Annotated in this window: 111 protein-coding genes and 1 pseudogene (1 of these 112 cut by a window edge); 34 read left to right on the forward strand and 78 right to left on the reverse strand. The window is 62.0% G+C overall.

The genetic code is table 11. The features are described from left to right. Positions 1-365: 365 nt before the first annotated feature. The 5 genes from tolC to BHD07_RS29825 all read right to left on the reverse strand — a co-directional run bounded on the left by tolC (position 366) and on the right by BHD07_RS29825 (position 7,019). Positions 366-1,736 carry an outer membrane channel protein TolC gene (gene tolC / locus BHD07_RS29805; protein ID WP_100674043.1) on the reverse strand — a complete coding sequence of 457 codons (1,371 nt, stop codon included), beginning with the start codon at positions 1,734-1,736 and terminating at the stop codon, positions 366-368. A gap of 276 nt (positions 1,737-2,012) precedes the next feature. Next, a complete protein-coding gene (locus BHD07_RS29810) occupies positions 2,013-2,672 on the reverse strand; it encodes a protein-L-isoaspartate O-methyltransferase family protein (RefSeq protein WP_338284125.1) in 660 nt (219 codons plus the stop codon). A 307-nt stretch (positions 2,673-2,979) separates the two neighbouring features. Continuing rightward, the gene (exbD, locus tag BHD07_RS29815; protein ID WP_018097747.1) at positions 2,980-3,405 is read right to left on the reverse strand and encodes a TonB system transport protein ExbD; all 426 of its coding nucleotides are present in this window, start codon (positions 3,403-3,405) and stop codon (positions 2,980-2,982) included. 6 nt (positions 3,406-3,411) lie between these two features. Further along, the gene (gene exbB, locus BHD07_RS29820) at positions 3,412-4,389 is read right to left on the reverse strand and encodes a tonB-system energizer ExbB (RefSeq protein WP_338284126.1); all 978 of its coding nucleotides are present in this window, start codon (positions 4,387-4,389) and stop codon (positions 3,412-3,414) included. Between the two features lie 221 nt (positions 4,390-4,610). Continuing rightward, a complete protein-coding gene (locus tag BHD07_RS29825) occupies positions 4,611-7,019 on the reverse strand; it encodes a ComEC/Rec2 family competence protein (protein WP_338284127.1) in 2,409 nt (802 codons plus the stop codon). 305 nt (positions 7,020-7,324) lie between these two features. Between BHD07_RS29825 and gltA the strand changes: the two genes are divergently transcribed. Next, entirely contained in the window at positions 7,325-8,614 is a 1,290-nt protein-coding gene (gene gltA, locus BHD07_RS29830) for a citrate synthase (RefSeq protein ID WP_003537363.1), read from the forward strand. A 164-nt stretch (positions 8,615-8,778) separates the two neighbouring features. Here gltA and lpxB read toward each other — a convergent pair whose 3' ends face one another. The 18 genes and pseudogenes from lpxB to BHD07_RS29920 all read right to left on the reverse strand — a co-directional run bounded on the left by lpxB (position 8,779) and on the right by BHD07_RS29920 (position 27,778). Next, positions 8,779-9,948: a lipid-A-disaccharide synthase gene (gene lpxB / locus BHD07_RS29835; RefSeq protein ID WP_338284128.1), complete on the reverse strand. Its 1,170-nt coding sequence runs from the start codon at positions 9,946-9,948 to the stop codon at positions 8,779-8,781. Beyond that, positions 9,945-10,832, reverse strand: coding sequence for an LpxI family protein (locus tag BHD07_RS29840; RefSeq protein ID WP_338284129.1), 888 nt, complete (start codon positions 10,830-10,832; stop codon positions 9,945-9,947). The genes lpxB and BHD07_RS29840 overlap by 4 nt, the downstream gene beginning before the upstream one ends. Continuing rightward, the gene (gene lpxA, locus BHD07_RS29845; protein ID WP_164866970.1) at positions 10,832-11,650 is read right to left on the reverse strand and encodes an acyl-ACP--UDP-N-acetylglucosamine O-acyltransferase; all 819 of its coding nucleotides are present in this window, start codon (positions 11,648-11,650) and stop codon (positions 10,832-10,834) included. Before lpxA ends, BHD07_RS29840 begins: the two co-directional genes overlap by 1 nt. Further along, on the reverse strand, positions 11,647-12,111 hold the full coding sequence (gene fabZ, locus BHD07_RS29850) for a 3-hydroxyacyl-ACP dehydratase FabZ (protein ID WP_010969260.1): 465 nt from the start codon (positions 12,109-12,111) through the stop codon (positions 11,647-11,649). Before fabZ ends, lpxA begins: the two co-directional genes overlap by 4 nt. Further along, positions 12,104-13,168, reverse strand: coding sequence for a UDP-3-O-(3-hydroxymyristoyl)glucosamine N-acyltransferase (gene lpxD, locus BHD07_RS29855; RefSeq protein ID WP_338284130.1), 1,065 nt, complete (start codon positions 13,166-13,168; stop codon positions 12,104-12,106). The genes fabZ and lpxD overlap by 8 nt, the downstream gene beginning before the upstream one ends. A gap of 44 nt (positions 13,169-13,212) precedes the next feature. Further along, positions 13,213-15,546 (reverse strand): outer membrane protein assembly factor BamA, encoded by a 2,334-nt coding sequence (bamA, locus tag BHD07_RS29860; RefSeq protein ID WP_100673902.1) that lies wholly within the window; start codon positions 15,544-15,546, stop codon positions 13,213-13,215. 247 nt (positions 15,547-15,793) lie between these two features. Next, positions 15,794-16,918 carry an RIP metalloprotease RseP gene (rseP, locus tag BHD07_RS29865; RefSeq protein ID WP_018097756.1) on the reverse strand — a complete coding sequence of 375 codons (1,125 nt, stop codon included), beginning with the start codon at positions 16,916-16,918 and terminating at the stop codon, positions 15,794-15,796. Between the two features lie 129 nt (positions 16,919-17,047). Next, positions 17,048-17,881 carry a phosphatidate cytidylyltransferase gene (locus BHD07_RS29870; RefSeq protein WP_338284131.1) on the reverse strand — a complete coding sequence of 278 codons (834 nt, stop codon included), beginning with the start codon at positions 17,879-17,881 and terminating at the stop codon, positions 17,048-17,050. Beyond that, positions 17,881-18,624 carry an isoprenyl transferase gene (locus BHD07_RS29875; protein ID WP_100673905.1) on the reverse strand — a complete coding sequence of 248 codons (744 nt, stop codon included), beginning with the start codon at positions 18,622-18,624 and terminating at the stop codon, positions 17,881-17,883. Before BHD07_RS29875 ends, BHD07_RS29870 begins: the two co-directional genes overlap by 1 nt. Positions 18,625-18,660: 36 nt before the next feature. After that, positions 18,661-19,221 (reverse strand): ribosome recycling factor, encoded by a 561-nt coding sequence (gene frr / locus BHD07_RS29880; protein WP_003534987.1) that lies wholly within the window; start codon positions 19,219-19,221, stop codon positions 18,661-18,663. A 51-nt stretch (positions 19,222-19,272) separates the two neighbouring features. Beyond that, complete coding sequence (gene pyrH / locus BHD07_RS29885) at positions 19,273-19,995, reverse strand: UMP kinase (RefSeq protein ID WP_018097759.1); 723 nt, start codon at positions 19,993-19,995, stop codon at positions 19,273-19,275. 183 nt (positions 19,996-20,178) lie between these two features. Further along, the gene (tsf, locus tag BHD07_RS29890; RefSeq protein ID WP_338284132.1) at positions 20,179-21,102 is read right to left on the reverse strand and encodes a translation elongation factor Ts; all 924 of its coding nucleotides are present in this window, start codon (positions 21,100-21,102) and stop codon (positions 20,179-20,181) included. A 251-nt stretch (positions 21,103-21,353) separates the two neighbouring features. Then, entirely contained in the window at positions 21,354-22,121 is a 768-nt protein-coding gene (gene rpsB, locus BHD07_RS29895; protein WP_003534993.1) for a 30S ribosomal protein S2, read from the reverse strand. A gap of 182 nt (positions 22,122-22,303) precedes the next feature. Further along, positions 22,304-23,860: a sulfatase family protein gene (locus BHD07_RS29900; protein ID WP_338284133.1), complete on the reverse strand. Its 1,557-nt coding sequence runs from the start codon at positions 23,858-23,860 to the stop codon at positions 22,304-22,306. A gap of 53 nt (positions 23,861-23,913) precedes the next feature. Beyond that, entirely contained in the window at positions 23,914-24,852 is a 939-nt protein-coding gene (locus tag BHD07_RS29905; RefSeq protein ID WP_164866969.1) for an aliphatic sulfonate ABC transporter substrate-binding protein, read from the reverse strand. A gap of 105 nt (positions 24,853-24,957) precedes the next feature. Continuing rightward, positions 24,958-25,686, reverse strand: a pseudogene (locus tag BHD07_RS29910) (ABC transporter permease); the annotation flags it as partial. A 56-nt stretch (positions 25,687-25,742) separates the two neighbouring features. Further along, positions 25,743-26,861 carry an ROK family transcriptional regulator gene (locus BHD07_RS29915; protein ID WP_338284134.1) on the reverse strand — a complete coding sequence of 373 codons (1,119 nt, stop codon included), beginning with the start codon at positions 26,859-26,861 and terminating at the stop codon, positions 25,743-25,745. Between the two features lie 98 nt (positions 26,862-26,959). Continuing rightward, positions 26,960-27,778, reverse strand: coding sequence for a cell envelope integrity EipB family protein (locus BHD07_RS29920; RefSeq protein ID WP_100673911.1), 819 nt, complete (start codon positions 27,776-27,778; stop codon positions 26,960-26,962). A 140-nt stretch (positions 27,779-27,918) separates the two neighbouring features. Between BHD07_RS29920 and BHD07_RS29925 the strand changes: the two genes are divergently transcribed. The 4 genes from BHD07_RS29925 to BHD07_RS29940 are packed head-to-tail and all read left to right on the forward strand — an operon-like array spanning position 27,919 to position 30,769. Further along, a complete protein-coding gene (locus BHD07_RS29925) occupies positions 27,919-28,383 on the forward strand; it encodes a RidA family protein (protein WP_100673912.1) in 465 nt (154 codons plus the stop codon). 13 nt (positions 28,384-28,396) lie between these two features. After that, a complete protein-coding gene (locus tag BHD07_RS29930) occupies positions 28,397-29,122 on the forward strand; it encodes a glycerophosphodiester phosphodiesterase (protein WP_100673913.1) in 726 nt (241 codons plus the stop codon). A 4-nt stretch (positions 29,123-29,126) separates the two neighbouring features. Beyond that, positions 29,127-30,314, forward strand: a complete 1,188-nt coding sequence (locus tag BHD07_RS29935; protein WP_338284135.1) for a GNAT family N-acetyltransferase — start codon at positions 29,127-29,129, stop codon at positions 30,312-30,314. 35 nt (positions 30,315-30,349) lie between these two features. Continuing rightward, positions 30,350-30,769: an HIT family protein gene (locus tag BHD07_RS29940; protein ID WP_018097770.1), complete on the forward strand. Its 420-nt coding sequence runs from the start codon at positions 30,350-30,352 to the stop codon at positions 30,767-30,769. A 62-nt stretch (positions 30,770-30,831) separates the two neighbouring features. Here BHD07_RS29940 and BHD07_RS29945 read toward each other — a convergent pair whose 3' ends face one another. The 8 genes from BHD07_RS29945 to BHD07_RS29980 all read right to left on the reverse strand — a co-directional run bounded on the left by BHD07_RS29945 (position 30,832) and on the right by BHD07_RS29980 (position 37,919). Continuing rightward, positions 30,832-31,167 (reverse strand): AzlD domain-containing protein, encoded by a 336-nt coding sequence (locus BHD07_RS29945; RefSeq protein WP_080636661.1) that lies wholly within the window; start codon positions 31,165-31,167, stop codon positions 30,832-30,834. 5 nt (positions 31,168-31,172) lie between these two features. Continuing rightward, complete coding sequence (locus BHD07_RS29950) at positions 31,173-31,919, reverse strand: AzlC family ABC transporter permease (RefSeq protein WP_338284136.1); 747 nt, start codon at positions 31,917-31,919, stop codon at positions 31,173-31,175. A 72-nt stretch (positions 31,920-31,991) separates the two neighbouring features. Next, positions 31,992-34,505 (reverse strand): ATP-dependent Clp protease ATP-binding subunit ClpA, encoded by a 2,514-nt coding sequence (gene clpA / locus BHD07_RS29955; protein WP_018097773.1) that lies wholly within the window; start codon positions 34,503-34,505, stop codon positions 31,992-31,994. Between the two features lie 9 nt (positions 34,506-34,514). Then, positions 34,515-34,868 (reverse strand): ATP-dependent Clp protease adapter ClpS, encoded by a 354-nt coding sequence (gene clpS / locus BHD07_RS29960; protein ID WP_003535011.1) that lies wholly within the window; start codon positions 34,866-34,868, stop codon positions 34,515-34,517. 270 nt (positions 34,869-35,138) lie between these two features. Then, positions 35,139-35,492, reverse strand: a complete 354-nt coding sequence (gene phaP2, locus BHD07_RS29965; protein WP_100673917.1) for a phasin PhaP2 — start codon at positions 35,490-35,492, stop codon at positions 35,139-35,141. A gap of 242 nt (positions 35,493-35,734) precedes the next feature. Further along, on the reverse strand, positions 35,735-35,938 hold the full coding sequence (locus BHD07_RS29970; protein ID WP_003535016.1) for a DUF3126 family protein: 204 nt from the start codon (positions 35,936-35,938) through the stop codon (positions 35,735-35,737). Between the two features lie 179 nt (positions 35,939-36,117). Continuing rightward, positions 36,118-36,945, reverse strand: coding sequence for a serine O-acetyltransferase (gene cysE / locus BHD07_RS29975; protein WP_100673918.1), 828 nt, complete (start codon positions 36,943-36,945; stop codon positions 36,118-36,120). 194 nt (positions 36,946-37,139) lie between these two features. Further along, positions 37,140-37,919, reverse strand: a complete 780-nt coding sequence (locus BHD07_RS29980) for an alpha/beta fold hydrolase (RefSeq protein WP_015241159.1) — start codon at positions 37,917-37,919, stop codon at positions 37,140-37,142. A 190-nt stretch (positions 37,920-38,109) separates the two neighbouring features. Between BHD07_RS29980 and BHD07_RS29985 the strand changes: the two genes are divergently transcribed. Together BHD07_RS29985 and BHD07_RS29990 are read left to right on the forward strand one after the other, a co-directional pair. Beyond that, the gene (locus BHD07_RS29985) at positions 38,110-38,355 is read left to right on the forward strand and encodes a zinc-finger domain-containing protein (protein ID WP_003535025.1); all 246 of its coding nucleotides are present in this window, start codon (positions 38,110-38,112) and stop codon (positions 38,353-38,355) included. A 27-nt stretch (positions 38,356-38,382) separates the two neighbouring features. After that, positions 38,383-39,546, forward strand: coding sequence for an FAD-dependent oxidoreductase (locus tag BHD07_RS29990; protein WP_338284137.1), 1,164 nt, complete (start codon positions 38,383-38,385; stop codon positions 39,544-39,546). A gap of 52 nt (positions 39,547-39,598) precedes the next feature. On the opposite strand, the gene BHD07_RS29995 is transcribed toward BHD07_RS29990, so the two are convergent. Next, on the reverse strand, positions 39,599-40,786 hold the full coding sequence (locus BHD07_RS29995; protein ID WP_100673921.1) for a cystathionine beta-lyase: 1,188 nt from the start codon (positions 40,784-40,786) through the stop codon (positions 39,599-39,601). A 337-nt stretch (positions 40,787-41,123) separates the two neighbouring features. Between BHD07_RS29995 and BHD07_RS30000 the strand changes: the two genes are divergently transcribed. The 6 genes from BHD07_RS30000 (at position 41,124) to BHD07_RS30025 (ending at position 46,161) form a co-directional block, all read left to right on the forward strand. After that, a complete protein-coding gene (locus BHD07_RS30000; RefSeq protein WP_100673922.1) occupies positions 41,124-42,149 on the forward strand; it encodes an amino acid ABC transporter substrate-binding protein in 1,026 nt (341 codons plus the stop codon). 105 nt (positions 42,150-42,254) lie between these two features. Beyond that, positions 42,255-43,448: an amino acid ABC transporter permease gene (locus BHD07_RS30005; protein WP_018097780.1), complete on the forward strand. Its 1,194-nt coding sequence runs from the start codon at positions 42,255-42,257 to the stop codon at positions 43,446-43,448. Between the two features lie 4 nt (positions 43,449-43,452). Continuing rightward, positions 43,453-44,607, forward strand: coding sequence for an amino acid ABC transporter permease (locus tag BHD07_RS30010; protein ID WP_100673923.1), 1,155 nt, complete (start codon positions 43,453-43,455; stop codon positions 44,605-44,607). Between the two features lie 17 nt (positions 44,608-44,624). Next, a complete protein-coding gene (locus BHD07_RS30015) occupies positions 44,625-45,401 on the forward strand; it encodes an amino acid ABC transporter ATP-binding protein (RefSeq protein WP_100673924.1) in 777 nt (258 codons plus the stop codon). A 237-nt stretch (positions 45,402-45,638) separates the two neighbouring features. Then, complete coding sequence (locus BHD07_RS30020; RefSeq protein WP_026168897.1) at positions 45,639-45,884, forward strand: type II toxin-antitoxin system Phd/YefM family antitoxin; 246 nt, start codon at positions 45,639-45,641, stop codon at positions 45,882-45,884. Beyond that, positions 45,874-46,161, forward strand: coding sequence for a type II toxin-antitoxin system RelE family toxin (locus tag BHD07_RS30025; RefSeq protein ID WP_018097784.1), 288 nt, complete (start codon positions 45,874-45,876; stop codon positions 46,159-46,161). Before BHD07_RS30020 ends, BHD07_RS30025 begins: the two co-directional genes overlap by 11 nt. A 282-nt stretch (positions 46,162-46,443) precedes the next feature. Here BHD07_RS30025 and BHD07_RS30030 read toward each other — a convergent pair whose 3' ends face one another. From BHD07_RS30030 to cysG, 5 genes are all read right to left on the reverse strand, one after another. Next, positions 46,444-47,256 (reverse strand): ferredoxin--NADP reductase, encoded by an 813-nt coding sequence (locus BHD07_RS30030; RefSeq protein WP_018097785.1) that lies wholly within the window; start codon positions 47,254-47,256, stop codon positions 46,444-46,446. A gap of 144 nt (positions 47,257-47,400) precedes the next feature. Then, positions 47,401-47,901: a DUF934 domain-containing protein gene (locus tag BHD07_RS30035; RefSeq protein WP_100673925.1), complete on the reverse strand. Its 501-nt coding sequence runs from the start codon at positions 47,899-47,901 to the stop codon at positions 47,401-47,403. Between the two features lie 17 nt (positions 47,902-47,918). After that, positions 47,919-49,592 (reverse strand): nitrite/sulfite reductase, encoded by a 1,674-nt coding sequence (locus BHD07_RS30040; protein WP_100673926.1) that lies wholly within the window; start codon positions 49,590-49,592, stop codon positions 47,919-47,921. Between the two features lie 14 nt (positions 49,593-49,606). Further along, entirely contained in the window at positions 49,607-49,924 is a 318-nt protein-coding gene (locus tag BHD07_RS30045; RefSeq protein WP_018097788.1) for a DUF2849 domain-containing protein, read from the reverse strand. Positions 49,925-49,934: 10 nt separating this feature from the next. Continuing rightward, entirely contained in the window at positions 49,935-51,392 is a 1,458-nt protein-coding gene (cysG, locus tag BHD07_RS30050) for a siroheme synthase CysG (RefSeq protein ID WP_100673927.1), read from the reverse strand. Positions 51,393-51,613: 221 nt separating this feature from the next. Here cysG and BHD07_RS30055 point away from each other — a divergent pair, with 221 nt between their 5' ends. Then, positions 51,614-52,201, forward strand: coding sequence for a deaminase (locus BHD07_RS30055; protein WP_100673928.1), 588 nt, complete (start codon positions 51,614-51,616; stop codon positions 52,199-52,201). A 3-nt stretch (positions 52,202-52,204) separates the two neighbouring features. Continuing rightward, positions 52,205-53,038 carry a nucleoside triphosphate pyrophosphohydrolase gene (gene mazG / locus BHD07_RS30060; protein ID WP_338284138.1) on the forward strand — a complete coding sequence of 278 codons (834 nt, stop codon included), beginning with the start codon at positions 52,205-52,207 and terminating at the stop codon, positions 53,036-53,038. A 345-nt stretch (positions 53,039-53,383) separates the two neighbouring features. On the opposite strand, the gene BHD07_RS30065 is transcribed toward mazG, so the two are convergent. From BHD07_RS30065 to dusB, 10 genes are all read right to left on the reverse strand, one after another. Continuing rightward, entirely contained in the window at positions 53,384-53,674 is a 291-nt protein-coding gene (locus BHD07_RS30065; protein WP_100673929.1) for a GIY-YIG nuclease family protein, read from the reverse strand. Between the two features lie 335 nt (positions 53,675-54,009). Beyond that, the gene (gene hflX, locus BHD07_RS30070) at positions 54,010-55,407 is read right to left on the reverse strand and encodes a GTPase HflX (protein ID WP_100673930.1); all 1,398 of its coding nucleotides are present in this window, start codon (positions 55,405-55,407) and stop codon (positions 54,010-54,012) included. 6 nt (positions 55,408-55,413) lie between these two features. Next, the gene (gene hfq / locus BHD07_RS30075; protein WP_003535434.1) at positions 55,414-55,656 is read right to left on the reverse strand and encodes an RNA chaperone Hfq; all 243 of its coding nucleotides are present in this window, start codon (positions 55,654-55,656) and stop codon (positions 55,414-55,416) included. 100 nt (positions 55,657-55,756) lie between these two features. Further along, complete coding sequence (locus BHD07_RS30080) at positions 55,757-56,620, reverse strand: D-amino-acid transaminase (protein WP_018097795.1); 864 nt, start codon at positions 56,618-56,620, stop codon at positions 55,757-55,759. 11 nt (positions 56,621-56,631) lie between these two features. Then, entirely contained in the window at positions 56,632-58,008 is a 1,377-nt protein-coding gene (gene trkA, locus BHD07_RS30085) for a Trk system potassium transporter TrkA (protein WP_003535437.1), read from the reverse strand. Between the two features lie 174 nt (positions 58,009-58,182). Further along, positions 58,183-59,547, reverse strand: a complete 1,365-nt coding sequence (ntrX, locus tag BHD07_RS30090; protein WP_018097797.1) for a two-component system response regulator NtrX — start codon at positions 59,545-59,547, stop codon at positions 58,183-58,185. Next, on the reverse strand, positions 59,537-61,852 hold the full coding sequence (gene ntrY, locus BHD07_RS30095; RefSeq protein WP_338284139.1) for a two-component system sensor histidine kinase NtrY: 2,316 nt from the start codon (positions 61,850-61,852) through the stop codon (positions 59,537-59,539). Before ntrY ends, ntrX begins: the two co-directional genes overlap by 11 nt. A 178-nt stretch (positions 61,853-62,030) precedes the next feature. Then, positions 62,031-63,485 (reverse strand): nitrogen regulation protein NR(I), encoded by a 1,455-nt coding sequence (gene ntrC / locus BHD07_RS30100; RefSeq protein WP_018097799.1) that lies wholly within the window; start codon positions 63,483-63,485, stop codon positions 62,031-62,033. Beyond that, positions 63,482-64,630 carry a two-component system sensor histidine kinase NtrB gene (locus BHD07_RS30105; protein WP_018097800.1) on the reverse strand — a complete coding sequence of 383 codons (1,149 nt, stop codon included), beginning with the start codon at positions 64,628-64,630 and terminating at the stop codon, positions 63,482-63,484. Before BHD07_RS30105 ends, ntrC begins: the two co-directional genes overlap by 4 nt. Then, the gene (gene dusB / locus BHD07_RS30110) at positions 64,627-65,655 is read right to left on the reverse strand and encodes a tRNA dihydrouridine synthase DusB (RefSeq protein ID WP_100673933.1); all 1,029 of its coding nucleotides are present in this window, start codon (positions 65,653-65,655) and stop codon (positions 64,627-64,629) included. The genes BHD07_RS30105 and dusB overlap by 4 nt, the downstream gene beginning before the upstream one ends. A 148-nt stretch (positions 65,656-65,803) precedes the next feature. On the opposite strand from dusB, the gene BHD07_RS30115 reads away from it, so the two are divergent. Both BHD07_RS30115 and BHD07_RS30120 read left to right on the forward strand, forming a co-directional pair. Continuing rightward, positions 65,804-67,036, forward strand: a complete 1,233-nt coding sequence (locus tag BHD07_RS30115) for a bifunctional 2-C-methyl-D-erythritol 4-phosphate cytidylyltransferase/2-C-methyl-D-erythritol 2,4-cyclodiphosphate synthase (protein WP_337422820.1) — start codon at positions 65,804-65,806, stop codon at positions 67,034-67,036. Further along, the gene (locus BHD07_RS30120) at positions 67,017-67,514 is read left to right on the forward strand and encodes a CinA family protein (protein ID WP_100673934.1); all 498 of its coding nucleotides are present in this window, start codon (positions 67,017-67,019) and stop codon (positions 67,512-67,514) included. Before BHD07_RS30115 ends, BHD07_RS30120 begins: the two co-directional genes overlap by 20 nt. Here the strand turns inward: BHD07_RS30120 and BHD07_RS30125 are convergent. The 16 genes from BHD07_RS30125 to tpiA all read right to left on the reverse strand — a co-directional run bounded on the left by BHD07_RS30125 (position 67,502) and on the right by tpiA (position 83,406). Next, positions 67,502-67,951 carry a type II toxin-antitoxin system RatA family toxin gene (locus BHD07_RS30125; protein ID WP_100673935.1) on the reverse strand — a complete coding sequence of 150 codons (450 nt, stop codon included), beginning with the start codon at positions 67,949-67,951 and terminating at the stop codon, positions 67,502-67,504. The two genes, BHD07_RS30120 and BHD07_RS30125, sit on opposite strands and share 13 nt — an antisense overlap. 159 nt (positions 67,952-68,110) lie before the next feature. After that, positions 68,111-69,082, reverse strand: a complete 972-nt coding sequence (lipA, locus tag BHD07_RS30130; protein WP_018097805.1) for a lipoyl synthase — start codon at positions 69,080-69,082, stop codon at positions 68,111-68,113. A gap of 134 nt (positions 69,083-69,216) precedes the next feature. Continuing rightward, a complete protein-coding gene (locus BHD07_RS30135; protein WP_018097806.1) occupies positions 69,217-69,468 on the reverse strand; it encodes a GlsB/YeaQ/YmgE family stress response membrane protein in 252 nt (83 codons plus the stop codon). Positions 69,469-69,543: 75 nt separating this feature from the next. Beyond that, a complete protein-coding gene (gene lpdA, locus BHD07_RS30140; RefSeq protein ID WP_338284140.1) occupies positions 69,544-70,989 on the reverse strand; it encodes a dihydrolipoyl dehydrogenase in 1,446 nt (481 codons plus the stop codon). A gap of 17 nt (positions 70,990-71,006) precedes the next feature. Continuing rightward, positions 71,007-71,588 (reverse strand): GNAT family N-acetyltransferase, encoded by a 582-nt coding sequence (locus BHD07_RS30145; protein ID WP_100673937.1) that lies wholly within the window; start codon positions 71,586-71,588, stop codon positions 71,007-71,009. 2 nt (positions 71,589-71,590) lie between these two features. Then, positions 71,591-72,232 (reverse strand): SGNH/GDSL hydrolase family protein, encoded by a 642-nt coding sequence (locus tag BHD07_RS30150; protein ID WP_100673938.1) that lies wholly within the window; start codon positions 72,230-72,232, stop codon positions 71,591-71,593. A 56-nt stretch (positions 72,233-72,288) separates the two neighbouring features. Next, a complete protein-coding gene (locus BHD07_RS30155; protein WP_338284141.1) occupies positions 72,289-73,635 on the reverse strand; it encodes a pyruvate dehydrogenase complex dihydrolipoamide acetyltransferase in 1,347 nt (448 codons plus the stop codon). 13 nt (positions 73,636-73,648) lie between these two features. Continuing rightward, positions 73,649-75,028 (reverse strand): pyruvate dehydrogenase complex E1 component subunit beta, encoded by a 1,380-nt coding sequence (locus tag BHD07_RS30160; RefSeq protein ID WP_100673940.1) that lies wholly within the window; start codon positions 75,026-75,028, stop codon positions 73,649-73,651. A gap of 17 nt (positions 75,029-75,045) precedes the next feature. Continuing rightward, positions 75,046-76,092, reverse strand: a complete 1,047-nt coding sequence (gene pdhA / locus BHD07_RS30165) for a pyruvate dehydrogenase (acetyl-transferring) E1 component subunit alpha (protein WP_003535472.1) — start codon at positions 76,090-76,092, stop codon at positions 75,046-75,048. A 136-nt stretch (positions 76,093-76,228) separates the two neighbouring features. After that, positions 76,229-76,549, reverse strand: coding sequence for an FtsB family cell division protein (locus tag BHD07_RS30170; RefSeq protein ID WP_100673941.1), 321 nt, complete (start codon positions 76,547-76,549; stop codon positions 76,229-76,231). Between the two features lie 413 nt (positions 76,550-76,962). Further along, entirely contained in the window at positions 76,963-78,237 is a 1,275-nt protein-coding gene (gene eno, locus BHD07_RS30175; protein WP_010969226.1) for a phosphopyruvate hydratase, read from the reverse strand. A 135-nt stretch (positions 78,238-78,372) separates the two neighbouring features. Continuing rightward, complete coding sequence (gene kdsA, locus BHD07_RS30180) at positions 78,373-79,215, reverse strand: 3-deoxy-8-phosphooctulonate synthase (protein WP_198516847.1); 843 nt, start codon at positions 79,213-79,215, stop codon at positions 78,373-78,375. Further along, complete coding sequence (locus tag BHD07_RS30185) at positions 79,215-80,105, reverse strand: VOC family protein (protein ID WP_338284142.1); 891 nt, start codon at positions 80,103-80,105, stop codon at positions 79,215-79,217. Before BHD07_RS30185 ends, kdsA begins: the two co-directional genes overlap by 1 nt. Positions 80,106-80,255: 150 nt before the next feature. After that, the gene (locus BHD07_RS30190; protein WP_272939044.1) at positions 80,256-81,893 is read right to left on the reverse strand and encodes a CTP synthase; all 1,638 of its coding nucleotides are present in this window, start codon (positions 81,891-81,893) and stop codon (positions 80,256-80,258) included. 134 nt (positions 81,894-82,027) lie between these two features. Next, on the reverse strand, positions 82,028-82,513 hold the full coding sequence (secG, locus tag BHD07_RS30195) for a preprotein translocase subunit SecG (protein ID WP_018097817.1): 486 nt from the start codon (positions 82,511-82,513) through the stop codon (positions 82,028-82,030). Between the two features lie 122 nt (positions 82,514-82,635). Beyond that, positions 82,636-83,406 (reverse strand): triose-phosphate isomerase, encoded by a 771-nt coding sequence (gene tpiA, locus BHD07_RS30200; protein ID WP_100673945.1) that lies wholly within the window; start codon positions 83,404-83,406, stop codon positions 82,636-82,638. A 257-nt stretch (positions 83,407-83,663) separates the two neighbouring features. Here tpiA and BHD07_RS30205 point away from each other — a divergent pair, with 257 nt between their 5' ends. Beyond that, entirely contained in the window at positions 83,664-84,290 is a 627-nt protein-coding gene (locus tag BHD07_RS30205) for a cytochrome b (protein ID WP_100673946.1), read from the forward strand. After that, positions 84,287-84,892, forward strand: coding sequence for a YceI family protein (locus tag BHD07_RS30210; RefSeq protein WP_100673947.1), 606 nt, complete (start codon positions 84,287-84,289; stop codon positions 84,890-84,892). Before BHD07_RS30205 ends, BHD07_RS30210 begins: the two co-directional genes overlap by 4 nt. Here BHD07_RS30210 and BHD07_RS30215 read toward each other — a convergent pair. Beyond that, on the reverse strand, positions 84,889-86,214 hold the full coding sequence (locus tag BHD07_RS30215) for an FAD-binding oxidoreductase (RefSeq protein ID WP_100673948.1): 1,326 nt from the start codon (positions 86,212-86,214) through the stop codon (positions 84,889-84,891). The two genes, BHD07_RS30210 and BHD07_RS30215, sit on opposite strands and share 4 nt — an antisense overlap. Before the next feature lie 147 nt (positions 86,215-86,361). Next, positions 86,362-87,297 (reverse strand): phospholipase, encoded by a 936-nt coding sequence (locus BHD07_RS30220; protein ID WP_198516848.1) that lies wholly within the window; start codon positions 87,295-87,297, stop codon positions 86,362-86,364. Positions 87,298-87,489: 192 nt separating this feature from the next. On the opposite strand from BHD07_RS30220, the gene parE reads away from it, so the two are divergent. After that, positions 87,490-89,550 (forward strand): DNA topoisomerase IV subunit B, encoded by a 2,061-nt coding sequence (gene parE / locus BHD07_RS30225; RefSeq protein ID WP_100673949.1) that lies wholly within the window; start codon positions 87,490-87,492, stop codon positions 89,548-89,550. Positions 89,551-89,565: 15 nt separating this feature from the next. On the opposite strand, the gene BHD07_RS30230 is transcribed toward parE, so the two are convergent. Beyond that, positions 89,566-90,036 carry a GNAT family N-acetyltransferase gene (locus tag BHD07_RS30230; protein ID WP_018097824.1) on the reverse strand — a complete coding sequence of 157 codons (471 nt, stop codon included), beginning with the start codon at positions 90,034-90,036 and terminating at the stop codon, positions 89,566-89,568. A 273-nt stretch (positions 90,037-90,309) separates the two neighbouring features. Here BHD07_RS30230 and BHD07_RS30235 point away from each other — a divergent pair, with 273 nt between their 5' ends. Then, positions 90,310-90,741, forward strand: coding sequence for a hypothetical protein (locus BHD07_RS30235; protein WP_100673950.1), 432 nt, complete (start codon positions 90,310-90,312; stop codon positions 90,739-90,741). 15 nt (positions 90,742-90,756) lie between these two features. Here the strand turns inward: BHD07_RS30235 and BHD07_RS30240 are convergent, their stop codons facing one another. Then, positions 90,757-91,887 (reverse strand): DUF2336 domain-containing protein, encoded by a 1,131-nt coding sequence (locus tag BHD07_RS30240; protein WP_100673951.1) that lies wholly within the window; start codon positions 91,885-91,887, stop codon positions 90,757-90,759. A 71-nt stretch (positions 91,888-91,958) separates the two neighbouring features. On the opposite strand from BHD07_RS30240, the gene BHD07_RS30245 reads away from it, so the two are divergent. Beyond that, the gene (locus tag BHD07_RS30245) at positions 91,959-92,678 is read left to right on the forward strand and encodes an aldolase/citrate lyase family protein (RefSeq protein ID WP_100673952.1); all 720 of its coding nucleotides are present in this window, start codon (positions 91,959-91,961) and stop codon (positions 92,676-92,678) included. Positions 92,679-92,720: 42 nt separating this feature from the next. Here the strand turns inward: BHD07_RS30245 and BHD07_RS30250 are convergent, their stop codons facing one another. After that, a complete protein-coding gene (locus BHD07_RS30250) occupies positions 92,721-93,323 on the reverse strand; it encodes a flavin reductase family protein (RefSeq protein ID WP_018097828.1) in 603 nt (200 codons plus the stop codon). Then, positions 93,323-93,907, reverse strand: coding sequence for a nitroreductase family protein (locus tag BHD07_RS30255; protein ID WP_018097829.1), 585 nt, complete (start codon positions 93,905-93,907; stop codon positions 93,323-93,325). The genes BHD07_RS30250 and BHD07_RS30255 overlap by 1 nt, the downstream gene beginning before the upstream one ends. A 100-nt stretch (positions 93,908-94,007) precedes the next feature. On the opposite strand from BHD07_RS30255, the gene BHD07_RS30260 reads away from it, so the two are divergent. Further along, positions 94,008-95,003 carry a hypothetical protein gene (locus BHD07_RS30260; RefSeq protein ID WP_100673954.1) on the forward strand — a complete coding sequence of 332 codons (996 nt, stop codon included), beginning with the start codon at positions 94,008-94,010 and terminating at the stop codon, positions 95,001-95,003. A gap of 192 nt (positions 95,004-95,195) precedes the next feature. Here BHD07_RS30260 and thrS read toward each other — a convergent pair whose 3' ends face one another. The 5 genes from thrS to BHD07_RS30285 form a co-directional block, all read right to left on the reverse strand. Further along, positions 95,196-97,178, reverse strand: a complete 1,983-nt coding sequence (thrS, locus tag BHD07_RS30265; protein WP_100673955.1) for a threonine--tRNA ligase — start codon at positions 97,176-97,178, stop codon at positions 95,196-95,198. Positions 97,179-97,291: 113 nt separating this feature from the next. Next, positions 97,292-97,831: a DUF1697 domain-containing protein gene (locus BHD07_RS30270; RefSeq protein ID WP_100673956.1), complete on the reverse strand. Its 540-nt coding sequence runs from the start codon at positions 97,829-97,831 to the stop codon at positions 97,292-97,294. Between the two features lie 5 nt (positions 97,832-97,836). Beyond that, positions 97,837-98,265, reverse strand: coding sequence for a DUF2267 domain-containing protein (locus BHD07_RS30275; RefSeq protein WP_338284143.1), 429 nt, complete (start codon positions 98,263-98,265; stop codon positions 97,837-97,839). Then, positions 98,262-98,636, reverse strand: coding sequence for a membrane protein insertion efficiency factor YidD (yidD, locus tag BHD07_RS30280; protein ID WP_018097834.1), 375 nt, complete (start codon positions 98,634-98,636; stop codon positions 98,262-98,264). The genes BHD07_RS30275 and yidD overlap by 4 nt, the downstream gene beginning before the upstream one ends. Positions 98,637-98,639: 3 nt before the next feature. Further along, a complete protein-coding gene (locus BHD07_RS30285) occupies positions 98,640-99,086 on the reverse strand; it encodes an iron-sulfur cluster assembly scaffold protein (protein WP_100673958.1) in 447 nt (148 codons plus the stop codon). Positions 99,087-99,424: 338 nt separating this feature from the next. Between BHD07_RS30285 and folE the strand changes: the two genes are divergently transcribed. The 3 genes from folE (at position 99,425) to BHD07_RS30300 (ending at position 101,889) form a co-directional block, all read left to right on the forward strand. Then, a complete protein-coding gene (gene folE, locus BHD07_RS30290) occupies positions 99,425-100,039 on the forward strand; it encodes a GTP cyclohydrolase I FolE (RefSeq protein WP_003534700.1) in 615 nt (204 codons plus the stop codon). Positions 100,040-100,140: 101 nt separating this feature from the next. Continuing rightward, positions 100,141-100,593, forward strand: coding sequence for a phosphoribosyl-AMP cyclohydrolase (hisI, locus tag BHD07_RS30295; RefSeq protein ID WP_018097836.1), 453 nt, complete (start codon positions 100,141-100,143; stop codon positions 100,591-100,593). Between the two features lie 330 nt (positions 100,594-100,923). Further along, a complete protein-coding gene (locus BHD07_RS30300) occupies positions 100,924-101,889 on the forward strand; it encodes a patatin-like phospholipase family protein (RefSeq protein ID WP_018097837.1) in 966 nt (321 codons plus the stop codon). 158 nt (positions 101,890-102,047) lie between these two features. On the opposite strand, the gene BHD07_RS30305 is transcribed toward BHD07_RS30300, so the two are convergent. Both BHD07_RS30305 and BHD07_RS30310 read right to left on the reverse strand, forming a co-directional pair. After that, positions 102,048-102,476 carry a CBS domain-containing protein gene (locus BHD07_RS30305; RefSeq protein WP_018097838.1) on the reverse strand — a complete coding sequence of 143 codons (429 nt, stop codon included), beginning with the start codon at positions 102,474-102,476 and terminating at the stop codon, positions 102,048-102,050. Positions 102,477-102,860: 384 nt separating this feature from the next. Beyond that, on the reverse strand, positions 102,861-103,601 hold the full coding sequence (locus BHD07_RS30310; protein WP_100673959.1) for a rhomboid family intramembrane serine protease: 741 nt from the start codon (positions 103,599-103,601) through the stop codon (positions 102,861-102,863). Between the two features lie 360 nt (positions 103,602-103,961). On the opposite strand from BHD07_RS30310, the gene BHD07_RS30315 reads away from it, so the two are divergent. From BHD07_RS30315 to BHD07_RS30340, 6 genes are all read left to right on the forward strand, one after another. Continuing rightward, positions 103,962-104,543 carry a PAS domain-containing protein gene (locus BHD07_RS30315; RefSeq protein WP_234819298.1) on the forward strand — a complete coding sequence of 194 codons (582 nt, stop codon included), beginning with the start codon at positions 103,962-103,964 and terminating at the stop codon, positions 104,541-104,543. A 67-nt stretch (positions 104,544-104,610) separates the two neighbouring features. Beyond that, on the forward strand, positions 104,611-105,219 hold the full coding sequence (locus BHD07_RS30320) for a PilZ domain-containing protein (protein WP_100673960.1): 609 nt from the start codon (positions 104,611-104,613) through the stop codon (positions 105,217-105,219). A 484-nt stretch (positions 105,220-105,703) separates the two neighbouring features. Continuing rightward, positions 105,704-106,312, forward strand: coding sequence for a transglutaminase-like cysteine peptidase (locus BHD07_RS30325; RefSeq protein WP_275598055.1), 609 nt, complete (start codon positions 105,704-105,706; stop codon positions 106,310-106,312). A gap of 216 nt (positions 106,313-106,528) precedes the next feature. Continuing rightward, positions 106,529-107,257 carry a hypothetical protein gene (locus BHD07_RS30330; RefSeq protein WP_100673962.1) on the forward strand — a complete coding sequence of 243 codons (729 nt, stop codon included), beginning with the start codon at positions 106,529-106,531 and terminating at the stop codon, positions 107,255-107,257. Between the two features lie 249 nt (positions 107,258-107,506). Continuing rightward, positions 107,507-109,003 (forward strand): D-alanyl-D-alanine carboxypeptidase, encoded by a 1,497-nt coding sequence (locus BHD07_RS30335; protein ID WP_100673963.1) that lies wholly within the window; start codon positions 107,507-107,509, stop codon positions 109,001-109,003. Positions 109,004-109,174: 171 nt separating this feature from the next. Further along, positions 109,175-109,444 carry a hypothetical protein gene (locus BHD07_RS30340; RefSeq protein WP_100673964.1) on the forward strand — a complete coding sequence of 90 codons (270 nt, stop codon included), beginning with the start codon at positions 109,175-109,177 and terminating at the stop codon, positions 109,442-109,444. A gap of 236 nt (positions 109,445-109,680) precedes the next feature. Here the strand turns inward: BHD07_RS30340 and BHD07_RS30345 are convergent, their stop codons facing one another. Together BHD07_RS30345 and BHD07_RS30350 are read right to left on the reverse strand one after the other, a co-directional pair. After that, positions 109,681-110,115 carry a DUF1489 family protein gene (locus BHD07_RS30345; RefSeq protein ID WP_100673965.1) on the reverse strand — a complete coding sequence of 145 codons (435 nt, stop codon included), beginning with the start codon at positions 110,113-110,115 and terminating at the stop codon, positions 109,681-109,683. Positions 110,116-110,201: 86 nt separating this feature from the next. Continuing rightward, the gene (locus BHD07_RS30350; protein WP_100673966.1) at positions 110,202-111,602 is read right to left on the reverse strand and encodes an L-serine ammonia-lyase; all 1,401 of its coding nucleotides are present in this window, start codon (positions 111,600-111,602) and stop codon (positions 110,202-110,204) included. Between the two features lie 609 nt (positions 111,603-112,211). Between BHD07_RS30350 and BHD07_RS30355 the strand changes: the two genes are divergently transcribed. Beyond that, positions 112,212-112,946, forward strand: coding sequence for a DUF599 domain-containing protein (locus tag BHD07_RS30355; RefSeq protein WP_198516849.1), 735 nt, complete (start codon positions 112,212-112,214; stop codon positions 112,944-112,946). A 135-nt stretch (positions 112,947-113,081) separates the two neighbouring features. After that, on the forward strand, positions 113,082-113,140 hold the beginning of the coding sequence (locus BHD07_RS30360; protein WP_100673968.1) for a heparan-alpha-glucosaminide N-acetyltransferase. The gene runs 964 nt beyond the window's last position; the window shows 59 of its 1,023 coding nt (coding positions 1-59); it begins with the start codon at positions 113,082-113,084; its stop codon lies beyond the right edge, outside the window.

Here is a 113,140-nt window from a genome sequence, read left to right on the forward strand (position 1 = left end):
CTCGGCGGCGTTCACTCCATGCAACTGGAAAACGCTCTTTGACGTATCCATGCCAATTCGGATAATCTGCTCCACGGACGGTCTCCCTCGATTGATGTCTTAACGACTCACTCTGGCACATTGCGATACCGTTGGGAGCCGTCCACCCCAACAGTGCTCGTCACAGGGATCCAGCAGCGCCGCGTCTGCGGCGCGGAAGACTCTTTTCAGCCCAAAGACTTGGGCTGGCTGGATTCCTGTGACAAGCACGGGAATGAGGAAATCAAACAAAACGCGGCGAATGTCCCGTATCTCAACAGGCCTTAGCACAAAACGCCGCGACCCTCGGGGACGCGGCGTTTCGTGTCGAATTGGCTAAGGGCCGTCTAGCGCCCGTCGACGGTGCGCAGGCCGAACCACTTGTCCTTGACGGCCTCGTAATGTTCCTCGGCCCGATATTCGGCCACCTGCAGGCCCTGGCTCCTGACTGTCAGATGGCCCATTGCGGCGAGCAAGGCATAGCTTGCAACCACCGCATCGCGTTGCGCGCCCGCCAGCGACTCCTGCGCGTCCAGCACGTCCTGCTGCGCGTCGAGCACGTCCAGCGTGGTGCGCTGACCGACCTTGCGCTCTTCGATCACGCCTTCGAGCGCGAGGTTCGCTGCGGAGATCTGCGACCGGCTGGCCTTGATTCGGGCAAGTGCCGATTCGAGCTGCGCATGCGCCGATACGACTGTCTGCTGCACCGAGGCCCGCTCGGAGTCGACGAGGATCCGCTGCTGCCCCAGAATTTCCTTGGCCTGGCGAATCTGGCCGTATTCCGCACCGCCCTGATAGATCGGAACTTCGAGCCGAGCCGTGACGCTCGCCGTCGTATCATCAAGCCCTTGACCGGCATTACCGGTGTTACGGCTCACGGCGCCTTGGAGAACGACGCCCGGCAGCATCGTGCCTTCCGCCGATTTCACCTGGTAACCGGCCGAATCGACGGCATATTGCGCCGCCAGGATTCGCGGGTTCTCGCGCAGCCCCGTCGCCACGGCCTGATCGAGGGACCTCGGCATGGCCTTCGTGGCCGGTCCAGGCTGTCTGATGCCGGTCGGCGCTGCGCCGACGATCTGCACATAGACCGCTTCGCTCTGTTTCAGCTGCGCGATTGCAGCAACGAGCAGCGACTGGGCGTTGGCGAGTTCGGCTTCCGCCTGGCTCACATCCGTCCGCGTGCCTTCGCCCACATCGAGGCGGGCCTGTGCGGCGCTCAACTGTTCCCGAAGGAAGGCGAGGTTCTGACGGCGAATCGAAACGACCTGCTGATCGCGGGCTATGTTCGCATAGGATTGCGCGGCCGAAAGAAGAATCTGGATCTCATTGGCCTTCAGCGTCTCGCGGCTCGAAAACACCTCCGCTTCGGCCGCCCTGACATTGTTCAGGGTCTGAAATCCATCGAAGATCGTCTGCGTGATGGAAATCCCGACCTGTCCGGAATGAAAGTCGCGGGTGCCGGTCCGTTCGGCGTCGACCCGTGAGAGCGTCCCAGTCGCCGACGCGGAAACCTGCGGCCGGTAGCCGGCCTTCGCAATCGGAACCCCTTCATCGGTCGCGCGCAGCCCGGCGCGAGCGGCGTTGAGATCCGGGTTGTTCGCATAGGCCTTGGCCATCGCCCCGAAAATCGTCTCCGCGAGAACGGCGTGGGGCGCGAGCAGCACACTGGTCGAGACAGCCGCCCACAAGGCTGCTTTGCGGACAATCGACACCATCTTCCCTCCGATCAATCGGGGCAGCGTCGCCACCCCCCATTTTTCAGCAGGCCCTTTGGCGGCCTGCACAAACACTGCAGTGAAGCCCCGCGCCACCCATGGCGGGCAAATCACCGCTTCCAGGCTCTTTTGAACTCCGGATTCGGGTCTACGACAACTGCGCACCGACCCTCTGCACGGCCATTTCAAAAAGAAACAAATAATACGTTGCCGATTGGCAACATTGCAGTTTTCGCTTCAACACTCATATGTTGAGCCACCTCAATAAGAGGCACATCAAAAAACAAAAGAACGGTTGCGGCGGAAGCCGGGAAGCGGCTTCACGGCGGTGTTGAAGTCAGCTCGCTCCGACGTCATGCCCGATTCGCGCACGTAAAGTTTCGCACGAGATGCGTTACCAAAACCTTCCACGACCACGAGCCGGCCTCCGTCGCGAAGCTGCTCGAACAGCTCGGCAGGGATCATCTCGACGGCACCGTTGATGAAGATGACGTCATAGGGCGCCTCCGCCGCGTACCCCTTGGTGAGATCGCCGCTCACCACGGCGATATTATCGTAGCCGAGGCGTGCCAGCGTCTCCGTGGCCGTGGCGGCCAGGGCTTCGTCGCTCTCCAGCGCCACGACGGAACCGGCGAGAAGCGACAGCAAGGCAGAGGCGTAACCTGTCCCGCAGCCGATTTCGAGGACCAGGTCCGAGTTGGAGATCTCTGCGAGTTGGAGGAGCTTCGCCAACGGCGACGGCTCCATCAGGTAACGCGGCTGGGGACCGCCGACGAGCTCGACATCGGTGTCGATATAGGCCAGCTCCCGCATCTTGGCAGGCACGAACTCCTCACGCGGGACCGACAGGAAAGCAGACAGGACTGAATGGGAGGTCACATCCGTGGTCCGGATCTGATTGTCCACCATCTTGATGCGGGCTGCTTCGAAATTCATGATATTGCCTCGTGTCGGAATGGGCGCGGCGCCGGGAAGATCGTGCGTTCGGCGGCCGCCAGCCCGTTGCCTGAAGCGCGAAGCGCCGTATTGATGCGTCGCGCCTCAGGTTGTTGTCTCTGTGCCTGTCGTCGGTCCGAAACCGCTCCGCGCTTTCGGACACATTCATAAAGCTCATAGATCGCCGCACGGCCGGTTTCAAGCGACTGCGTCTCCGTGCACGCAAAAAGGCACCGCCAGCCCACATCGGAGCTGGCGGCCGGGCCATGAGGACCCCGCCGAGACGAGGGATGCGAACGGAAAACCGCTAGCGGGCGGGAGCGGCCTCCAGGCCGACGAGTGCGATCTTGCCGTAGCCGGCATTCTGAATGAGGTTCATGACCGTCATCAGTTCGCCGTAGTCGACCAGGCGATCGGCGCGCAGAAGCACGCGCGTATCCGTGTTGCCGCCGGTTATCCGGTTCAACTCGGAAACGAAGGCTTCGCGAGGCGCCTCTTCATTGCCGATGGCAAGCGTGAGGTCGGCTTTCAACGTCACGAAGACCGGCTTGTCGTCGCGCGGCGTCGGCTTTGCGACGGATTGCGGCAGGTCGACCTTCATGTCGACCGTCGCGAGCGGCGCAGCCACCATGAAGATGATGAGCAGCACAAGCATGACGTCGATGAAGGGGGTGACGTTGATCTCGCTGTTCTCGTCGAGATCGCCGCCGCTCTCGGAAATTCTTCCAGCCATTTTCGCTTATCCGATTCTGGCGATCGAGTCGGGGCCGTGAACGAAGCCGTCCTGGCGGCGCGGCGGCGCTCTGCGGGCGTGGCGATGATCGAGATCGCGGCTTACCAGTCTTTCGACGGCTGCCGCCGCGTCTGCCAGGATGAGCTTGTACCCCCCGACGGACCGGGCAAAGTAGTTGTAGATCACCACCGCCGGTATTGCCGCAACGAGGCCGATCGCAGTCGCCAGCAGCGCCTCGGCGATGCCCGGCGCAACGATGGCGAGGTTGGTCGTCTGCGCCTTGCTGATGCCGATGAAGGAATTCATGATTCCCCAGACGGTACCGAAGAGCCCGACGAATGGACCGACGGACCCGATGGACGCCAGGATTCCGGTACCGGCACTCATCCTCTTGCCGGCGCGAACTTCGATACGCGTGAGCAGAGAGGAGACGCGTTCCTTGACACCTACTGCCGGCGCGAGGTCCAGAACGGCGTCCGAGCGCGTCATTTCGTCGGCCGCTGCGGCAATCATCTCCCCAGCCACGCCAGCGCGGCGCTCGAGCTTTGGCTGCACGTCGCCGAGACCGTTCGCGGAAACGAGGGCCGCCACGGCGCGCTTGAGGCGCGACTTGGCATATATGAGCTCCAGCGTCTTCACGAGGAAGATCGCCCAGGTGGCGACGGAGGCGAGCGCCAGAGCGACCATCACCGCCTTTACGACGATGTCGGCAGCGAGAAACATGCCGACCGGCGAAAGATCATGCGGAAGCACGGGATTTGCTCCCCCCGCCGTTGCGTCGCCCACCGCTGCCTCGGCCGGCGCCGGTGGCACGCCCGGATCATCGCCGCCGGGAAGGTCTGTCGCCGGCGGCTGCGCGTCGACCGAAACGGACGAGGGCTGTTGTGCGGTCTGCGCGAGGCCGGTCGCGACCGGGCCGGCAAGGAAAACAGTCAGCGTTGCCGCCAGCAACATGTTCAATTTCGGCCGGATCCGATCAGACATCTCGTTCCTCGTTTTTCCGTATTCGCCCGAGCGTCACGGGCCTGCAATCGATTTCAACAATCAGGTGGGCGCGGGATGCAGCCGCGGCCGCTCGCGCCCGCCCCTGTCGGTGAAGCGCTTTCGCAACGCTCTTTACGACAAACAATGGCGGGATGACAAGATTGTGGAGTACGATAATCAAGAATATCACGACAGATGGGGCGATGCGGAACGCGCGGTCGTCAGGGCGGTGAACCTTGCGGCAAAAAACTGCCCGTCCGCCAGTCGTAGCGGCGATGACGCTGCCAGGGGCGCTCGGTGGAGGAGAACGACGTGACGACGCGCATGCGTGGCGGCACGCCCGGTCGTTCCTGCTGCTCGGCATGGATCTCGACCGCACCCGTCCGCCGCAGCGTTTCGGCGCTTATGACCAGCGAACCGCCGGGCGGGCAGGCTGCGGACAGCCGGCGGCTGGCGACGACGACCAGATCGGCGCGACCGCACAGGAAGGAGAGCGATTCGGCCTTTTCGATAACAGCCACTGTCCATCCCTCGCGGCTGCGCCCGGCGCACCCTATTCCCTTTCTGCAGGCGAAGACGCCGGGCTGGGCCGAGGTCAGGAAGGCTGCTGTCTCAACGGCGGTGTCCGGCTCCGTCGCAACGTCGAGCGGTGCCTTATGTTCCGCGATCGCAAGTGCGCGCTGCCATTGCGAGAAGATGAACTCCGGCGGACGGCTCCGATTGGTCGCGATTGCATCCGCGGCGATCAGGCCGACCAATTGCGCATCCTCCGATATCGCGATCGATGGGCGCTCCTTCCGCGGCTCGAGCGCGATCGCGCATATACCCAGAGCGATCAGCCCCGCGCCGACGAGCGCCAGCCGCGTTCTCAGAACGCAGACCAGGATGCCGCCGAATGCGATAAGGAAGAACGGCGCGCCGCCCATGCGGCCGGTCATCCACTCCCCGTCGAGCGATGCGACATATCTCGCGACGGCCAGCATCCAGTCCAGCCCCTGCCCCATGACCAGGAGGGGATAATATTCGAGCCCGAAGGGCATAAGCAGCATCGCGAACAGCGCGAAAGGCATGATCAGCACGCTGATCAGAGGCGTCGTGAGAACGTTTGCGGCCAGCCCGTAACCGGGGAGCCGGTTGAAATGGGCAGCCGCGTAAACCGCCGTCGCCAGGCCGCCGATGACGGAGGTGGCGACAGTACCGATGGCGAGGCCGGACACGATCCCCACGCTCCCCCGCTTCTTCGAGGTTTCGGGATCCTTTCTCCTGTGGTCGCGCCAGCGGGAATAGCCCGCAACGAGGGCCAGCGTCGCCGCAAAGGACATTTGGAACCCGGGTCCGGCTACCGCCGACGGCGTCCAGGCAAGGATGATGAGCGCGGCAAGCGCCACGTTGCGCAGGCTGATCGAGACGCGGTCGAAGAACAATGCGACGAGCATGATCGAGATCATGATCCAGGATCTGAGCGCTGAGACCGCACCTCCGGAAATCAGAATATAGAAGAACACCATGAGAAGAGCGCCGACGGCAGCGATCTTCTTGACGGAAGCTCTTTCCGCCAACCCCGGAACGAAGCTCAACAGAGTCCGGGCGCCGATGAGAAACGTGCCCGCCGCCAGCACCATGTTGAGTCCCGAGATCGCCAGGACATGCGACAGGCCCGCGGCGCGCAGCATCTCGACGGCCTCGCGGCTGATCGCGCGCTCCTCGCCGGTCACGAGCGCCGCAGCGATCGCACCGGTATCGCCGCCGATCGCTGTCCGGATGCGGTTGCCGATCACTTCGCGGATCAGTGCCAGATATGCGGCCGCTTTCGCCGGCAGCGAGGCTTCGGACCGACCGGTGACAGCGCCGGCATCCACCGGCGCTCGCGGGGCGCCATAGAAATACCCGACCGCGCCTACGCCTTTGAAGTAGGATCCGAACGCGAAGTCGTTGAGACCCGGGAGAGCCGGCCCGGAGGGCGGCGACAAACGCGCCTTGCCTTCAATGATAGCTCCGACCGGAAACGGTTCGTGGCGGCTCCGCGCCAGCAGCGTCGCCCTTTCCGGCGCCCGGCGCAGCCGCGGGCCGGATGTTTCTTGTATGCGAACGAGATAACGCCAGCGTCCCCTGTCGTCGGGATCCCGGGTGAGGACCGTTCCGCGAACGGTCGTCGTCACGGGCGTGTCGAGAATGACCGTATCCAGCCTCGCTGTTTCGGCCGCGGCTAGCAGCATGCCCGTGGTAAAGAGAGCGGGCGCGATCACCAGCGGCCGCCAGCTTCGCAGGTCTCCCCGGCAAAGCACCGCAGATATGCCGAAAACGCAAAGCAGCGCTGCAAGTTTGGCAATTCCGACGGATTCGGGCACTGCGAGCCATGCAAGCGAGCCAAGCGCAAGCATGACCGGGATCAGGACGAAGCCGTGGCCGTATTCCTGCTCTTCCGCAACTGCAGCGCCTATGCCGAGGGAAACCGCCGTGGCCGCCGAGCCTATCCGATGGCGAATGTTTGCCGCATGCCAGCCCGCAGGCGCCCGGCGGCCGGAGCCGATGGCGGGCAAATCGCCGGTGAGAACCCGCGTGCCCTCGCTCCGGGGCCACGCGCTGCGCTCCCCATCGCGCACGACCGCTCGTGCCCCGCTCTCCCCCATTCCGCTCCGCCCGCGCCTGTTTTCTCGATCCTGCAGCCAACCGCGCAATCTTGCAACTCGAAGGCTGATGCTCAAAAAAGAGGCAGGCTAGATAGAATGGTACCGCATTATCAGCTTAGCGATCATTGATCTCTTCGAACGAATTGCCGTAACATGCGTTTGTTGCGTTGCCATATGCGTTTTCGCATCGCACAAGTTTGCCTTTGGTACTGCTTGGCAGTCGAAAATAAATCATATAGCAAATTCGCAACGCTCAAATTCGCGGCACAGAGCTATGCCACGATGTCACAAAAACGGAGGGTCCCATGTCAGAAAAAAGCGCGACAGTAACATTCGGCGGAAAGTCCGCGGACCTGCCGGTGCGATCGGGATCAATCGGTCCGGATGTCGTGGACATCGGCTCGCTCTACAAGCAGACGACGATGTTCACCTACGATCCGGGCTTTACCTCCACGGCATCGTGTGAATCGAAGATCACCTATATCGATGGCGACGAGGGCGTCCTGCTTCACCGCGGATTTCCAATCGAGCAACTGGCAGAGCACGGCGACTTTCTCGAAGTCTGCTACCTGCTTCTCTACGGCGAACTGCCGACAAAGGCTCAGAAGGCCGATTTCGATTATCGCGTCACGCACCACACCATGGTCCATGAGCAGATGTCGCGGTTTTTCACCGGCTTCCGCCGCGATGCCCATCCGATGGCCGTCATGTGCGGCTGCGTCGGCGCCCTTTCCGCCTTCTACCACGACTCGACCGATATCACCGATCCGCATCAGCGGATGGTCGCGTCGCTGCGCATGATCGCCAAGATGCCGACGATCGCCGCGATGGCCTACAAGTACCATATCGGCCAGCCCTTCGTTTATCCGAAGAACGATCTCGACTACGCCTCGAACTTCCTGCGCATGTGTTTCGCCGTGCCTTGCGAGGAATATGTCGTGAACCCGGTTCTGGCGCGCGCCATGGACCGGATCTTCATCCTCCACGCCGACCATGAGCAGAACGCATCGACCTCGACCGTTCGCCTCGCCGGCTCGTCGGGTGCCAACCCGTTCGCCTGTATCGCTGCCGGTATCGCCTGCCTTTGGGGACCTGCCCATGGCGGCGCCAACGAGGCGGCGCTCAACATGCTCGCCGAAATCGGCACGGTCGACCGCATTCCGGAATATATCGCCAAGGCCAAGGACAAGAACGATCCGTTCCGTCTGATGGGCTTCGGCCACCGGGTCTACAAGAACTACGATCCGCGCGCGAAGATCATGCAGAAGACGACGCATGAGGTTCTCGCCGAGCTCGGCCACAAGGACGACCCGCTCCTGGAAGTCGCGATGGAGCTCGAACGCATCGCCCTGACGGACGAGTACTTCATCGAGAAGAAGCTCTACCCGAACATCGACTTCTACTCCGGCATCACGCTGAAGGCACTGGGCTTCCCCACCACGATGTTCACGGTGCTCTTCGCGCTTGCCCGCACCGTCGGCTGGATCGCTCAATGGAACGAGATGATCGAAGATCCGGAACAGCGCATCGGCCGTCCGCGCCAGCTCTATGTCGGTGCGCCGCTGCGCGACTACGTGCCGATCTCCAAGCGGTAAACGGCGGACGAACTCGACAAAAAGCCCATTGCGCCAACCCTCATCCTCGGGCTTGCCCCGAGGATGACAGGTGGAGGGTTTGCAGAGGCTGTGGCGAGGTTCTTGCCCCTCATCCTCGGGGCTTGGCCCGACGAACCACAGCGGTTCGAGGCACTCGCCTCTCCTCACCCCGCTCGAAGGCAAGCGAGAACGATATCCGCCGCCTTTTCACCGGGCGGACGGTTCGTTTCCATTCGCTGTTGAACGAGGGCGAAGCCGTCGAGCATCGCACGACGTTGCGCCGTGTCGCTCGAAAGCCGTTCGAACCAGCGCGTCAGAACGGCCGGCCGGATCGACTTGTTGAAATATTCGGGCACGACCGGAAAATCCGCGATGAGGTTCGGAAGCGCCGCGGTCCATATCCGAATGCGGGAATGCAGGAGGCTGATGATCCAGTCGGCAGAGTAGGTAGAGACGACCGGAACTCCGGCGAGCGCCAGTTCGAGGATCACCGTACCGGAGGCGGCAATGGCCGCGTCGGCTTGGGCAAAAGCCTCCCATTTCCTGTCGGCGGTTATGCTTATCTCGGGCTGAACCCGCCAGGAGGCCGTCAACGCCCTCACACGGTCTTCCTGGCGCGGCACGGTCGGCAAGAGGAAACGAATGCCTTCGTGCCGCTCCGCGAGCTCTTCGGCCGCTTCGCGGAAGATCGGAAGCAGGCGGCTGACCTCGCTGCCGCGCGATCCGGGCAGCAGGAGGCAGGCCTTCGGCTCGCGCCGATCCTGCATCTGCCGTCTCAGTCGTTGGCGCTCCCGGACCGCGAGAACATTGCCGTCAGATGCGAGCCGATGCCCGACATAGGTCGTCGGCGGACCGCCGAGCTTCCCCATCGCTTCCGGCTCGAAGGGTAAAACCGCGAGCACGTGATCCACATAGGCCCGCATGCGCGGCGCCCGCTCCGGCTTCCACGCCCAGACGCTCGGGCAGACATAGTCGATCACCGGCAAGTCCGGCAATGCGGCACGGACGCGTTGCGCCACGCGGTGCGTGAAGTCCGGGCTGTCGATGATCAACAGAGCATCCGGACGCGCAGCGGCGATCGCGCGGGCGGTCTGCCCGATCAGCAACAGAAGCTTCGGCAGGTTCGCCAGAACCTGCGAGAAACCCATGATCGACAGTTCGGAATAGTCGAAGAGCGACCGGAGCCCTTCGGCTTCCAGCCCCTCGCCACCGACACCCACGAGTTCGAGCGGACCGTCTAGACGATCACGCAATGCCCGCACCAGGTCGGCGCCGAGCAGGTCTCCGGAAACTTCTCCGGCGATAACCGCCAGCCTGTAGGCTCTGCCCGTCATCTCCGGTCCCTGCGGCAATCGCGCTCGATACCGAGCACGAACAGCCCGCCCCTGTCGGCTTCCTCCACGAGACGCGCGCGATCGAGAACCAGCGCGCGTCCTGCCTCCACGGCGATGCCCGCGAGGCCGGCAGCATGCGCTCCTGCGACCGTCGACGGACCGATCGAGGGCAGATCCGCCCGCTCGTCCTGTTGCGGCTTGCAGAGCTTGACGAGGACGCCGCGACGACGAATTGAAATCCGTCCGTCTTTCCTGAGGTCGGCCACTCTCGCCAACATGGCGTCCGTCCCTTCCGCCCCCTCCAGCGCCACGACCCTGCCGCCGACCGCAACGGCGCCCTGGCCGACATCGAGCGCACCCAGCGCGTTGGCTGCGGCGATCCCGGCTTCGATGTCACGCCGATCTTCGTCCGTCGGGACATGGGCGCCGAGCGGACCGGTATCGGCAAGAAGCCCCGGAACGACCTCGTGCGCGCCGATCACATGGGCGCCGCTCGCCTCGATCAATTCGATCACCATGCGCAGCACGGCGTCGTCCCCGCCGGATATCAAGGTGCGGAAAACCCGCGGCACCTTGGCCAGCGTCTTCAGCGTAGGACGGATATCGCGCCACTCCGGCCGCCGCCGCACCGCACCGGAAAGGACCACCCGGTCGATTCCCTCGGTCTCGAAAGTGCGGCTGATCGCGGCAAAGTCTCCGATTGCGCAAACGGCATGGTCGAAGCCGGTCCAATCGGTATCCGCCTCACGCGAAAGCGCAATGATGAACGGGTCTTCGCCCTGGAAGCGCGCTGCCTCGGCCACGTGATGGGGAAGCGTTCCGGCGCCGGCGATGATGGCGAGCCTGCCTTTGGAATGCGGCAGGCGATGAATCGCCACCGCCATCAGCCCTTGGCGCCGCGATTCGGCGACGACAGCGCGCGGTCGCTCTCCGCGGCAATGAAATCCAGGATCTCGATTGCCGGCGCGCAATCGAGATATTCGTTGCGGATAGCGGCTGCGTTCGCGCGAATCGAGCCGTCTCCCTCGAATATCTGCTTATAGCACCGCCGGACGCGATGAATCGCCGCACGCTCGATCCCCGCACGGGTCATCCCGACCACGTTAAGGCCGCTCAAAATGCCGGGGTTGCCGTTAAGCATTCCATAGGGAATGACGTCATAGCTCACCGCCGACAGGCCACCGATGAAGGCCTGACGCCCGATGCGGGTAAACTGGTGAACCGCCGAGCCACCCCCGAGTATGGCTCGGTCCTCGACTGTGACGTGCCCCGCAAGCATGACATTGTTGGAAAGGATGATATTGTTGCCGAGGCGGCAGTCATGCGCCACGTGCGAATAGGCCAGGAACAGGTTGTTGTTGCCGATGATGGTCGCGCCGCCATGCTCCACCGTGCCCGTATTCATGGTCACGCCTTCGCGGATGGTACAGTTTTCGCCAATCACCAGTTTCGTATTCAAGGCGCTGTGGTGGACGCTCTGCGAGTCGCCGCCGATGACGGCACCTGGAAAGATCTTCGAGCCCTTGCCGACGCTCGTATGACCGATGACCGCGACGTGACTCAGAATTTCGACGTCGTCTGCAAGAACGACATTCGGCCCGATATGGCAGAACGGGCCGATCTTCACGTTTTCGCCGATTACCGCACCGTTCTCGATGGCCGAGGACGGGTGGATCTTCGCACTTGATGCTATCATTCTCAGGCGTCTTCCTTGCTGACAATCATCGCGCCGATATCAGCTTCCGCGACGAGTTGCCCGTCAACTTTTGCATCACAGTGAAACTTCCAGATATTGCCGCGCTGCTTCTGCTTCACCACATGGAACTCCACCCGGTCGCCTGGCACGACGGGCTTGCGGAAGCGGGCATTGTCGATCGTCATGAAATACACGAGATTGCTGCCGATTCCAGTCTTGCGCGCACAGATCGCGCCGGCCGTCTGTGCCATGCCTTCGATCAGAAGAACGCCCGGCATGATCGGCTTCTCGGGAAAGTGCCCGGTGAAATGCGGCTCGTTGGCCGTCACGTTCTTGATCCCGATGGCCGAATTGTCGTCATCGATCTCGATGATGCGGTCCACGAGCAGGAAGGGATAACGATGGGGAAGAAGCCTCAGGATTTCCTGTATGTCCGCCGTGCCGAGGACCGTTGCAGCCTCATTCATCCTTGCCACCCTTCTTCTTCTGCCTCTCGCTCGACCGCAGGGCCATTTCGGCCACATCGCGCAGGAAATCCCGCATCGGTCGCGCCGGAATTCCGCCATAGCGCTCACCGGCCGGCACATCGCTCGCCACGCCACTCATCGCAGCGATCTGCGCTCCGTCTCCAATGGTGATATGCCCGTTGACCCCGACGCCTCCACCGATCATGACCCCGTCGCCGATCTGCGTGCTGCCGGCGATACCGACCTGGCTGACGATGCCGCAGTAACGACCGATGCGGACGTTATGGCCGATCTGCACCAGATTGTCGATTTTCGTCCCCTCGCCGATCACGGTGTCATCCATGGTGCCGCGGTCGATCGTCGTGTTCGCACCGATCTCCACGTGATCCTGGATGATCACCCGCCCGACCTGGACGATCTTGATCATTCCGCCCTTCGGGCCCGGTGCATAGCCGAATCCGTCCTGACCGATGCGTGCGCCCGGATGAATGATGACGTTGTTGCCGACCAGCGCACAAAGGATGCTTGCACCGGCCGAAATGGTGCAATCGCGGCCGATCCGCACGCCCGGTCCGATCATTGCTCCTGCTGCGATGCGCGTCCCGCTTCCAATCTCGACGCCGGCTCCGACCACAGCCATCGGCTCGACCTCGACGCCCGCCTCGAGGCGCGCCGTCGGATCGATGAAGGCTCCCGCCGCTACGCCCCTCTCGCTCGTATTATAGGAAGGGCGCATGGCCCTTTCGTGAAGCAAGGTGCCGGCAAGGGCGAAGGCCGTGTGCGGTTTCGATGTCAGCAGCACGGGTATCGTATCGGGAACAAGCGACGAAATGGCCTTGTCGCAGATGATCGCGGCGGCACGGCAGCTCTGCAACTCTTCGCGATTCTTGCGCGACAGCATGTAACAGATGTCGCCCGGCTTGGCGCGATAGACCGGCGCGACCGAACGCACGGTGCGATCGGCAGCAGCAATATCCAGCAACTCCGCCCCAATCTGATTCGCGAGGTCACCCAGACGAATCCCCTGATGGGGCGGAAAAAACCAATTCTGTTCCATGGACACTCCAGAACGATTCTCTGGCAGTTCTGGACTGCTCTCTATCAGAACGACGAGTTGATACCGAACTTGAAGTTCTGGACCTCGTCGAAGTCTTCCTTCGCAACCGGCACGGCATAATCGACACGCAGCGGACCGAAAGGCGAAGCCCAAATAAGGCTGACGCCGACCGACGCACGCAGCGAAGCGTCGTTGCCGCGCACCGATTCACCGGCTCCGGTCAGCTCCAACTCATTGTTGTAGAGCGTGCCCGCGTCGACGAACAATGCACCGCGGAAGCCGCTGTCACGCGGAAGGCCCGGCAGCGGGAACGTCGCTTCCGCAGACGCCGTGAAATAGGTCGTGCCGCCAAGGGCATCGCCGTTGTTTGCCCGCGGACCGATACCGTTGCGCTCGAAGCCGCGGATATCGTTGCTGGTCAGCTGGAACTGGTCGAAGACTTCAAGTGAACCGGACGTCTTGAACAGCTGGCCGGCGCTGCCGGAGATCGAGCCGATGATGTCAGCCTCGTCGTGCAGCGTATAGTACCATTTGGCCTTACCCGTCAGCTTGTAGAAGTCCGACGTACCGCCAAGACCTGCAAACTCCTGGGTGACCGAAGCGAGAATGCCCTCGTGCGGCAGTTGCGCATCGTCGAGCGTGTTGTAGGTGATCGACTGGGACACGGAGGAACGCGTCCAGGGGCCGTCCTCGATTGCGCGAACATAGGGAGAGGAAAGCTCGTCCTCGTCGCCGAAATATTCGAGCTCCGTGTAGTTGTAGCGCAGCGTCGTCGACAGGTTTTCCGTGATCGGCGCAGTCACGCGCAGGCTGAATCCCTGATCGTTGTAGCTGTAGTTGTCGTCATCGAAGTCGTTTTCGTTCTTGAAGAGGTCGAAGCCCGCCGCGAGACGGTAGCCGAGGAAATAGGGCTCGGTGAACGAAACATTGTAGGTCTGGCTGTCCTCGCCCTTACCGGCGGCAAGACGAATATACTGGCCGCGGCCCAGGAAGTTCTTTTCTTCGATCGAAGCTTCGACGAGGAAGCCGCCGCCGTCGCCGGCGGAATAGCCGGCGCCGATGCCGAACGAGCCGGTCGACTGATCCTGCACGTCGACGACGATGACCACACGGTCAGCCGCACTGCCCGGCTGCGTCGAGATGTTGACCGACGAGAAATAGCCGAGCGCTTCCAGGCGGCGCTTGGCGCGGGCAACCATTTCCTGGTTGAAGGCATCGCCCTCGCCGACGTCGAACTCGCGACGAATTACGTAGTCACGCGTCCGGGTGTTGCCGCGAATCTCGATGCGCTCGACATAGGCCCGCTCGCCCTGGTCCACGAGATAGTCGACGGCGATCGTGTGATTGGCGAGGTCGCGATTGCCGCGCGGCGTGACGCGCGCAAAGGGATAACCCTCCGACGCGACGCGCTTCGAAATCTCGCTCATCGTGTTCTGAATGTCCTTGGCCTTGTAGACCGTGCCTTCGCGGCTCTGAACGAGCCCCCTCAGTTCCTCGGCGTCGATGCCTTCGACGGTCGATTCGATGTTGACCGAACCGAAGTCGTATCGAGGACCTTCCTCGACCGTGATCGTTACCGTGTATTCGTTGGTCGCCTCATTGAGCGCCGCTTCGGACGAGACCACCTGAAAATCGGCATAGCCGCGGTTGTAGTAGAACTGCCGCAGCAATTCCTCGTCGGCCCGCAGCTTATCCGGATTGTAGACGTCCTTGCGCGTGAGGAACGAGAAGATGCCCGATTCCTTGGTCGCAATCACCGACTGCAGACGGCCGTCGCTATAGGCCTCGTTGCCTACGAAGTTGATCTGCGTGATCTTGGTGCGTTCGCCTTCATTGATGACGAAGGCCAGGTTGACACGTCCTTCGGCAATCGGAACGACCTGGGTCGTCACGGTCACGTCGCTGCGGCCGATGGCGGCATAGGCGTCCTTGATGGCCTGAATGTCGGTTTCGACGGTCGCCTCGCTATAGGGACCGAGCGGCTGGGTGCGAACGACACCCTGGAGCTTGTCATCCTTGATCTTGCGGTTGCCGTTGAAGACCACCTGGTTGACGAGCTGATTCTCGCTGACGGAAACGACAAGCGATCCGCCGGAAACCGTGATGCTGACATCGGAGAAATAGCCGGTGGCATAGAGCCGCTTCACGGATGCGTCGATATCGGCATTGCTGAAGCTCTTGCCGGGAACGATCGTGATGTTGGCGCGAACGGTTTCCGCGCTGACACGCGTTGCCCCACGCACGTCAACCCGATTGATGACCGCGGCTTGCGCGACTGAGGTACCAGCAACAAGTCCTACCCCGGTACCCGTGGCGACCATGCTTGCTGACAGAGCAAACGCCGACACCGCGTTCAAAAACCTTGAACCAGCTTTCATGTCAAAATCTTACCTTTTCCCAACGTCCCGCGGCAGTTTCGTGCCGACTCCGGTCACGGTTGCCGTTTTAACCGCTTTTCCCATACAAGCAAGTCAGCTCGTTAATTTCTGTTTACTTCAATTCCAACCGTGGCTTAACAGCCACTACGGCCTCTTATTATCGTAAACAAACCGTTATCGAGCAGCCGGCTAAACTCCCTCGCTCTCCGAATCCTTAACGATGTCCGCTCCCGCCCAAGGCTCCGCTCTATCCGAAGAGCCAGTTGATATCGTTCCAGGCCGCAAAAACCGTCAGCATGAGCACCATGGCAAAGCCGATACGGAATGCGAGATCCTGTGCGGCGGGACCGACCGGCCTGCCGCGCAGCGCTTCGACCGCATAGAACATCAGATGACCGCCATCAAGCACCGGCACGGGCATCAGGTTGAGCAATCCAATGGAAACCGAAAGGACGGCCGCGAAATTCAGCACCTCGGCAATACCGAGCTTCGCCATCTGACCGGACATCTGGGCGATGCGGATCGGTCCGCCGACCTGATCGGCGCTCATCCGGCCGACAAAGAGATTCGAAAGATAGTCGAGCGTGCCCGTTACGATCCGCCAGCTCTGCAGTGCCCCTTGCCCCACCGCTTCGAGAGGTCCGTAGGTCTCGACCCGGAAATTGCCGGCCTCCTGGTTCGTTCCGATCCCGATCTTGCCCTCCTCCATCTTGTTGCCGAGCGGGTCGACGGATTCGGTGCGCTGGGGCACCATCGGCAGGTCGATCGCAGCGCCATCGCGCTCGATCCGAACGGTGATCGGCAGCTCGGGACGGACGCTGACATAGCGGCGCACGTCGTCGAAGGTCGCGATCGGCTTTCCGTCGATCGAAAGCAGCCGGTCCCCCGGCAGAACACCCGCCTTTTCCGCGGCGCTGTCCGGCGCCACGAAAGCGACGACGGGATCGGCGACCGCACGGCCGTAAATGGAAAAAAGAACGGCGAAGATCGCAATCGCCAGTAGAAAATTCGCGATGGGACCGGCCGCGACCGTCGCGGCGCGCTTCCATAGCTTTGCACCCAGGAATGTGCGGCCCCGTTCTTCCGGCGCGATCGTCTCCAGCCGCCGGTAGTCGGGCGTGCTCGCCGCATCCTCGTCGCCGAAAAACTTCACGTACCCGCCAAGCGGGATCGCGCAGAATTTCCAGCGGGTGCCATGGCGATCGGTCCAGCCGAAGAGCTCGGGTCCGAAGCCGACGGAAAAGGCCAGGATGCGGATGCCCGACCAGCGCCCAACCAGGTAATGTCCCATCTCGTGAACGAAGACCAGCAACGTCAGGAGAAAAAGGAAGGTGGGGATCGTGTACTGGAGATTGTCAAGCAGCAGGCTCATAGTCATTCCTAACGCGTCCGTTGCCACGTCCGCCAGTTCAAATTGCAAGGTCGGGGCCGTGACGCCATGGTCGGACCGCCGCAGGATAGTCCCGCTTCGAGCCCGATATAAGGACTACACCGGCAGTCTTCAAAGACCCAGCAGAATCGCGCCGAAAGAGACTTCCCGGCCGCCCGCCAGCAAGAACTGCCCAAGCACCAGAGCCAGTGCGGCAATGCAGGCGAATATCAGCCCGTCCACCCGGTCCATGACGCCGCCGTGACCCGGGATCAGCCTGCTTGAATCCTTGACGCCGAACCGGCGCTTGACGAAGGACTCGAACAGATCGCCTGTCTGGCTTGCGACGGACAGGATCAGCGCGATGACGGGAATGCGCAGGTCCTCGAGGGCAAAGTGAGCCATGAAAACGGCGACACCCGCAAGAACGCCGAAAATCGCCCCGCCGATCGCGCCCGACCAGGTCTTGCCCGGCGAGATTGCGGGCGCCAGCTTTGGCCCGCCGATCGCCCGCCCCGTGAAGTAGGCGAAAATATCCGTTGCCCATACGACGGCGAACACGAACAGCATCGCCATCAGACCGAGATAGTCCGCTCCGCGGATCGCCGCGAGCGAAATGCTCGTCAGACCCGCATAGACGATCCCGCCCGGCAGCCACCAGCTGGTTCCCTTTATCGCCACCCAAAGCGCTGCCGCGAGCACACAGAGGGCAAGCCCCGGGAGGCTGACATGCATATAACCGAGGAGGACGAGACCGGCGATCACCGCCTGTGCCAGCCAGCCGAGGGCATTGCCCTGAAAGTCCCGCTCGGGGAGCTTCGTGATGGTGGACCACTCGTAATAGACGAGGAGGCCGATCGCGACGGAGAGAAGCTGGAAGGCAAAGCCGCCGATCCAGGTTGCAGCAAGAACCACCGCAGCCAGAACCACCCCGGAGGCGATACGAAGTTTGAGTTCGGCCTGCATCAGGAGCCGACCGCCAAAGTCGGTTGGGTCAGTCCGCCGAATCGGCGCTCGCGGCAGGCATATTGTTCGATCGCCGCAAAGAATGTCTCGCGCGTGAAATCCGGCCAGAGGTCCGGAATGAACAGCAATTCGGAGTAGGCCCCCTGCCAAAGGAGAAAATTGGAGAGACGCTCCTCGCCGCTCGTCCGGATGATGAGATCGGGATCTGGAATGCCCGCCGTATCGATCGTCGAGGATATCCGTTCCGCGGTAATCTCTTCCGGCCGCAGACGACCGGCGGCCACGTCCCCCGCCAGGCGGCGCATGGCTCTCGCCAGCTCGTCTCTGGCGCCGTAATTGAACGCGATGACCACCGTGATGCCGGTGTTCGCGACCGTCGTCTCCTCCGCTTCGATGAGCAGAGGTAGGATATCGCCGCTCAGATTCGATCGGTCGCCGATGACCCGGATGCGGACGTTCTCACGGTGGAGATCGGCGAGATCCCGTCGGATGAAAGCCTTGAGCAGGCCCATGAGGTCGCTGACCTCGTTTTCCGGCCTGTTCCAGTTCTCCGACGAGAATGCGAACAGGGTCAGGTAACGGATACCGATCTCCGCCGCCGTCCTTACCGCCCCGCGGACCGCCTCAACGCCCTTGCGGTGGCCCATGGTACGGGGCAGTCCACGCGCATTCGCCCAACGACCGTTGCCGTCCATGATGATGGCGACGTGAGCCGGTACGTTTGCGGGATTGAATTCTTGCATGGGTTGTCCGGACAAAGAGACTCACCTATCCGCAGGTCAGACCTGCATGATTTCCTTTTCCTTCTCCGCGAGCAAGCGGTCGATTTCGGAAATTACGTCATCGGTCATTTTTTGGACCCGCTCGGACTGAGCACGGCTCTCGTCCTGGCCGATCTCGCCGTCCTTTTCGGCTTTTTTCAGGTCGTCCATACCGTCACGGCGAACGTGGCGGACGGCGACCTTGCTTTTTTCGGCATAGTCGTGGGCGACCTTGACCAGCGATTTGCGGCGCTCCTCGTTCAGTTCCGGCAACGGAATGCGCAGGTTCTGCCCGTCGACGATCGGGTTGAGCCCCAGATTGGACTCCCGGATTGCCCGCTCCACGGCACCGACCATGGACTTGTCCCACACCGAAACCGAGAGCATGCGCGACTCCGGAACCGTGATGTTTGCCACCTGGTTCAGCGGCATGCGAGAACCGTAGGCTTCGACGGTCACCGGATCGAGTACGTTCGCCGAAGCGCGGCCGGTCCGCAGCGACGCGATGTCGTGCTTGAAAGCAGCGATCGCCCCGTCCATCCGACGCTTGAGTTCCTTCAGATCCACACCTTCACTCATGGTTCAAGACTCCCGTTCTTATCAGCGGCCCTTGCGGGCCCCAGCAGCTTGTCAATTATCGGTCACGATGGTGGCACGGCCGCCACCCGTCAATATCTCCGTGAAGCCGCCCTTCTCGTGGATGGAGAAGACGACGATCGGAATGGCATTCTCCCGCGCAAGCGCCACGGCGGCAACATCCATGACTGCGAGGCCTTTTTCGAGAACCTCGCTATGGGTCAGGCGGTCGAATCGGGTGGCCGAGGGGTCCTTCTTCGGATCCGCGGAATAGATGCCGTCGACCTGTGTTCCCTTGAAGATCGCCTCGGCGCCCATCTCCGCCGCACGAAGCGCCGCAGCCGAATCCGTCGTGAAGAACGGATTGCCCGTGCCGCCGGCGAATATCACGACACGCCCGAGCGAAAGATGATAAAGCGTCGCGCGCTGCGAGAAGCTCTCGCAGATTTCCGGCATGGCGATGGCCGACAGGACGACGGTGTCGATATCGAGTTTGCGCAGCGACGTCGCCAGCGCAAGCGCGTTGATGACCGTCGCCAGCATTCCCATGTGGTCGCCGGTTACACGGTCGCCGCCCTTGGACGCGACAGCGACACCGCGGAAGATGTTGCCGCCGCCGACGACGACGCCGACTTCGACACCCATCGCTCTCGCTTCCGCGATATCGGAGGCAATCCGGTCGGCTACGGCAACATCGATGCCGAACCCCTGGCTTCCCATAAGCGCTTCACCGGAGGCTTTGAGAAGAACGCGCTTGTAGATTGGCTTGGCCGACATCGTCACTCCTGAAATAGATCGGCGCGCGTGTGCAGGCATCTGGCGCACACCGGCGTAAAGGCAAATTCCGCTGCGTGGTATCAACCGCTCCGGCGGGTCCTACGCATCGACTGGAGCCGGATACACGAAGGGCACCGCGTTGTCACGCGATGCCCCGACGTTTTCCCATTCGAGGTGAAGAAATCAACCCTTCGCGGCGGCTGCCACCTCTGCCGCGAAATCGCTCTCTTCCTTTTCGACGCCTTCGCCGAGCAGGAGACGGGCAATGCCGGCAACTTCGATCGGCGCGCCGGCGGACTTTTCCGCTTCCTTGATCGCGGCTTCCACCGTCAGATCAGGGTTCATGACGAAAGCCTGCGACAGAAGGGCGACTTCCTCGAAGAACTTGCGCATGCGGCCATCGACCATCTTCTCGATGATGTTGTCCGGCTTGCCGGAAGCGCGCGACTGCTCGATGAAGACGTTGCGCTCGCGCTCGGCGACCGCCGGGTCGATTTCGCTCGAACGGACCGCGAGCGGGTTGGTCGCGGCGACGTGCATGGCAACCTGCCGGCCGATCGCGTTCAGAGCTTCCTTGTCGCCGGTCGACTTCAACGCGACGAGCACGCCGAGCTTGCCGATGCCTTCGCCTGCGGCATTGTGCACATAGGTCGCGACGACGCCGTCCTCGACCTCGAGCAGTGCCGAGCGGCGCAGCGTCATGTTCTCGCCAATCGTGGCGATGGCGTCCTTGATCGTATCTTCAACGGACTTGCCCGTCGCCGGATAGGTCGCCTTGGAGACGGCCGCAACGCTGCCGTCGGTGCCGAGGGCGACATTGGCGACACCGCGAACCAGCTCCTGAAAGGCGTCGTTGCGGGCAACGAAGTCGGTCTCGGAGTTGATTTCGACGACGACGGCCTTGGTGCCGGAGCTGGCAATGCCGATGAGGCCTTCGGCAGCAGTGCGGCCGGACTTCTTGTCAGCCTTGGCGATGCCCTTGGCGCGCAGCCAGTCGATGGCGGCTTCCATGTCGCCATTGGTCTCGGCAAGCGCCTTCTTGCAGTCCATCATACCTGCGCCGGTCTTTTCGCGCAGCTCCTTCACCATTGCGGCGGTAACAGTCATCTTTGTGCCTCTTGTCTGTTTGCTGGCGCGCCGACCGGGATTGGCGCAGTGCCAGAAGGTTTGGCAGGAAATGGCCTTTCTGTGTGACATCGTGATGAAGCCACTTTAGCGATGTTCGCGGGCTCACCGCGCGCGATCGGCCGGGCCATTTCCGGCTGATAAAGAACAAGGCCGTTCAGATTCTACATCACAAACGGCCTCGTCCCGATATTTCATGCGTACGGCAGCGCTTGGTCTGCCGGTCGGGCCGATCAGGCTTCGGACGCTTCCTCGAGAGCCGGCTCGACCGGAACCTCTTCGGATGCGCCGAGATCGCGGCCAGAGGCGCCCTGCTGACGGGCGATACCGTCAATGGCGGCGCGGGCGATGAGATCGCAGTAAAGGGCGATAGCGCGCGATGCGTCGTCGTTGCCCGGGATCGCGTAGTCGATCTGGTCCGGATCGCAATTGGAGTCGATGACGGCAACGACCGGAATGCCAAGACGCTTGGCTTCGTCGATGGCGATCGATTCCTTGTTGGTGTCGATGATGAACATCAGATCCGGGGTACCGCCCATATCGCGGATACCGCCGAGTGCGCGGTTGAGCTTCTCGCGCTCGCGCTCGAGGTTCAGGCGCTCCTTCTTCGTGAAGCCGGAAGCTTCCGAAGCCAGGATTTCATCGAGCTTGCGCAGGCGCTGGATCGAGTTGGAGATCGTCTTCCAGTTCGTCATCATGCCGCCGAGCCAGCGGGCATTGACGTAGTACTGGGCGGAACGCTTCGCAGCGTCCGCGATGATCTCGGACGCCTGGCGCTTGGTGCCGACGAAAAGCACGCGGCCGCCGCTGGCGACGGTGTCGCTGACGACCTGCAGGGCGCGCGACAGCATCGGTACGGTCTGGGCGAGATCGATAATGTGAACGTTGTTACGGTCGCCGAAGATGTACGGCTTCATCTTCGGGTTCCAGCGGTGCGTCTGGTGACCGAAGTGGACGCCCGCCTCGAGAAGCTGGCGCATAGTGAAATCAGGCAATGCCATGCCTTTGTCTCCTTTTCCGGTTGAACCTCCGCAAGGCGTCGAGCGCACCGCAATGCGCCCACCGGCGGAACGATCCGGATTTCTCCCGGAAAATCCCATGCCTTACGTGTGGAATGGCCAGCCCCTTAGCGGTAACCGGCCCGAAAATCAAGCCTTGGGGACGCTTTTTGTATCGCGCCGGCTCAGGCCGCCTTCGTTCGGCACCGAGCCAGCACCTCGGCGGTGACATGTTCCGGAATGTCGCCGATTTCCGCCATGCGCGCATCGAGCTTAGCCAGCATTTCCTCGAACACAGCGGAGTAGGCCGGCTCGTTCGCCCGGTTGCGCAGCTCGAACGGGTCCTCCTCGCAATCGAACAGTTCCCATTCCGCAGCCTCGTCGCCGGAAAAGGCACCAGGCTGGCCGAGCGGATCGTTATACCAGTAGATGAGCTTGTAGCGGGCGTCGCGCACGCCGTAATGCGCGAAGGCATTGTGGAACTCGTCCTTGTGCATCCAGTACCGGTGATAGGCGAGACCCTTATGGTCCTCGTCCGCCGTCTGCTCGATAATCGGGCGCATGCTCCTGCCCTGCATGTAATTGGGGATCGGCAGGCCCGCATAATCGAGAAAGGTCGGCGCGAAATCGACATTGGTCGCGATGTGGCCGGCTTGCGTGCCGGGCCGGATGCCCTCCGGATATCGGATCAGGAAAGGCATCCGGAGCGATTCTTCGTACATGAAGCGCTTGTCGAACCAGCCGTGCTCGCCAAGGAAGAACCCCTGGTCGGACGTATAGATGACGATGGTGTCGTCGCGCAGGCCTTCCGCGTCGAGATAGTCGAGCAGACGGCCGACATTGTCGTCCACGGCGGCAATGGTCTGCAGGTAGCGCATCATGTAGCGCTGGTACTTGAAGAGGGCGAGTTTCCGCGGATCGGTAAAGAGATAATTCTCACCGGTGGCTCCGTCGATCAACCGCAGTTCCTGACCTTCCTCGATGTCCGGGACCTTGCGCTGGGTCCAGCCCGGCAGAAGCAGTTCGCCGATCTCGTTGCCGCCTTCGGGCTGGACGAGGCCGAGGTCCCTGTATGTCATGTCGGAGCGAATGCGCATTTTCGCCGCTGCCGCCGCTGCTGCGCGGTTGGAATAATCGTCGGAGAAGGTTTCCGGAACCGGCAGTTTCCCGTCGGCATAGAGATGCCTGTCGCGCGGGTGCGGCTCGAAGCTGCGATGCGGCGCCTTGTGGTGGCACATCAGGAAGAACGGCCGCTCCGGATCACGCCTGCCGAGGAAATCGAGGCATTTGTCGGTGATGATGTCGGTGGCGTAGCCTCTCTCCGTTCGCGGTCCGTTGCGGTCGATCATCACCGGATCGAAATATTCGCCCTGCCCCGGCAGTACCGACCATTCGTCAAATCCCGTCGGCTCGTGCGCCTGGCCCTCGCCCAGGTGCCACTTGCCGAAGATCGCCGTCTGATAGCCGCCCGCGCGCAGATGTTTGGCCACATTGGGGAGCCGGTTGTCGATATGGGTATCGAGCGTGGTGACCATGTTCACATGGTTGTAGGTGCCGGTCAAAATGGCGGCACGGCTGGGCGTGCAAATCGAATTGGTGACGTAGCACCGATCGAACCGCATGCCTTCGTCGGCGATGCGGTCGATATTGGGCGTGCTGTTCAGGCCCGCGCCGTAGGCGGAAATCGCCCGCGCCGCATGGTCGTCCGACATGATGAACAGAATATTGGGCTGCTTTGTCATTCTAATCTCGATGGAGAGTGCCGGCGCGACGGAGCGCGCCGGCGGGTTGGCGTTCAGTCGCCTGCGTAGAGGTCGGCGAGATAGTAGTCCTTCGGGTCGAGCGGGTTCTGCATCTTGCCGAAAGCGACGAACTGGTCGTTGAGACCCTTCAGCCAGTTGGCCACCGTCCCATCCCTGCTGGCTGCAACGAGCTCGGCGGTGGTCAGGAACTTGCCGTTGCGGCTTTCGACTTCAAGCGGTTCGGCCGGCACTCCGAGGAACTTGGCGGTGATCGCGACCGAGCGCGGCACGTCGGCAACGCGATAGTCGTTGGCCTCCTTCATCGTGGCGATGAATTTCCTGACCACGTCCACGTCGCCGGCTATCACCTCATTGCGGGCGACGAAAGCCGAAGGGAATGAGTTCTCGGGATAGAAATCGTCGCTCTTGGCGACTTCGACCAGATCCGGGACGGTCTTCTTGATGATGCCCACCAGCGGATACCAGATGCCGGCGCCGTCGATCTGCTTCGATGCAAAAGCCGAAACGACCGTCGAAGGGTCCATCTTCACCACTTCTATGTCGGAAATCGTCATGCCAGCCTTGGCAAGGCCGAGACGCAACAGCATGTCGCCCGATGTGCCTTCCGGAACGCCGACCTTCTTGCCCTTGAGGTCCGCGACGGAGTTGATGCCCTTCTGCGCGATGACGCGGTCGGACAGTCCGAGCACATTGATCGCGACGAGTTTGGCCTTGCCAGTGGCCGGGAGCCAAAGGGCGCCTGGACCGACATACCCGAAATCGAGACTGCCCGCGCCCAACGCCTGGATCTGGATCGGGCCGTTGGTGAAGATCTTCAGGTCCGGTTCCAGGCCGTGTTTTGCCCACAGGTTCTGGTCGGTGGCGATCGCCGTCAGGCTCGTGCCGAAATAGTCGGCGATGTAACCGATCCGCACGGGTTTTGCTTCTGCGTAAGCGGCTCTCGTGGTGGCGCCCACTATGGGGGCCGCCAGCGCACCGGCAGCGGCAACGCGGATGAAACTGCGTCGGGTAAAAGTCACGGCATTCCTCCTCCTTGTGATGAACTCGAACTGACCTGGGGTTTCTGATGGTAAACGGCGCCAGCGGGTCAGACGGCGTTCCGCCGCCTGGACGATGCGATCCATGAGCAGGCCGAGAATGCCTATCGTCACGAGGCTGACGAAGATGGTGGGTAGGTCGTAATAGAGTTGCGCCTGCTGCATTCGGAAACCGAGACCCGATTGCGCTGCGATGAGCTCGGCCGCGACGACCGTTGCCCAGGCCGAGCCGAGCCCGATCCGGACGCCGACCAGAATGAAGGGAATGGAGGCAGGGACGATCACGCGGTAGAACAGCACGCCGTCGTTGGCCCCAAGCACGCGTGCAGCGCTGATCAACGTACGGTCGACGCCGATGACACCCTGATAGGCGGCGACGACGCAGGAAAGGAACGAGGCGAGGAAAATGACGAAGACCTTCGGCGCTTCGTCGATGCCCATGGTCACGATCGCGAGCGGTATGACCGCCAGCGGCGGAATCATGCGGAAAAACTGGATGTAGGGCTCGATCAGTGCGCGGGCGACGCGGTACCAACCCATCAGGAAGCCGACGGGAATGGCTGCCGCCACGCCGAGCAGGAAGCCGGCCAGCACGCGGCGAAGACTGGAGACGACGTCCAGCGGCAACTGGCCGTTCGCGATCAGCTCCACTGCGCGCCGGAAAACCTCGGCCGGTCCCGGCAGGATCACCAGCCCCGCCGCCGTGACGCCCCACCATACCGTGACGGCGAACGCCAAGGCGATCAGGTTCAGGACGATGGGCGCCAGCTCCGCCGGCGAAAACCCGTTCCCTGTCGTTTCCTCGTCTTTGGACGTCAGAGTGCTCAATACCGGGCTCCCGAATAGAAAAAGTGGTCGAGCGCGACCGCCGCCCCGCCGATCGCGCCCAGTTGCGAGCCAAAACCGGTTCGTTCGAACCGAAGGATGTCGCGCATATGAGGCATGACCCGTGGCGGCAGATGTTTTCGCAGATGCGCGAACAGGCTCTCCGGCGCGTCAGCGAGGTGACCGCCGAAGACGATCAGATCGGGCGTAAGCAGACTGATTGCGATGGCGAGCGAGTCGGTCAGCCGAGCGAGTGTCGGACCCCAGACGTCCGTGTTCTCCACCTGCATCAGGAGATCGGCCGGAGCAGAGCCTTCCAGCCCCAATGCACGCATCAGGACGCGTTCGTTCACATAGCTTTCGAGACAGCCATGATTGCCGCAACTGCACCGTGGCCCGTCCTGTGAGATCTGGATGTGACCGAGCTCGACTGCACCATGGCCGCCGCCCGGCCGAAACGGCACGCCGTCGACCACCAGCCCTGCCCCCAGACCGGAGCGCAAATAGACATAAAGCAATGCCGGAACCCCGCGGCCGAGACCGAAGCGCGCCTCCGCGACCGCCATTGCGGTAACGTTATGCTCCAGCACCACCGACAGGCCCGTGCGTCGCTCCAGCATGCCCGCCAGCGGCAGGTTGCGCCAGCCGGTGTTGATCGAAGCCAGGATGGTGCGCTGGCCGGCATCGACGGGTCCCGGCACTCCTACTCCGACGCCGAGCAGATGGTCTGTGCGCGCGAGAAGCTTCAGCTTCTCTATTTCGTCCGCGATCCGCGCCGTCACGGCCTCCGGTGAGGTGTCCGGCAGCGCGAATTCGAACGAAGCGGCCGCTTTCGGCGAACCCAGGAGATCCGTGACCGTCAGTTGGACGAGCCCGGCACCGATATGCACGCCGGCAACGTGATGAGCGTTCGGCAGGAGCCGGATCGCCAGTCCCGGCCGCCCCACCCCGCTGCTTGCCGCCGGCTCCACCTCGGCGACGGAGCCGTCGGCGAGGAGCTGCGCCGTCACATGGGTAAGGGTCGTCGCGGACAGCCCGGCGCGGCGCGCAAGGATGGCGCGCGATTGGGGCCCTTCGTCGCGAAGGATGCGCAGGACCTGGCCGTGATGCACACCCACTGTTCGCCCCCCATTTATTTTCTCAACTTTAGAAAATAAATGGTCGCTGTCAATAGGAGCAGGTTGCGGTCACTTTCGAAAATCGCTTCTGCCGTTGCCTATTTGCACTCTTCGCTATTGAAGACCTCGAGCTTTGCGAGTTTTCCGCTCAGGACGAAGTCTCCGTAGTCCATGGTGAGATCCCGCGTCACGCCGTTCTCGTAGAGCTTGAACGCCATGCGGTAGACGGGCAGCGCGTCGCCGTTGGCTTCGTCGTTGAAATAGGTGATCGTCACCGGCCAGTAGTTCTCGCCCGCAAGCTTTCCGGCCTTGCCGACATCCGCATCGTCAGGAGCGGGCTTACGCGGCTTGCCCACGAAGGTCGAGGTAATCAGCGTCTTGTCGCCCGAATCGGAACCATCGAAAATACGCGCCTCGAAAAAGGTCTCTCCTTTTTTCGCACGTTCGATCACTTCGAGCATGTGTTCTGTCGGAAACCGGCTGGCCGCAAGCGCCACCTGGCGCTTGTCGGGGGCGGTCAGCTCGACCTTGACGCCGGACTTATCGTCATGCGCGCTTCCGCGCACCTCCTTGTCCAGCTTCTCATCGGTAAAGGAGCGGGTGAGGAAACGGAAATTGCCGTTCCTCATGTCCTCATAGGTGGTGGTCTGCTGATCGGTTAGGCGAACCTCGTCACCCGTATCGACCTGGGTGACGAAGCGGAAGCTGACGGTATAGCCTTCGCAGGAGGAGCCGTTGAACTCATAGACCATGCGGCCATACATGCCGGAGATGCCGGACCGCTCGGAGGCGTCCTTCAATTCCAGATCGTAGACAGCGCGGTGGGGAACGAGAGCAGTCGCCTGTGCCGCGCCCGCCGTCATGACCACGACACAGACGCTTCCCACAGTGACGAGACCGAAGCCTTTACGAAACATCCGTTTCCTCCTGTTGGACTCGCCGCCAATGCGATAAACAAGCATTCGGCAGAAACAAGGCAGATCGGTTCTGGTCCACGCCTGTCAAGATCTGCTTTGCATGCCGGATTTTAGCACAAAAGACAACAACGGAGCCTTCCATGTCCGCAGAGATCGAAACCCGCCTCACCGAACTCGGCATCGTCCTTCCGCAGGCAGTTGCGCCCGTCGCGAACTACGTGCCTTATGTCGTTTCGGGGTCGATGCTCTACATTTCCGGGCAGTTGCCGATGGAAAACGGCAAGGTCGCCGTAACCGGCCATGTCGGCAAGGATGTCGATGTCGCCGGCGCGCAAAGAGCCGCCGAACTCTGCGCGATCAACATCCTGGCCCAGGCCAAAGCGGCTCTCGGCGATCTCGGCCGTATCCGCCGCCTCGTCAAGATCAACGGCTTCGTCGCTTCCACGCCGGACTTCGTCGAACAGCACCTGGTGATCAACGGCGCCTCGAACCTGCTTGCCAATACGCTCGGCGAAGCGGGCAAACACGCTCGTGCCGCTGTCGGCATGGCTTCCCTTCCCTTCAACGCGGCTGTCGAGATCGACGCCGTGATCGAAATCGCATGATCAGGGACTTCCAATGAAGGATCTTTCCTGGCTCAAGGCCCAGCCGATCGCCCATCGCGGCTTCCACGACATGAATCGGGAGGTTTGGGAAAACACGCTCTCCGCTTTCTCTCGCGCGGTCGAAGCCGGCTTCGCGATCGAGTGCGACCTTCAATTCGCGGCTGACAGCGTTCCCGTCGTTTTCCACGACCACGACCTTCAACGGCTCTGCGGGATTGCGGGCGACGTGCGCGCGAAGACGTCCGCGGAGCTGGGGCTTCTGTCCGTCGGCGGCACGGGCGACAAGGTGCCGACCCTGAAGCAGATGCTGCGCCTCGTTGCCGGCCGTGTCCCACTGATCATCGAGCTCAAGGGGCGACTGGGCGACGACGAAGGCTTTTGCGCGGCCGTGCTCGAGACGCTGGAAGGCTATGAGGGCCATGTGGCGCTGATGAGCTTCGACCATTGGCTGCTCAGGGACCTGAAGGAACTCGATGCGCCCTACCCCCTCGGCCTGACTGCCGAGGGTGTCAATCCGGAAACCTTCTTCGTGCACGAGGAGGCGATGCATCTCGGACTGGATTTCATCTCCTACCATTACGGCCATCTTCCCAACGCCTTCACGGAAAAGGAGCGCGCGCTCGGCCGAACGCTCATCACCTGGACGGTACGCGACAGACAGGCTCAGGAGCACACATTCGCCAATGCCGACCAGATGACCTTCGAGGGTTTCGATCCCCGGGAGAGCATGATTTCGTAGGCGCATGACAGACGCGATCACCATCCGCATAGAACCTTCGTTCACGTCGATATCGCCGGCGAGCTGGGGCGGGCTTGCCGGCGCTTCCAAAGGGCATGCCGGCACGGCCTACAATCCCTTCGTCTCGCATGCCTATCTCTCGGCACTGGAGGAATCGGGCTCGGCGACGGCGGAGACTGGCTGGCTCGGACAGCATCTCCTGATGGAGGACGCGGACGGTTTCCTGCGGGGGGCTCTCGCCTGCTACGTCAAGAGCCACAGCCAGGGGGAATATGTTTTCGACCATGGCTGGGCGGATGCCTTCGAGCGGGCCGGCGGCCGCTATTATCCGAAACTGCAATGTTCCGTGCCGTTCACGCCGGCGACGGGGCCAAGGCTGCTGGTGGCCGGGGGAAGCGATCCACGAACCGTGCGCGACGCACTCGCTGCCGGCCTCAAGGAACTCACGCGCCGCCACCGCCTCTCCTCGGCCCATGTGACCTTCGTCCCGACGGACGAAATGCCGATCCTGGAGCAGGCGGGCTTCCTGCATCGGATGGATCAGCAGTTCCACTTCATGAATGAAGGCTATGGATCGCATGACGACTTTCTCGCCACGCTCACCTCGCGAAAGCGCAAGGCACTCAAGAAAGAACGCCGATCGGCGGTGGAAAACGGCATAACCATCGACTGGCTGACAGGCAGCGACCTGACGGAAGCTATCTGGGACCAGTTCTTTGCCTTCTACATGGATACCGGCGGACGCAAATGGGGGCGTCCCTATCTGACCCGCGCCTTCTACTCGCTGATCGGAGAGCGCATGGCCGACGATATCTTGCTGGTCATGGCCAAGCGCGGCGGGCGCTATATCGCCGGAGCGATCAATTTCATCGGCGGCGATGCGCTATATGGCCGACACTGGGGCTGCATCGAAGACCACCCCTTCCTGCATTTCGAAGTCTGCTACCATCAGGCGATCGACTACGCGATCGCGAAGGGATTGAAGCGCGTCGAAGCCGGCGCGCAAGGCGAGCACAAGCTTGCACGGGGCTATATGCCGGTGACGACTCATTCCGCACATTTCATCAGCCATCCGGGGCTTGCGCGCGCCGTAGCCGATTATCTGGAACGGGAGCGCCGGGATGTGGAAGAAACCGGCGAGTTTCTTGCGGAACACGGTCCTTTCCGCAAAGGTGAACGCCAGGACGGCTGAGACGCCGCGAACGCCTGCCAGGAAGAGGAAACGACATGAGCGCATACGACACCAACAATATCTTCGCCAAGATATTGCGCGGCGAGATCCCCTCGCATCGCGTCTATGAGGATGAGGCCACCGTCGCCTTCATGGACGTGATGCCTCAGGCCGAAGGCCATGTCCTGGTGTTGCCTAAGGCGCCGTCCCGCAACATTCTCGATGCGGATCCAGCCACCCTCGCCAGCCTGATCGCGACCGTCCAGAAGATCGCCCTCGCCGCGAAGGCCGCTTTCGCGGCGGACGGCGTCACCATCATGCAGTTCAACGAGGCGCCGGCCGGTCAATCCGTTTTCCATCTGCACTTCCACGTGATCCCCAGGCGGGAGGGCATTCCGCTGAAGCCGCATTCCGGCAAGATGGAAGACGGAGAGGTGCTGGCCGCAAACGCGGAGAAGATCCGCCGAGCGCTTTAGGCTGCCATGTAACGTTTGATTCAACCGCTTACGGAATTTTACTATTATTCCGCTTTAACTCATCAGAAGCCCAGCCACCAGAGGCCTGCGGCCAGGGCAGCGATCGCCGTTCCGATCCCGGCGACGGGTTTCTGGCGGGCGAGGAAAAACGCGATCGCGCCGAGAACGACGGAGCCGAGCCGAAGCCACAGAGGCGACTGGGCCAAAACGCCGGTCGGGTAAAGTACGAGTTTGGCAATGACGGCCGCCACCAGCGCCGTCGCCACCGCCCTCACCCAGTTCAGCGCCTCTGAATCGTCGCGCAGCCGATTTCCGGCGAGCACTCCGAGCCACCGCCAGATGTCGGTCGCGAGCCAGCCGGCGATCGCAATGAATGCGTAGGCCCACCATCCGTCCATCCAGCTCACGCGCTCGTTTCCTTTCGCATGCGCCAGAAGCGCTCACCAAGCCAGGCGAGCGTTCCTCCGCCGAGGCCGGCGAGCAGAATGTCGAACTCCGGGGCGATCCGGTAGCAGACCGGCCCTGCGGCGAGACCGATCGCGAGCGCGGCATAGACAACCGGATGACGGGCGGAATTCCAGATCGAGGCGAGGAAATAGACCGGCGTCAGAAAGAAGAGACATCCGGCGACGATCGGCGGGAAATCGGCGACGAGGCGATAAACGATCCCGACCAGCGCCATGTTCGTCGCGACCAGCGTGATGCCGAAGCCGGCGAAGAAGGTCGCGCGGTGCCGGCGCGGAACCGCATGCACGCGCTCCATCGCGAAGACCCAGGCGGTGATGGCGATGAAATGCGAAAGCAAGAGAAGCAGCCATGTCGGCGTCTTCGGCGTACGGAGTTCGGGAACGAGTGCGGCGACCATCGGCATCAACCGAACCGACGAAAGCGTGACTGCCAGGAACGCCGTCGCAAGACTGGCGCCGCTGAGGATGGAACTTACGAGAATGACCTTTGCCGGCAGGGCCCAGACGATGCCGGTCATGAACACGACTTGCGCCGGTGGGATCCCGGCCTGAACCGTCAGCGAGCAGAAGCCCACGAAGGAAAGCATGAGGATTATGGCCGGAAGGCTGAATATCCCACGCGCACCCGCCAGAAACCAGCCCAGAGGCGATCGCTCCTCTTCGATACGGTTAGTGGAATCCACCCGCTATGCTCCACGCTCACAAGAAAGTGCCGGGTAACTCACCCGGCACTGTCACGTCCAGTCGCGATCGCGTTATTTCTTGCGCGGCACCTTCGGAACCGTCCGCCCCCTGAGCGGAGCCGCGCCGGAACCGCCGCTCTTGTTCGAGGACTTGGCGGCCGTCTTCTTCGACTTGGCTTTCGCGCCCTCTTCGGATGCGGCTACGCTTTCCTTTTCGGCAGCCTTCTTGGGTTTCGCGCCCTTGCCGGCGGGACGCGAGACCTCGGCCTTGGGCTTGATCGGAGCCGTTTCCGGCACGGCTTCGAGCATGAGCCCTTTCGTGCCGTCTTCCTTTGCCCCGATCGTCACCTTGACGACACCGCCCTTCTTCAGCTTGCCGAAGAGGATTTCGTCCGCGAGCGGCTTCTTGATATTTTCCTGGATGACGCGTGCCAGCGGCCGTGCACCCATCTTCTCGTCATAGCCCCTCTCCGCGAGCCAGGCGATCGCATCAGGCGCAAGGTCGAAGGTGACATTGCGCTCCGCAAGCTGCGTTTCGAGCTGCATGACGAACTTCTGCACGACCTTGTGGATAACCGGGGTCGGCAGCGAGTTGAACGGAATGACGGAGTCCAGACGGTTGCGGAACTCCGGCGTGAAAAGGCGATTCAGCGCCTCCACGTCCTCACCCGTCCGCTTGGAGGAACCGAAGCCGATCGCCGCCCGAGCCATGTCGGACGCGCCGGCATTGGTCGTCATGATCAGGATGACGTTCCGGAAATCGATCTTCTTGCCGTTATGGTCGGTCAGCGAACCGTGGTCCATGACCTGCAGGAGGATGTTGAAGAGATCCGGATGCGCCTTTTCGATTTCGTCGAGCAGCAGCACGCAATGCGGATGCTGGTCGACGCCGTCGGTCAGGAGTCCGCCCTGATCGAAGCCGACATAGCCGGGAGGCGCGCCGATCAGTCGCGAGACCGTGTGGCGTTCCATATATTCCGACATGTCGAAGCGCAGCAGCTCGACGCCGAGCGAGGTGGCGAGTTGCTTCGCCACTTCCGTCTTGCCGACGCCGGTCGGGCCGGAGAAGACGTAGCAGCCGATCGGCTTGTTGGGCTCGCGAAGGCCTGCGCGCGCCAGCTTGATCGACGAGGCGAGCGCCTCGATCGCCAGATCCTGGCCATAAACGACGGAACGCAGTTCCTGCTCGAGATTGGCGAGCACCGCCTCGTCGTCCTTGGACACGGTCTTCGGCGGGATGCGTGCCATCGTTGCGACGGTCGCTTCGATCTCCCTTTCGGTGATCAGCTTGCGGCGTTTGCTGACGGGCAAAAGCATCTGCGCGGCACCGGACTCGTCGATGACGTCGATCGCCTTGTCCGGCAGCTTCCGGTCATTGATGTAGCGTGCCGAAAGCTCCACCGCCGCCTTGATGGCATCGTTGGTGTATTTCAGCTGGTGGTAGTCCTCGAAATACGGCTTGAGGCCCTTCATGATCTCGATCGTGTCCGCGATCGTCGGCTCGTTGACGTCGATCTTCTGGAAGCGGCGAACGAGAGCCCGGTCCTTCTCGAAGAACTGGCGATACTCCTTATAGGTGGTCGAGCCGATGCAGCGGATCGCGCCGGAAGACAGCGCGGGCTTCAAGAGGTTCGACGCGTCCATGGCGCCGCCCGACGTGGCGCCGGCACCTATGACCGTGTGGATCTCGTCGATGAACAGCACCGCACCGGGGTAATCTTCGAGTTCCTTGACCACCTGCTTCAGGCGCTCCTCGAAGTCGCCGCGATAGCGCGTGCCGGCCAGCAGGGTTCCCATGTCGAGCGCGAAGATCGTGGCGTCCTGCAACGCCTCGGGCACCTTCTTCTCGACGATGCGCTTGGCAAGCCCCTCGGCGATCGCCGTCTTGCCCACGCCAGGATCGCCCACGTAAAGCGGGTTGTTCTTGGACCTGCGGCAAAGCACCTGAATGGTCCGGTTGACTTCGGCGTGACGCCCGATCAACGGATCGATCTTGCCGGACTTGGCCTTTTCGTTGAGGTTCACGCAATAAGCCGTGAGCGCATCCTGCTGCTTCTTCGGGCCCGCCTCCTCGCTCTCGCGCGAAGCCTTCTGTTCGGAGTCCTGGTCTTCCGCCCCGCGCACCGGCCGCGCCTCGGAGCTTCCCGGCCGCTTGCCTATACCGTGCGAAATGAAATTGACTGCGTCATACCGCGTCATCTCCTGCTCCTGCAGGAAATAGGCAGCATGGCTCTCGCGCTCGGCGAAGATCGCCACGAGCACGTTGGCGCCCGTCACCTCTTCGCGGCCCGAGGACTGCACATGGATGACGGCTCGCTGGATCACGCGCTGAAAGCCCGCCGTCGGCTTGGAGTCTTCGTCGTAGCCGGTGACGAGGTTCGACAATTCGTTGTCGACGTAATCGGTCACGGTCTTGCGAAGCGTGTCGAGATTGACATTGCACGCGCCCATCACAGCCGCCGCATCGGCATCATCGATCAATGCCAGCAGCAGGTGCTCGAGCGTCGCATATTCGTGATGGCGCTCGTTGGCAAAAGTCAGTGCCTGATGCAGCGCCTTTTCGAGGCTGGGCGAAAATGTTGGCACGTTAGTTCCTCATTTCTTTTCCATGACGCATTGCAACGGATGTTGATGCTGCCTGGCGAAATCCATCACCTGCGTCACCTTGGTTTCGGCGACCTCGTAGGTGAAGACGCCGCATTCTCCAACGCCGTGGTTGTGGACATGTAGCATTATGACGGTCGCTTCTTCGCGGTTCTTCTGAAAGAAGCGCTCGAGGATGTGAATGACGAATTCCATCGGTGTGTAATCGTCATTCAAAAGCAGAACGCGGTACAAACTCGGCTTCTTGGTCTTCGGCTTGGTGCGGGTGATAACGGACGTGCCACGACTGGGGCCGCCTCCGTCTCCTTCGCTTCCCTGCTGCATCCGGACCGGCATGGCGATCATTCTTGTTCATTCCTTTACAGCCGCGGATCCATTTGCATTCGGCCACGACATGCTTGCCTTTATCTAATGGTTCGTTCTTGGATTTTAAGACCGAACCCACGCACTGCAAACATATTCGCACGGCGAAACACAAGATTGATCAAATTTCTTCGCCGGCACCTGCTGCCTTCAGGCCGTCGGCGGTCTTGAAGACGCGCAGAATACGAACGGACGAAGGCCGGCCGCGGCATCCGCGACCGGCCTGGTCTGCAATAGCGATGAAGCTGATGGTCAGGCGGCGGCGGCCGTTTTGACCGCAGTGCCTGCCTTGGCAACCGGCGCCTCATAGGGCTTGTAGGCGTCCTTGGCGAGGTCGGCATACATCTCACCGATCTTCGTCGCCTCGGCGAAAAAGCCTTCGTAGCTTGCCTTCAGATAATTCGTCTGAAGCTCGAACGCTGCTTCGAGGCTTTTGGCACTGGTAAGCTTTTCGACATGAGCAACGCCATCCTCGAAGGATTTTTTTGAATAGTCGGCCGCTTCGGTCGCAATAGCCTGGAAACCTTTGGTCATGGCTGAGTAGCTCTTCACGGCCACGTCGAGCGCTTCCTTGCTCTTCCTGTTCGCATCGTCGAAGTTAAACATCGGGCGTCTCCTTGTAACGGCTCGGCTAGGAACGCGGCCAGTCTAGGTGCACTGCACAAAAAGTCAAGTTCAGTGTGCGTTGCAATAAAATACAGTTCTTGCAACGACTTGATGAAGACGGACGCCTCCAGTCAAATTTCTCCGAAAAGTATGATTTAACAACAGGAAACCCGGCCTGATTGCTCAGTACCGGGTCTTGCAACGCGCGATTACCACGGATCCAGGTGGGATTCGTGTTGCTCTCAGAGGTCTATGTCGAGGATCGCCATCGAGAAATTATAGGAGAGCTCGCCGTCCTCTTCGTCACGGAAGACGACACCGAGAAATTCGTCCCCGAGATAGACTTCAGCGGATTCGTCCTTCTTCGGGCGAGCCTTGACGACCATGGACTGGTTGAACGTGCGCTTAAGATAGGCCTCAAGCTTGCGGATTTCTTCGGGCTTCAAAACTATTCTCCGTAGCCGATTGATTTGCCGCGCTTGTTGCACGGGCCATTGCCAGGTGTAAACCCATCAGAGCGCCAAGCGTTCGCCGGGAGGCGAAGAAATGCTCGCAACGCCTTGAATTGGTGCACTGATTTTTCGCAGCGTCGATGCCCGGCACAGCCGGGCTTCGGGCGCCTTGATCAGATATCGAACGACGCCAGGATCTGGTCCATCTGACGCGACGGCTCGGAACAGCCGGCCTCGCCGACGACCTTCGCCGGCACACCGGCAACCGTCGATTTGGGAGGGACCGCCTTCAGCACGACGGAACCGGCGGCCACGCGTGAGCAGTGGCCGATGTGGATATTGCCGAGAATCTTTGCGCCGGCGCCGATCAGCACGCCGTTGCCGATCTTCGGATGACGGTCGCTGCCTTCCTTGCCGGTGCCGCCAAGCGTCACGCCATGCAAGATAGATACGTTATCGCCGATGACCGCGGTTTCGCCGACAACGAGCCCCGTTGCATGATCGAGGAAGATACCGCGCCCGATGCGGGCGGCCGGATTGATGTCGGTCTGGAAAACGCTGGAGGAGCGGCTCTGGAGATAGAGCGCAAAGTCTCTCCGGCCGCGGCTCCACAGCCAGTGAGCCAGACGGTGCGTCTGTATGGCATGGAAGCCCTTGAAATAAAGCACCGGCTCCATGAAGCGCGTGCAGGCGGGATCGCGATCGTAGACCGCCTGGATATCCACGCGCAGGACGGCGCCCCATTCGGGCCAGTCCTCGAGCATCTCGGCAAAGGTCTGGTGCAGGAGGCTCGCCTGGAGGTCGGGATGATCCAGCCTCTCGCAAATCCGGTAGATAACGCAATCTTCCAGGGAATGCTGATTGACCACCGTCGAATAGAGAAAGGCCGCCAGCATCGGGTCGCGCTCGGCCGCCAGCCGCGCCTCCTCACGCAGGCTATCCCAGATCGGATCGATCGCTTCGAGCGATTCCGTATGACGAAGTTCTGTCTTGGCGACCATGGTCGCTCTCCTTCCTGGGCGTTCCCTCGGCGGGGTCGTCTTTGGCCTGCCGTCTTAAGATGGGGTCGTGTTCGGGCATATATAGGCCAATTCCCCGCCGACATAAATGGCCTGGCCGGATTTCACCTCTCGTTGGTCGCACGGCCGAGAGCAGCTCGAGGAAAAGTGCGCAGGGTTTTCCGCCTGGATCGGCCTCACCCAACTCCGGCAAGAAACTCCAGGACCGCCTTCTTGAACACACGGTCGCCGACCGCCAGCATGTGGTCGCGCCCGGGAATGTCGAGTGCCACGGCATGCTGCATCAGCGCGGCAAGCTCCTCAGCCGACCCGGCGATGTCATCTTTTGTCCCGACACCGATCAGCACCGGCACGTCTATGCGGCCCACCTCGTCGGCGGTAAGCAGGTCGCGCGATGTCGATATGCATGCGGCAAGCGCCTGACGATCGCTTTTCGTCTGGTCTGCGAAGGCGCGGAACGTCCGGCCCCGCTCGTGCGTAACGTCCTCCAAAGAAGGTGCAAGCAGCGCATCGGCGATCGGATCCCACTCCCCCACCCCCGTGATCATGCCTATCCCGAGACCGCCGAATACCAGCGAACGGACGCGATCCGGGTGCTGCAAAGCCAGGAATGCCGAGATCCGCGCGCCCATCGAATAACCCATGACATGCGCCTCGCCGATGCCGAGATGCACCAGAAGTGCCGCCGCATCCCCCGCCATCTGCGGCGGGTGATAGAGCGAGGGATCATGGGGTTTGCTGCTTTGCCCGTGCCCGCGATTGTCGAGCGCGATGACGCGGTATCCGGCGTCGCCGAGCGTCTTCAGCCATCCGGGAAACACCCAGTTGACATTGGCGCTCGATGCAAAGCCGTGAATGAGCAGGATCGGGTCGCCCGAGGGGTCACCTTCGTCGAAATAGGCGATTTCCAGTCCGTCATGCGTGAAGCGGGAAAATGGCGGAGGGTTCAAGTCCATCTGGTTTTCCTGGTATTGTCCTGTCGGCGCGGACGTTAGTTGGTAAAGCAACCGCCGGAAACCCCAACCGCTTCAAAAACCATAAAGCGCGGCATGTTTGCCGCTACACATTTTCGCCAAAGCTCACTATGGTGCCGGCAAATTCGACACCCCAATCGACATCTAAGACTTGCATATATCGGAGTACGACATGGCCGGCCACAGCATCCCCCATTTTCAGAACGACGGCGGGCACCGGGTCATCGAGATCGGCGTCAAGGAATTCATGTGCACGGGTGCTTCCGTCCCGTTCGACCACCCTCACATCTTCGTCGACATGGGCGACGAGAACGAGAAGGTCTGTTCCTATTGCTCGACCCTCTACCGCTACAATCCTTCCCTGAAGGCGACGGAAACGATTCCTCCGGGCTGCCTTTTCACGACTAAAGCCGCCTGATCCTGCGCAGGCGACGGCGCGACATCCATGCAAAAGGCTGATCCGGTTGCGATCGTCGGTGCCGGCATCGCCGGGCTGACCGCCGCGCTCTGCCTTGCACGGCAGGGTTTCCGGACGGATATATTCGAGCAGGCCGAAGCATTGGAGGAGGCCGGTGCCGGGCTTCAGCTTTCGCCGAATGCATCGCGCATCCTCATCGACCTCGGCTTGCTGCCCGCTCTCGAACGCGTCTGGAATGAACCGGAAGCGATCTCGCTTACCGACGGCCGCTCGCTGCGGCCACTTGCCAGCGTGCCTGCCGGCGCACGCGCCCGCGAGCGCTGGGGCGCTCCCTATGGCGTCCTGCATCGTGCCAGCCTGCAAACGATCCTTCTGGATGCGGTCCGGGCGGAGCCGCTTTGCCGTCTTCACCTGGGAAATCGCGTCGGGGACGATCCGCGAGCAGTCATCACCGAAGCGAGCAAGCGATCACCGGCAGCGATCATCGGTGCGGACGGTATCTGGTCGCGGATACGCTTCTCTGTCCCCGGCGCCGGGACCGTCCGTTTTTCGGGCAATGTCGCCTGGCGCTTCACGCTGTCACGCACCCGGGCGCCCGCCTGCCTGGTGCCTGATCGCGTCACCGCCTTCCTCGCGCCGAAGGCCCATCTCGTCGCCTATCCGCTCAGAAAGATCGACGGCTTCAACCTCGTCGCGATCGTTGCCGGAAAGGCGTCGGGCGAAACCTGGACGGGGCACGAATCCGGCGATCGCCGGCGCGAGTTCGAGGCGGCCTTCAGGGATTGGCATCCCGACCTGCGCGCGCTTCTCGGTCACGCCGGCTCGGCGACCTACTGGCCGCTCTGCACGGTTGAAGACGGGGCCTGGCACAATGGGCGCGACACCATTCTCATCGGCGATTCTGCCCATGCCATGACGCCATTTGCGGCCCAGGGCGCGGCGATGGCCATCGAGGACGCCCGTGAACTCGCCCGCTGTATGGCCGATATTCCCGACCTTCCCTCCGCCTTCGCGCGCTATGAAGACGCACGCAGAACGCGGATCGGCCGCGTTCGCAAGCGCGCCGCATTCAACAGCTTCGCCTACCACGCAGCAGGTCCGGTGCGGATCGCGCGCGATTTCGTTCTCTCTTTCAGAAAACCCGAAGCGCTCGCAGCCGATTTCGACTGGCTTTACGGCTACGGCGCTTAGTTGGAACGCGATGAGGGAAGCCTATTCGCCTCCCTGTCGCTTCGTTCAGACCTCAGACGGCGTTTGCCGCGGCGAGGCCCGCCTCGATATCCCGGCGGATGTCCGGTACATCCTCGAGTCCGATCTGAAGCCGGATGACCGGCCCCTCGGACGGGGCCTTCGCGACCTTGCGGTCGGAGAGATTCACGTGAACGGCGAGGCTTTCGAAGCCGCCCCAGGAGTAACCGAGCCCGAACAGCGAGAGCGCATCCAGGAAGGCATGCGCCTTTGCCTTGCCGTCTTCCGGTTCAGCCCTGAGCACGAAGGAGAATATCCCGCTCGCGCCGCCAAAGTCGCGCTTCCACAATTCGTGTCCGGGAAAGCTCGGCAGTGCCGGATGAAGCACGCGCGCCACCTCGTCACGGCCCTCGAGCCATTCAGCGATCGCCAGCGCGCTTGCCTGATGGCGCTCCAGGCGAACGCCCATCGTGCGCAGGCCGCGCAGGATCTGATAACTGTCGTCCGGCGAAACGCAGACGCCGAGCGTAACCATCGCCTCGCTGAGTGCCGGCCAATGGGCCGCATTGGCGGAAACGGTTCCGAGAAGAACGTCCGAGTGACCGGAGGGGTATTTGGTCGCCGCATGGATCGAAACGTCGACGCCGTGGTCGAGGGGCCGGAAGTAGACCGGCGTCGCCCAGGTGTTATCCATGGTCACGATACAGCCGTGCCGGTGCGCCGCGGCGGAGATTGCCGGAATATCCTGCATCTCGAACGTATTCGAGCCCGGAGCTTCCGTATGCACCAGCCGCGTGTTCGGCCTGATCAGGTTTTCGATCCCGGCGCCGATCGTCGGGTCATAATATTCGACAGTGACGCCGAGCCTGGAGAGCATCGTGTCGCAGAAATGGCGGGTGGGGAAGTAGACCGAATCGACGATGAGAACATGGTCGCCCGAAGACAGATAGGCCAGGAACGGCACCGTGACCGCAGCGAGCCCGGAAGGAACGAGGATCGTGCCCGCTGCGCCCTCCAGCTCGTTCACGGCCTCGCAAAGCGCGTCAGTCGTCGGTGTGCCGCGCGTACCGTAGGTATATTTCTGCGCCCGCGTCTCCATCGTCCTCGCATTCGGGAACAGCACGGTGGAAGCGTGAACCACCGGCGGATTGACGAAACCATGGAAGTCGGAGGGATTGTTGCCGGTATGCGCGAGGCGGGTATTGATGCCCTGCTCCGCTCGCCCGCTCGTGTTGTCTGCCATTGAAACATCCGCTGTTGATTTTCGCTGCCGACTCATCGAACGGGCTACGGGCCGGGTCAAGGAAAAATTCGAGCCGGCCGACTGTGAATCACGAAGGAGGCGCAACTGGCGGTTTTTTATCCATGGCGGGCAAATCCGTCGCGGGACCTGCCTAAACTTCTGGCGAGCTTCACGTTTTTCACATGGAAGATCACAAAATCGGCCACGTCTCTTGACCCTTCCAGATTTTGAGCATGAGATAGTTTTTACTCAGGCCAGGAGGGTGGCTGAGGCTGCACGCGCCAAGAGCGCGCTACCGTGCAGACGCGAAAAACGACAACCGAAAAGGTTCGAAAAAATGGCAAGAAGAATTCTGACAGCTCTCGTTGGCGCTGCTGTCGTGGGGATTGGCACACATGCGGCATCCGCCGCGACGCTCGACGACGTAAAGGCCAAGGGCTTCGTCCAGTGCGGCGTGAATACCGGCCTCGCCGGTTTCGCAGCCCCTGACGCCTCGGGCAATTGGAGCGGTTTCGACGTCGACTACTGCAAGGCGATTGCGGCTGCGATCTTCGCCGACGGCAGCAAGGTCAAGTATACGCCGCTCTCCGCCAAGGAACGCTTTCCGGCGCTGCAGTCCGGCGAAGTCGACGTGCTTGCGCGCAACACGACCTGGTCGATCAACCGCGACACCGCGCTTGGCTTCAACTTCCGTCCCGTCAACTATTACGACGGCCAGGGCTTCATGGTTCGCAAGGAACTCGACGTGAAGTCCGCCCTCGAGCTTTCCGGCGCCGCCGTCTGCGTTCAGACGGGCACGACGACCGAGCTCAACCTTGCCGACTACTTCAAGGCGAACAATCTGCAGTACAATCCGGTCGTCTTCGAAAAACTCGAGGAAGTGAACGCTGCCTACGACGCCGGCCGTTGCGACGTCTATACGACCGACCAGTCCGGCCTCTATTCGCTGCGCCTCACCCTCTCGAAGCCCGATGACCACATCGTTCTGCCGGAGATCATCTCCAAAGAGCCGCTCGCACCGGCGGTCCGCCAGGGTGACGATCAGTGGTTCGACATCGTCAGCTGGGTTCATTACGCCCTGGTCCAGGCCGAAGAGTTCGGCATAACCCAGGCCAATGTCGAAGAAATGAAGAAGTCGACGAACCCCGACGTTCAACGCTTCCTGGGCGTAGAGGCCGACAGCAAGATCGGCACGGACCTCGGCCTCACCAACGAATGGGCGGTCAATATCGTCAAGGCAGTCGGAAACTACGGCGAAGTGTTCGACCGCAACATCGGCGCAGGCAGCCCGCTGAAGATAGAGCGCGGCCTCAACGCCCTCTGGAACAAGGGCGGTCTCCAGTACGCACCGCCGGTCCGCTGATCGGACGCGGATGGAGGGGGGACGGCGCGGCCGTTCCCCCGATCAACGATAAAAACCCGATAACGGGAACATCCGAAAGGATGGATTAGGGGAAAGAGGCTTTGCATGGCCATCGGCGTCACCAACGCGCCTGAACGAAGCACGTCATCGGGATCGATCATCAACGATCCTCAGGTGCGCGGGATATTCTATCAGGCAATCACCATCATCATCCTCGCAGCGCTCATCTACTGGATCGTCGACAACACCGTCGACAACCTGAGACGCGCGAACATCGCATCCGGCTACGACTTCGTTAGAAGCCGCGCCGGCTTCGATGTCGGACAGTCGCTGATTTCATTTACCAGCGATTCCACCTATGGCCGCGCCTTGCTGGTCGGCTTCGTCAACACTTTGCTCGTCGCAATTACCGGAATCATCACGGCGACGATCATCGGTTTTATCGTCGGCATCGGACGCCTTTCGCACAATTGGATCATCGCCAAGCTCTCGCTGGCCTATGTCGAGGTGTTCCGCAACATCCCGCCGCTGCTCGTCATATTCTTCTGGTACAGCGGGGTGCTGTCGATATTGCCGCAGGCACGAGATGCGCTTGCCCTGCCCTTCGATATCTTTCTGAGCAATCGCGGTGTCGCCTTTCCGAGGCCGATTGCCGAAGAGGGTGCAGGATACACGCTCCTCGCGTTTGTTATCGCCGTCGCCGCAAGTGTGTTCTTTGCCCGTTACGCGCGCCAACGGCAGTTGGCGACCGGCGAGCGCCTTCCCGTCCTGTGGACCGTGCTCGGACTGATCATCGGCCTGCCGCTGGTCACATTTCTCGTGACCGGTGCGCCGATCACCTTCGACATTCCCGTGGCGGGCAAGTTCAACCTCACGGGCGGTTCGGTCGTCGGACCGGAGTTCATGTCGCTGTTCCTCGCGCTTTCCTTCTACACGGCAGCCTTCATCGCTGAAATCGTCCGGGCCGGTATCCGCGGCGTTTCCAAGGGCCAGACGGAGGCGGCACATGCGCTCGGCATACGCCCGGCGCTGACGACGCGCCTCGTGGTCGTGCCGCAGGCGATGCGCATCATCATTCCGCCGCTGACCAGTCAATATCTCAACCTCACCAAGAACTCTTCGCTGGCGGTTGCCATCGGTTATGCCGACCTCGTCGCCGTCGGCGGCACCATTCTCAACCAGACCGGACAGTCAATCGAGATCGTAAGCATCTGGCTCATCGTCTATCTCAGCCTGAGCCTCGCGACGTCGCTGTTCATGAACTGGTACAACGCCCGAATGGCGCTGGTGGAGAGGTGAGATCATGAGCACGAATCAGGCCTCTTTCGTTCGCGCTTCGATGATCGAAGCTTCGCCTGCCCCGTCGCTGGAAAGCGGTGTCGTCTCCTGGCTGCGGAAAAATCTGTTCGCCACGCCCAAGGACACGGCCCTGACGATCATCAGCCTGCTTATCCTGGCATGGCTGGTGCCGCCCGCAATCCAGTGGCTCTTCATCGATGCCGCCTGGAGCGGCGGCGGCCGCGGCGTCTGTGCCACGCTCTCGCAAGGCGGCTCGCAGCCGGAAGGCTGGAGCGGCGCCTGCTGGGCCTTCGTCAATGCGAAATTCGCCCAGTTCCTTTTTGGCCGCTACCCGCTCGATGAGCGCTGGCGTCCGGCACTCGTCGGCATCCTTTTCGTGTTGCTGCTGGTGCCGATGCTGATACCGAGAATCCCATACAAGGGATTGAACGCGCTTCTGCTGCTGGTCGCCCTGCCTATCCTTGCGGCGATCCTCCTGCCCGGCGGCTGGTTCGGCCTCACCTATGTCGAAACGCCGCTCTGGGGCGGCCTGATGGTCACCCTGGTCCTCTCCTTCGTCGGCATCGCAGTTTCGTTGCCGCTCGGCATCCTGCTGGCGCTTGGACGCCGGTCGAACATGCCGGTGATCAAGATGCTGTGCACCGTCTTCATCGAAGTTATCCGCGGCGTTCCATTGATCACGGTGCTGTTCATGGCCAGCGTCATGCTGCCGCTGTTCCTGCCGCAGGGCGTCACCTTCGACAAGTTCCTGCGCGCCCTGATCGGTGTGTCGCTCTTTGCCTCCGCCTACATGGCGGAAGTCGTACGTGGCGGTCTGCAGGCAATTCCGAAGGGCCAGTATGAGGGCGCCGATTCGCTGGGGCTCAGCTTTTGGCAGAAAATGGGCTTCATCGTTTTGCCGCAGGCCCTGAAGCTGGTCATTCCCGGTATCGTCAACACATTCATAGGCCTGTTCAAGGACACATCGCTCGTGTCGATCATCGGCATGTTCGACCTGCTCGGCATCGTTCGCCTGAACTTCAGCGATACGAACTGGGCCAGCGCCGTCACGCCGCTGACCGGTCTTATCTTCGCGGGCTTCGTCTTTTGGCTTTTCTGCTTCGGCATGTCACGCTATTCAGGCTTCATGGAACGCCTGCTCGACAGAAGCCAGCGGTAAAAAAAGGGGAAAAGAAAATGGCAAATACCGCCACTGCACCGAAATTGGCCGTCTCGACGACGGATGTCGCGATCGAAATCACCAACATGAACAAATGGTACGGTGATTTCCATGTGCTGCGCGACATCAATCTCAAGGTCATGCGCGGCGAGCGCATCGTCGTCGCCGGCCCGTCGGGCTCCGGCAAGTCGACGATGATTCGCTGCATCAATCGGCTCGAGGAGCACCAGAAGGGCAAGATCGTCGTCGACGGCATCGAACTCACCAACGACCTGAAGAAGATCGACGAAGTGCGTCGGGAAGTCGGCATGGTCTTCCAGCACTTCAACCTCTTCCCGCATCTCACAATCCTGGAAAACTGCACGCTGGCGCCGATCTGGGTCCGCAAGATGCCGAAGAAGGAAGCCGAGCAGGTGGCGATGCACTTCCTGGAGCGCGTGAAGATTCCGGAGCAGGCGCTCAAATATCCAGGCCAGCTTTCGGGCGGTCAGCAGCAGCGCGTCGCCATCGCCCGCTCGCTTTGCATGCGGCCGAAAATCCTTCTCTTCGACGAGCCTACCTCTGCACTCGACCCGGAAATGGTCAAGGAAGTGCTCGACACCATGGTGGGACTCGCCGAGGAAGGCATGACCATGATCTGCGTCACCCACGAAATGGGCTTCGCCCGCCAGGTCGCCAACCGCGTGATCTTCATGGATCAGGGCCAGATCGTCGAACAGAACTCGCCGGCCGAGTTCTTCGACAATCCGCAGCATGAGCGGACCAAGCTGTTCCTCAGCCAGATCCTGCACTGATCTTCCAACCGCTCGAAATGACTGCGGCCCGCTTTTACGGCGGGCCGTTTCGTTTGAACTGCAGGCCGAGACCTCGCAGAAGCCTGCCGTTCTAGGCCGAAATGTCAGCCCTGGTTCGTTTTGTCTCCCCGGCAAAGAGGGCGAGCCCGGGATCTGATCTATGGACTCCAGTTGCTAAAAAGTACCAATTCTGGTACAGAAAAAGGTCTCACCAATGGTCTTGAGTAAGAGGGCATTATGCAGCGTGTAGAAGCCTCTGTAGCCGTGAGCGTTTCCGACTTGAAGAAGAGTCCCACGGCGGTAATGGGCGAGGCCCAAGGCGAAGCCGTGGCCGTGCTGAACCACAATCGCGTCATGGCCTATCTGGTGCCTGCCGAGGTCTACGAATCCATGCTTGAGCGGCTGGACGACCTCTATCTTGCCGAGCTCGTGAAAGAGCGAGCGGAGGAAAAGGGCGAGCCGGTCGATATCGATGCCCTATAGCCTCGAATTCCTGCCGTCTGCTCGAAAGGAATGGGACAAGTTAGGCGCGACGATCCGGCAGCAGTTTGTAAAGAAGCTGCGTGAGCGTTTGGAGCGTCCCCGCATTCCGAGCGCCGCGCTAAGCGGAATGCCCGACCACTACAAAATCAAACTGAGACAGCTTGGCTACCGTCTCGTCTACAGGGTCGATGATGGCACTGTCATTGTGTTGGTCGTGGCAGTCGGGAAGCGAGAACGGGGGGACGTCTACAACACAATGCGAGCACGCGGGCGTTAGATCGCCGGACCTCGCATCATAGGCCAACTAAGCGCTCCTATCTTTTGAAACTACGCACTTCCGGACGCAGCCGGAGCGCCCGCCACGAGTCCCTTCGCCCCGCTTGCGGGGAGAAGGTGCCGGCAGGCGGATGAGGGGCGAAATGTCTTTAGAGCACTTCAAGGAAGAGTGTGTGACGGTTTACCGTCCGGAAGTGCGTTGAATCAGATCGCTAGAGCATTTCAATGTTTCTATGAAACGTTGAAATGCTCTAGGAGGACGCTATGCCCTCGGCGGCAGGGATCAGCCGACGAACGCACGTTCGATGACGAACTCTGCCGGCTTGTTGTTGGCGCCTTCCGTCAGGCCGGCGGCTTCGAGGATTTCCTTGGTGTCCTTCAGCATGGCAGTGGAGCCGCAAATCATGCCGCGGTCGATCGCGGGATCGAGCGGCGGGAGGCCAAGGTCGGCGAAGAACTTGCCGTTGGTCATCAGGTCGGTGATCCGGCCCTTGAAAGGATATTCCTCACGCGTCACCGTCGCGTAGTGCCGGAGCTTGTCGCCGACGATCTCGTTCAGGAATTCGTGGTTGCGGATTTCCTCGACAAGGTCGAAGCCATATTTCAGCTCCGCCACGTCGCGGCACGTGTGGGTGAGGATGACCTCCTCGAACTTCTCGAAGGTTTCCGGGTCGCGGATGAGGCTCGCAAAAGGCGCGATACCCGTGCCCGTCGAAAACATATAGAGCCTGCGGCCAGGCACGAGCGCATCCAGCACCAGCGTGCCCGTCGGCTTTTTGCGCATCAGCACCTGGTCCCCGGGCTTGATCCCCTGCAGATGCGACGTCAGCGGTCCGTCAGGCACCTTGATCGAGAAGAATTCCAGTTCCTCGTCCCAGGCCGGGCTCGCGATCGAATAGGCACGATAAACGGGCTTGTCGCCAACCATCAGGCCGATCATCGCAAATTCGCCCGAGCGGAAGCGGAACTCCTGCGGGCGCGTCATGCGGAAGCGGAAGAGCCGGTCGGTGTAGTGTTCGACGCTCGTCACCGTTTCAGCGAAGACGCCTGCCGGAGCCTGTACCGCGAAATCTTCTTTTTTTGCCGGAGCATTCATCGTGACCACAGTCCTATAAATGGTGACGCTGTTTATCAACTACAAGCGGATATTCCAACCCATGCCGAATTGAAAGGAAATCCCTTCCAAATATAGTCGCTTTCGAGGATTTCGGCTTGCTTCACACTGTCGCGGCCGCGCCGCTCACGAGACGCGGCGCCAGCTGTAGGAATTGGCGTTGACGGACGGCTTTGCCGTCGGCTGGTAGTGGTTGGAAATCCCCGGCAGGCGGCCCTCCGAAAGCCGCTTGATCGCCGTGGCGTTGGTTACGGCGAAGCTGTCGACGCCGCAACGCAGCATAAGCGGGATCGGGTCGATCAGCACGTCGCCGATGGCGCGAATTTCGCCCTGGTAGCCGAGCCGCGAACGCAGCAGCGAAGCATGGCTGAAGGACCGGCCGTCGCTGAAAGCCGGAAATGCCACCGCCACCAGCGCTATCCTTTCGAGATAGGGCTGAAGACGCATCACGTCGTCTGCGGGGTTGATCAGAACGCCAAGCTCCGAGGCATCGCTCTCCGCAACCGCTGCCAGGAAGGCGTCGATGTTCAGGATCGCCTTTTCGTTCGACCCGGCTTTAGTCTCGTCGGTTTCGATCACCCAGGGATCATCGTTCACGAAGCCCGTTTCTTTCCAGATTTTCGTCATCTTATGCTGTCCTTTGATCACGCCGCCGCCTGGGCACCGCCGCCATAGAGCGCGTCCTTGAAAGGCTGCGGCCCCACCCGGCGATAGGCTTCGAGGAAGGTCTCGGACTTGTCTCGGCGCAAGCCGAGATAGGTGTCGACGATCGTCTCCACCGCGTCGGTCACTCTTTCCGGCTCGAAGCCGCGGCCGATGATCTCGCCGATCGATGTATGTTCGTCACCGGAGCCGCCGAGCGTGATCTGATAGAGCTCCGCGCCCTTCTTCTCGACGCCCAGAAGACCGATATGGCCGACGTGATGATGCCCGCAGGCATTGATGCAGCCGGAGATCTTGATCTTGAGCTCGCCGATTTCGGCCTGCCGCTCGGCCGAGCCGAAACGGTTCGAAATCTCCTGCGCGACCGGAATCGAGCGCGCATTGGCAAGCGCACAGTAGTCGAGCCCCGGACAGGCAATGATGTCGGTGATCAGCCCCGCATTGGCGGTGGCGAGGCCGGCGGCGACCAGGGCGCGATAGACCGGCTCGAGGTCCGCCAGCGCCACATGCGGCAGGATCAGGTTCTGCTCATGGCTGACGCGTATCTCGTCGAAGGCATATTCCTCGGCGATATCGGCGACCGCATCCATCTGTTCGTGGCTCGCGTCGCCCGGAATGCCCCCGATCGGCTTCAGCGAGATCGTTACCATGCCGTAATCGGGATGCTTGTGCGGCTGAACGTTCTGGTGCACCCAGCGGGCAAATTCCGGATCGGCCTTCTTCCAGCGGGCGAGACTGCCCCAGCCCTCGGGCCGGTTCGGCAGCATCGCCGGCGCAAAATAAGCAGCAATCGCCTGGATATCCGCATCCGGCAGCTTCAGTTCCGTGTCCTTCAGATTGGCGAATTCGACCTCCACCTGACGGGCCAGTTCCTCGGCACCGGTTTCATGAACCAGGATCTTGATGCGCGCCTTGTACTTGTTGTCGCGGCGACCATGAAGGTTGTAAACGCGCATGATCGCGGTCGTGTAGGAAAGCAGATCCTCTTCCGGCAGGAAGTCGCGGATTTTCTTGGCGATCAGCGGCGTGCGGCCCTGCCCGCCGCCCACATAGACGGCAAAGCCAAGCTTGCCATTCTCGTCCTTCTTCAGGTGCAGGCCGATGTCATGCACCTGAATGGCGGCGCGGTCGCGCTCGGCGCCGGTCACCGCGATCTTGAACTTGCGCGGCAGGAACGAGAACTCCGGATGGACGCTCGACCATTGCCTGAGGATTTCGGCATAAGGGCGCGGATCGGCGACTTCGTCCGCCGCGGCACCGGCGAAATGGTCCGCCGTCACATTGCGAATGCAGTTGCCGGAGGTCTGCAGCGCGTGCATCTCCACGCTCGCCAGCTCCTGGAGGATATCAGGCGTGTCGGAAAGGCGCGGCCAGTTGTACTGGATGTTCTGGCGGGTGGTGAAATGTCCGTAGCCGCGGTCATATTTGCGGGCGATATGGGCGAGCATCCGCATCTGCCGGCTCGAGAGCGTACCATAGGGGATGGCGACGCGGAGCATATAGGCATGGAGCTGCAGATAGACGCCGTTCATCAGGCGCAGCGGCTTGAACGCATCCTCCGCGAGTTCACCGGACAGCCGCCGCTGGACCTGGTCGCGGAACTGCTCGACGCGTGCGGAAACGAAGGCGTGGTCGAATTCGTCGTAACGATACATGGCTTCTCAGGTCCTCAGGCAGCAACATTCTTTGGGCCCGCAAGCCCGCTATATCCGGGAGCGTAGGGGATTGACGGCCCTTCGGCGCGGATCCGCTCACGCATGCGCAACGGCCGCAGCGTACCGTCGACTTCCTCGACGTCGACAACGTTGACGTCTACCACTTTATTCTCGTCGAACGAGCGCTTTCCGGTCGCCTCCAGGGCCGCGACGGCCTCCGCATGGCGAGCGACGAAGGCATCCTGCAACGACTCCACCCAATTGCCGGAAGCGTCGAGCCAGACGGAAATGCCATCCGCCAGACGGTTTGCCGTCAGAACCTTTTCCACCATCGCGTCGTCCTCAATTCCAAATCTGTTCGGTGCGTTTCGCTGAAACTTTGCCGGCACCGCTATACTTGATGCGGCCGGCAGTAAGCGGCTCGGAGCGTGCGAAATTCGCGCCCGCGACCGCTTCGCCGATGATCACCATGACCGGCCCGTCCAGTTCCGTGCGGGCCTCGAGGTCCGGCAGATCGCGGAGCGTACCGTGCAGGAGACGGCGCTCGGCACGGCTCGCATTCTCGATGACAGCGACGGTCGTGTCCTGCGGCAGACCGGCCTGCATGAGCCGCGAGGCGACGGAAGCCGCAACGGTACGGCCCATATAGACTGCAATCGTCGCGCCGGAAACGGCCAGTCGCGCCCAATCGGGAAGAACGCTGCCTGTCAAATCGTGGCCCGTCGTGAAGACCAGCGACGACGCCACGCCGCGCAGCGTCAGCGGCAGTTCGAAATCGGCGGCCGCGGCGAAGGCCGATGTGATCCCCGGCACCACCTCGTAGCTGATGCCGGCCTCACGCAGCGCCGCCATTTCCTCGCCTGCCCGGCCGTAGACCAGAGGGTCGCCGGATTTCAGCCGGACGACGCGCTTGCCTTCGCCGGCAAGCTTTACCAGCAACTGATTGATCTCGTCCTGCGACTTGGTATGGCAGCCCTTGCGCTTGCCGACCGAAAGCCGCTCGGCGTCGCGGCGGCCCATGTCGACGATCGCTTGCGGCACCAGCGCATCATAGACGATGGCGTCCGCTTCCATCATCACGCGCTGCGCCCGGAGCGTCAGCAGGTCTTCGGCGCCCGGCCCGGCGCCGACCAGCCACACATGGCCGGCCACACCGCCCGCGGCATCCAGAAGCTTCGAGGCCTCCCGGCGTGCGGATGCAAGATCGCCGACCGCAACGTGATCCGCCACGTGGCCTGAGAAGAAGCGCCGCCAGAAAACACGCCGCGCGACGCCGCGCGGCACGAGGCGGTCGACGGCGTCGCGATAGTTGGCTGCCAAGGAGGCAACGATACCCAGCGACGGCGACAGCAATTGATCGATCTGCGCGCGGATCATCTGAGCCAGAACAGGCCCTGCCCCTTCTGTACCGATCGCAACTGCGACGGGCGCCCGGTTGACGAGTGCCGGCGTCAGGAAATCGCAATAGTCCGGCTGATCCACGGCATTTGCGGCAATTCTCCGCTCGCGCGCCGCAGTCACGACAACGCGGTCAAGCGCCGCATCTCCGGTCGCGGCAAAGACGAGGACGGCGCCTTCCACCTGATGAGCCCCAAAGGGTTCGCGCACGGTCTCGATATTGTTGGCATCCAGAAAAGCTTCGAATGCCGGTTCCGGCCGATCCGCATAGGCGACGACGCGCGCCTCGGTGTTCAGCAGCAACCGCACCTTGGCGAAGGCCTCGTCCCCATTGCCGAACACCGCCACGCTTTTCTGCGCGACGCGAAAGAATGCCGGAAAGACGGACAATTTCTGCGACATGACGAGGGGACGGCTCCTTTTGCAGGCTGCGGCGAATATCCCCTATAGGCCGCAACAATTGAAGGAACAGAAATTTCAATGCTTTTCCGGTCACGTATTGTTTTGCTCGACAGCCGATCTTTTTGAGCAAATATCTCCGGAGCCCTGAACCACCGGTGGTTCGGCCATTGCGCCGATCGGCCGACCTCCGTTAAATGCCGGCTCAAGCAGGAGACCGAGACATGACACAAACCCAACTGGCAGAGCGCCTGCTGACCGTCATCGAAGAGGACATACTTCCGCTCACCGAGAAGGGCGTAGCCGACGGCAACAAGGTGTTCGGCGCCGCGATCCTGCGCAAGTCCGATCTGTCGCTGGTACTGGCCGAAACCAATAACGAGACCGAGAATCCGCTGTGGCATGGCGAGGTGCACACGCTCAAGCGCTTCTACGAGATGGCCGAGACGCCGGACACGCGCGAGCTGATCTTCCTGTCGACGCATGAGCCCTGCTCCATGTGTCTCTCGGCGATCACCTGGGCAGGTTTCGATAACTTCTACTACTTCTTCAGCCACGAGGATTCGCGCGACAGCTTCGCTATTCCGCATGACCTGAAAATCCTGAAGGAGGTCTTCCGCCTCGAACCGGGCGGCTACGCCCGGCAGAATGCATTCTGGAAATCGGCGTCCATCGCGACACTGATGCAGGAGACCGATCCGGAAACGCGGCAGCGGCTCACCGGCCAGGACGCCCGCATCCGGGCACGCTACGATCGTCTGTCCGATACCTATCAGGCGAGCAAAGACACCAACGCCATACCGCTGAACTGAGCCATGGAAGCCTCCCGCGACATTCAACGCCTGCTCGACATCATGGCCGCGCTCCGCGACCCGGAGACAGGCTGCCCTTGGGACGTCGTGCAGACGTTCGATACGATCCGGCCTTACACGATCGAAGAGGCCTACGAGGTCGCAGACGCGATCGAGCGTCATGATATGGACGACCTGTGCGACGAACTCGGGGACCTTTTGCTGCAGGTGGTGTTTCACGCACGCATGGCCGAGGAAGCCGGCGTGTTTTCCTTCGGCGACGTCGTCGAAGCCATCACGCGGAAGATGATCCGCCGCCATCCGCATGTCTTCGCCCGCTCCGACGCCGACACCGCCGAGGCGGTGAAGCTGCAATGGGACGAGATCAAGCAGGCCGAGAAAGCCGACCGGCGGCAACGGCGCCTGCAGCGCGGCGCGTCGCAAGAGGAGCATGCCGGGCATCTCGGCTCGATCCAGCGCAGTTTTCCCGCGTTGGTCGAGGCGCTGAAGCTGCAGGAACGGGCGGCAAAGGTCGGCTTCGACTGGTCCGAGCCGGAGCCGATCCTCGACAAGGTCGAGGAGGAAATCGGCGAGCTGCGGCAGGCACTGAAGGACGGTGACCGGGGGAAGGTCGCGGACGAGCTCGGCGACCTGATCTTCGCGCTCGTCAATATCGGCCGCCATGTCGGCACCGATCCGGAAATGGCGCTGCGCGGCACCAATACCAAGTTCCGGCGCCGCTTCGGCCACATCGAAAAGGAACTGGAAGCCGGAGGCGAAACGCTCGATGCGGCATCGCTGGAGCGCATGGAAGAACTCTGGCAGGCGGCGAAGGCTATCGAAAGGCAGCTGACCTAGGCTTGTGCCCGCTGCGTCTATGCTGTTCCTTGTATCTGCCTGTCACAGGAATCCAGCTGGAAAGACTCTTCCGCGCCGCAGACGCGGCGCTGCTGGATCCCTGTGACGAGCACAGGGATGAGGGTGGAAGGGGTGCGGTCGTTCAGAAAACTTCTCACAGCCCGTGCGGATAGTGGACGAAGGTTTCTGTCACACCCGTGCCCTCCTCATTCCTGTGCTTGTCACAGGAATCCAGCCAGACCAAGTCCTTGGGCTGGAAAGACTCTTCCGCGCCGCAGAAGCGGCGCAGCTCTCATCCCTGTGACGAGCACAGCGATGAGGGATGAGAGGGTCCCTCGGCGCGTTTCATAAACCGTGAAGATAGTGAGAGATATCTTCCCATTCCGGGTTTAATTCTTCTATCAACTTAAGCTTCCACTTCCTCGGCCATTTCTTCATCGTCTTCTCCCGCATGATGGCGGAAGTCAGCAGGTCGAACTCCTCGAACCACACCAAGGTCTTCACGCCGTATCTGGACGTGAACCCAGGCGTCAGATCGTTCTGGTGCTCCAGGAGGCGGCGCGGCAGGTCCCGGGTCACGCCCGTGTACAGCGTCCCGTTGCGCTTCGATGCGAGAATGTAGACGTAACCTTTCATTGCGTGAAAGGTTGACCGTTCCCTCGCATTTTCGCAATCGGAAGTTGTAGCACCCAAACCTCCCCGGCCCTCATTCCTGTGCTTGTCACAGGAATCCAGCCGGACCAAGTCATTGGACTGGAAGGACTCTTCCGCGCCGCAGACGCGGCGCTGCTGGATCCCTGTGACGAGCACAGGGATGAGGTGGAGAGGGTGCGGTCCCTCGGCGCGCTTCATTGCGCCGCAGACGCGGCGCTGCTCTCATCCCTGTGACGAGCACAGGGATGAGGGAAGGCCCTCGGAAAACTTCTCATGGCTGTGCGGGAAATTAGGGAATGGCGCAACACGCCAGGATGCTACCAATCCTCTTGGATGGCCTTCGGGCCGTTGCCCAGCCGTCTCTCGAGCTCGGTGGCCTCTCCCTCCGTCAGACGGAGATCCAGGCTCACGCGCCCATCTTCGAGATCTTCGCGGCCGTCGACGATCGCATGCTGGTAAACCCAGGGCAGCAACTGTAGCTGATCGAGACCCAGAACGACGGTGCACTCGGTCATGACGCCCGAAAGACGCCGGCCTATTTCAGCGAGAAGATCGTCCACACCTTCGCCGGTCATGGCCGAGACGGCGACCGTGTTGTCGGCGCTCGCGGCCTTCTTCACCAGCGCTTCGCGCACTTCCGGCTCTACCTTGTCGATCTTGTTCCAAACCTCGACAATGCGCTCGGCCCCCTCCTTCTCGTCAATGCCGAGATCGGCCAGGATACGCAGCACGTCGCTTGCCTGCGCCTGATTATCCGGATCGGACAGATCGCGCACATGCAGGACCAGGTCGGCCTCGAGTACCTCTTCCAGCGTCGCCCTGAAGGCGGCGACCAGATGCGTCGGCAGATCGGAAATGAAGCCGACGGTGTCGGAGAGGATGACCATACGCCCATGCGGCAGTTTCAGCCGCCTCAGCGTCGGATCCAGCGTGGCGAAGAGCATGTCCTCGGCGAGCACACCGGCCCCGGTCATCCGGTTGAAAAGCGTCGATTTGCCCGCGTTTGTATAGCCTACCAGCGCGACGATCGGATGCGGCACCTTCTTGCGCTTCGACCGATGAAGCTGGCGCGTGCGCCGCACCTGCTCCAACTCGCGCTCCAGTTTGACGATCCTGTCCTGCAGCAGCCGGCGGTCGGCCTCGATCTGCGTTTCGCCGGGTCCGCCCATGAAACCCGCGCCGCCACGCTGCCGTTCGAGGTGCGTCCAGCTGCGGACCAGGCGACCCTTCTGATAATTGAGATGTGCAAGATCGACCTGCAGCGTGCCCTCCCTGGTGGAGGCGCGCCGGCCGAAGATTTCCAGAATGAGGCCGGTGCGGTCGATGACCTTGGCGTTCCATTCCTTCTCGAGATTGCGCTGCTGGACGGGCGTCAGCGGGTGATCGACGATCACGAGCCCCGCATCCTTATCGCTCAGAACGTGGCCGATCTCCTCGATCTTGCCGGTGCCGAGCAGCGTGCCCGGTTTCGGCTGGGCGACGGGAACGATCATGCCGTGAACGACGTCAAGGTCGATGGCGAGCGCCAGGCCCGTCGCCTCCTCCAGCCGGCTTTCGTCCGAACGCGTGGCGGGCTGCGCAACGATGTCGGCAGACGCCTTCCCGGTTTTTTTCAGGATCGGAACGATGACGACGGCACGCGAATCATCACGGAGCGTCTCGAGCTCCGGAATGATCGACGACGATTTTGAATCACGCTTGGTAATGTTCCTCACATCCCGTCAGGAGGCAGCTTCCTCATTCTCGAACATCTGCAACGGCTGGCCCGGCATGATCGTCGAGATGGCGTGCTTGTAGACGAGCTGAGAATGACCGTCGCGGCGCAACAGCACACAGAAATTGTCAAACGATGTTACGACACCCGTCAGCTTGACGCCGTTGATGAGGAAAATGGTCAAAGAAATCTTTTGCTTGCGGACCGTGTTGAGAAAGAGATCCTGCAAGTTTTGAGAACGTTCCGCCATCGCGCCGCTTCTTTCTTATTTGCCGGCGTTCTTGCGCCGGTGCATTTTGTTAATTTTTAAGGTGTCACGTACGATCCCGGCACCTCCGCAGGGTTTGGTATCAAATCACCGTCTTTTCCGCAATGTCGAAAAAGGCCTCGCGAATATTCTGTGCTATGCTTCCCGGATGGCCGTTGCCGATCGTCTTTCCGTCAACGGAAACGACGGGAAAGCAGATGCTGGTAGCAGCGGTGATGAAGACCTCCCGCGCCGCGAGCATTTCTTCCACGGAGAAGGCCTTTTCCTCGATCTTGAGGCCCAGCGGCTTGGCTACGTCCATCAGGGTGGTGCGGGTCACGCCGCGCAGAATGCCGTTCTCCGCCGGGCGGGTGCGTAACGTCCCTTCACGGTCCACGATCCATACATTCGTCGCCGCACCCTCTTTGACCGTGCCGTCCACGTCGACGAAGATCGCCTCCTGCGCGCCCGCTTCCTTCGCCCGCTGACGGGCAAGCACATTCGGGAGAAGGCCGACGCTCTTGATGTCGACGCGGTCCCACCGGTTCTCCGGCACCGTTATCGCAGATATGCCCTCGGCATTTTTCCGGGCGATCGCCCCGGGGTCCGTGCGCTTGGCGGTGACGACGATCGACGGCGGCGTGTCCGCATCAGGAAAAACATGATCCCGACGCCCGACGCCGCGGGTCACCTGCAGATAGAAGAGCCCGTTGCGGACCCTGTTTCGGCGCAGCACCTCCCGGATGACATGGATCAGCGCCGCACGGCTCATCGGCCAGCCTATCCTGAGTTCGCCCAGGGATCGCCCAAGACGATCGAGGTGCCGGGTCAGGTCGATGATGAAGCCGTGGCGCACCTCGCAGACCTCGTAGACGCCGTCGGCAAACTGGTAACCGCGGTCCTCGACGTGAATGGCGGCTTCGGCGTGCTGGACGTAAGTGCCGTTGACATAGGCGATTCTCGGCATGGCTGAGGTCCTCAGAAATATTGAATGCTGACGCGGAAGAGCTGTTCGACATCGCGGACGGTCTCGGCGGCCGCGAGGAGGACCACGCGGTCCTTCGCCTTGATCCGCGTGTTGCCGTCCGGGCGCACATAGGCCTTGTCGCGATAGAGCGCGCCAATGCGGATGCCCTCCGGCAATTCGAGCTCGCGCAGCGCCTTGCCGACCAGCGGAGAGGTTTCGAGCGCCTCGGCCTCGATCACCTCTGCCATGCCGTTCTGCACTGCATAGACCGACCGGATGCGGCCTTTTCGCACGTGCTGCAGCACACGCGAGATGGTGACGGCGCGCGGATTGATATAGGCATCGACACCGGCAGCGCCGGCGAAGTCCTGATAGGCGGGTTCGTTGATCAGCACGAGGGTCGACTTCGCTCCCAGCCTCCTGGCAAGCATGCTTCCGAGGATGTTGATCTGATCGTTATTCGTCAGCGCGACGACGAGATCCGCCTCCTGGACATCCGCTTGCGCCAGGATCCGCTGGTCCATGGCCGAGCCGTGGAGGACCACCGTGCTGTTGAGCTTGTCGGCGACGAGCACGGCGCGGTCACGGTCGTTTTCGACGAGTTTCACCCGCATGCGCGGCTGCTGTTCCTCGATCGTTCGGGCGACGAAATAGCCGATATTGCCGGCGCCGAGGATGATGATCCGCCGCGCCTCCTGTTCTTCATGGCCGAAGAGCGCCAGCGTGCGGCGGGCATGGTCGCGGTCGCAGACCACATAGGCGAGATCGCCGGTCTTCAACTGGTCGGAGGAATGCGGAACTATCAGCTTGCCATCCCGGAAGATACCGGTGACGGTCGCGTGCAGATCGGGAAAGAGCTCGCTCAATTGCTGCAGAGGCGTGTCGACGACCGGGCAGTCTTCCATACATTCGATCGCAACCATCGCGATCCGATCATCCGCGAAGCGCACCACGTCGGTGGCACCGGGAAAGGAAATACGCCGAAGCACAAGCCGCCCTACCTCGATTTCCGGAGAGATCGTCACGTCGATCGGGACGTTCTCGCGCGAAAAGAGGTCGGAATATTCGGGCGCCAGATAGCTCTGCGCGCGGATGCGGGCGACCTTGGTCGGTACGTTGAAAATCGCATGCGCTACTTCGCAGGCGACGATGTTGACCTCATCGTACAGCGTTACCGCGATGAGCATGTCGGCCTGATCGGCGCCCGCCTTCGCCAGTACATCCGGATGCGCCCCGTGGCCGACGTAACCGCGCACGTCCAGCGTCTCGGTTATGTAGGCAATCAGCGCGGCCGACGTATCGATCACCGAAACGTCGTTATTCTCGCGCGACAGCCGCTCGGCGATGCCGTAGCCGACCTGCCCTGCCCCGCATATGATCACCTTCATTGCTATTCCTTACGTCTGGGACGGATCTGCAGATGGCTCTAGAGCACTTCCAGCAAAAGTGTGTAACGGTTTTCCGGCCGGAAGTCGTTGGATCAAAGGGTTGGAGCGTTTCAGTGTCTCCATGAAACATTGAAATGCTCGAGATGGGGCGAAATACGCCCCTTCCGTTTTCAATTACACGCCCAACGACTTCAGCTTGCGATGAAGGGCGGAGCGCTCCATTCCCACGAATTCCGCAGTGCGCGAGATATTTCCGCCGAAGCGGTTGATCTGGGCGATCAGATAATCGCGTTCGAACATCTCGCGAGCCTCCCGCAGCGGCAAGGTCATGATGTGCTGATCGCTTTGCGCCGAAATCTTCGGCAGGGTGTCCCCCACCTCGTTCGGCAGCATGTCGGCGGTGATCGGCGTATCGGGACCGTCGCTGCGCGCAAGGATCATCAGGCGCTCGATGTTGTTGCGCAACTGGCGGATATTGCCGGGCCAATCATGCGCCTGCAGCACGGCCAGCGCATCCTCGCCTATCTTGCGGGGGCGGATGCCGGCCTGTTCACTTACCTGTCGCATGAACATGTCGACCAGGAAAGGGATGTCCTCGCGCCGCTCCGCAAGGGCGGGAACGCGCACCGGAATGACGGCAAGCCGGTGATACAGGTCCTCGCGGAAAAGGCCCTCGGTGATCATGTTCTCGAGATTGTAGGCGGTCGAGGAGATGATGCGGACATCGACCTTGACGCGCTTGGAGCCGCCGACCCTCTCGAACTGCTGATCGACGAGGACGCGCAGGATCTTGTTCTGCGTTTCGCGCGGCATTTCGCCGACCTCGTCCAGGTAGAGGATGCCCCCATGGGCCTCCTCGAGTGCACCGGTGCGGCGCGGCTGCCCCGCAGTTCCTTCGGTACCGAAAAGCGCGATCTCCATTCTGTCGGGCGTGATCGCAGCCGCATTGAGAGCCACGAAAGGACCGTTGGCACGCGCGGACTTACGATGGATCATCCGCGCGACCAGTTCCTTGCCGGAGCCGGACGGTCCCTGGATCATGATGCGGCTGTTGGTCGGTGCCACTTTCTCGATCATTTGGCGCAGCTGCGACACGGCAACCGAGGTTCCGATCAGCTCCACCGGATCGCCCGACTTCCTTTTCAGCTCGGAGACTTCGCGCTTGAGCTTGGAATTCTCGAGCGCCCTCTCGGCGATCAGGATCAGCCGGTCGGCCTTGAACGGCTTCTCGATGAAATCATAGGCTCCGCGCTTGATCGCGGAGACGGCGGTTTCGATGTTGCCGTGACCCGAGATCATCACCACCGGCAAGTCGGGGTGGCGGTTCTTGATCTCGTCGAGCAGTGCCAAACCGTCGAGCTTGCTTCCCTGCATCCAGATGTCCAGGAAGATCAGGCGCGGCACACGGTCGTTGATGGCCGCGAGCGCGCTCTCGCTGTCGAAAGCGGTCCGCGTTTCATGGCCCTCGTCCGACAGGATTCCCGAGACGATCTCGCGAATATCCTCCTCGTCATCCACAACCAGAATATCAGCCGCCATTGGTATTACCCTTATCCTTTAAATTATCTTCGCCCCCGGTCTCGCCGGCAGGCGGCAGAACCACCCGGATCATCGCCCCGGCGCCGCCGTCGAAGTCCGGCGGTGCGTCGTGCAGTTCCAGTTGCCCGCCGTGGTCCTCGATGATCTTCTTGACGATAGCGAGGCCGAGACCGGTGCCCTTATCCCGCATCGTCATGTACGGCTCCAGAATTCGGTGCCGGTTCTCGGTCGGAAGCCCCTTGCCGTTGTCGATGACGTCGACCACGAACCGGCCGGTGGTATCATCGCGACGGGATCGGATGAGGACCGTCGGCGCGCCTCGCGACGTTCCCGCGGGCACGGCTTCGATCGCCTCCACCGCGTTCTTGACGAGATTGCCGAATGCCTGACCCAGCATGCGGCCATCGAACTGCCCCTCGAGCGGTTCGTCGCCGAAATCGCGGACGAAGTTGATGTGGCTGTTGCCCATCTCGCGCAGGAATACGGCGTCCTTCAGGATCGCCCGCAGGTCGGACTTCTCCTTCGTCGGCTTCGGCATGCGCGCAAAGGCGGAGAATTCGTCGACCATCCGGCCGATGTCCTCGACCTGGCGCACGATCGTTTCGGTGCACTGGTCGAAGACCGCACGATCCTCCTGATCGATCTGCCTGCCGTAGCGGCGTTTCAGCCTCTCGGCCGAGAGCTGGATCGGCGTCAGCGGGTTCTTGATCTCGTGCGCAATGCGGCGAGCGACGTCCGCCCAGGCGGTGGAGCGCTGCGCGATTACCAGATCCGTGATGTCGTCGACGGTGATGACATAGGAGCCATGCGATTCGTCGCCCTCCTCCCGCGTCACCTGAACATTCATCGTGCGCTCGGTGCCGCCGCGCATGATGTTGATCTGCTTGCGGTAATCGTTGCGGTAGCGGCTCTCGGCCTCAACCAGAACCGCTTCGATTTCCGGGGCCACGTCGCTCAGATTCGCGCCGATGAGCTCCGGCGCCGCCTTTTTCAGCATCCCCTCCGAAGACGGATTGAAGATGGTGATCCGTCGATCCCTGCCGACGCCGATGACCGCTGCCGTCACGCCGGAGAGCACTGCCTCGATAAAGCGGCGGCGTTGGTCGACCTCGTCCTTCGCCACCAGAATCTGATCCTGCTGGGTCCGAATTTCGCTCACCATCTTGTTGAACGTGCGCGACAGGTTGCCGACGTCGCCGTCGACGGCGCGCACGGGAACGACGACGTCGAGATTGCCGGAGGCGACGCTGTCGGCCGCGCCGATCAGCTGCCGGATCGGCCGGACGATGCGGTCGGCGACCGCAATGGCCGTCCAGATCGCCGCCAGCAGCACGATCAGGGCAAAACCGATGTAAAGGACGCCGAAGGCGATCTGCAGGGAGGTACGCCCGGCCTCGAGCGTCTTGTATTCCGCAGTGTTCTCTTCCATCAGCCGCATCGATCGCATGACTTCCGGATCGACGTTTCTGACGGTGTAGAGATAGGTGCCGGGAATGTTTTCGAGCGGAATGACCGCCCCCACCAGATTGGTCACGCCCGGAGGGATAAGCGTCGGCTGGCCGGCAATGGTGCTTTTCAGTGCGTCCTGCGGGATCGCCGGCAGCGGACGATCGGTCGAAATATTGGCCTGGAGTATGGCGCTGCCGTCGGCGCGCACGAGGAATGCGCCGAGCATGCCGCGCCCCCTCGCCTGCCGTGTCATCAGCTCGACGAAGCCGGTACGGTCGAGGCTATAGAGCTGGCGATTGCGCTCCAGGTCGTTGGCCATCGACACCGTCTGACCCTGAAGGTAGCTGGCATTCTCGAGGACATAGGCCTGCGCGACGTTCAGGGAGGAACGGACGATCGCCTGCGTACGCAGCGAGAACCAGCGGTCGAGGCCGACATCGAGGGTAATGCTGGCGAAGATCGCCACGAGGATCGCCGGCGTGATTGCGACGATCGAGAAGAGCGCGACGATGCGCACGTGCAGACGCGCTGCGGCCCTTCCCTTGCTGCGCGCCCTGAGCAGCCTGAAGATCTCGCGAGCGATGAGATAGATCAGGCCCACGACGAAGAGGCCGTTGATGCCGGCGCAGGCGATCACGATGTTTCTCTCGGGACGGATCGGGGTCAGGCCGAGAAGAACGAGCAGCGACAAGGTGGCGCAGATCAGGGCGCCGGTGGCGAGCATAAGCCCCGGCAAGGCGAACGAGGCTCGCCGATCCTGGGCAGCAGTGACTCCGTCCTCCGTGCCCAATGGCAAGGCCATTCCATCCACCATGAAAAGTGCTACCCCCAACCGGCGTACCGACGACACCGGCATACGCCTGCGTCCCGGACCGAGACATTGAACCTTACAGCGCCGCGTCTCCTTTCGGACACGCTAAGCCCCCGCCCGCACCGGTCTGATCGACGGGCTGCGACCGAGCGCCGGCGAATCGGCGCTTATGCGAGGTTCAAGCAACGCATTGTGGCGAAAATGCAACGGTGTTGCATCTCAGTCAAGCGCTACGCGAGCTGCGGTACACCGAGACCCCGAGTTCGCGGATCTTCTTGCGCAGCGTATTGCGGTTTAGACCCAGGAGGTCGGCCGCCTTGATCTGGTTGCCGCGGGTCGCCGTCAGAGCCGCGAGAATCAGAGGATATTCCATTTCCGCAAGGACGCGGTCGTAAAGGCCGGAGGGCGGTAAGGCATCGCCAAAGCTCGCGAAATACTGCCGCATGTTCTCCTCGACCGCCTGCGATATCGACAGCGAGCCCGAGCGCGCCGAAGCCTTCTCGATCGGGCTGTCCGGTATCTCCGAGCGCAGTTCGTTCTCGATGATTTCGCGGGTAATGACATCCTGTGGATAAAGTGCCGTCAGACGGCGAACCAGGTTCTCGAGTTCGCGCACATTGCCCGGCCAGGGATGCGCCTTCATCAGCTCCAGAGCCTCCTGATCGAAGCGCTTGACGTCCAGCCCTTCCTTTTCGGCCTGCTGGACGAAATGGCGGACAAGGTCCGGGATGTCTTCGGCTCGGTCTCTCAGGGGCGGCAGACGGAGCGGCACGACATTCAGGCGATAGTAGAGATCCTCGCGGAAAAGGCCCTGATTGATCGATTGCTTCAGGTCCTTGTTGGTGGCGGCGACGATGCGGACATCCGAGCGGATCGGCGTGCGTCCGCCGACGGTCGTATATTCGCCCTGCTGCAGCACGCGCAGGAGACGCGTCTGCGCATCCATCGGCATGTCGCCGATTTCGTCCAGGAAGAGCGTCCCCCCTTCGGCCTGCTCGAAACGACCGGTAGAGCGCGTCTGGGCGCCGGTGAAAGCCCCCTTCTCATGACCGAACAGCTCCGACTCGATGAGGTCGCGCGGGATCGCCGCCATGTTGATGGCGACAAAGGGGCCGTTTCTCCGCTTGCCATAATCGTGCAATGCACGGGCAACGAGTTCCTTGCCGGTGCCGGACTCGCCGGTGATCATCAGCGTGAGGTCGGTCTGCATCAGCCGGGCAAGCACACGGTAGATTTCCTGCATGGCGGCGGAACGGCCGACGAGCGGCATCCCGTCCTGCGAATCGTCCTCGAGCTTCGAGGGCCGCCGCTTGGGTTCGGCGAGCGCCCGGCCGATGATGCCGATCAGCTCCGTCAGATCGAAGGGCTTCGGCAGATAGTCGTAAGCGCCCTTCTCCGAAGCCTTGATGGCCGTCATGAAGGTATTTTGCGCGCTCATCACGAGAACCGGCAGATCCGGCCGCGCCTTCTTGATCCGCGGCAGGAGATCGAAGGCGTTTTCGTCCGGCATGACGACATCGGTCACGACCAGGTCGCCGTCGCCGGCCGCTATCCAGCGCCAGAGGGTTGCAGCATTGGAGGTGATGCGCACATCGTATCCGGCACGGCTGAGCGCCTGGTTCAGCACGGTGCGAATGGCAGCGTCGTCATCCGCGACGAGGATCGTTGCGCCCGTCATCCATCGGTTCCTTTTGTCATCGGAGTTTCGTCATCGGCCGCCAACCCCTTGGATGCCGGCATGAGAACGCGGAAGGTCGTGCGGCTATGCTGGCTGTCGCATTCGACGATGCCGCCGTGGCCGCCGATGATCTTGGCCACAAGCGCCAGGCCGAGACCGGACCCGTTCGTCTTGGTGGTGATGAACGGGTCGAAAAGATGCGGCAGCAGATCGGGGGGGACGCCTGGACCGTTGTCATGCACGCAGAATTCCAGCGGCAGCGAAATCTTTTCGCGCGTTCCGGCGACCGACAGGCGAATGCCCGGCCGATAGGCCGTCGTCAGCAGAATCTCGCCGTCCGACCTGTCGCCGATCGCCTCGGCCGCATTCTTGATCAGATTCAGGAAGACCTGAACCAACTGGTCGCGGTTTGCGAAAACCGGGGGAAGCGACGGATCGTAATGTTCCGAGATCTTGATTCTCCGGGCAAATCCGGCCTTGGCGATCGCCTTGACGTGGTCGAGCACCGCATGGATGTTGAGCGGCAGTCGGTCGACCGGGCGCTCGTCCGAGAAGACCTCCATCCGGTCTACGAGCGAGACGATGCGGTCCGTTTCGTCGCAGATCAGTCTCGTCAGGGCGCGATCCTCGTCATTGACGGAGGTTTCCAGGAGCTGCGCGGCACCGCGAATGCCCGAAAGCGGATTCTTGATCTCGTGGGCGAGCATCGAAGCAAGGCCGGTGACGGACCGCGCTGCGGCACGGTGGGTGAGCTGGCGGTCGATCTTGTCCGCCATGGACCGCTCCTGGAAGACGATCACCACCGATCCGGGTTGCGACAGTACCGGGGCCACATAAAGGTCGACGAGCTTGTCGGCTCCAAGGCGCGGAGAGCTGAGGTCCACCCGGTACTCGTTGACCGCCGCCCGCCGCTCACGAACCTGCTCGATCAGCGTCAGGAGCGGGCTGCCGAACGGAATGAAGGCGCTGATATCGTGCCGCGCAAGATGGTTGGCGCTGGCCCCGAAGAAGGATTCGGCCTCCCAGTTCGCAAAGGCGACGAAGCCATTCTCATCCACCAGGATGACCGGATTCTGGATCGCGTTCAGCACGGCCATGGAAAGATCGTTGGCGCCTTCCACCGGTGCCGTTGCCTTCTCGGTCATGCCGCAATCTCCTCCCTCGCCGCCGCATCGCCGGAGCGAGCAATGGCGGCTACCACGCTGTCGCGCACGAAAGTCGTATCGGTCGATGTCAGAATCGCGGCCTTTTCCGAAGCGGGAAGCTCGGGCGCGAAACGATCGAGATACCAGCCCGCGTGTTTGCGGGCGGTCCGCAGCCCGACCTCCACGCCGTAGAATTCGAGCATCATCTCGTAATGCTCCGCAAATATGCAGGCGACGCCCGACGCATCCGGGTGAGCCGCAGCGCCGGCGAGAACGCCGGCATGCCACGGCCGCCCCTGGCACGATCGACCGACCATGACGGCGTCCGCACCCGACCGGCGCAGAATCTCGTGCGCATCGGCAACCGAACCCACATCGCCATTGGCAATCAGCGGAACGGAGACCACCTCGCGGACGGCGCGAATCGCATCCCAATCGGCCTTGCCGTTGTAGAATTGCATGCGTGTGCGTCCATGAATGGTGATCGCCTTCACGCCTGCCTCCTCGGCCCTGCGGGCAATCAGCGGCGCGTTGATCGAATTCTCGTCCCAGCCGAGGCGCATCTTGAGCGTGACCGGGACCGTGGCTGCGTTGACCGTCGCTTCGATCAGCGAAAGCGCGTGATCCGGATCGCGCATCAGCGCAGATCCGGAATAGCCGCCGGTGACCTTCTTCGCAGGGCAGCCCATGTTGATGTCGATGATGTCGGCGCCATTGGCCTCGACGATCCTCGCCGCCTCGGCCATCCAATGCGCCTCACGCCCGGCGAGTTGCACGATGTGAGGATCGATGCCGGAGTTCTTCAGCCGCGCCCAGGATTCGGCGGCATTACCGACCAGTTCGCGGCTCGCCACCATCTCGGTCACGACGAACCCGGCCCCGAAACGCCAGGCAAGCGTACGAAAGGGCAGATCCGTCACGCCGGACATCGGCGCGAGTGCTACGCGATTGCGGATTTCGACATTCCCGATCAGAAGCGAGGGTGAAAAAGCCGTCGAGGGCAAATGCATATCTTTCAGGCACATGAAAATCGTGCACTATTTTTAGACATTGTTCTTCTGCTTGCCAAGCCTTTTCGACGCGCGGGACAAAATTCCTCGCATGGCTGGCCATGGCAGGACCTTCGCGGTACATCACGGCGAATATTGGCGAATGCGGGACCACATACAGAAGATGCAAGGCGAAGAACAGTTCTCCTGCGGCGTCGTGATCGTTGCGGCCGGCCGCGGCGAGCGCGCCGGCCAGTCGGCCGAGGGACCGAAGCAATACCGCACGATCGGTGATCGCCCCGTTATCGCCCATACGCTTGACATTTTCGCGACATGGCCCGGAACGGGACCTGTCGTCGTCGTGATCCACCCGGACGATGAAGAACTGTTCGCGGCGGCCCGCCGCCGGATGGCGGTAACTTCGGAGCTGACAGTGGTCCACGGCGGAGCGACACGCCAGCTTTCGGTGCTTGCCGGGCTGGAAGCGGTCGCCGCGACAGGCGTGGAATACGTGATGATCCACGACGCGGTGCGACCCTTTTTCGATCACGCACTGCTCGATCGCTGCGGTGCGGCGCTTCGTGGCGGCGCCCAGGCCCTCTTGCCGGCAATTGCAGTCGCCGACACGCTGAAGCGTACGACGCCAGACGGCCTCGTCGCCGAGACCGTTCCGCGAACCGATCTCTACGCCGCTCAGACGCCGCAGTGCTTCCGCCTCGAGCCGATCCTCTCCGCTCACCGGCAAGCGGCGGCAGGCGGCAGGTCCGACTTTACGGACGACGCCTCGATCGCCGAATGGGCCGGCATCCCCGTCCTTCTGGTGGAAGGAACCGTGGACAACTTCAAGTTGACGCTCCGGAGGGACCTGTCGATGGCAGACGAGAAACTGACCCGCATGGCCATTCCCGATGTGCGCACCGGCAACGGCTATGACGTGCATCAACTCGTGGACGGCGACGGGGTAACCCTCTGTGGTGTCTTCATCCCCCACGACCGCAAACTCTCCGGCCATTCCGACGCGGACGTAGCCCTGCATGCCTTGACGGACGCCCTGCTCGCCACTTGCGGTGCCGGCGATATCGGCGACCACTTCCCACCATCCGACCCGCAATGGAAGGGCGCGGCTTCGCGCATCTTTCTCGAACACGCTGCGCAGATCGTCCGCGAGCGCGGCGGCACTATTACCAATGCCGACATATCGCTGATCGCCGAGGCGCCCAAGGTCGGGCCGCACCGTCAGCAGATGCGAGAAAACCTTGCAGCGATACTCGGCATTTCGCTCGACCGCTGTTCGGTCAAGGCGACGACCAACGAGAAACTCGGTTTTGTCGGGCGGAACGAAGGAATTGCGGCGATCGCCACCGCGACCGTCGTCTATGCATCACGGAGCAAGCCCGATGTGGACGACCGATACTGAAGAGAAAGCGCGGGCTATAATCCGGGATCTCACCTCCCTCGGACTGAAGCTGGCGACGGCGGAGTCTTGCACCGGCGGCCTGATCGCCGGCGCCTTGACGGAAATCGCAGGCTCGTCCTCCGTCGTCGACCGCGGCTTCGTCACCTATTCCAACGAAGCCAAGGTCGAGATGCTTGGCGTTAATCCCGCAACGCTTGCCGCACATGGAGCCGTCTCGCGTGAGACGGCCATCGAAATGGCCCGCGGCGCGGTTTCGCACTCAGCCGCCGATATCGCCATAGCCGTTACGGGCATAGCCGGCCCGGGCGGCGGCTCCGCCGAGAAGCCCGTTGGCCTCGTTCATCTCGCCGCCGCCGCCCGTGACGGCGCGACGGTTCACCGGGAGATGCGTTACGGAGACATCGGCCGAGGTGCGGTGCGGCTTGCCACCGTGCATACGGCGCTCGATCTGGTCGCAGAACTGGCTCACGCCCCGTAGATCACATCCGCCCGCTTTTCGAATGCTTCGGAGAACATGCGGAAGGCGCGATCGAACATCGAGCCCATGAGCGCGCCCAGAAGGCGGCTCTTGAATTCATAGTCGATGCAGAAATGCACGATCGATTGGTTATCGTTCACGGGCTCGAAACGCCAGACATTGTCGAGGTACTTGAACGGACCCTCGATATAGTTGACGTCGATGATCTGCTCTTCCCTTTTGAGAAGCACCTGCGTCGTGAATGTTTCCCGGATCGCCTTATAGCCCACGGTCATGTCGGCAAGCAGCAGCACCTTGCCGTCGCGCTCCTTGCGTGAGCGTACGCTCAGCGCTTCGCAAAGGGGCAGGAACTCCGGATAGCGCTCGACATCGGCGACGAGAGCGAACATCTGCTCGGCCGAGTGCTTGACGACGTGGTTGGTTTCGAAATGGGGCATGGATTGTGAGTTAAGGCTGCAGCGCGAGAAGATCAAGGAGGCGGCGCATTTGTGCCCGGCTTCTCGCTGGTGGTCGCGGAGTGTTGCCACGAGGCTCCTTCGCCCCGCCTGCGGGGAGAAGGTGGCCGGCAGGCCGGATGAGGGGCGGAAGCAGGCGGACTACTCCGCCGCAGCCGCCAGCTTCTTCTCGCGCGCCGCCTTCAGCCGGGCGAAGTCGTCGCCGGCATGGTGGGACGACCGCGTCAGCGGGCTCGAGGACACCATCAGGAAGCCCTTGGTGTAGGCGACCGTCTCGTAGGACTTGAATTCTTCCGGAGTGACGAATTTCTCGACCTTGTGATGCTTGCGGCTCGGCTGCAGATATTGGCCGATCGTCAGGAAATCGACATCGGCGGTACGCAGGTCGTCCATCAGCTGCAGCACTTCGTTGCGCTCCTCGCCGAGGCCGACCATGATCCCCGACTTGGTGAACATGGTGGGGTCGAGTTCCTTCACGCGCTGCAGAAGCCGGATCGAGTGGAAATAGCGCGCGCCCGGTCTGACCGTCAGGTAGTTGGACGGAACCGTTTCGAGATTGTGGTTGAAAACGTCCGGCTTGGCGGCCACGACACGCTCCAGCGCGCCGGGCTTGCGCAGGAAATCGGGCGTCAGGATTTCGATCGTGGTTTCCGGCGAGGCTTCCCGGATCGCGAAGATGACCTTCTCGAAATGCTCGGCGCCGCCATCGTCGAGGTCGTCGCGATCGACGGAGGTGATGACGACATGGCTCAGGCCCATCTGCTTCACCGCCTTGGCGACATTTGCGGGCTCGTCCAGATCGAGGGCATTGGGCTTGCCCGTCGCGACATTGCAGAAGGCACAGGCACGCGTGCAGATCTCGCCCATGATCATGAACGTCGCGTGCTTCTTGTCCCAACACTCGCCGATGTTCGGGCACCCGGCTTCCTCGCAGACCGTAACGAGCTTATGGCTCTTCACGATCGAGCGGGTCTCCTGATATCCCTTGGAGGTCGGTGCCTTCACACGGATCCAGTCCGGCTTGCGCAGGACCTCGGTGTCGGGCCGGTGGGCCTTTTCCGGGTGACGAACACGCTGCGCCCGATCCGAGACGGCGTCGAAAACCGTTACCATGTGTCTTCCTTCATAGTGACGGGCGAGCGGCAACAAGGCCGCCCGCACCTTGTCGCCTTATATAAACAGCCGGACATGAAAAGTCAGGCCACCATTTGCATGGCAGCCTGACGGCAAGCGATGGGTGAATGGCCCTACCCTCGGACGGCGCGGCCAGCTGCGATCAACAGGCAGGCACCGATGAATCCGATGATGAGATAGGCGATCCAGCCGCTGTAAGCCATGCCGAGCGCCGCTAGAATGAAATTCAACACCACGGCGCCGATAATGCCGAGGATGATGTTGGCGAACAGCCCCATCTGGCTGTTCATGAATTTTTCCGCCAGCCAGCCGGCAAGCCCGCCGATGATGATCGCCGCCAGGATACCTACGCCATTCAAGCTCATGAGAACCTCCCCGCATTGTAGATGTCATGCAATCAATGCGTGAAAAAGCCGAAAGTTCCGGACGGCCGCGCGTCATCAGGCGTTCAATACTCTGCCGTAGGCATCGAGCACGCTTTCCTTCATCATCTCCGAGAGGGTCGGGTGCGGGAACACGGTGTGCATCAGTTCCTCTTCGGTCGTCTCCAGGTTCATGGCGACGACGAAGCCCTGGATGAGTTCCGTCACTTCGGCGCCTACCATATGGGCGCCGATGAGTTCGCCGGTCTTCTTGTCGAAGATGGTCTTGATCAGGCCCTGGTCTTCGCCGAGCGCGATCGCCTTGCCGCTTGCGCCGAAGCTGTATCGGCCGACGCGGATGTCGCGGCCGAGTTCCTTGGCCTTCGCTTCCGTAAGGCCCACGGAGGCGACCTGCGGGTCGCAATAGGTGCAGCCGGGGATCTTGCCCTTGTCGAGCGCGTGCACGCCGGGAACCCCGGCAATCTTCTCGATGCAGATGACGCCCTCATGCTCGGCTTTGTGGGCCAGCATCGGCGGCCCGGCGACGTCGCCGATCGCATAGATGCCCGCGACATTGGTCTTGCCGTAGCCATCGGTGACGATGCAGCCGCGGTCGGTCTTCACGCCGAGAGCCTCGAGGCCGAGATTCTCGATGTTGCCCTGAACGCCGACGGCGGAGATCAGACGGTCCGCCTTGATCGGCGTGACCTTGCCGTCCTTCGTCTCCACATGCGCCGTGACGTCGTTCGCGCCCTTCTCGACCTTCGTCACCTTGGCATCGGTGATGATTTTCAGGCCGCGCTTTTCGAGCTGCTTACGGGCCAAGGCGGAAATTTCCGCATCCTCGACCGGCATGATCTGCGGCAGCAGTTCGACGACGGTCACGTCGACGCCCATCGAGCGGTAGAAGCTCGCGAATTCGATGCCGATCGCGCCGGAGCCCATGACGAGCAGCGACTTCGGGAACTCCTCCGGCTTCATCGCCTCGAAATAGGTCCAGATCAGCTTGCCGTCCGGCTCGATGCCGGGGAGCGCTCGCGGGCGCGCGCCGGTCGCGACGATGATGTGCTTGGCCGTATAGGTCCCCTCTCCCTTGACGCCCTTCGGAACCGGGTTCTGCGGCTGGACGGCCGGCTTGGACGGCGCGCCGACGACGATCTCGCCGGGTTTGGTGAGCTTCGCCTCGCCCCAGATCACGTCCACCTTGTTCTTCTTCATCAGGAAGGCGACGCCGCCGTTCAGCCGCGCAGAGACACCGCGCGAGCGGGCGACGACATCCTTGACGTTGGCGGTCATCTTGCCTTCGAGGGTCAGCCCGTAGTTCTTGGCATGGTTGGCATGGTCGAGAATTTCGGCGGAGCGCAACAGCGCCTTCGTCGGAATGCAGCCCCAGTTGAGGCAGATCCCACCCAAATGCTCCCGCTCGACGATCGCCGTCTTCAAGCCCAGCTGCGCCGAACGAATGGCGGTCACGTATCCGCCCGGACCCGAACCGACAACGATCACGTCGTAATTCTCAGCCATGTTTTTCCTACCTTTGGTCAAGCGGCGTTGCGGGTGAAAAGCACCCAGTCGTGTTTTCTGCTGTCTTCGAAGAGCGGCACGGCCTCGGACCGCGCCACCTCCTCGAAGCCGTTCATCCTGTAGAGCGCCTGCGCCGTTTCATTGTGGCTTTCGGTGATCAGGCTCACCGGCCCCTGCCCAGCGCGGGAAATCTCGTTCTCGAGCAGAGCGCGGCCAATGCCTTTACCACGGTGATGGCGGTAAACGCCGAGGCTATCGACGAACCAGTGGCCGACCACCTGCTTCTGCAGGAAAAGCAAGGGCGCAAGCACGGGATGTTTCGGCTCGATCTCGAGAATCGATGCATCGATGCCGTAGGAAACCGACATGCCGACGATCTCGTCTCCGATTTCGGCCACCACCGCATCGCGCCAGGCACCCGGCCCGGTATCCCGACGCAGCACGTTGCGGCCATGCTCGAAGGCGGATTCCGCGGATTTGCTCAGAACGCCGCCGTACCAGAGCCATGAGGCAAAGCCGTGTGAGGCGATGTCGATCAGGATCGCAAGTTCCGCTGCCTCGCTTCGCTTCGCAGGCCTGAGGGTCGCGCCAGCCGTCATCGTCAAAGCCCGAGCATCATCCGCACGACAGGCTCCAAACCTCTGCCGACCGCCCGGGTGTTCTCCGCGTCGAGGTGGACACCGTCGATCGGCGTCGTCCTGGCCACTGATCCGCCGTCGAAGAAGCCGCAGTCGAGCTCGTCGGCGAGATCGCGATAAAGCGGCGCCAGCATTGCGGATTGCTCGACCCCACCCGCGAACATGGCGGCAAAAGCGCTGTTGGCCGTCTCGCAGAGCGGCGGCGGCGAGACGATGAGGATTTCGGGCCCCTCCTCCGTTTCCGTCGGCCAGTCGTGCCTGCGCACCAGATTGACGAGGCGCTCGATACCCTTCACCGCACCGAAAGCGGTGCCGTGAATGATCGGCTTCATATCGTTCGAGCCGAGCATGAGGAGGATGAGATCGATCGGCGCGTGGGTGTGCAGGAGCGTCGGAAGGACACGCGCCCCGTTCCGGTCGCAATCGGCGAGATGGTCGTCATAGGCGGTCGTCCGCCCGTTCAGCCCTTCGGCGACGACATGCACGTTCGAACCGAGCGCCTTCTGCAGCACGCTCGGCCAGCGGTCCTCCAGCGCATGCCGGCCGGAACCGCTTGCATCGTATCCCCAGGTCAGACTGTCACCGTAGCAAAGGACTGTCTTCATCTGCCTACTCGCTTTTCATGGGGAAAGGACCGGCTGGGAAGCCGGTCCGGATCGCATCAGACGAGCATGCCCATCGGGTTTTCGATGTAGCGCTTGAAGGCGGCGAGCAGTTCGGCGCCGAGCGCGCCATCGACGCAGCGATGGTCGGTCGAAAGCGTGACGGTCATCACATTGGCGATGACCATCTCCTTGTTCTTGACGACGACACGGTCCTCGCCGGCGCCGACCGCGAGGATCGTCGCGTGCGGCGGATTGACGACGGCGGCGAAGTCCTTGACGCCCATCATGCCCATATTCGAAACGGCCGTGGTGCCGCCCTGATATTCTTCAGGCTTCAGCTTGCGCTCCTTGGCGCGCTTGCCGAGATCCTTCATCTCGTTGGAGATCGCCGAGAGGCTCTTCAACTCCGCCTGGCGGACGATCGGCGTGATCAGGCCGCCGGGAATGGAAACCGCAACGCCGACGTCCGCGTGCTTGTGCTTGATCATGTTCTGATCGGTCCAGGACACATTCGCATCCGGAACGTCGCGCAATGCCAGAGCAAGCGCCTTGATCACCATGTCATTCACGGAAAGCTTGTAGACCGGCTTACCGTCCTTTTCAGGTGCTGCGGCGTTCAGCTGGGCGCGCAGCGCCAGAAGCGCGTCGAGCTCGCAATCGACCGAAACATAGAAATGCGGGATCGTCTGCTTCGATTCGACGAGGCGTTTGGCGATCGTCTTGCGCATGCCGTCATGCGGCACGAGTTCGTAGGAGCCCGGCTCGAAGAGCTTGAGGACGGCATCCTCCGACATGCCCTTTGCGAGCGTCGCCGGGGCCGGAGCTGCTGCAGGCGCGGCGGCGGGCTTGGCTGCGCCGCCGGAAACGGCTGCCTCGACGTCCTTCTTGACGACGCGGCCATGCGGTCCGGAACCGGCGATCGCCGAAAGGTCGATGCCTGCCTCCTTAGCGATGCGGCGGGCCAGCGGCGACGAAAAGATCCGCTTGCCTTCGCCGTCGGCGGCGGGTGCAGGAGAAGCCGGAGCAGCAGCCTGCGGTGCCGGCGCTGCGGCGGGTGCCGGCGCTGCGGCGGGTGCCGTTTCGCCTGTTTCCTGCGGCTTCGGTGCCGAGGCTGCTCCCGCTGCACCGTTGCCGCCCTTGGCGGCAGTCGCGACGTCTTCGCCCTCGCCGGCGAGAACCGCGATCAGCGCATTGACCTTGACGCCTTCAGTGCCGGCGGGGACGACGATCTTGGCGACCGTGCCCTCGTCGACGGCTTCCACTTCCATCGTCGCCTTGTCGGTCTCGATCTCGGCGATCACATCGCCGGACTTGACCTTGTCGCCTTCCTTGACCAGCCATTTGGCCAGATTGCCTTCTTCCATGGTCGGAGAGAGGGCCGGCATGGTGATGTTGATTGGCATCGAACGACCCCCTTTATTTGTAGCAGACGGCTTTCACCGCATCGACGACTTCCGCGACATTCGGCAGAGCAAGCTTTTCAAGGTTGGCCGCATAAGGCATCGGCACGTCCTTGCCGGCGATCGTCAGGATCGGCGCATCGAGATAGTCGAAGGCCTGCTGCATGACGCGGGTGGCGATCTCGGTGCCGACGGAGGATTGAGGATAGCCTTCCTCGACGGTAACCAGGCGGCCGGTCTTCTTGACGGATTCGATGACGGTCGGCAGGTCCATCGGACGGATCGTGCGAAGGTCGATGATCTCGACGTCGATACCCTGCGCCTCGAGCTCCGCCGCGGCCTTGATCGCATAGGTCATGCCGATGCCGAAGGAGACGAGCGTCGCGTCCTTGCCGGCACGATGAATGCGGGCCTTACCGATCGGCAGCACGAAATCGTCGAGCTTCGGCACTTCGAAGGACTGGCCGTAAAGGATCTCGTTTTCGAGGAAGATCACCGGGTTCGGATCGCGGATGGCTGCCTTGAGCAGCCCCTTCGCGTCTGCCGCCGTATAGGGCATGACGACCTTCAGGCCCGGAATGTGGCTGTACCAGGCGGCATAGCATTGGGAGTGCTGCGCGGCGACGCGGGCAGCAGCACCGCTCGGCCCGCGGAAGACGATCGGCGCGCCCATCTGGCCGCCGGACATATAGAGCGTCTTGGCGGCCGAGTTGATGATCTGGTCGATCGCCTGCATGGCGAAGTTGAAGGTCATGAACTCGACGATCGGGCGCAGACCCGTCATGGCCGCGCCGACGCCGACGCCGGCAAAGCCATGTTCCGTGATCGGCGTGTCGACCACGCGGCGCGCGCCGAATTCCTGCAACAGGCCCTGCGTGACCTTGTAGGCGCCCTGGTATTCGGCGACCTCTTCGCCCATGACGAAGACGTCCTCATTGGCGCGCATCTCTTCGGCCATCGCGTCCCGAAGCGCTTCGCGGACGGTCATCGTCACCATTTCGGTTCCGGCCGGAATGGCCGGGTCGGAAGGAACCGCCTTGGGCTGCGCCGCGACGGGCGCCGCGGAAGCAGCCGGCGCTTCCGCCTCGGCCGGCTTCGGTGCTTCCGCTTTCGGGGCTTCGGCCTTCATGGTATCGATGTCGCTTGCGGCTTCGCCATCCTGCAACAGCACGGCGATCGGCGTGTTCACCTTCACACCCTCGGTGCCGGCTTCAATCAGCAGCTTGCCGATCGTGCCTTCGTCAACCGCTTCCACTTCCATCGTGGCCTTGTCGGTTTCGATTTCTGCGATGACGTCGCCGGAGGACACCTTGTCCCCCTCGTTCTTCAGCCACTTGGAGAGCGTGCCTTCCTCCATTGTCGGGGAAAGGGCAGGCATAAGGATTTCTACAGGCATATTTGTCCCTCCCCGGATCAAAGCAGGATATCGGTGTAGAGCTCGGAGACATCCGGCTCCGGATCAGACTGGGCGAAATCGGCACTGTCCGCCACGATGTCGCGAACCTCCTTGTCGATCTGCTTCAGTTCGTCCTCGGTGGCCCAGCCTTTATCCGTCAGACGGGCCTTCACCTGCTCGATCGGATCATGCTCCGAACGCATCTTCTGCACTTCGTCCTTCGAGCGATACTTCGCCGGATCGGACATCGAATGGCCGCGATAGCGGTAGGTCAGCATTTCGAGGATGATCGGGCCCTTGCCGGAACGGCAATGTTCGACCGCCTCGTCGGCAGCGGCCTTGACGGCGCGGACATCCATGCCGTCGACCTGATAGCCGGGAATGCCGAAGGAAGCGCCGCGCTGGGAGAAATCGGTCTGCGCCGATGCCCGCGACACGGAGGTACCCATGGCATAACGGTTGTTCTCGACGATGTAGATCACCGGCAGCTTCCAGAGAGCGGCCATGTTGAAGCTCTCATAGACCTGACCCTGGTTCGCCGCACCGTCGCCGAAATAGGCGAGGCTTACATTGTCGTTGCCGCGATACCTGTTGGCGAAAGCGAGGCCGGTCCCCAGCGAGACCTGTGCACCGACGATGCCGTGGCCGCCGTAGAAGTGCTTCTCCTTGGAGAACATGTGCATCGAGCCGCCCTTCCCCTTGGAAAGGCCGCCACGGCGACCGGTGAGCTCCGCCATCACGCCGCGCGCACTCATGCCGCAGGCGAGCATGTGGCCATGGTCGCGATAGCCGGTGATGACCTGGTCGCCCTCTTTCAGGGCCAGCTGCATCCCGACGACGACGGCTTCCTGACCGATATAGAGGTGACAGAAACCACCGATGAATCCCATGCCGTAAAGCTGGCCGGCCTTTTCCTCGAAACGCCGGATCAACAGCATTTCGCGGTAGGCCTTGAGATCGTCTTCCTTGGAGAATTCGGCGATCGTGCCGCCGGCAAAATCTTTCTTGGCCGGCTTGGCAGCGGTCTTGCGGCTGGAAACGGACGCGGATTTTCGCGGAGCCATTCGTTCCTCCCAATGGTTAGCCTTTGGCGGCTACCATAGGGAAAGAAAAGCGCGGCAGCAATGCTATATTTGCATGGCTATTATTCGCGTCAACGCATTGATATATAATATGATTTCCAGATTAACCTATTTCAGGTTAATCATCGGAATGGTGGAAAATAACGATCTCATCGCTGCGCGACATGTTGAGCGCGAGGCGAGCCTTCTCATCCAGCATGTCTCTCTCGAGCGAACCGTCGCTCATCAGCTCGACTTCCTTTTCCAGGATTTTTCGCGTCTGAGTGAGCTCGTCCAGCCGTGCCTGCCGCTCGGCAATCTGACGGTCAAACTCCTTCGTCGCCTCCAGACCATAACCGCCATGGATCGAATGATAGCCGAAATAGGAAAGGAAGGCGACCGCCAGCAACGGCACCACCAATCGCCCCAGTTTCCGCTTCTTGTGATGCCGTGTCCACATCGCTCATGCCCTGAATTGAGTTGGCGCGGGCTGCAGGAGATACTGCAAACCATTGTCCCGCGCCCGCTCCAATACGCAGTACGAAGATGAAGACTAGCGTCGATTGATTAACCGACGGTTGACCATAAACAATTTCCGAATGGAAAGAGAACTCGGAGGACGGAGCGTTCGGCAAGCGGGACGAAGGAGACTCGTGACGACGCCGCTTTTCCCTTCTCCCCGTCAAACCGTCAGGGCTGCTCCTCTGGCGGGAGCCGTTGCTACGGAGAGAAACCGGCTGGTCAGGCCGCTTGTCGTCTCCCCCCACAAGGGGGGAGAACCCGTGACAGTTTTGGGCATGCGACGGTCAAACCGTTTATCGTATGCCCCAGGGCAATCGTCCCGCGAGAGGATCAGATGCCCCCGCCTTTCAATCAACCGCGCAACACGGAGCGGCCGGCATATTGCGCCTGCGGGCCGAGCTGCTCTTCGATACGGATCAGCTGGTTGTACTTGGCGAGCCGGTCGGAACGTGCGAGCGAGCCGGTCTTGATCTGACCGCAATTGGTGGCGACCGCGAGGTCGGCAATCGTCGAATCCTCGGTCTCGCCGGAGCGGTGCGACATGACGGCGGTGTAACGCGCCTTGTGCGCGGTCTCGACCGCGTCGAGCGTTTCCGAAAGCGACCCGATCTGGTTGACCTTGACGAGTATGGAGTTCGCGACGCCCATCTTGATGCCGTCACGCAGGCGCGCAGAATTGGTGACGAACAGGTCGTCGCCGACGAGCTGGCACTTGTTGCCGACGAGGTCGGTCAAGGATTTCCAGCCGTCCCAATCGTCTTCAGCCATGCCGTCCTCGATCGAGATGATCGGATATTTGCCGGCGAGCTCGGCGAGATACTCGGCCATGGCGCCCGGCTCCAGCGTACGGCCCTCACCCTCGAGGACGTACTTGCCGTCCTTGAAGAATTCGGTCGAAGCGCAGTCGAGAGCGACATACATGTCCTCGCCCGGTTTGTAGCCGGCCTTCTCGATCGACTTCATGATGAAGTCCAGGGCTGCCGGCGCGGAAGCGAGGCCCGGCGCGAAGCCGCCTTCGTCGCCGACATTGGTGTTGTGGCCGTCCGCGGCAAGCTGCTTCTTCAGCGTGTGGAAGACTTCCGAACCCATGCGGACGGCGTCCTTCAGGGTCTCGGCGCCGACCGGCATGATCATGAATTCCTGGAAGTCGATCGGATTGTCGGCGTGAGCGCCGCCATTGATGATGTTCATCATCGGAACGGGCAGAAGATGCGCATTCGGGCCGCCGACATAACGATAGAGCGGCAGGCCGGAGGCTTCCGCGGCGGCCTTGGCGACGGCGAGCGAAACGCCGAGAATCGCGTTGGCGCCGAGGCGCGACTTGTTCGGCGTGCCGTCGAGCTCGATCATGGTACGATCGATCTGAATCTGGTTTTCAGCGTCGAGGCCGCCGATCGCTTCGAATATCTCGCCGTTCACCGCATCGACGGCGCGTTCGACGCCCTTGCCGAGGTAACGCGTGCCGCCATCGCGCAGTTCGACGGCTTCATGCGCACCGGTGGAGGCGCCCGAGGGAACCGCCGCGCGACCGAAACTGCCATCCTCGAGATGGACATCGACCTCGACGGTCGGGTTGCCGCGGCTGTCGAGTATCTCTCGGCCGATGATGTCGATGATTGCAGTCATGATCTCTTCCCTTATGGACGATGATAATGGTCGGCCTGTCTTAATTCACGGCCCCGAAATTACAATGGCGCCGGGACCGCAAAATCCGGCCGCCGGCCCGCTTCATGAAAAATTCACGAAGCGGGACGCCGGGGCTCAAGCTTTCGCAACGGCGTCGAAGGCCAGCAGCTTTTCAAGCAGCCGCGGCATGTCCTTCAGCGGCACCATGTTCGGACCGTCGGAAGGCGCGTTGTCGGGATCCTCGTGGGTCTCTACGAAGACACCGGCGACACCGACAGCGACGGCCGCGCGCGCCAAAGTCTCGACGAACTCACGCTGGCCGCCCGTGGAGCCTCCCTGACCGCCCGGCTGCTGCACGGAATGGGTCGCATCGAAGACCACCGGAGCGCCGAGTGCCGCCATGATCGGCAGCGAGCGCATGTCGGAGACCAGCGTATTATAGCCGAAGGAAGCGCCGCGCTCGCAGAGAAGCACGTTCGGGTTGCCGCTCTCGGTGAACTTGGCAAGGACGTTCTTCATGTCCCAAGGGGCGAGGAACTGGCCCTTCTTGACGTTGATCGCCCGCCCCGTCTTCGCGGCGGCGACGAGCAGATCCGTCTGCCGTGACAGAAAGGCCGGGATCTGCAGGATGTCGACGATCTCGGCCACGGCAGCGCATTGCTCTTCCGTGTGGATGTCGGTCAGGACCGGAAAACCGAACTCCCGCTTGAGGTCGGCGAAGACCTCCATCGCCTTGTCGAGCCCGATGCCGCGCTTGCCGGCGAGCGAGGTGCGGTTCGCCTTGTCGAACGAAGATTTATAAACGAGTCCGAGCCCGAGCGATTTGCAGAGTTCGACGAGCTCCCCCGCAATCATGAAGGCGTGTTCGCGGCTCTCCATCTGGCACGGTCCGGCGATCAGTGTCAGCCGTTCCTTCTGCGAGAACACCACCTGGCCGGCACCTTCGCCGACGACGACTCTTGAATTGGTTTCCATCATCATCCTCCAAAGGCGAAGATTACACCCTGCCCCGGCGCTTCCGGAACGATGAGGCGTCCGCCCATTTCTGCGAATTCGATATCGTTCTGCGCAAACAGCGCCCGCGTGGCCTCCAGATCGCTCACGTGGAAGACCACGGCGCGACCCCGCAAGCCGCGCTCTGCACCCTCGATTGAGCGACCGAAGAATGCCTGCACGCCGGCCGGGGTCAGGACGCTGATTTTGGCACTGCCTGTCTGGATGTCCATGCCGAAGGAATGGGCCGAGACCTCGCGCTCGTCCACGGCTTCCTGCAGAAGATACTGGAAATCCGTCGGGTTCTGCTCCGAAAGCACGACCTCGGCAATGCCGAGCACGCCGTTTCCATGGCGGTGAAGCGAGCTGCTGTCGACCGGCAGCGCACGCAGGCGCTGACAGGCAAAAAGGAAAAAGTCCGGCGAACGCAGATCCGCTGCAAAGGAAAGCCGGAAGGAACCGAGCCCTTCGCGCCCGTCGGGCAGCCGCATAGGCCGTGAGAATTCGAGCATTTCGCCGCCGGAAATGCCGCGGGAGCGGAACCGGATGTGATCTTCGGCAGCGTCCGGCGTCCCGAGCACGACGGCCGACAGACCCTCGGCCCCCTGGCGAAAGCGAAAAGCCTGGTCACGCGCCACGAAGGCGTTGCCTTCAAGCGCGGCTGCCTCGCATTCCTCCCGCGAAGCGACGGCGAGCGGCTCCAGATAGGTGTTATCCGAGAAGAAGACGCAGGCATTCGCGGTGCCGAACGGGTGGCGCGCCTCATCGGCAACCGTGAAGCCGAGCGCCGCCAGGCGCTGCCTCGTCCGTGCGAGATCGGCCACCGGCAGCACGAGATGATCGAGCGGGCGGGCGGTTCGCTTGGATTGGCTCATGGCGGATTCCCTGATGACCGGTTTGCCGCTGTTTGCAACTTTTGACCGCCGATTGCAAGCGCGGCGGCAGGCCCCGGCACCGTGACCGGAAATGCGAACGGCCGCCTCTTGCAGGCGGCCGCAGAAGTGATTGCCCGTTCGGTGATCCGGCTACACGAGCCGGGACTGTTCGAGCGCTGCCTCGATGAAGCTCGAAAAGAGCGGGTGCGGATCGAGCGGACGCGACTTCAGTTCCGGATGGTACTGAACGCCGATGAACCAGGGATGGTCGGGATACTCGATCGTCTCCGGCAGAACGCCATCCGGGGACATGCCGGAGAAGACCAGGCCGCAGGCTTCCAGGCGGCTCTTATAATCTACATTGACCTCGTAGCGGTGGCGATGACGCTCGGAAATATCGGGCGACCCATAGATCGCGGCGATCTTGGTGTCGGGCTTCAAGGCCGCGCGATAGGCGCCGAGGCGCATGGTGCCGCCGAGATCGCCCGCGGCGGACCGCTTCTCGAGTTCATTGCCCTTCACCCACTCGGTCATCAGGCCGACGACCGGCTCCTTGGTCGGGCCGAACTCCGTCGAGGACGCCTTTTCGATACCGGCGAGATTGCGCGCCGCTTCTACGACGGCCATCTGCATGCCGAAGCAGATGCCGAAATAGGGCACCTTACGCTCGCGGGCGAAGCGCGCCGCATTGATCTTGCCTTCCGAGCCGCGTTCGCCGAAGCCGCCCGGAACGAGAATGCCGTGGACCTTTTCCAGATAGGGCGCCGGGTCCTCCTTTTCGAAGACCTCCGACTCGATCCACTCGAGCTTGACCTTGACGCGATTGGCAATGCCGCCATGGTAGAGCGCCTCGATCAGCGACTTATAGGCATCCTTCAGGCCGGTATATTTTCCGACGATCGCGATCGTCACCTCGCCTTCCGGGGTGCGGATCCGGTGCGCCACGTCTTCCCAGGCTTCCATGCGCGGCTTCGGCGCCGGCTCTATGCCGAAGGCAGCAAGCACTTCGTTGTCGAGCCCTTCCTTGTGATAGGCGATCGGCACGTCATAGATCGAAGCGACGTCGAGCGCCTGGATGACCGCGGACTGGCGGACATTGCAGAAGAGCGACAGCTTGCGGCGTTCCGCTTCCGGAATTTCGCGGTCGGCGCGCACGAGCAGGATATCCGGGTGAATGCCGAGCGCCTGCAGTTCTTTCACGGAGTGCTGGGTCGGCTTCGTCTTTAGCTCGCCCGCGGCCGGAATGTAGGGCATCAGCGTCAAATGGACATAGACGGCGGTGCCGCGCGGGAGGTCGTTGCCGAGTTGGCGGATCGCCTCCATGAAAGGCATCGCCTCGATATCGCCGACGGTGCCGCCGATTTCGCAGATGACGAAATCGTAGTCCTCATTGCCTTCGGTGACGAAGTTCTTGATTTCATTTGTGACGTGCGGGATCACCTGGACCGTCGCGCCGAGATAGTCGCCACGCCGCTCCTTGTCGATAATGTTCTTGTAGATCCGCCCTGTGGTGATGTTGTCGGTCTTGGTCGCCGAGCGGCCCGTGAAACGCTCGTAGTGCCCGAGATCGAGATCCGTCTCCGCGCCGTCGTCGGTGACGAACACCTCGCCGTGCTGGGTGGGGCTCATGGTGCCCGGATCGACGTTCAGGTAGGGATCGAGCTTGCGCAGCCTCACACGGTAGCCACGCGCCTGCAGCAACGCTCCAAGAGCGGCCGCAGCGATGCCTTTTCCGAGGGAGGAGACCACGCCGCCAGTGATGAATACATATCGCGCCATGGGAGTCACCGGATACCTTTTCACAAACGATTCCGCCACCGAAAAATTCATCTTTCAGAATTTTCCGTGCGGAAGGGCGGATTTCACACAAAACAAAACCGGCGGATGAAGCCATCCGCCGGCAGATCTTCTGATTTGCGGCCTTACTGACCGCTCGGAACTTGCGATCCCGTATTGCCGTTGGCGCCAGCAGCCGGGGCCGCGGGAGCCGGAGCGGCAGGCGCGGCATCTGCCGGGGCCTGAGGCGCGGCAGTACCACCTGCTGGGGCGGCGTTGTTGGCGCCGTTGCCGTTGGCCGGAGTCTCGGTGTTTCCGCCGGCCGGTGCGGTCTGACCGCCACCGAGCGAATCGAGAACGCCGCCGCTCGAGCTCGTTCCCGGGATACGGTCGAGAATGTCGGTCGCCTGCGGCTCGTAGCGCGAAAGAATGCCCATCGCCAGCGCCAGCGCGAAGAAAAGGAAGGCCAGAATGGCGGTCGTTCGGGTCAGCGCATTGGCCGTGCCACGCGCAGACATGAAGCCCGAGCCGCCGCCGATCCCGAGACCGCCGCCTTCGGAACGCTGAATGAGAACGACGCCGATCAGGGCGACGACCACCATGAGATAGATGACGAGTAGTATGGTCTGCATCAGCTTCCAGTCCTGCCCTCTGCGGGGCATGCGAATCGAACGGCGCCGGCCTCACCGTGGGGCCGCGTCAAATTTGGCGCCTCTTTATACCAAGCCGCCAGCTATTCCAAGTCCCGCGGCAATCAGGCAGTCAATTCTTCATAGGCCCTGTAGATGGCGAGGAAATCATCCGCTTTCAAGCTCGCGCCGCCGATCAGGGCGCCGTCGACATTGGCAACGCCCATGAGTTCCTTCGCATTCGAGGGCTTGACGGAACCTCCATAGAGGATGCGCATCTTGCCGCCTTCCGCGCCGAAGCGCGAGACGAGCTCGCGGCGCATGAAGGCGTGCGCCTCCTCGACGTCGGACACGGTGGGCGTCAGGCCGGTGCCGATCGCCCACACGGGTTCGTAGGCGATCACCGTGTTTTCGGACGTCGCCTGATCCGGGAGGCTCCCGGCGAGCTGGCGCTTCAGGATGTCGAGCGTCCGGCCGGCCTTGCGCTCCTGTTCCGTCTCACCGACGCAAACGATCGCGACGATATCCGCGCCATGCGCGGCCTCGGCCTTGGCACGCACCAGTGCGTCACCTTCGCCATGATCGGTGCGCCGTTCGGAATGGCCGACGATCACATGAGTGCCGAAACAATCGGCGACCATTTCAGCCGAGACTTCGCCGGTATGGGCTCCCGACTGCTTCTGGTGGCAGTCCTGAGCCCCGATCATCAAAGGGCTGTCGTCGCAAAGCGCGGTCGCAACGTAAAGCAATGTGGCCGGCGGGCAGATCAGGGCGTCCACCCTCGCGGAAAGGTCGCCTTTGACGCCCTCGGCCATTGCCTTGATCTGATCGAGAGACGCGCGTGTTCCATTCATCTTCCAGTTGCCGGCGACGAGCGGGCGGATATCGGGCGTCATGGGGTCTCCTCCAGATCAGGTCTCTTCGTCTCGGCAAGCGGCGTAGCAAATCGCTCGCGTAAAAAAAAGGCACCAGCCGGATTATTCGGTGCCGACCCTGGGAGCACGGCGAATCCTCTCACCCCGTCCAGCGTTGCCGGCGCTCGGGCCAACGGGAAATCGTCCCGGCGAAAGCGAATAAAAACGAAGCCGTGGGCGTCTAAGGCGGAGACGTTCTACCGCCAAGTAGACGTACGCACCGGGCGTCGGAGTCTGCCATGCTGCGCAACAGCGACAACGGTTTCGGAACGGTGACGATCGCCCTTCACTGGACGATCGCCGTTCTGATCCTCGGCCTTATCCTCGCCGGCATCGTCATGCGGCGCATCGAGATCGACCCGGCTCTGCAGTTCTCCCTTTATCAGTGGCACAAGTCGTTCGGCTTCACGGCCCTGGGACTGGCTGCTTTTCGGATGCTCTGGTGGCTCGTGGAAACCAGTCCGGCCGCCTCTCCCACCCTTGGCCCGATGGAGCACATGGCTGCGCGGGCCACGCATCTGTCGCTCATCGCGCTCGCACTCCTCGTGCCGCTGTCCGGCTGGGCGGTCGTGTCGGTCTCCACGCTGGCGATCCCGAGCTTTTATTTCAACTTGATCGTCATTCCGCATCTGCCGCTCCCGACATCCGGGGCTTCGGAAGCGTTCTGGGCCTTCGCCCATGCAACGCTCGCCTATGTGACGCTTGGCCTGGTCGCAATCCACGCGGCGGCAGCATTCTATCACCATCTCGTGCGGCGCGACTTGGTGCTCATCCGCATGCTTCGCTCCGGGCCGATGCCGCGCACCGGCAGCACCGCCGACACTTCCGAAAAGGACGACACCGTTGTCGAGAGGAAACGCATATGACCAGCCCAGGCAAGCAGTCCATGGCAGTGGCCCTGCCGCTTTCGCTTCTCGCCCTTGGCCTCGCAGGGACGCCGGTTGAGGGCGCAAAAGCGCCGGCACTTGCGAATGCTGCCGGGAACTACCGTATCGCGAGCTCCTCGAGTATTCAGTTCAGCGTCGGACAAGTGGGTGGCAGCGGCGGCATTGCCGGCAGCTTCACTAAATTCTCGGGCGTATTCCGGATCGATGGCCATGACATCGGGCGATCCTCCGTGGAATTCACGCTTTTTCCGGAGAGCGTGAGGTCCACCGAGCGCCGGATCGAGGACTTCCTGCGCTCCAGCGCAGTGTTCGATGCGGCCAACCACAAGACCGTGACCTTCCACTCTACCGGCGTCAGCCAGACCGGCCCGGACACCGCAACGATCGAGGGCGTTCTGACCGCCCGCGGCAAGAGCCGCAAGGAGCGTTTCGACGTGAGGCTTACCGGCTGGAACAGGCGGTCGATTTCCTTCACGATCCGCGGCAGCATCCGTCGCTCGCCCTACGGCATGACCGTCGGGACGCCCATTTATTCCAATGTCGTGGAATTCGACATGAACATAAGGGGGCAGAAGCGTTAGGTTTGCCCAGGCGCCAAAGCCGTGCGCCGCCAGAAGGCCGAGACCATTGCCGGATCGCGCAGTGCCTCCAGTCTTTTCCAGGCGGGAAATGATGCTTCGAAAACGGCCGGGCTCATTCGGAAGTCCTGGCACGGATTGACCGCACCGCCGGCCACAACGGCAATCTCGTCGAGAGCGTCGAGCAGCTTGACCGTCGCCTCGCCTTGATCGGCAAAGTCCATGGTCAGGGTGAAGCCCGGCCTCGCAAAGGAGAGAACCCCAGGGGAGGCTATGTCACCGAAACGCTGCAGCTTCGTCCCTACGGACGCATGACCGGCGCGGCGGGCTGTTTCAAGCAACCGCGCCGTGGTCTCCGGCGCGGTCGCGACGGGATAGACGCTTTGATGCTGGCAGAGTCCACGCCGCCCGTAGAGCCTGCGCCACCCGCCGATCGCGTCGAGAGGGTGAAAGTAGGAAGCCCACGTCTCCGTCGACACGGTCTCGCCACGGTCGTGCTTGCGAAAGCGGTATTCGTTCAGCAGTTTCAGCGTCACGCTGTTGAACAGACTGAAGGGCGGAGAAAAAGGCACGGCGAGCCTCGGCCCCTTCGGGATGTCAGGATATTCGCAAGCGCCGTCGGCGTGATCCGCGGCGAACAGCACGCCCCTCCCCATGCGCCGTCCCGTCGCGAGTTGGTCGAGCCAGGCTACGAAATACTCGTGCTCCTCTTCGGCTCGTTCGGCCAGCGTGAAATATCGATCGAGGCTGTCGAAGCGATGCACGTGCCGCTGGACATGCGGCGACGGCACCTTCATCAGCCGAAGCTCGACGTCGAGGATCAGCCCGGTCAGTCCCAGGCCGCCGATCGTCGCAGCGAAGAGCTCTGCATTCTCCTCGGGCGAGCAGACCAGGCGTTCGCCCGTCGAACGGAGCAGGGTCAGGCGCCGGACGTGATTGCCGAAGGAGCCACGCGCATGGTGATTGCCGCCGTGGACGTCGTTGGCGACGGCACCGCCGACGGTGACGAGGCCCGTCGCCGGCGTCACGGGAAGAAAAAAGCGGTGCGGGACGGCGCGCGCGAGCAGGTCGGCAAGGATAGCGCCGGCCTCACAGCGAATGGTCCCACTTCCCGGATCGAAAGACAGGATGCGGTTATGCCTCCTGCTTGCGATAAGGGTCCCAAGTTCATTGCGGCAAACGTCGCCATAGCTCAGGCCATTGCCCACGGGAAGAAACGCCATGGGGCCCACCGAGCTCATGCCGTCCTCGTAGTCATCGGGTGAAACGGTCGGTTGAGAGCGGTTTCCAAACCGCCCTGCGTTCTCGGAATCGTCCATCCTCATTGCCGCCGTCAACTCCACAACCGATCGCGTTAATCTAGAGCGGGGTGAGGAAAAGTGTGTGCGGTTTTCCGCCCGCATCCCGCTCCAACTTCTTGGAATCGATCACGTTCATGTTTTTAGGTCGACCCGACCTAAAAACATCGTGATCTAGCGGTCGAGAATCCAGTTCAGCGCCTCTCGCCAGTCCGTCATCCTGATCGGCGTTCCATGCGAACCTGTTTCGAACAGGACGAAACGGGCAGGATAGTCCTTCGATCTGAGGCTGCGATAGAACGAGATCTGGGACGCGGCCGGATAGACGTTGTCGCGGCTGCCGTGGCTGAAGAATATCGGCAGCCGCGCGCCGTAGGCCGCACTTTTGCGAAAGTCGGGGTCGGCGGGACCGCCCATGATCATCATGCCGCCAAGGGCCGAGACGGTTGCCTCTTGGCGGGCTATGCCCCAGCAGATGAAGCTTCCCATGGAGGCACAGGAAAGGACCACCGGCCGGCCGCCGGAGCGCTCCGCGGCGAAGCGGATCAGAGCCGAAATATCCGCTACGCCCGCAGCATCGAAGGACCTGACGCTTGGAGCGTAATAGGTACCGCCATTGACGACAGTCAGATTTTTGAGGCGATTGAAATTGCCTCCGAATGAGAAATCATTGACGCCGAGACGGCGGTCGCCGCCGCGACCATGGATGAAGATCACGGTGAATGCGGCGCCGCGATCGGGGCCGACGCGGGTGACTTCAAGCCCCCGCTCGCCCGGACCGAGCGTCTCGTTCACCTGCACGCTCTTGACACCGAGCGACACGTAAGCGCGCTTCACCCGCCGCTCGGGGATCTGGTCGCGCTCGTTGATGTCGCGGAGCTCCTGGTAGTCGACAACGCGGAAGTCGCCGCCATCCGCCTCCTGAAGCAGCTTGCTATAGCGAAACAGCGCATCCTTGTAGGGCTCAAGGGGTTCGGCCCTTGCGGAAACGGCAAGGCTCGCGAGAAGAAGCACGCCGATCAGATGCCGTATGGAGAAAAGAATTGTGGACATGGACACCCGATCGGCTCCCTCGTTCGGCGCATGCCTTGCCACCGGCGCCTCGGCCAAGCAACACTGGCGCGGCAATTCTGGCTCATTAAAGGGTATTTCTTCCTCCGGGGCATCGAAATTCGCCTTTTGTTCGCTCTTCCGGCGAGACTCTGGCAGAATTCCGGTGATTCGCGCGACAAAGGATGGCGGCCGCGCCGCGGTCTTGCTATGGCCTAGCCGACACTTAGACAGGAACGATCTGAACGCTTCATGGACGACAGCAGCGACCTTTTTTCCGCTATGCCCCAACAGCCGAAGCCGGCGGATGCCGCGCCACGCAAGCCCGCGGCCCCCGTCGCCGGTAACGAAGCGTCGCGCCCCGCACCCAAGACGAGCGACGGCAGCGACTACGACGCTTCGGCAATCGAGGTGCTGGAAGGTCTGGAGCCGGTCCGGCGCCGTCCGGGCATGTATATCGGCGGGACGGACGAAAAGGCGCTGCATCATCTGTTCGCCGAAGTCATCGACAACTCGATGGACGAGGCGGTCGCGGGACACGCCAACTTCATCGACGTGAGCCTGGACGCCGACGGCTACCTGACGGTGACCGACAACGGCCGCGGCATCCCGGTGGAGAACCACCCGAAATTTCCCGGCAAGTCGACGCTCGAAGTGGTGATGACGGTGCTGCATGCCGGCGGCAAATTCGACGGCAAGGCCTATGAGACCTCCGGCGGCCTGCACGGCGTCGGCGTTTCCGTGGTCAACGCACTGTCGGACGACCTTGAAGTCGAGGTTGCACGCAACCGCCGGCTCTATCGCCAGCGCTTCTCCCGCGGCATCGCGCAGGGCGGCCTGGAAGACCTGGGTGACGTACACAACCGGCGCGGCACCAGGGTCCGCTTCCACCCCGACCCGCAGATCTTCGGACCGCATGCCCGCTTCGAGCCGGCGCGGCTTTTCCGAATGGCCCGCTCCAAGGCCTATCTCTTCGGCGGCGTCGAAATCCGCTGGTCCTGCGATCCGGCGCTCCTGCCGGAAGGTTCGGAAATCCCGGACAGGGCCGTGTTTCATTTTCCCGGCGGTCTCAAGGACTATCTCGCCGCCACGCTCGGCAAGGAATTCACCGTCACCCGCGAGATTTTTGCCGGCAAATCGGAAAAGTCCGGCGGCCACGGTTCGCTCGAATGGGCGGTCACCTGGTATGGCGGCGATCAGCAGATCCATTCCTACTGCAACACCATCCCGACACCCGAAGGGGGAACGCACGAGGCGGGCCTGCGCATTGCGCTGACGAAGGGGCTCAAGAACTACGCCGAGCTCACCCAGAACAAGCGCGCTGCGATCGTCACCACGGACGATGTCATGATCTCCGCGGCAGGCATGCTCTCGGTCTTCATTCGCGAGCCGGAATTCGTCGGTCAGACGAAGGACAAGCTGGCAACGGTGGAGGCGCAGCGGATCGTCGAAAACGCGCTTCGCGATCCTTTCGACCATTACCTCGCCGACAATCCGGCAGAGGCGGCCAAGCTTCTCGACTGGGTGGTGGAGCGCGCCGAAGAGCGCGTACGGCGGCGCAAGGAAAAGGAAGTCAGCCGCAAGACGGCGGTCCGCAAGCTGCGCCTGCCGGGCAAGCTCGCGGACTGCGCCCAGAATACGGCGGAAGGTGCCGAACTCTTCATCGTCGAAGGGGACTCGGCCGGCGGATCGGCCAAACAGGCGCGCAACCGCGCCAACCAGGCGATCCTGCCGCTGCGCGGCAAGATTCTCAACGTCGCCAGCGCCGGCCGGGAGAAGCTCGGTGCCAATCAGCAGATCGGCGATCTCGTCCAGGCGCTCGGCTGCGGCACGCGCTCGAAGTATCGCGAAGAGGACCTGCGCTACGAGCGCATCATCATCATGACCGACGCCGACGTCGACGGTGCGCACATCGCATCTCTTCTGATCACCTTCTTCTACCAGGAAATGCCGGAGCTGATTCGCGGCGGCCATCTCTATCTCGCCGTGCCGCCGCTCTATCGCCTGAGCCAGGGTTCCAAGACGCTTTATGCCCGCGACGACGCGCATCGCGAAGAGCTGATGCGGACGGAGTTCAATGGCCGCGGCAAAGTCGAACTCGGGCGGTTCAAAGGCCTCGGTGAGATGCTGCCCGCGCAGCTCAAGGAAACCACGATGGACCCGGCCAAGCGGACGCTCCTCAAGGTCGAAATCGACGATGTCGACTTCGAGGGTACCCGCGATGCCGTCGACAGCCTGATGGGAACGAAAGCCGAGGCCCGCTTCCGTTTCATCCAGGAGCGCGCCGTTTTTGCGGACAACCTGGATATCTGAAACGCGTGATCGCCCTCACGGCTCCTGCCGAACCGGTTTTTCCATGAACAGGCTCAGCGGATCCGGCAGATAGGTGCCGAAGGGCGGGCGCTCCACGTAGCCGGATGCCCTGTACAGGCCGATCGCTTCCGGCTGATGGATGCCGGTCTCAAGACGGATCGCCGTCAGACCGAGCTTTGCCGCTTTGGCTTCAAGGGCCGATATGAGCAGCTTGCCAATCTTCAGCCCCCTCGCCTCCGGGTCGATGAACATCCGCTTGATCTCGGCCGTACCGTCGCCTGCTTCGACGAGGCCACAGCAGCCGACGATTTCGCCGTCACGTCGAGCGACGAAAAAGGATACGGCCGGCTGCTCCAACTGAGACAGATCGACCAGATGATTGCTTTCGGCCGGATAGAGCGATGCCGCATAGGCGTCGGACAATTCGAGCAGGCGGATGACGGCCGGCTGGCGCGGCGACTCTTCGGCGATGGTTACGGCGGTCATTTCAGTCTCTCCCCATGCACGATCGTAAGCTGGATGTGAGCTTCCAAAGGACATCCATTCGGTCCCGCCCCGGAAGCGCCCGGTTCCAACGCTCTAACGCCGAAGGACGCCGGGACCAATACGCCAAACGACGCAAGTTCGCAGCTATCACAATCAATCCGCGTGACGGGGAGAAACAATTTGTTTCAGGCCCGGCCGGCCTTTGCCCTTCTTTGGAAAGAATCGGACGGCCATAAACAGGGAGTCGCCATCATCTGAACGGAAGAAGTGACCATGAAAGCCGCCCTGATCGTCATGACCATTCTCGGTTGCGACGACAACGTGACCCAATGCCATTACATCTCGACCGTGAACGGCGACTGGCCGTCGATCGTGCAGTGCGACGCGGAATCGCAAAAGGAACTGCCGCGGTTCTCCGACAGGAACTACCCGGTCGTGGTGGCCGTGTGCGAGAGCTCAGGACCGGGCATGACGGCGGAAACCGAGCCGGTTCCGGAGATGAATGCAACGCTTCCGACCGAGCCGGGCCTGCAGCAAAACACACCCCCAGCGGCGGAAGGCGGAGAACCAACCTTGCCGAGGCGCGCTTTGGCATTGATCAGTGGCGCGGTACCCGACCGGGAGAAACTGAAGGCGATCGTCAGCGCACCGGTCCACTACGTCGAAGACGGCTATTCGTGGGTGGCGCGCCGATTCGGCAATTGAGGTAATCAAGTCCTCTTACGCGGCCTGGCGGGATTGCGACGCGTAGTCGCGCGCCCTCTGCCGCTGCTCGGCAAAAGCCAGCCGTTCCGCCAGTTCGGCGACGACGTGATATGCGCCGCGGCTTCGGCGGCGAAGGCGATCCGAAAGTCTGGCGGCCACGGAGGGGGAGACGCCATCGTGATCCGCATCTGCCTCGCATTGGCAGAACAATACGGCCTCAGAAAACATTCCGCTTACTTCACGGCCAAGACCCGCAGTTTCGAGGAGAGCCCTGATCGAGTGGAACCGCCCGCCCGAAAGGATCGATCGGACGCGCTTTTCCGGGACTCCGGACAGATCCACGATCGCCGCGGAAAAAAACTCCGTCCGGCCGCTGCAAAGCGCCGTCAACAGCAGAGCCGGCGTCAGGCGGCCGGCTTTGCGGAGACCGGCAACCATCCGCTGCAATTCCTCCCTCGCGGAGGCCGAGGAAAGCGTCAGCGCTGCCGCATCGCAAGACTCCCGCACGACACGCTGTGCCCGCTCCTCGCCCACAACGGCGCGTACCAGGTCGGAGGCCGCAAGCGCCGCGCCGACTTTTTCGGCGAGTATCTGGCGCGCGTCGCGCGGCAGATCATGACGCTCGAGCAACAGGCCACGGGCGGCCACGCTATCGCCGAGGCGGTCGGCTATTCGCCGCAACGAGCCCGGAGAAAGTCTGGCCCCCGGGTTTTCCAACAGAATGAGCACCTCTTCCTCGCCGCCAATCTCGGCGATCGCAGCCGCAACCGCGCATGAGACGGCGCTACGGGAGGCGATCATCGCCCGCATCTCCGCGCCGCCGTCCGCCGTCATGTCGACAAGATCTTCGTCGTTCAGGACGGGAGAGCGGGAAATGGTGACGTAGGCGATCTCGGGCTGATCCTGCGCAAGCGCCTTGATGATCGAGCGCGGTACAATCGGGCAATCGGCCAGCGCCTCGGCAAGAGATCGACGCACCTTGGGCGAAGGATCGTCGAGGAGAAAGGTCATGGCCATTTCGGCCGCCCGCCGATCGATGCCGTTCACAGCGGCTTCAGCATAGGCGCGACCAAGCGCACTGGCAGCACTGGCACGTTCGCTGGTTTTCGCCGTTTCCACCCAGCGAAGAAATGCTTGTATGATCACCTATGCCCCACTAGTCACCGAGCAGCCCCATGCTCGAAGCCTAGCGGCCAAAGGTTTAAGATTGGTTCACCATGTCTGTTAACGGCGCGATAACCACCCTACCGCTCCTGTATCTGCCGGCCGGCGACCCGCCGCCTCCGAAGGAGATCCTGACCGCCGTTCAAGCAGTCGTGATGACCGGCGGCCAAACTGGCCGGCCACTCTCGGACCTGCCTCGGCAGGATGCAGGCTGCCTGTTGCTCGCCCGGATCGGGACGAGCGGCGATCCCGGCGAAGACGAGCTTGCCGCTTTGATCTGCAACGGCTTCGATGGCATCGTGCTGCCCGGATGCCGCGGCCCCGCAGACATTCAGCGGCTCGATGTGCTGCTCAGGGTCGCCGAGGCGGCGGCCGGCAAGGCCGAGGGCCGAACGGTGATTCTTGCCGAATACGCGACGACGCCGGAAAGCGTCCTGTCGCCGCATTCGCTGGCGGGTGCATCCCCGCGCCTCTCGGCACTGATATTCGATGCCTCGGCCCTGGCCGAAGCGTGTGGTTGCAGGCGCGTCACCGAAACCGGCGATGTGCCGGCCGTCGTCCGGGCCGGCCGCGCGGCGGCGGTCCTGAGAGCTCACGAGGCCCGCATCGCGGCCTACGACATGCTGCCGGTCGACGCCGATGATGAGGCGGCCGTGCGACGCCTGTGGAAAAGCAGCATAGAGAATGGCTTTTCCAGCGTTGCCATCCGCTCGCCGCAACAGATCGATCTTCTTGCCGCTGCAGGCGTCGCGCCCGAAGCCAAGACGGGATGAACGATGACGACGGCCTCAGGTGATGACCTGAACCATCGTGATCTAGCGGACAGGCCGGATCATTTCGAAGACGTCGCCGCCATCGCAATAGTCCATGTAGCCGAGCCGGGCGAGCGGCTTCACGGTCGCCATATCGAACCGCCCGTCGCGAATGGCCTCCTCGCGGATGTGAATGCCGACCACTGCGCCGATGACGACATAGCTGTCGGAAACCACGCCGTCGACGCCCTTGGGACGAAAGATATCCGTCATCCGGCATTCGAGCGCCGCGAAGGCCTCTCCCACGAAGGGAGCCTTCACGAGCGTTCCGTCGACGGGGGTCAACCCGGCAATCTCGAACTCGCTTTCACCATGCGGGGCTGCCACCGAGGTGAGATTGACCGCCTCGCTCAGGTTGCGGCTGGCAAAGCTCGCGGTGAAATCCCCGGTCGCCTCGATATTGCGTACCGAATCCTTGTAGCCGCTCGAGGCGAACATCACGAGCTTCGGCCGGTCACTGATGGCGTTGAAAAAGGAATAAGGGGCGAGATTCAGCGCCCCATCGGCCGCGCGCGTGCCGATCCAGCCGATCGGTCTCGGCGACACGATCGCCTTGAAGGGATCGTGCGGCAGGCCGTGTCCGTTTCCGGCCGTATCGTAGAACATCAGTCGCCCTCCCCGACCCAGGTGACGATCTCTTCGAGTTCGGGCCTGGGGCGCTCCGTCGGCGGCACCATTGCAGTGCCGATGTGAATGAAGCCCGCAATCTTCTCGCCCGGCGCCACGCCGAGCAGCGGATAGGCCCGTTCCTCGAAGGCATACCACTCGGTCAGCCAGTTCGAGGCGTAACCGAGCGCATTTGCGGCCATCAGCAGATTGAGGCAGACGGCACCAGCCGACATCTGCTGCTCCCATTCCGGAATCTTGAAATGCGGCGCCGCCTTGCTGACCACGGCGACCACGACGGGCGCGCGCGTCAGCCGCGCCTCCTCGACCTTGATCATCTCTTCCGGCATGTCCGGCCTGGCGGCAAGCGCCATCTTCTTCAGTTCGGCGCTGATGCGCGCCCTCTCCTCGCCCCGATAGACAATGAAGCGCCACGGCGCCAATTTGCCATGATCCGGCACGCGCGAGGCGAGCTTCAGCATCTCCGCGACTTCCGCCTTGCTGGGTCCTGGCTCACCCATCTGAAAGGCCGGGATGGACCTGCGGGAGGCAAGATAGTCGACAAGCTTTATTTCGGTTTTCATATCGAGCGAATTCCACTAGTTTGCCGCCGGATCGGCAGCCACGAAAATGCCATACCGGCGTCCCAAGTGGAGTCACCCAGTCAAGAAGTCAACTGCTCTCATGCGTCTCCGTCCTCGTATTTTCCTGAGAACCGTTCTGGCGATCACACTCGCCGGGCCCGGTGCGGGACGTGCGCTTGCGGAGGATGCCACAGACGCCTTCAAGAGCTTTCCCTCGATCTCCGGCACGCACAAGATGCCCAAGCTTACCGGCTTCAGCCCGCTCATCACCGATCCGATGCAGGGCGGCCAACTGAAGGACGTGAAGCTCGAGGCACTGCTGACGGATAATGGAAAGCCGGTCCAATCGGGCCTTACCTGGCGCGTCTTCAGCCCCATTCCGGGCAGCGACGGAAAGCTGCCGCTGCTCGCGACCTCCGAGGGCGGCTCCACCGCTTTCAATCTCGTGCCCGGCGAATATTTCGTCAATGTCGCTTTTGGCCGGGCCGGCGCGACCCGCAAGATTCGTGTGCCCGAAGACGGCCCGCTCGACAAACAGGTGCTCGTGCTCGATGCCGGGGGCGTCATGCTGAACGCCGTCTCCGGCAGCGATGTCCGCATCCCGCCGAACGAACTCAGCTTTTCGATCTTCTCTTCCGACGTGAGGGAGGATGGCGAGCGCGGCCTCGTGGTCGCCGACGTGAAGCCCGGTACGGTGGTTCAGCTCAATGCCGACACCTACCACGTCGTGTCGAACTACGGATCGGTAAATGCCGTCATCCGTGCAGACATCCAGATCGAAGCCGGCAAGCTGACCGAAGCGACGATCCAGCACCGCGCCGCGAAGCTGACCCTGAAACTCGTCTCGGAAGCCGGCGGCGAAGCCATTGCGGATACCGCCTGGTCGATTCTCACCTCCTCCGGCGACGTCGTCAGCGAGAGCGTCGGCGCCTTCCCGACCCTCGTCCTTGCCGAGGGGAGCTACACGGCGGTGGCGCGCAACAAGGACAAGATCTACCAGCGCGACTTCGCCGTGAAAGCGGGCGTCAACACTGATGTTGAAGTGCTGCTCAACGGCAGCGGCGAACCCGACGAGGCCGCGGACGCGCAGGACTGAAGACGTAGCCCCGCCCGACCCCTCAACCGCCTGCCGGGACCTTCACCCATCAAGATGGCAGTAGGTGGCGGCCGCCGGATGAGCGGCAGCCGCGCGACAAGAGCCTCACAACGGTGCTTACGGAATCCCACAGTTTCAGTTGCGGGCGTGCGCTCGAACGTTTTGAAACTACGCACTCGCGCACGAAAACCGTTACACACCTCTCCTGGAATTGCTCTTGCGCTTTAGGTCCGGTGCCATGGCTTCGGCGGAAAGCGAAGCGACCGCCTCGTCCAGCGACATTGGCGTCTGCGCCTGAGAACCCAGGCGACGGATGTTGACCGAGCGCTCCTCCGCTTCGCGCTTGCCGCAGACGACGATCACCGGAACCTTCGTCACCGAATGCTCGCGGACCTTGTAGTTGATCTTCTCGTTGCGGAAATCGGTCTCGACCGTCAGCCCCGCATCACGCAAGCGTTCGGCGACTTCGCGGCCGTAATCGTCCGCTTCCGACGTGATCGTTGCGACCACCACCTGCAGCGGCGATATCCACAGCGGCATGTGGCCGGCATAGTTCTCCAGCAGAATGCCGAGAAAACGCTCCATCGAACCGCAGATGGCGCGATGGATCATCACCGGCTGGCGCTTCTCGGATTCGCTGTCGATGTAAAAGGCGCCGAAACGCTCCGGCAGGTTGAAGTCGACCTGCGTTGTTCCGCACTGCCATTCGCGGCCGATCGCGTCCTTCAGCGTATACTCGAACTTCGGGCCGTAGAAGGCGCCCTCGCCCGGCAGGATGCCGGTCTTGATGCGGCCTTCGGACTGCGCCTCGATGGTCTGCAAGACTTCCGTCATCACGGCTTCGGCGCGATCCCAAAGCTCATCGGAGCCCACGCGCTTTTCCGGCCGCGTCGACAGCTTCACGACGATCTCCTTGAAGCCGAAGTCCTCATAGACGGAAAGGATCAGGTCGTTGATCTTCAGGCATTCGGCCGCCATCTGCTCGTCGGTGCAGAAGATGTGCGCATCGTCCTGCGTGAAGCCGCGGACGCGCATGAGGCCATGCAGCGCGCCGGAGGGTTCATAACGGTGGACTGCGCCGAATTCCGCCAGCCGAACAGGAAGTTCGCGGTAAGACTTCAGACCGTGCTTGAAGATCTGAATGTGTCCGGGGCAATTCATCGGCTTCAGCGCGAAGACGCGGTCATCGTCCGTATCGTCGCCGGCGACAGTCACCTTGAACATGTTGTCGCGATACCAGCCCCAGTGACCGGAGGTCTCCCACAGCGACTTGTCGAGAACCTGGGGAGCATTGACCTCCTGGTAATCGCCTTCGAGCCGGCGGCGCATATAGGCGACGAGACTCTGGAATATCCGCCAGCCCTTTCCATGCCAGAAGACCACGCCGGGCCCCTCCTCCTGGAAGTGGAAGAGGTCCATCTCGCGGCCGAGCCGGCGATGGTCGCGCTTCTCGGCTTCGGCGAGCACGTGCAGATACTGATCCAGCTCCTCCTGCGTGTGCCACGCAGTGCCGTAGATGCGCGTCAGCATCGGATTGTTGCTGTCGCCGCGCCAATAGGCGCCCGCCACCTTCATCAGCTTGAACGCCGTACCGATCTGGCCTGTCGAGGCCATGTGCGGCCCGCGGCAGAGATCGAACCAGTCGCCCTGGTAATAGATCTTCAGGTCCTGCCCCTCGGGGATGGCGTCGACGAGTTCCACCTTGTAATTCTCGCCCTTGGCGGCAAAGACCTCCTTGGCCTTTTCGCGCGACCAGACCTCCTTGGTGAAGGGCCTGTTGCGGGCGATGATCTCCCGCATCTTCTTCTCAATGACGGGCAGGTCGTCCGGCGTGAAGGGTTCGTTCTTGGCGAAGTCGTAATAGAAGCCGTTGTCGATGACCGGACCGATGGTCACCTGCGTTCCCGGCCACAACTCCTGCACGGCTTCCGCCATGACATGGGCCGCGTCGTGGCGGATGAGCTCGAGCGCGCGCTTGTCGTCGCGCGTGACAATCTCGATCCTACCTTCCGTCACGGCATCCGAGAGATCGCGCAGTTCGCCGCTGATGGCGATCGCGACGGCCTTCTTGGCGAGAGACTTCGAGATCGATTCCGCGACATCGCGACCGGTCGTGCCGGCGGCGAATTCTCGAATGGAGCCATCAGGAAATGTAAGGGAAACAGAATGCGACATCATGATCTCCTATCCAGTCCCGCCAACGAATGCGGGTGGTATGGTTTGCCGGCCAGGCCGGTTCGCGGGCCTGATAAAGCTTTTTCACCGTGGAGTAAAGGCGCGGCGGCCGCTCAACCGGCAACCATTCCACGCAGTCGCCTCACCGTGTTCCAGTTGCGCACCGTCCCGATGCCGAGCCGTTTGGTCGTTAGCGCCCCGAGCAACTTCGATTCGCTCGCCCTGCCGGCAAAATCGACCCAGAGATCGCCGTCGACGATGGCCACGCGCTCGCCCCTGGAGCAATGGCCGAGCAGTTTTTCCCGCATGTCGGTTTCGAGAGGAGAGCGCATCACCCGCACGTGGACGCTCGCAGGATCCCTTTCGCTTTCCGCAAGAAAAGGGTTGCCTGCCGCAAGTCTCGACCAGTCCTCCGCGGAACGAAGGATGATGTCGACGTGACGGCCGAAGGTCTTCTCGAAAGCCCCTTCGAGTTCGGCCTCCAATTCCGCGAGCGGCCTTTCTGGCGACTCGAACAGAAGATTGCCCGTGGCGACGAGCGTGCGCGGCGCCCTGTAGCCGAGCGCTTCGGCCATTGCCTTCAAGTCGTCCATAACGACGCGCCGGCCGCCGGCGAGAACGATGCTGTGCAGCAGGGCGACGTAAGCCTTCATTCGCCTCAAGCCCGCCAGAAATCGACAGCGCCCGCGGGGAGGCGCGCGAGCACGCGATCGAGCAGCGTTTCGTCTATATTGCGCCGCAACGCCGCGGCTACATCTGCGATCGCCGTTTCCGGAGAGACGTTGTGATTGCCGCGGAAGGCTTGCACCTCGCGCGTCATCGCCCGGCGTTCGCAGAAGGGCACGGTCGGCTCCTCCAGGTCCCAGTCGGCGATGAAGATCGCTCGAAGGACCGGCGGTAGCGCCTTGGCGAAAAGCAGGGCGCCGGAGATGTCGAGGCGACGGCGGAAAGTGTAAAGCACCGCCTGCACCATGGTATAGGCCTGATTGGTTGTCTGAAGAGCGGCGATATCGCGTGCGTCGACGATGAACCGGTCGAAATCCGCAGAGGCCTGCCGGTACTCCATCGGAATGGTCACGGCTCTCATGCGTCCTTTCGGCGTAATTGCCAGTAGCGCCATGGCGTGTACCAGCGCTGGCGCGGTGCGAGGCTTTCCGGCACCGGATCGAATCCGTGGGTTCCGCCCGGGCCGCAGCGGATGACCCGGAACAAGGTCAGCCACCCGCCGGCCCAGAGGCCGTATCGGGCGATCGCCTCGAAGCCGTACTCCGAACAGGTCGGCAAGTGCCGGCAGGAATTGCCGATGAAACTCGACAGCGTCAGTTGATAGGCGCGGATCAGGGTGACGCCGACGAGGCGCCCCGGCGTCTTGCGGAACGGCCCGGACCAATTCCGCCCTCCGGCGGCACCGGCATCGCCACGGGTGAATGCATGATCGGCATGGGGCTGAGGGCACATGGCTCAGACGGCCGCGGCGAGGCGCCTCGCCTCGATCTGACCGATGGCATCGACGACGGCATCGAAAGTCAGCATTGTCGAGGCATGACGCGCCTTGTAGTCCTTGACGGGCTTCAGAAAGCGCATGTCTTCGAAACGATCCGATGGCCCCTCCCCATCGGCCTTCAGCATGGCCAGCATGTCCTCGCGGGCCTGCCGGATCTCGTCCGCATGGGCACCCACGACATGGCGCGCCATGATGGATGAGGACGCCTGGCCGAGCGCACAGGCCTTGACGTCATGGGCGAAGTCGATGACGACGTCGCCGTCCATCTTCAGCCAGATCCTCACCTTCGAGCCGCAAAGCTTGGAATGCGCGGCGGCTTCGGCGTCGGCATCGGTCAACATTCCGAGGCGCGGAATATTCCCTGCGAATTCGAGAATTCTGCTGTTGTAAATGTCGTCTATCATTTAGGAATCCGGTGGATTTTTCGCGGTTTCGGGCGTTCGGCGCATGATTTTCCCCAGGCGGCGGGAAAAAAGCAAGGCGTGGCGCATTCGGGCTCTTTTATCCATGTGGCACCATACTATATGCTATGTCGTGTTGGGGTGACAGTTCCGCAAGGGGATCAAATGTCGCCTGTTGTTTGGGAAACCGTGCCGGACGGTCCAGTGCACTGCTAAGCCGAGACCCGAAAGCCCCGGAGCCCGCCAACGGAACCCAAGCCTGCAGGGTTAGGCGTATGGCCAATGGCGAGTTGTCCGAAAAGATAAAACGTCAGCAATTTCGTATTGCTTGAAGGGGCCATATGGACGCCATAGTGAAGAATTTTCCTGTGCTCGACGACACAGGTCGTCCGACGCAGAAGGAAGCCGAAGAAGCCGTTCGCGTCTTGTTGCGCTGGGCAGGTGAAGATCCGGCACGAGAAGGCCTGAAGGACACGCCTTCGCGCGTCGCCAAGGCGTATCGGGAAATTTTCGGCGGCTACGATCTCGTGGCTGAAGACGTGCTCGGGCGAACCTTCGAGGAAGTCTCCGGCTACGACGATATCGTGCTGGAAAAGGACATCCCGTTCTATTCGCATTGCGAGCACCACATGGTGCCGATCATCGGCAAGGCTCATATCGCCTATCTGCCGAACGGCCGCGTGCTCGGCCTTTCCAAGATCGCCCGGGTCGTCGATATCTACGCCCGTCGCCTGCAGACGCAGGAAGCGATGACGGCGCAGATCGCCAAGGCCATCGACGAGACCCTCATGCCCCGGGGCGTGGCGGTGATGATCGAGGCCGAGCATCTGTGCATGGCGATGCGCGGCATCAAGAAGCAGGGCGCGACGACGCTGACGACCACCTTCACCGGTGCGTTCAAGAGCGAGCCGGCCGAACAGGTCCGTTTCATGACGATGCTCCGGGGCTTCAAGTAAGCTCCGCCACCGCATGTTGAAAAGCATGCAGCAACCCCCAAGTGCTACAGCGACCTTGCGCGTCTGACCGAGACGCGCGGCGCTGTAGTGGAGCTCGGACTATGACGCTCACTTTTGCATCCCCTCCGCAGGACAAGGCCGAACTGGAAAGCGGCCCGGCCTTCACCCCGCGTTTCGACGAGAAGGGTCTGATCACGGTCGTCGTCACCGATGCCCGCGACGGCGAATTGCTGATGGTCGCGCACATGAATGCCGAAGCGCTGTCCCTCACGCTCGAAACCGGAATCGCGCATTACTACAGCCGCTCACGCGAACGCCTGTGGAAGAAGGGCGAAAGCTCGGGCAATTTGCAGACCGTCCGGGAAATACGAACCGATTGCGACCAGGATGCCGTGTGGTTGAAAGTCTCTGTGGCTGGCCACGATGCTACCTGCCATACCGGGCGCCGCTCGTGCTTCTATCGGACGGTCGGCGTCACCGATGGCGAAGCAAAAGTGGCGATCACCGACGACCACAGGCATTTCGATCCGGCGCAGATTTACGCCGGCAACTGAGCATCTGCATTTTCCTGGTTCACCTGGGTGATATATTCATCTTTTGGCAACCAAACGGGCATCTAATCATTAATCTTGTAAGTGGTTCCCGCGGTAACGGCGGAGTACCAAAATGTGTTGCAGGCTGTATCCAATGTTTATCGGGCGGGCCGCCTTTGTAGCCGGTTCAGTGCTATATCTCGATCATGGTGTCAGACTTTCAGCGACCAAACGTGAAGCCGGCACCGGCATGTTTCGATGGCCGAATCGCTTCGGTTCCAGGAATATGCGGTAGTAGGGCTGCAGGGCCGTGTCGGAAGCTAATCTATTCGGCGGTGTCGGAGGTGCCGGATGCTGAACTGGACATTCACGCGTAACAGTCAGATCGCCGATCTTTCCGGCGCGAACGGGTCATCGATCACGACCACTCCTCCAGAACCACCCATTTCCCAGTCCGTGAAACCCAGGATCGCGCTGGCGCTCGGCGGCGGTGCTGCGCGAGGTTGGGCCCATATCGGTGTCCTGAAAGCCCTCGACGAGGAGGGCATCGAAGTCGGAATGATTGCGGGCACATCGATCGGTGCGCTGGTCGGCGGCTGTTACCTCGCCGGCAAGCTCGATGAGTTGGAGGCTTTCGCCCGCTCGCTTACCGTGCGCCGTATTGCCGGCTTGCTCGATTTCGCGATCGGCGGCGGTGGCCTCTTTGGCGGTCTGCGGCTCACCAAGCGGATGCAGGAACATCTGCAGAACCTCAGTATCGAGGATCTCGACCGGCCCTTCGTGGCCGTCGCCACGGAAGTCTACAGCGGCCACGAGGTCTGGATCGAGAAAGGATCCCTGATTACCGCCATTCGCGCATCCTACGCCTTGCCTGGCATCTTCGAGCCCGTCAACGCCAATGGCCGGACGCTCATCGACGGCGCGCTGGTCAACCCCGTTCCCGTTTCGGTCTGCCGCGCACATGAGCAATTGCACGTCGTCGCCGTCAACCTGAACTACGACGTCTACGGCCGCTCGGCGGTCGTCAAGCACAGTGCCGGCATGGAAACGCCGGACGCGCCGGCGACGGAGACAAACCGTTTTTCGGCACGGCTCGGCATGACCAGTGTGATGGTCCAGGCCTTCAACATCATTCAGGACCGCATTTCGCGCGCCCGGCTGGCTGGCGATCCGCCGGATCTGTCGCTCCACCCGAAGCTGAACGATATCGGACTTTCGGAATTCCACCGCGCCGGCGAAGCGATCGAGCGCGGTTATCAGGAAGCCAAGATCAAGCTTTCGGAAATCCGGCGCATGCAGGAACCGCTGCCTCGTTGAAAGGCCGGGAGAACTTGCGGATCGGCCCAAGTGTTCCAAGGCCCGTTGAGATCCGTACACCCGGCGCGCTTGTTTGATTTCTCCATTCCTGTGCTTGTCACAGGAGTCGAGTGGCGCACGGTCAGCCGTCGTAAACTCAAAATGAATCTCAACAGGCCTTAGCCGGAGATATAGGCCTTGATCTGTTCGGCCTCGTTCTCGATGGCGCGGATGTGATATTTCACCACGTCTCCAATCGAAATAATGCCGGCCAGCCGGCCTTCCCGCTCCACGGGTAGATGACGCGCGCGAAATTTACTCATCATCTCCATCAGCGCGTCGACAGACATTTCTTCGCGACAGCAATAGACGTTCTGCCACATGACGGAAGAAACCGGCTTGTCGAGGCAGGCGGCACCATATCTGGCAATCGAGGCGACGATGTCGCGCTCCGTCATGATGCCCACGATATGCTCCTCCGGATCGACGACGACAACGGCTCCGATATGATTTTCATGCAGTAAAGTCGCGACCTGCTGCACCGTCACCTGCGCCGTGACCGTGACGACGTTGCTGCCTTTTTCGTTGAGAATCGCTTTCACCGACATGCGCACATCTCCCGTTGCGACAAAACCGGGCCGACGGGAAGAGTTTCCGTCCGTGCCGGTCACTGCACTTTCCTCCGGTGGAAGGAAGACCGCGATGACAGTGCAAATGGCCGCAGGAAACCCGTACCCATTCCGGCGCCTGCGCAGCCCTTCGCCTCCTCGAGCACAAAGCTACGCCGGCACCCGGCCTTTTCCGCGGTCGCCTCGAGCAATTCGGCGGCCGTGATGAATGGTGCTCCAGCGACTTCAGGAAATCAAGGCTTCTGCAGAAAGCCGTCCGCCTCTGCGGCGAAATCAGTCATCACGAAAAATTCCGCGGTTGACACAATCGATTGGCGCACCCTCGCCCGACGCCGGTGGAAGCTTCTTCCGGCTGGCAGTGCCTCACCTCTCCTGCCTTCGGGGATCGAAGAATGCGAACAGAAGGAAGCCGAAGAGGAAACCGCCGATATGCGCCTCCCAGGCCACGCTTCCCGCCCCTCCGATCGACAGAATGCCAAAGCCCACCAGCAAATTGGTCAGGAACCATATCCCGGTGAAGACGAGCACGGACCGGTTGGTGAGCGTCTCCACGAACGACAGCCGCCGATTGAGATGGGCAAACTGGCGGCTGATGCGACCGCTCGGGGAAAATACGAACCGGGCCGCCGCCCCCATCAAGCCTGAAACGACTCCCGAAGCCCCGATCACCACCGCCATCTCGCCCCAATGGAAGATGATATGCAATCCGACGGCGGCAGCCGCCGACAGGCACCAGAACAAGGCGAGCCTGGCCATCCCGATCCGTCTGACGACGGGTGCGCCGAACGCGACCATCCAGAAGACATTGAAGATGAGATGCTCCCAACTGCCGTGCAGGAAGGAATAGGTCACCGGGGTCCAGAGCCAGACCAGCCCCTGCTCACCGAGCGGCAGCGTGTAGCGCACCGGCAGAAAGGCAAAGTTGAGGATCAGTTCCTGGTCGATCTCAGCCGGCAGAACATAGGTCCTCAAGACATGGACCGCGATCAGGAACAAAAGGATGCCGGTCAGCCCCGGCGGAAGATTGAAGGCGGGCTCGCGACTGCGGACGCCGGTACTTTCGACATCGGTTTCCGGTGATGTTGCCGCCTGATCCCGTTCCATCGCTGCCTCTTCCCTTCGGTCGCTGCGATTGCGCTCAGACGGCGGCGAACCGCCCACAGCAGCGCGCAAGGGATAAGCAAACAAAAAAACGCCGTCCAGTGAAAACTGAACGGCGTCACGCGCCGTTCCGCGCGTATCAGTCGATGTGCTGAAGGCAATCCTTCGTGAAGTGCTGCCGAATGAAATGGCAGCCGCCGGCGTCGAGCGCAATCGAAACCGGCCGTTAACCTTAATTTCGCGCTGGCACGAAAATCGCTCCATGCACTCAAGGAACACCCAATAGGCCGCCGGCTATCCCGATTCGGGACGGTCTGCGCCGCAACAACGACCGATCGGGCAAAAATGCGCAGCAGAACGACAATGGAACTGTTTCAATACTGGAACGAAGTTCGCGGCGACCGCGATCTCCCGCGCCGTGACGAAATCCAGCCCGCCGATATTCGTTCACTCCTGCCCAACATCTTCATCCTCCAGGCGGAGGCGGACGGCGGAATACACTTTCGTCTCGCGGGCACCCACATCTGCGGCCTGTTCGGCGACGAACTCCGCCACCGTCAATTCTCCGCCTTGTGGCTCGGCGGACAGCAGGAGGAGGCTGCCGGCATCGCCGTTGAGGTCGTGAAGCGATGCACGCCGATGCTTCTGACCGCGTCCGGCGCAACCGCAACCGGAGATCGGCTGGACGTGGAAGTTCTGCTCACCCCGCTCGCCTCTCCCGACGGTACGGGCGACCGCATACTCGGCGCGCTGTCGCCGCTGTCCCGTCCGATATGGCTGCACATGAAGCCATTGCAGCACCTTGTCCTCGACAGCCGGTGTGCCGCATTCCCCGCGTCTGAATGCTCCACTGCCGGTCTGACCGCCAGCCGCATCGATGCCCGCGATCGCCCCTTCCGCGTGACGCAGCACCTGCGCGTCTTCGAGGGTGGAAGACGAAACTGAGCGAACCTTCTGTTAATCGGTGCGGTCTATACTTTCGCCTGCAAACTATATCCATCATAGAGTGATCATGTTCTCCTTCCAGCATGCGCAGAACAGCGCCCCGAAACCACATCAGGAAAGTGCGTTTCAGCGCGTTTCGGTCAATCTTTCGGGACGACTGATGCTTGCCAGTCACGAGGAGTATGACTGTACCGCCTTGGAGATGTCGCCGGGCGACGTTCTCTTAACCTCCCCCGCGCGTCCGCGCGGCGGGGAGCGTATCATTGCCTATGTCGACCATGTAGGTCGCCTCGAAGGCACCGTGTCACGCGTCGCGGACGATACGTTCGTGATTCAGCTCAACGCCACGGAGCGCAAGCGCGAGAAGCTTGCGGCACAGCTGACCTGGATCGCCAACAAACACGAACTCGGTCTGCCGGAAGACCGGCGCCATGACCGGCTCGCGCCCCGCAAGACATTGACGGAACTCACCGTCGATACCGGCGAGAGATACAGTTGTCGGATCATCGACCTCTCGCTCTCCGGCGCGGCGGTCGACATCGACACACGGCCCGCCGTAGGATCGGCGGTCAGGCTGGGCAATATGAAGGGCAGGATCGTCCGTCATTTCCAGGAAGGCGTCGCCATCGAATTCTCCGGGATACAGTCCCGCGAGGCGCTGACCGAGTTTCTGTAAGCGCACCCGACGTAGCCCCGGAATAACGTCCGCAGAGGCGGCGATTGCTCGGCGGACCGCCTGGACCAGGCCTCTGCCCTCGCCAGTGCAAATCGACTCTTCCGCGGCGGGCCGGCAACAGAAATAGCTTCTGGTAAACCGGGCGTTACTCTTCCCAGCGATCTGGCACTACTTCCTGATGGCTCCGATGCGTCATACCGTCACCGGCCGCATGGCTGGCGGGACGCGCAAACGCGGCCCTGCCACGCTCGCTGCGACCATCTTTTTTCATAATATTCAATGGCTTATGCGGACTTTTACCGTGGTCGCTCCCGGTGGGCGCCGACAAGCGGCATAAAAATCGATAAAGTTTGAATCGAATTTTATTACAGTTCTCCTCAATTTTTATTCTTATGTTATTCGAGTTTGTTCTTGTTTTTACTTCTGATCTTCGCCGCCGGTAAAAAACTCTGTGCCAATGTCGAACCACAACGGGGAGACAATCATGCGCACAATCATCACCATGGCGATCGCTGCCGCAGCCCTTGCCACCGGCCTCATCACTGGGGCGGCTTACGCGGCGCCGGCGAACATGACGGTCGGCGGTGCGACCAACCCGCCGATCGGGCATTACGAGTTCTGCAAGGCCAATCCCTCCGAATGCCAGGCCATCGGCAAGGATCCTGGCCCGGCGGAGCTGACGCGCGAAAGCTGGAAGAAGATCCTCGAAATCAACTACGAGGTGAATCAGGCGATCGCTCCGATGACCGACATGGAGATCCATGGTGTCGAGGAAAACTGGTCCTACCCGGACGCCGTCGGGGACTGCGAGGATTACGTGCTGCTGAAGCGCCGCAAGCTGATCGAAAGCGGCTTCTCCCCCGCCGATCTACTGATCACCGTCGTCCTGCAGCCGAATGGCGACGGTCATGCCGTCCTGACGGTGCGCACCGATCGCGGCGACTTCGTTCTCGACAACATGCGCAGCAAGGTGCTGCTCTGGTCGGACACGGAATATACCTACCTGAAGCGGCAGTCCTCGGACCATGCAGGCCGCTGGGTGAAACTGCAGGATGGTCGCGCTCTCGCCGTCGGCAGCGTCAGCGCGCAGTAAGGACATGAGCAGGCGCAGGCCACGGCCTGCGCCTCTGCTCGGCCCCCGTCGGCACCCCGCCCGCGCCCGGGCGGATTTTCCCGGGCGGCCGCCACGCTTCACCCAAAATTAACCAAGTTGGACGAGCCTTGGCCGCGAGCGAGTTCCGCGCGGCGAGGTCCATTGGCCTTCGAGCGGATAGAACGCGCCCCTGATCAGGTATCCCACGGCGCAGCCATGAACCCGCCCCACATTCCCGAACCGGAACTACTGCCGCTCCTTTCATCCCGCTCCGTATACACAGTTGCCGCAGCCGTCGTGATCCTCCTTGCGCTGACGATCGCCCTCTCCTTTTCCGGGCGCTGGTTCGGTCGACATCTCGCCCAGGCCGGCCACACTGCGAGCCGCGAAACCTACGACATCTTTATCGGCCAGGACCATTTGCGCCTGCCCGCGAATGTCATTCGCTTCGAAAACCAACGTAACACGAGCATCGTTGAGCGCGTGGATCTCTATCTCACCTGGCCGGGGCTCGAAGGCTACAGCGAGGAGACGCGGCCATTGTTCGACGATGTCAGCCGGCCGGAAAATCTGATCTTCCTGCAGGTCGCGCAAAGTACGATGTCTCGCGACATGTCGGGGCGTCTCGCCCCCGTCTACCGCCATGTCCTGCAGCACGCGCCGCAGGCCGGCCCCGAGGGCCTCACTAGGTATGACGCAAAGCCGGATTCCAGCTATGCCGGCGAAGTCTTCTTCACCGCCGAGAGGGACGGACGCCCTGCCTATGTGCTGCGCTGCGTGCTTCCCGAGAACCCCGCGGCATCGACCAGCGCCGATTGCCAGCGCGACGTTCACATGGGCAAGGACCTCATCGTTCTTTACCGTTTCTCCAGCAGGTTGCTGCCGCAGTGGCGTACCATCGAAGATTCGATAGAAACTTACATCAGCACACATCTCGTGCCGTGATTTTGACGAAGAGTCGTGATGCAGCCAATGCGCCGGCTAGAACGGGATGGGGGAGTACGCACGGGGTTTCCGGCCGAGCCTACCAAGACATCATGATCTAGTGCGGGCTGAAGGTGTCGATCCTGAACAAAACGACCGGTGGCGGGCAACCAATCGTTCATCATAAACCGATTGGTAACGCTATCCCGATACTGTCTCGGGAAAGGTCGTATCCGGAGACGGCGTCCGGACGGCACCCCTGATATGTGAATGAAGAGCAATACAGTGTCTCAATCCGTTTTTTTTGATCTCGCGAAACGCCCGTTCGGCGTCTTTTCAGAAGTTGTGGGGCGGATTTTTCTTGCCGGCCTGATCGCCGTGCTGACCTTTTCGGCGCCCGCATTCGCGAATTCCAAGTATGCCGGCATCGTCGTAGACGCGAAAACCGGCAAGGTTCTTTACGGCGAAGACGCTGATCAGTTACGATACCCGGCTTCGCTGACGAAGATGATGACGCTGTATCTGACGTTCGAGGCGCTTGAAGCCGGACGGATCAGCAAAAGCACCCCTGTTCCCTTTTCCAAAAAGGCGTCGGCAGAGCCGCCGTCGAAGCTCGGTGTGCGCGCCGGCCGATCGATCACCGTCGAGCAGGCGATCCTGTCGCTGGTGACGCGCTCCGCCAATGACGCGGCAACGGCGCTTGGCGAGCTCCTGGGCGGTTCGGAGCAGCGCTTCGCCCGGATGATGACCAACAAGGCCCGCGCGCTCGGCATGACGCGCACCACCTATCGCAACGCCCATGGCCTGCCCAATTCCGAACAACGGACGACCGCCCGCGACCAGGCCCGCCTCGGTATCGCGCTCCGGCAGCATTTTCCGCAATATTACGACTATTTCTCCACGCGCAGCTTCCGTTTCGGCAAGCAGACGATCGGCAACCACAACCGGTTGCTCGGCAACGTCCGCGGAGTAGACGGCATCAAGACCGGCTATACACGCGCATCCGGTTTCAATCTCGTGACCTCGGCCCAGTTCGACGGGCGCAGCATCGTGGCAGTCGTCATGGGCGGCACGTCCGGTGGCGCCCGCGATGCGCAGATGCGCAAGCTCGTCGCGAAATACATGCCTTCCGCATCGCGCCGCGGCAGCGGCAATCTGATCGCCGAGGTTCCGGCCGAACCCGTGACGACGGTAGCCGAAGCCGAAGTTCGGCCGGCAACCGCCGCGGCTGTCGCGTCGGCAGCGATGGACCTGCCGAATACCGGCCCGGTCCCGGATTTCCGCTACACAGGCGAAAGCGCCGGCAGCGTCGCAATGGCCTATGCATCGACGAAAGCGGCATCGGACAATCCCGTGCTTGCAGCCAAGATTGCGCCGAACACGCTCGATTCACAGAGCGCCAGACTTGCCCAGGAGCCGGAAGCCGCTGGCGACGTCGATACGCAAATCACCAATTCGGTCGCCACCGCTGAAACAGCACCTGCCGCGGCCGAAGCGCGCACCGAAGCCAATGTCGGCATGCAGGGCTGGGTCATCCAGATCGGCGCCACGCCCGACAAGACGCAGGCCATGACGCTGCTCGACAATGCCAAGGAAAAGGGCGGCAAGGCACTGCGTAACGCCACCCCCTTCACGGTCGCCTTCAGCAATGGCGGAGCTCAGCTCTACCGCGCACGCTTCGGCGGCTTCGACGACCAGGACAAGGCCGTCAACGCATGCAGGGCATTGAAGAAGAAGGGCTTCGCTTGCTGGGCGAGCCAGCAGTAAGAGACGCCATCTACTGCATGTTTCCTTTGATCCAATCCGATCCAAGGACAAAGCATGCGGCAACCAAAGTGCTACAGCGACCTTTGCGCGGCTGAGACGCGCGGCGCTGCAGCGGCAGCCGGACGTTTTCCGGCTGTCCTCCTCGGATTAGTACAGCGTAACGAGGTCAGCATGGCAATGAACGAGAACGTCCCCGGCGACAGCCTGATTTCCGACCGGAAAGCAAGGTCTTCGCGCATCCGGCTGCATCCATTGCATGAGGCGGCCATGCGCATCGCCGACATCGGTCTGAACCGGTCCAAGGCAAAGACGCGCGACCTGGTGGGTATGCTCCTTACACACGGCGCGCGCGCTTGGCGTTCGACCCAGCCTCGGGCCGACATCCATCTGCATGTCGCGGCACCGGGTCGTAGTCACCCTCTCAGAATGCGCCTGCAATAAACAACGAAGGCCAGCTTCCCCCTCGTGTCTGTGCGTGTCACAGTGATGAGAGCAGCGCCGCGTCTGGGGCGCGAGAGGCGTTCTTTCAGCCCAAGGACTTGGTCGGCTGGATCCCTGTGACGAGCACAGGGATCGGTTCAAGCAAGCGGCGGGTATCCTATCCCGAATCTTCACGCGCCTTAAAGCACCCAGGAGAAGCGCGTAGCGGTTAGCAAGCGCCTCTTCCCGCCCGCCGGCTATAACAGCCCGAGTTCGGCAAGTTCACGCCGCAATTCGAGCGGTATCTCACCGCCATCGGCGAGCGAGGCAAGATCGCGCGGGGCTTCCTTCTCCTCGAGGTAGCGCCAGCCCTGAAAAGCCCGACGCGGCTGCGTTTCCGTCTCCATGACTTCCGGGCCGAGCAGGAGATTGCAGCGGCCGATGCCCTCGCCGTCGGTGAAGGTCTCGATGCCGATCAGCGGCTGTCGCGCCTGAACGTAACCCTTGATCACCCAATAGAGCGAACCGCCGGCGAGAAGCTCTTCCGCCCGCTTCGGGACCATCCGGGTCGTGTGGAAGGAGTGCGGCTGCTGCCCGGCTGCGATCGCCGCCAGGGCCCTGCGCGCTACCCATTCGCGCAGGTCCTCGATCGATTCGGCACCGACACAGAGTTTGATGAGATGCAAAGCCATGGCAAATCTTGAACACCCGGCCGACGGCTGCGGTCAAGCCGTCCGGGCATATTCGTCCACAGCCCCATCGGCTTCAGACTTATCGCTCAGCACTCGACCACGTTGACCGCGAGACCCCCGGTCGATGTTTCCTTGTACTTCTCGTTCATGTCCGCGCCGGTCTGGCGCATCGTCTCGATACAGGCGTCGAGCGGCACGAAATGCTTGCCGTCACCCTTGAGTGCGAGCGAGGCGGCCGTAACCGCCTTGACGGCGCCGAGGGCATTGCGTTCGATGCACGGCACCTGAACGAGACCTGCGACCGGATCGCAGGTCATGCCGAGATGGTGTTCGAGCGCGATCTCGGCCGCATTCTCGATCTGCTCGGGCGTTCCGCCCATGACGGCGGCAAGACCCGCCGCGGCCATCGCCGACGCCGATCCGACTTCGCCCTGACAGCCCACCTCCGCGCCGGAAATCGAGGCGTTGTGCTTGATGATACCGCCGATCGCCGCTGCGGTCAGCAGGTAATCCCGGATGCCTTCCTGATCGGCATCGTCGTGGAAATGCAGATAGTAGCGGATCGTCGCCGGAACGACGCCGGCCGCGCCGTTGGTCGGCGAAGTCACCACCCGGCCGCCGGCAGCATTCTCCTCATTGATCGCCATCGCATAGACGCTCAACCAATCATTCGCGAGGAGAGGATTGGTCTTGTTGGAGCGCCATTCCTCCTGCAGCTTGTCGTGGATCGCCCGGGCGCGGCGGCGCACCTTCAGACCGCCCGGCATGATGCCGTCCTGGCTGAGGCCACGGTCGATGCAACTGCTCATCGCCGTCCAGATGCGGTCGAGCCCGGCGTCGAGCTCGTCCCTCGACATGCTGTATTCCTCGTTCGCGCGCTTCATCTGGGCGATCGTCAGCCCGGAGCGCGCGGCCATGTCGAGCATCTGCTGAGCCGTGGCAAAGGGATAGGGCACCTTTACGCCGGCGGGCTTGTTCTTCTGGGCCCTCATCGCGTCCAGTTCCGTATCGGTCACCACGAAGCCGCCGCCGATCGAATAGTAGATGCGTTTCAGAAGCAGCCGGCCGTCCCGGTCGAAGGCGGAGAAGGACATGCCGTTGGCATGGCCCGGCAGCGGCGTCTTCTTGTCGAAGACCAGATCGGTTTTCGGCTGGAATATATAGCCCGGATGGCCCGGCGGGGTGATGCGGCCCGTACGCTCCACCTGCTCGATGATCCCGTCCATCCTGTCCGGCTCGACGAGATCCGGCCGCTCGCCCATCAGGCCGAGAATGACCGCCCTGCCCGTTCCATGTCCGATGCCTGTATGCGCCAGCGATCCATGGAGGCTTACCTTGATGGCGCCGACAGCCGCGTGAGACGGTCGCGGCCATTCATCCGACAGGATGAGATCGAGAAACCTGTTGGCGGCCGACATCGGCCCCATCGTGTGTGAGCTCGATGGACCGATACCGATCTTAAAAACGTCGAAGACGGAAAGAAACATGAATTGCCTGCCCAGAGCCTGACGCAACGTTGCAGCCGATGAGCTCCACATTTGCGTCGATGATAGGACCGAAGCCGACCGTTTTCCTGCTCGGGCGGTGTCGATCGTTCCTAATATAGGATCGAACCCTAAGCGATCCTATGCCGACCCGTCAGGCGACCGACCGACATCGGATTCTGTTGGTGCGACATGCCACTGAAGAACAGCGCATGTGATCGGCGATCGAGAGCGGTCAAAAAAAAGCGTTGCAGCCCGTGAACTGCAACGCCTGACATTTCAATCTGTCTTCAGAAGCCGCCGAAGAGATAGGCGAGAACGAGAACGCCCCCGAAACCCGCCACGGCGCGAACCGTCACGCCCCAGCACGACTTCTCTACTGTTTTGTCCATGATGTCTCCGAATACCGAAGCTCGGTAACCATTAAGTCGTGTGGCCGTCCAATAGCGAAGAATCTGTTAACGCGCAATGGTGAAATATGGCGAAATAGTGTCAAACCGATGCGGGACGCCTTGGACGCGGACACAAAGCCGTGTGCAAGCGGTGGAACCCCCGCAGCGCCCGCTCGGTGCTGTCGCCTCGATTTCGCCGTGAATCTTAAGACAGGCCGACATGCGTCCATCTTGCATTTTCGGATGGCCGTGCCAAAACACCGCTATGACCTCTGAAGATTACCTCGCGCTCGTCATCTTCGTGCTCCTCTGGGCCGGCTTCAGCTGGGCTTCCGACGGGGGGCGCGGCTTCGACCGCGTCAGCCTGACGCGTTTGATGAACGAGCACAGGGCGCGCTGGATCCGCAATTCGCTCAATCGCGATCTCAAGATGATCGACACGCAGATCATCGCCGGGCTGCAGGCCGGTACCGCTTTCTTCGCCTCGACGACGATCTTCGCGCTCGGCGGTTGTTTCGCATTGCTCGGCGCGACAGACCAAGTGCAGATGATCTTCAGCGACCTTCCGCAGATATTCCGAAGCGGGCGGACCGCCTTCGAACTGAAAGTCGGCGGACTGACCTGCCTCTTCGGCTATTCCTTCTTCAAGTTCGGTTGGTCATACCGGCTGTTCAACTATTGCTCGATCCTGATGGGCGGCATACCGATGACGGCGGACATGCAACGCGACCAGAAGGCGGCCGAGCGCGCCGCGGAGCGTGCGATCCGCATGAACATACTTGCGGCCAAGCACTTCAATGCGGGGCTCCGGGCGATCTTCCTGTCGATCGGCTATCTCGGCTGGTTCATCAGCCCCTATGTGTTCATGGTGCTTACCGCCCTCGTCATCTTCGTCCTCGCGCGCCGGCAGTTCTTCTCCGAAGCGCGCGCCGCGCTGATCGAGAATGCGCCATAGGCTGCAGCGATTGCACCCGGTCGGCGGTTTGCGGTAAGCAATCGAATGACTGGCGGCCCTCCTTTCAACATATTCGCGACGCGACTGAAATGAGACGCCCTCGTAGACCACCTCCAGCAGCAGAGCGACTCTTCGATGTCCGAACACAGCGCGACGACGACCCCTGAAGTGCAAATGCGCACGGAGGTGACCGG

Source organism: Sinorhizobium sp. KGO-5 (genome assembly GCF_036245905.1).
Lineage (GTDB): Bacteria > Pseudomonadota > Alphaproteobacteria > Rhizobiales > Rhizobiaceae > Sinorhizobium > Sinorhizobium meliloti_A.

Bases quoted from the DNA above. Each gene is read 5' to 3' on its own strand.
- BHD07_RS30160 (WP_100673940.1), bottom strand. From the start codon at position 75,028: ATGCCTGTAGAAATCCTTATGCCTGCCCTTTCCCCGACAATGGAGGAA.
- exbD (WP_018097747.1), bottom strand. From the start codon at position 3,405: ATGGCTGGAAGAATTTCCGAGAGCGGCGGCGATCTCGACGAGAACAGC.
- BHD07_RS30210 (WP_100673947.1), top strand. From the start codon at position 84,287: ATGACCAGCCCAGGCAAGCAGTCCATGGCAGTGGCCCTGCCGCTTTCG.
- BHD07_RS30115 (WP_337422820.1), top strand. From the start codon at position 65,804: ATGCAAGGCGAAGAACAGTTCTCCTGCGGCGTCGTGATCGTTGCGGCC.
- BHD07_RS30135 (WP_018097806.1), bottom strand. From the start codon at position 69,468: ATGAGCTTGAATGGCGTAGGTATCCTGGCGGCGATCATCATCGGCGGG.
- ntrC (WP_018097799.1), bottom strand. From the start codon at position 63,485: ATGACGGGCGCAACGATCCTCGTCGCGGATGACGACGCTGCCATTCGC.
- folE (WP_003534700.1), top strand. From the start codon at position 99,425: ATGGACGCCATAGTGAAGAATTTTCCTGTGCTCGACGACACAGGTCGT.
- secG (WP_018097817.1), bottom strand. From the start codon at position 82,513: ATGCAGACCATACTACTCGTCATCTATCTCATGGTGGTCGTCGCCCTG.
- ntrX (WP_018097797.1), bottom strand. From the start codon at position 59,547: ATGGCGGCTGATATTCTGGTTGTGGATGACGAGGAGGATATTCGCGAG.
- rseP (WP_018097756.1), bottom strand. From the start codon at position 16,918: ATGAGCCTGCTGCTTGACAATCTCCAGTACACGATCCCCACCTTCCTT.
- BHD07_RS30040 (WP_100673926.1), bottom strand. From the start codon at position 49,592: ATGTATCGTTACGACGAATTCGACCACGCCTTCGTTTCCGCACGCGTC.
- dusB (WP_100673933.1), bottom strand. From the start codon at position 65,655: ATGTGCCTGAAAGATATGCATTTGCCCTCGACGGCTTTTTCACCCTCG.
- BHD07_RS29935 (WP_338284135.1), top strand. From the start codon at position 29,127: ATGACAGACGCGATCACCATCCGCATAGAACCTTCGTTCACGTCGATA.
- BHD07_RS30125 (WP_100673935.1), bottom strand. From the start codon at position 67,951: ATGCCCCATTTCGAAACCAACCACGTCGTCAAGCACTCGGCCGAGCAG.
- BHD07_RS30260 (WP_100673954.1), top strand. From the start codon at position 94,008: ATGCGTCTCCGTCCTCGTATTTTCCTGAGAACCGTTCTGGCGATCACA.
- BHD07_RS30330 (WP_100673962.1), top strand. From the start codon at position 106,529: ATGAACCCGCCCCACATTCCCGAACCGGAACTACTGCCGCTCCTTTCA.
- BHD07_RS30055 (WP_100673928.1), top strand. From the start codon at position 51,614: ATGACACAAACCCAACTGGCAGAGCGCCTGCTGACCGTCATCGAAGAG.
- BHD07_RS30250 (WP_018097828.1), bottom strand. From the start codon at position 93,323: ATGTTCTACGATACGGCCGGAAACGGACACGGCCTGCCGCACGATCCC.
- BHD07_RS30355 (WP_198516849.1), top strand. From the start codon at position 112,212: ATGCGTCCATCTTGCATTTTCGGATGGCCGTGCCAAAACACCGCTATG.
- BHD07_RS30285 (WP_100673958.1), bottom strand. From the start codon at position 99,086: ATGATAGACGACATTTACAACAGCAGAATTCTCGAATTCGCAGGGAAT.
- hfq (WP_003535434.1), bottom strand. From the start codon at position 55,656: ATGGCGGAACGTTCTCAAAACTTGCAGGATCTCTTTCTCAACACGGTC.
- tolC (WP_100674043.1), bottom strand. From the start codon at position 1,736: ATGGTGTCGATTGTCCGCAAAGCAGCCTTGTGGGCGGCTGTCTCGACC.
- BHD07_RS30275 (WP_338284143.1), bottom strand. From the start codon at position 98,265: ATGAGAGCCGTGACCATTCCGATGGAGTACCGGCAGGCCTCTGCGGAT.
- BHD07_RS30205 (WP_100673946.1), top strand. From the start codon at position 83,664: ATGCTGCGCAACAGCGACAACGGTTTCGGAACGGTGACGATCGCCCTT.
- fabZ (WP_010969260.1), bottom strand. From the start codon at position 12,111: ATGAATGAGGCTGCAACGGTCCTCGGCACGGCGGACATACAGGAAATC.
- BHD07_RS30025 (WP_018097784.1), top strand. From the start codon at position 45,874: ATGCCCTATAGCCTCGAATTCCTGCCGTCTGCTCGAAAGGAATGGGAC.
- BHD07_RS30325 (WP_275598055.1), top strand. From the start codon at position 105,704: ATGCGCACAATCATCACCATGGCGATCGCTGCCGCAGCCCTTGCCACC.
- BHD07_RS29985 (WP_003535025.1), top strand. From the start codon at position 38,110: ATGGCCGGCCACAGCATCCCCCATTTTCAGAACGACGGCGGGCACCGG.
- pdhA (WP_003535472.1), bottom strand. From the start codon at position 76,092: ATGGCTCCGCGAAAATCCGCGTCCGTTTCCAGCCGCAAGACCGCTGCC.
- thrS (WP_100673955.1), bottom strand. From the start codon at position 97,178: ATGTCGCATTCTGTTTCCCTTACATTTCCTGATGGCTCCATTCGAGAA.
- BHD07_RS30015 (WP_100673924.1), top strand. From the start codon at position 44,625: ATGGCAAATACCGCCACTGCACCGAAATTGGCCGTCTCGACGACGGAT.
- bamA (WP_100673902.1), bottom strand. From the start codon at position 15,546: ATGAAAGCTGGTTCAAGGTTTTTGAACGCGGTGTCGGCGTTTGCTCTG.
- BHD07_RS29875 (WP_100673905.1), bottom strand. From the start codon at position 18,624: ATGCAAGAATTCAATCCCGCAAACGTACCGGCTCACGTCGCCATCATC.
- BHD07_RS30310 (WP_100673959.1), bottom strand. From the start codon at position 103,601: ATGGAACGGGATCAGGCGGCAACATCACCGGAAACCGATGTCGAAAGT.
- BHD07_RS30315 (WP_234819298.1), top strand. From the start codon at position 103,962: ATGGAACTGTTTCAATACTGGAACGAAGTTCGCGGCGACCGCGATCTC.
- BHD07_RS30010 (WP_100673923.1), top strand. From the start codon at position 43,453: ATGAGCACGAATCAGGCCTCTTTCGTTCGCGCTTCGATGATCGAAGCT.
- BHD07_RS30335 (WP_100673963.1), top strand. From the start codon at position 107,507: ATGAAGAGCAATACAGTGTCTCAATCCGTTTTTTTTGATCTCGCGAAA.
- BHD07_RS29925 (WP_100673912.1), top strand. From the start codon at position 27,919: ATGTCCGCAGAGATCGAAACCCGCCTCACCGAACTCGGCATCGTCCTT.
- BHD07_RS30245 (WP_100673952.1), top strand. From the start codon at position 91,959: ATGTCTGTTAACGGCGCGATAACCACCCTACCGCTCCTGTATCTGCCG.
- rpsB (WP_003534993.1), bottom strand. From the start codon at position 22,121: ATGGCATTGCCTGATTTCACTATGCGCCAGCTTCTCGAGGCGGGCGTC.
- ntrY (WP_338284139.1), bottom strand. From the start codon at position 61,852: ATGCCGGTGTCGTCGGTACGCCGGTTGGGGGTAGCACTTTTCATGGTG.
- lpdA (WP_338284140.1), bottom strand. From the start codon at position 70,989: ATGGCTGAGAATTACGACGTGATCGTTGTCGGTTCGGGTCCGGGCGGA.
- lipA (WP_018097805.1), bottom strand. From the start codon at position 69,082: ATGGTAACGGTTTTCGACGCCGTCTCGGATCGGGCGCAGCGTGTTCGT.
- mazG (WP_338284138.1), top strand. From the start codon at position 52,205: ATGGAAGCCTCCCGCGACATTCAACGCCTGCTCGACATCATGGCCGCG.
- BHD07_RS30345 (WP_100673965.1), bottom strand. From the start codon at position 110,115: ATGGCTTTGCATCTCATCAAACTCTGTGTCGGTGCCGAATCGATCGAG.
- pyrH (WP_018097759.1), bottom strand. From the start codon at position 19,995: ATGTCGGCCAAGCCAATCTACAAGCGCGTTCTTCTCAAAGCCTCCGGT.
- clpS (WP_003535011.1), bottom strand. From the start codon at position 34,868: ATGATCGCCATGCCGGTCCGGATGCAGCAGGGAAGCGAAGGAGACGGA.
- BHD07_RS29990 (WP_338284137.1), top strand. From the start codon at position 38,383: ATGCAAAAGGCTGATCCGGTTGCGATCGTCGGTGCCGGCATCGCCGGG.
- phaP2 (WP_100673917.1), bottom strand. From the start codon at position 35,492: ATGTTTAACTTCGACGATGCGAACAGGAAGAGCAAGGAAGCGCTCGAC.
- BHD07_RS30170 (WP_100673941.1), bottom strand. From the start codon at position 76,549: ATGTGGACACGGCATCACAAGAAGCGGAAACTGGGGCGATTGGTGGTG.
- tsf (WP_338284132.1), bottom strand. From the start codon at position 21,102: ATGACTGTTACCGCCGCAATGGTGAAGGAGCTGCGCGAAAAGACCGGC.
- BHD07_RS30030 (WP_018097785.1), bottom strand. From the start codon at position 47,256: ATGAATGCTCCGGCAAAAAAAGAAGATTTCGCGGTACAGGCTCCGGCA.
- BHD07_RS29980 (WP_015241159.1), bottom strand. From the start codon at position 37,919: ATGGACTTGAACCCTCCGCCATTTTCCCGCTTCACGCATGACGGACTG.
- BHD07_RS30155 (WP_338284141.1), bottom strand. From the start codon at position 73,635: ATGCCAATCAACATCACCATGCCGGCCCTCTCTCCGACCATGGAAGAA.
- BHD07_RS30270 (WP_100673956.1), bottom strand. From the start codon at position 97,831: ATGAAGGCTTACGTCGCCCTGCTGCACAGCATCGTTCTCGCCGGCGGC.
- exbB (WP_338284126.1), bottom strand. From the start codon at position 4,389: ATGTCTGATCGGATCCGGCCGAAATTGAACATGTTGCTGGCGGCAACG.
- BHD07_RS30005 (WP_018097780.1), top strand. From the start codon at position 42,255: ATGGCCATCGGCGTCACCAACGCGCCTGAACGAAGCACGTCATCGGGA.
- yidD (WP_018097834.1), bottom strand. From the start codon at position 98,636: ATGTGCCCTCAGCCCCATGCCGATCATGCATTCACCCGTGGCGATGCC.
- hisI (WP_018097836.1), top strand. From the start codon at position 100,141: ATGACGCTCACTTTTGCATCCCCTCCGCAGGACAAGGCCGAACTGGAA.
- BHD07_RS30215 (WP_100673948.1), bottom strand. From the start codon at position 86,214: ATGAGGATGGACGATTCCGAGAACGCAGGGCGGTTTGGAAACCGCTCT.
- BHD07_RS29945 (WP_080636661.1), bottom strand. From the start codon at position 31,167: ATGGACGGATGGTGGGCCTACGCATTCATTGCGATCGCCGGCTGGCTC.
- kdsA (WP_198516847.1), bottom strand. From the start codon at position 79,215: ATGATGGAAACCAATTCAAGAGTCGTCGTCGGCGAAGGTGCCGGCCAG.
- trkA (WP_003535437.1), bottom strand. From the start codon at position 58,008: ATGAAGGTGATCATATGCGGGGCAGGGCAGGTCGGCTACGGCATCGCC.
- cysE (WP_100673918.1), bottom strand. From the start codon at position 36,945: ATGGTCGCCAAGACAGAACTTCGTCATACGGAATCGCTCGAAGCGATC.
- BHD07_RS30000 (WP_100673922.1), top strand. From the start codon at position 41,124: ATGGCAAGAAGAATTCTGACAGCTCTCGTTGGCGCTGCTGTCGTGGGG.
- gltA (WP_003537363.1), top strand. From the start codon at position 7,325: ATGTCAGAAAAAAGCGCGACAGTAACATTCGGCGGAAAGTCCGCGGAC.
- BHD07_RS30255 (WP_018097829.1), bottom strand. From the start codon at position 93,907: ATGAAAACCGAAATAAAGCTTGTCGACTATCTTGCCTCCCGCAGGTCC.
- BHD07_RS29870 (WP_338284131.1), bottom strand. From the start codon at position 17,881: ATGCAGGCCGAACTCAAACTTCGTATCGCCTCCGGGGTGGTTCTGGCT.
- lpxB (WP_338284128.1), bottom strand. From the start codon at position 9,948: ATGACGGGCAGAGCCTACAGGCTGGCGGTTATCGCCGGAGAAGTTTCC.
- eno (WP_010969226.1), bottom strand. From the start codon at position 78,237: ATGACTGCAATCATCGACATCATCGGCCGAGAGATACTCGACAGCCGC.
- BHD07_RS30035 (WP_100673925.1), bottom strand. From the start codon at position 47,901: ATGACGAAAATCTGGAAAGAAACGGGCTTCGTGAACGATGATCCCTGG.
- BHD07_RS30065 (WP_100673929.1), bottom strand. From the start codon at position 53,674: ATGAAAGGTTACGTCTACATTCTCGCATCGAAGCGCAACGGGACGCTG.
- frr (WP_003534987.1), bottom strand. From the start codon at position 19,221: ATGAGTGAAGGTGTGGATCTGAAGGAACTCAAGCGTCGGATGGACGGG.
- lpxD (WP_338284130.1), bottom strand. From the start codon at position 13,168: ATGGAACAGAATTGGTTTTTTCCGCCCCATCAGGGGATTCGTCTGGGT.
- BHD07_RS29900 (WP_338284133.1), bottom strand. From the start codon at position 23,860: ATGACAAAGCAGCCCAATATTCTGTTCATCATGTCGGACGACCATGCG.
- BHD07_RS30020 (WP_026168897.1), top strand. From the start codon at position 45,639: ATGCAGCGTGTAGAAGCCTCTGTAGCCGTGAGCGTTTCCGACTTGAAG.
- BHD07_RS30320 (WP_100673960.1), top strand. From the start codon at position 104,611: ATGTTCTCCTTCCAGCATGCGCAGAACAGCGCCCCGAAACCACATCAG.
- BHD07_RS30185 (WP_338284142.1), bottom strand. From the start codon at position 80,105: ATGAGCCAATCCAAGCGAACCGCCCGCCCGCTCGATCATCTCGTGCTG.
- BHD07_RS30105 (WP_018097800.1), bottom strand. From the start codon at position 64,630: ATGACCGAGAAGGCAACGGCACCGGTGGAAGGCGCCAACGATCTTTCC.
- BHD07_RS30300 (WP_018097837.1), top strand. From the start codon at position 100,924: ATGCTGAACTGGACATTCACGCGTAACAGTCAGATCGCCGATCTTTCC.
- BHD07_RS30350 (WP_100673966.1), bottom strand. From the start codon at position 111,602: ATGTTTCTTTCCGTCTTCGACGTTTTTAAGATCGGTATCGGTCCATCG.
- BHD07_RS30045 (WP_018097788.1), bottom strand. From the start codon at position 49,924: ATGGTGGAAAAGGTTCTGACGGCAAACCGTCTGGCGGATGGCATTTCC.
- BHD07_RS29825 (WP_338284127.1), bottom strand. From the start codon at position 7,019: ATGGGGGAGAGCGGGGCACGAGCGGTCGTGCGCGATGGGGAGCGCAGC.
- BHD07_RS30340 (WP_100673964.1), top strand. From the start codon at position 109,175: ATGGCAATGAACGAGAACGTCCCCGGCGACAGCCTGATTTCCGACCGG.
- BHD07_RS29840 (WP_338284129.1), bottom strand. From the start codon at position 10,832: ATGGCGGTGGCGATTCATCGCCTGCCGCATTCCAAAGGCAGGCTCGCC.
- tpiA (WP_100673945.1), bottom strand. From the start codon at position 83,406: ATGACGCCCGATATCCGCCCGCTCGTCGCCGGCAACTGGAAGATGAAT.
- BHD07_RS30120 (WP_100673934.1), top strand. From the start codon at position 67,017: ATGTGGACGACCGATACTGAAGAGAAAGCGCGGGCTATAATCCGGGAT.
- BHD07_RS29940 (WP_018097770.1), top strand. From the start codon at position 30,350: ATGAGCGCATACGACACCAACAATATCTTCGCCAAGATATTGCGCGGC.
- cysG (WP_100673927.1), bottom strand. From the start codon at position 51,392: ATGTCGCAGAAATTGTCCGTCTTTCCGGCATTCTTTCGCGTCGCGCAG.
- BHD07_RS30230 (WP_018097824.1), bottom strand. From the start codon at position 90,036: ATGACCGCCGTAACCATCGCCGAAGAGTCGCCGCGCCAGCCGGCCGTC.
- BHD07_RS30305 (WP_018097838.1), bottom strand. From the start codon at position 102,476: ATGTCGGTGAAAGCGATTCTCAACGAAAAAGGCAGCAACGTCGTCACG.
- BHD07_RS30150 (WP_100673938.1), bottom strand. From the start codon at position 72,232: ATGAAGACAGTCCTTTGCTACGGTGACAGTCTGACCTGGGGATACGAT.
- BHD07_RS30145 (WP_100673937.1), bottom strand. From the start codon at position 71,588: ATGACGGCTGGCGCGACCCTCAGGCCTGCGAAGCGAAGCGAGGCAGCG.
- BHD07_RS30235 (WP_100673950.1), top strand. From the start codon at position 90,310: ATGAAAGCCGCCCTGATCGTCATGACCATTCTCGGTTGCGACGACAAC.
- parE (WP_100673949.1), top strand. From the start codon at position 87,490: ATGGACGACAGCAGCGACCTTTTTTCCGCTATGCCCCAACAGCCGAAG.
- BHD07_RS29810 (WP_338284125.1), bottom strand. From the start codon at position 2,672: ATGAATTTCGAAGCAGCCCGCATCAAGATGGTGGACAATCAGATCCGG.
- BHD07_RS29920 (WP_100673911.1), bottom strand. From the start codon at position 27,778: ATGTTTCGTAAAGGCTTCGGTCTCGTCACTGTGGGAAGCGTCTGTGTC.
- BHD07_RS29930 (WP_100673913.1), top strand. From the start codon at position 28,397: ATGAAGGATCTTTCCTGGCTCAAGGCCCAGCCGATCGCCCATCGCGGC.
- BHD07_RS30080 (WP_018097795.1), bottom strand. From the start codon at position 56,620: ATGCCGAGAATCGCCTATGTCAACGGCACTTACGTCCAGCACGCCGAA.
- BHD07_RS29995 (WP_100673921.1), bottom strand. From the start codon at position 40,786: ATGGCAGACAACACGAGCGGGCGAGCGGAGCAGGGCATCAATACCCGC.